Origin of the sequence: Rheinheimera sp. KL1 (assembly GCF_001275035.1) — a bacterium.
In the GTDB taxonomy this organism is placed as follows: domain Bacteria; phylum Pseudomonadota; class Gammaproteobacteria; order Enterobacterales; family Alteromonadaceae; genus Pararheinheimera; species Pararheinheimera tangshanensis.
Genome location: NZ_LAMX01000012.1, coordinates 173,015 through 265,609 on the forward strand (window position 1 = coordinate 173,015; position 92,595 = coordinate 265,609).

Genomic DNA, 92,595 nt, shown 5'->3' on the forward strand with positions numbered 1-92,595 from the left:
TTGGCTGCCGCTCAAACCGGCACAGGTAAAACTGCCAGCTTTGTATTACCTATACTACAAATTTTATCCGCTCAGCCTATTCAGAAACCTCGTCCGGTCAAGGCGCTGATTTTGACGCCGACCCGTGAGCTGGCAGCGCAAATTGAAGAGCAAATTCAAAAGTACGGTAAAGAGTTAAGTCCAAAACTTAAGCATCATGTGGTGTTTGGTGGTGTTAGCATTAATCCACAAATGATGGCTTTACGTGGTGGTGTGGATATTTTAACCGCTACCCCTGGCCGTTTACTGGACTTATTAAGCCAAAACGCCTTAAAGCTGGACCAGGTACAAATGTTGGTTCTGGACGAAGCCGACCGCATGTTGGATATGGGCTTTATCCGTGATTTGAAAAAAATTCTGGCACTCTTGCCTAAGGTTCGTCAGAACCTGCTGTTTTCCGCCACTTTCAGTGATGAAATTAAATCACTGACCAAAGGCCTGTTACAAAACCCGCTGATGATCCAGGTCACACCGGAAAATACCACGGTCGAGAAAATTGAACAGCAAGTCTACTTGCTGAACAAAGGTCAGAAAACGGCCGCTTTGTGTCAGCTGATCACTGAAAATAACTGGCAACAGGTGCTGGTATTTATGCCCACCAAACACGAAGCCAACCGCTTAAGTGAACAGCTGACCTATGCCGGTATTCCATCTGCTGCTTTGCATGGCAATAAAAGCCAAAATGCCCGCACTAAAGCTTTGGCCGACTTTAAAGCCAATGAATTACGAGTCTTAGTTGCAACAGATGTAGCCGCCCGTGGTATAGATATTTCTCAGCTGCCTTATGTGGTGAACTTTGCGCTGCCACGCTCACCTGCTGATTACGTGCACCGTATTGGCCGTACTGGCCGTGCTGGCAAATCGGGTTTGGCTGTATCTTTTGTTGCACCGGATGAAATTCCACAACTGAAACAAGTGGAACGTTTAATTGGTATTAAATTACCAAGCCAGAGCATGAATCCAAACCCATTGCCTGAAGCTATGGTCGCTATCGCTAAAGCTCCACGTCCTCCTCGTCCTGTGCGTAAGCCACAAGCTGAAAACACCAAAGCGAAACAGAGTGGCGCCAAGCCTGCAGCCCATGGCGGAGCAAAACCAGCTCAGGGTCAAAAGCCTGCACGTCGCTTTGAAGCGCCTAAAACGCCTGGTATTCAGACTCAGGCCGCAGGTCATATGGCTACACCAGCTGCAGAACACAACAACGGCAATGGTCAGCGTCGTCGCTTTAAACCTAAGCCTAAAACCACGGCTTAAGCTGTTACTCAGGTAGAAAAACGGATGAAAATTCGTTTAGCCAAATACCTGGCCGACCATGGCCTTTGCTCAAGACGTGCCGCTTCAAGGTTGATTGACGAAGGCCGGGTGTTGGTGAACCAGCGCCCAGCTAATCATATTGACCATGTTGATGAAGAAGATTCGATTCAGGTCGATGGTCAGCCTTTTCGGGCTGTGGCTGAAAAACATTATCTGCTCTATCACAAACCTGTCGGCATAGACTGCAACCTCAATCCTGAAAAAGCTGACAGCCTCTACCATCTGCTGCAGCAATTTCCAATGCGGCTATTCCCGGTTGGACGACTGGATAAAGACTCCTGTGGTTTAGTGCTGTTGACCAATGATGGCGAACTGACGCAACGTTTATTACACCCTGATTTTTATCATGAAAAGACCTATCAGGTAACGGTGGATATAGCTCTTACAACTCAGGCTTTAGCGCAATTGGCATCCGGCGTGAGTTGGACTGTTGGCCCTCATACCTATCAATCCCGTCCTTGTCAGGTCACGCAACTTAGCTCCAATCGGTTTGAAATTGTACTGACCCAGGGCTTAAACCGACAAATCCGCTATATGTGCCGTTCCGTCGGTTTGAAAGTAGTACAGCTCAAGCGTATTCAGCTTGCACAGTTTAGCCTCGCCGATTTAGCTGAAGGTTGTTTTCAAACCGTTAACCTCAGTGCAGGCTAAAGCGGTTATCAATTTCTATTTTGTATTGTAAAGTTAGTCATGACAAAACTACTGAAAAGAGCGCAAAATGAAGCACTTCACCTTTTGGGTTTTTGCTATGTTCTGCTTTGCAGCCGCTGCAGAGGCTACCCCACTGCAAGGCAGCTGGATGCTCAAATCTGCGGTTTACACCAAAGCCGATGGCACTGTGATCACTCTATCGGGGGACGAACTGAAATCGGTAAAAGTCTTATCAAAAAGCTATTTCAGCTTTGTCACAGTCAATAAAGACGGCAGCTTCAGTAGTGCCTTAACAGGCTCCTACCAGTTGAAAGGTAATGACTATAACGAAACTCCACGAACAGGTTCAGTCATCAACATGCTCAATAAAACGTATCAATTTAAAGCCAGAGTAGAGGGCGATCTCTGGCATCACAGTGGTATGGAAGATGGAATGAAAATTGAGGAAGTCTGGGTAAGACTGGATTAGCTTGGCAAAGGCAAGTTTAACCAAGATAAGACTGAATTAATCCAGTCTTATCAACGCAGAGAAATCAAGCTGCTGCCACTGTGCATCCTGATGAGTCACCAGTATAAAACCGGCTGGATATTTCCGTAAAAAGGCTTTGAGCATAGCGAGAGCCTGAAAATCCAGATGATTGTCCGGCTCATCCAACAGCAAAAAAGGCGCATAAGGCTGCAATGCCAAAATCAGTAACAGCAACTTCATCCGCTCTCCACCGCTGAGTTGCTGCGTTGGCACGTTCAGACGCAAAGCATCAAGGCCTATGCCAGACAAGGCAGTTCGGATCTGCGACTCCTGCGACATGGTGGTCAGCCCCCAGATCGCATCAACAGCCCCCGGAAAACCATCCAATAAAGATAAATACTGGTCCAAGTACCAGAGTTTCTGCTTTACCTGCACCAAGCCTTGTTCTGGCTGAATAAAACCCGCCAGTACTTGAAGTAAGGTCGATTTGCCACTGCCATTGCCTCCGCTGACAAGGCAACGTTGCTGCACATTAAGCTGAAAGGATAAAGGCGCACTATGACCATAAGGCAATACGACTGTGTCACAACAAATCACTGGTCCACTGCAAGGTTTCACCTCGCGGGGCTCTGGTAGTTTGGGCAATTCACGATAATCCAGTTGTCGCTGTATCTGCTGCCGCTTTGCACCAAGCTCTTGCTGCTGAGCTTGCACCTGCAGTTGCAAACGTCCCCGACTCTGCTCAGCCTGTTGTGCTTTTTTCCCAAGCAGTATCGGTGCCTGATTGCTGTGTATGCGGTTCCGTTTTGCCTGCTGATGTTTTTGCTGTTGCAGTTCCAGCAAACGCTGTTGCTGCTGTTGCTGAATGCTTTGTCGCTGCTTTAACTTGTCATTTTGTTGCTGTAACTGCTGCTGTTGCCTTTGACTCTGCTGTAAAAAGTCCTGGTAGTTGCCCTGATATTTCTCCAACCCTAAAGGCGATAATTGATAAATACAATCTACAGTCGACAATAACTCCACATCATGGCTCACCAGCAGATAACCAGCCTGATGTTGCTGCAGTTGTTGCTGAAGCCACAAACGAGCCTTTTTATCTAAATGGTTTGAAACTTCATCTAGTAGCAAAAACTGCTCTGTTGCAAAAGCTTTGGCAAGACGCAGTTTCATCAATTGCCCTCCGCTTAATGCACTTAGCGGCAAAGCAGGATCTGAGGGTAACTCTAATTGCTGTAGCCACTGCACTAACTCAACTTTGGCCAGCCAGCGATCGCCAATATGATCAAAATCGTTTTGCTCCAGACCGCCGACCTCGACTCGAGCTAAAGCTGCGAACAATGTATCCAGCCCCAGATAATGGCTGATACTTTGATTAAGATCAGGCTCCTGTTGTGACACGTAATAAAATGGCTGCTGCCAAAGCAGTTCACCACTGTGCACCAAGCCAGTTTCCTGCCGGGCTAAATAACGTAAAAATAAGGATTTACCACAGCCATTTAATCCAACCAAAGCCTGAGCTTTGTTCTGAAGTTGTAAATCGATAGCTGGGTGTAACCACTCAAGCCCTGGATGGAGCCATTGGAATTGGCGACATGATAAAACGTTGGATAATTCAGACATACAGACTCCTGAAATACAGGAATACTGTGTTCACAGACAAAAAGAAAAAAGCAATAAAGACCTGTTAAACAACAGCATTCCTGATGATTTGTACAATAACGGCTACAAATTTTCGGGAATTTAGTTGTTCATTTCAGCGATACTCGAAGTGAAAGTGGTTTTATGCTAACAAGCAACACAAAATGGACGCAAGTTGTTTTATTGCATTTTTGATGCACTGTGCTGTAGCCAAAAACTTAAAAATAGGGTCAGCATAAACATCAGCAAAGAACCTATGACCACGCCAGTCCAGCCCCAGTGTTGCCAGAAAGGTGATAAATACAAGCCACCAGAACTGGCGCCGAGATAATAAAACACCAGATACAAAGCGCTGGCACTGGCTTTAGCTTTTACCGCCTGCTGATTGACCCAACCGCTGGCGAGCGAATGGCAAAGGAAAAAACCAAAAGCGCTGATAAAAAAACCACTGACGATCAGAGGCAAAGCCGCAAATAAAGTCAGTACAGTGCCCAACATCATAATGCCTATGCCCAGCGCCATCCCCAAAGCCGGATGGATTTTTTGACCCACTTTGCCAGATAAAGCAGAACCAATAGTGCCGGTTAAATAGGTAATAAATAACAAGCCAATCCAGCCGCTAGATAGCAAATAAGGTGTTTCGGTGAGGCGAAACGCGACAAAAGTATACTGATTTAAAAAGATAAAAAAGTTAAGACCGCCAATCAGATAGGTCAGCAACAAAGTTTTTTGTCTTAAATGAAACCAGTTGTCCGACATGGCTTGTTTGAATTGAAATGGCTGCTTCTGAAAATAGCTGGATTCAGGCAGATAACGCCAGACCAGATAAGTACAAAGCACGCTACCCAGCCCCATAGGCCAGAATACCCATTGCCAGTGATTCAGTTCAGCAAACCAGCCAGATAACAAACGTCCGCTGATGCCTCCCAATGAATTGGCGCTGATGTAATAGCCACAGCCACCACCATGGCGGTTTTACTGAATTCTTCGCCCATATAAGCAATGGCAATAGCGGGTAAACCGCCCAGACAAAAGCCCTGCAAAGCACGCAGCACGAGCAGTGAGTGATAGGATTCAACCTGGGTCAGTGCCAATGTACTCAGCGCCATACCGCCCAAACTCCAAAGCAGCAAAGTACGCCGGCCATAAGCGTCCGATAAGGCTCCATACACCAGCAAAGACAACCCCAGCGCCAGCGTGCCTATGGCATAACTCCAGCTGGTTTGTAGTGGCGTTAGCTGAAACTCACGGCTTAACAGTGGCAATAAAGGTTGCAGCATATGCAGGTTGGCAAACACAAATACCGCGGCCAGACAAAGCGCAAAACTAGCGGCGTAAAAAGCGGGTGTTCTTTTTTCAATCATCGTATTCGTCAACAAGCTTGAGCCACAGAAACGACTCACCAAAGATGGCTAAGTATACCGCGAACAAGCCAATTTTTACTTTGTTTTACCGCAAATGCCTGTCGTACAGCTGAAATAACCTCAGGCAAAGCGTAAGATAAAGCCCACTTTACGCACTCAAACCAAAAGGAAAAACTATGCGTCTCTCTTTTCTCGCTCTGACCATCAGCAGCCTGCTAGTCGCAGGTTGTAACGATGCCCCCAAACAAGCAGAACCCGTGTCTCCCACTACAACTGCAGCCGCTGTTATTCCAAAAGCCCAATCTGCAGCTCAACTGTACCAGCAGGCTACCCAAATTCTGTTTCAGGCTCGCGCCTTAAATGCCTCAGCGTTAGGCTTATCCGAAGAGGTGGTAGGCAAAGCTTTTAACACAGAGCTGGAAAACTACAGCGCAGAAGCCGAAGCACAACTTCGGCAACAGCTGAACGCTGTGATTAGCCAACTTGCAGCTCTTCCTGTGCCAGCCGATGCTGTAGAGGGGGAAAACCAGGCTGTGATGCTAAATATTATGCAGTACTACGCCGGTAGCAACGAGTTACCTCGTGGCTATATCGACTCCTGGATGGGGCACTCTGCTTTTGTGGTCAATCAGATCAATGGCCCTACCATAGATATGGCCGGTGCTTTACAAAACTCTCATCCCGTAGCGAATGAACAGGACGCCAAAAACTACTTAAGCCGACTGGAGAAGTTTGGCACTGCGCTCAAAGCGGTTGAGCAAGGTTTTACCTCTGACGCTGAAGCGGGCTGGATAGCCCCTAAAATTTTGTTAGAAAAAGCTCTGGCCATACTTGATGGTTATGCTGGCGGTGAAGTCACAGAGCATGTGTTGTATAAGGATTTCGCGAAAAAGCTGGATACATTAAAAGACCTGTCAGCAGAAGCTAAGCAGCAGTATCTGACTTCAGCTGCTGTTTTAGTTGAGCAGCAAGTTCAAGCAGGTTATCAGCAACTCGCCGCTGCAGTGCGCGCGCAATTATCAAAAGCCAGAACTGAATCAGGTATTTGGGCTCAGCCCGGTGGAGATAAATTTTATGCCTATTCAGTGAAGCAGCTAGGCGACACTGATCTTACCCCGGAGCAAATTCACCAGATAGGTTTGGATGAAGTAGCCCGTATTAGCCAGGAAATGGATAGCATCTTACAAGCCCAAGGCTATAAAGAAGGTTCTGTTGGTGCACGCATGACAGCACTTAACAATGAAAAGCGTTTCTTGTACGAAGACTCAGACGCTGGTCGTCAGCAAGTGCTGGATGATTTGAACAAATACATAGCGGAAATTAATCTGCGCATGCCTGAACAATTTGCCACCAAGCCACCTTATCCGGTGGAAGTGCGCCGTATTCCGGTAGAAATTCAGGACAGTGCAGCAGGCGGACAATACAGCTCGCCCGCTATGGATGGCAGTAAACCAGGTATTTACTGGATCAATCTGCGCGATATTAAAGCCAACGCTAAATTTGATTTAAAAACGCTGACTTATCATGAAGCCAATCCAGGCCACCACTGGCAGGTGGCCTTGAATTTAGCTCAGGAACATTTGCCCTTATTACGTCGTGTTGCACCATACAACAGCTATGTTGAAGGCTGGGCTTTGTATTCGGAGCTGGTCGCGAAAGAAATGGGCATGTACAAAGACGATCCTTTTGGTGATTTAGGCCGTCTGAAAGCCGAGTTATTCCGCTCTGTGCGTTTAGTGGTCGACACCGGCCTGCATGCGAAAAAATGGACCAGGGAGCAAGCTATCAGCTACATGGCTGAAACGACTGGCACCACAGAGTCTGATGTAGTGTCAGAAATCGAACGTTATATGGCATGGCCTGGTCAGGCTTTAGGTTACAAGCTGGGCATGCTGAAGATTGTGGAACTACGCTCTTATGCCAAAGAGCAGTTAGGCGACAAATTTGACATCAAGGCCTTTCACGATTTAGTGCTGTTAGGGGGCGCAGTGCCTATGTCGGTGCTGGATAGCAAAGTGAAAAACTGGGTGGCGACTCAGAAGGTATAAAATAGTTGTGGGGCAGATGATAGAGTCTGCCCCCATCGGTTTGCTTTGTGAGGGGTTAACCCCCAGCCTGCTCGCCTTGCTCTGCGACTTTTACTTTGGTGACCAGCAACTGGTCAATTTTGTAGCTGTCGATGTCGACCACTTCAAACTTGTAGCCCTGATAGACGACAAAGTCGGTGCGCTTTGGAATTTTTCGCAGCATATACATCATAAAGCCGGCAATGGTTTCGTAGTTTTCATCATCAGGGAAACTGTCGATATCAAAGACCCGCATCACATCATCCAGTGGCGTTAACCCCTCTACCAGCCAAGACGCCTCATCGCGCTGCACTATTTGCTCCTCGTCTGAATTCACCAGCTCCCCCATCACTATGCTCATCACATCCTTCAGGGTGACCATACCGACCGTCAAGGCGTACTCATTGAGCACGACAGCAAAGTCGATACCACTGGATTTAAAATGCGCCAGCACTTCATACAGGGACAGAGAGTCAGGCACTATTAAAGGGGTGTGGATCATGCCTTCTTTCAGTAAATTAATAGGCTGCTGATGCAACACCTGCATCAGAATATCGCGACTGTCGACATAACCCACGACTTTATCCAGACTGTCATCACAGACAATAAATTTAGCATGGGGATGCTCAGCAATTTTGTTTTTAATACTGTCAGCCGATTCTTTTAAATTAAAGTAAATCAAGCTTTCGCGTGCTGTCATCGCAGAAGTCACAGTGCGGGAATCCATATCAAACACGTTCTCCAGCAGAGTACGTTCCTGCTGCTGCAAGACACCAGCCTGAGCGCCCTCGTCCATCATGGCCACTATGTCTTCTGGTGTAATTTGGTCGATCCGCTGAGTTGGTACGTTAAAGAGTTTAAACACCAGATTGGCCAAACTATTAAAAAACCAAACCAAAGGTTTAAAAATGACCAGCATTAATAAAATTAGGTTGACCACAGAAATAGCTACTTTTTCCGGCGCTAACATCGCCAGGCGCTTTGGCATTAAGTCAGCAAACAAAATAAACAAAGCTGTGACAAAAAATACTGATAAACCAAAAGCTATGCCTTCATTGGCCGGGCTTTCAAAAAATAAATTCAGCAGGTTCAAAATAGAAGGAGTAAAAGCTGCCTCACCCAAAATACCACCTAAAATAGCCACCGCATTTAAGCCAATTTGAGCTATGGTGAAAAAACTGCCAGGGTTGGATTGCAGTTGTAAGACTAAGGCCGCCCTGGCTCTCCATCAGACGCCAGTTGTTTTAAGCGGATTTTGCGTGAAGCAGCTAAAGCTATTTCAGACATAGAAAAGAAGGCGCTGGCACTGATCAGCAGTAACATAATCAGTAAATTTTCTAGCAGGGACATAAAATCACTCTTTTTAAATGGACTTTGGCATAGAAAAGCCATCAGGTTTTAATGAAAATCACTATACCGCTTATCAGTATACGACTTAAACTGTGTTTTCCCAGCATAAGCCTTTAAAAAATGTTTAAATTTGAACCAGTTACCCTATGGCAGATTTAGTACCCCGCATCCAACAAGCCTATTTTCGTAACGGCCCGGCACATCGATCCGGTGCCGATGTCAGCTTTTTGGATATAGTAAAAATTTTTGGTTTCCAAAGTATTAAAATTGGTCGATGGGTTACAGCTTCCGAGCAGCAACTGGCTGCGAATCTGTTTTTTGACGCTTTATCCGACCTGATGCTGCTGTTACAGGTGCCAGAACGAGTGATTTCACTGAATCAAAGCCTGAGCCTGCATTTTGGCATTGGTGGCCAACAAGGCAGCTGCGCTTTTTATCAGCCGCAGGGCCGTTTACTGGCGCTGGCGAAAAATGCGGGTGGAGGCAGCTTAGCGCACGAGTGGTTTCATGCTTTTGATCATTATATTTGCAGCAAATTATTCAGCGATGAGCTTCCAGCTTCTGCTTTTGCCAGTTCCAGCTGGCTAAATAATGCAAAAGTTTCCCCTCACCCACTCAATCAATATTTAGAGCAGAGTTTTGCTGCGTTGTTTTTAACAGCCAATGGCTCTGAACCCAATCACTATGTCAAAACCTCTGCCGCCTTTGATCAGCAACATGGTATTTATTATTACGCCAAACCAGAAGAGCTGGCCGCGCGGGCTTTCGAACATATGCTGCAACAGCAACAACTTAAAAACAGCTTTTTAGTCAGCGGCACTTTGAAAAGTAAAACCTCCAAAGCCGGCTTATACCCAGACTCTGCGTTATCTTCAGTGTTAGCACAGCACTGGCTTGGTTATTTTTCTTTACTCGGTCGTGCTTTGCGTTAACTTTTATTATTCGCAAAAGCCATGGCATAAAAATTGAACAACATCCTGTACTAAACAAATACTGACGGTATTTTGACCAGAGGATCTGAGTAATGAACACAACATGGCGCACAGAAGAACTACGTCGTTTAAATCAGACGATGAAAGCGATAGAGATATTGGCTGAACAACCTGATTTGGCGGTGCTCTATCAAGGTAAAGCCTGGCAATACTGCGACCTGCTGGAGCTTTCTGTCAGGATCTTTAGATTGGCTCAACAAGAAGGTTATGATGTTCAGGCCTTTGAGCTCTGGTTTGCTAAAGATGCAGAGCTCTTTGCTCATTATGGTCTTGAGTGGCGGGTGGGATGAAGCTGAAGCCTTAAAATTGCAGCAAGAGCATCATGGACTTGCTGCGGAATCGTCGCATCAAAGTATTTATTGATCGCTCTTCTCAGCTATTTTTTGCAGATTGGCATTGATCTTAAATAACACGATCAACAACTCGCACCAAATACGAGCCCCAATAGCGCCACCAATCAAAATACCTAATCCAACCAGAAAACCACCACCATAATCAGAAAACATGGCGCCTAAACCGCTGAACACTGAAGCAGCTAACAAGATCCAATACACTGCGGTGATAATTTTTGGCGTTAGCATAGAGTCAAAGAAAAATATACTTTTCATCGGGAAGTCCTTTTATACATTCCGTTAGTTCTGTCACCCTAATTCTGGTAGCGACCAAAACCGGGATTATTGATAGCCATAATTAATAATGGCTAGTTATAAGGTAATGAATTACCTGGGTTATTTCAACAGTTATACAAAAACCTACTTTTCGGCATCAACCAAAATAAGTAAAAGTCCCAAAGCTATGGACCAGTGAGGGTCAAGAGGCAAAATATTGTATGATCAAACTTTTGAAGCGCGATCTCACTTTGGAGGCAAGTTTTTGAATGTGGCTGAATGACCAGCAAATTATCCCTTCCGCTATCCGTAGGTATAGAAAAGCCCTGGCGGCTTCCACGCCCAGGCATATAGTGATCGATGGCCTGTTTGACCAGCAGAAGTTAGATAGCATCTATGCTGTGTTGCAGCAGGAACAATATTGGCAAAGCCAGAAACACAGCTACTCTGCCTTATACGTCGACGAAAGCCAATGGCATGCAACTCCTGACACAGAACGCTTTGTGCAGCGGGATCTGTGGCAAGGTTATATAGCAGGTGCAAATCATGCCCAATCAGCTATTGCGCTGGAGTTTTTGCAATTTCTGCGAGGCACAGAGTTTATGGCCCTGCTCTCGAAGATCTTTGATGTCCAAGTTACGGATATTCATGTTGCCAAGCCTGAAATTAATACCAATTTCTTCCGCTTAGGCGCCAGGGATTTTGTCAATCAACATGCAGATGATTCACCCGGCAGAGAAATCTGTTTGCTGCTGTATTTGAATAAAGACTGGAGCAATGAACAAGGCGGTGAACTGGTTTTTATGGGCAAAGATGATAATTCAGTCACTATCGCGCCTTTATACAACCGCTGTGTATTGTTTGATCCCTCCTCAGAGGGCTCTGAGCATTGGGTAAAAGCTGTAACTCATGGCGCCGCCGCTGCTTATCGCTACAACGTGACAAGTTGGTATTGGTCGGAGTGATGAGTTTGATTGAGCTGCGGGGGGCACTATCTGGCCGGAAGCAGGACACCGAGAGAGGGATTGCCAGCACCATCCATGGTGCTTGCCCTGCGGGCCGCGCTAAAGCGCGTCCAAATTCGCTCCCGGCGAATTTGTCGAACTAAGGGTTCGAACCAAGACCCCACCAAGATGTACTGCAAGTGATTGTTATGATTATAAATCCTATCAAATCAATGATATAATCAACTCCACAGCAGTCAAAGGTGGTACAAAGAGGTGGTACAAATGGGTATGTTAGCTCAACCTTGGAAGCATCCCAAAACAGGCGTTTATTACTGTCGAATCGTCGTCCCTAAAGACATCAGAGAAGCATACGGAAAGACAGAAATCAGAAAGTCTCTTGGCACTAAGTCAGCCGCTGAAGCAAGACGCTTGTTTCCTCATATCTCTGACGGTTATCGCTTTGAGTTTGAAGAACTACGAAGAAAGGCAGAGCTTGCTGACAATCTGAAGGTTCAGGCAGAGGTAAAGCCAGACGTTCTTAATAGGCGTGATGTCAGCATCCTAATATCGCGCTTCTATAACAATGAACTACTGAAAGTACAGCACAGCAAAGAGAACGCGCTTAGTCTTATCACTAAGTACGACCTTATCGCTGTGCGGCTTAGTCAGTGGAATGACAGCAAAGCAGAAGCTACAGATGAATCAGCAGCAGACGGCTTGCCATTGGATTATGAACAGGAATGCTTTGAGCTATTCGCTGATGATGCTGAAGACTTACTTACCAAAGCTGGTTATCTAATTCCAAGAAATCAGGCATCGTTTAAAGCTGTAGTTACAGGTATTGCTAGTGTTATCCCTAAGCTACGTGATGCTGTCACCAGCGCAGTGTTTTGGACAGGTACAGACCCACAGCCTGAACCAATGGCTAACGCTGAGACTTCCCCACCATTGCAGAGAGATAATCCAGAGCAGTCGAAGCCGCTACTTGAGAAGCTAAAAACTGAATCTATAACTGCTGTGTTTGAGCGATACAAAGAGACACAGCTAAGAGCAGCTATAGGCAACGAAAAGTCTGTAGAGCGCACCCTGAACGATTATTCCAGCGTTATTAAGCGCTTTGATGAATTCAGTAACGGTAAGCCTGTCAGCCAAATAACTAAGACTGATATAGGTCACTTTAGGGATTTACTTCTGCGCCTACCTTCAAGACCACGGCGAGAGATTACGTCTAAATCACTGGAAGACCAAATCAAGATAGCTGCATCAGAGAATCTACCACTGCTGTCACCAAACACAGCGAGAAAGCAGATGATGGCTTTAAGCTCAGTGCTTGAATACGCTGTCGAGGTAGGACTAAGTGATAGTAATCCAGCTAGGGGTGCGACAAGACGATTAACTCAGAGCATTGAGCGTGTATCAGGTGAATTTAAACAGTATTCACAGAGCGATCTGGTTAAGATTTTCAGCAGCCCTATATTCACACAGGGATTCAGGCCGTCGAATGGTGCTTATGGTGAAGCTGTCTACTGGTTGCCCTTACTCGCCTACTACACTGGCGCTAGGGTGGAAGAACTGGCACAGCTGTATGTCAGCGATGTAAAGCAAGAGAAAGGCATTCACTACTTACATATCACAGCAGACAAAGCTGACAAGAGCGTTAAGAATAAAGGCAGTGTTCGGAAAGTACCGCTGCATAAGCATTTAGTCGCGCTAGGGTTTATCGACTATGTAAGTCAACAACCTGCTGACGGTCGCGTATTTAGTAAATTAACAAAAGGCAGTGATGGGCGCTATGCCAATAAAATATCTACTTGGTTATCGTATCAGTGGAGAAATAAACTAGACATCAGGCAAGACATTAAACCAATGCACGGCTTTAGACACACATGGAAAACCTTAGCGCGTGATGTAGGCATTCCTAAAGAGGTCAGCGATGCAATCACAGGCCATAGCTCGGGTGATGTGTCAGATACTTATGGTCAGTATTCGCTTGAGTTGCTGAGTAGACAGATCGACTTGATACCTGAAGCGCCATTGATTATATCTATGAGCTAATAGGGCTTGTTTAACAAAGGGAGATTGTTATGGGTAAAGAGCTATACAGATTTAGGTCTATTAAGCGCCTTATTGATAATGGCGAGCTTGAGAAGCAGGTGATTTATTTCGCTTCCCCCGAGGCATTGAACGACCCGATGGAGGGATACCGAGATATTTATTGGTCAGGTGATGATGTTGTTTGGACTAGTTTGTTTCGACATTACTTGTTTTGTTTACATCACGCAACAATCGTTGCACCTCTTAAACCCAGTGAAGATTTGATGACCGACGGAGATATTCCTGTGTTCGGTTCCATTTGCGGGCTAGCTACAGAAGATTGGAAAAATCTTGCAAATAGAACATGCGATACGTTTCTTTCGAACTCAAAAATAAACTTGCTAGTAAGTAGGCTATCCTCGCGCAGCATTCCTGTGAAGCGTGATGAACTTGAAACTCTTTTTAGAACAATCCATTTTTTTGCTCTCAAGGTCGTTTTTGACGTCTTGATTGAAGAGGGCATTTTTGAAGAAAGTAAACGGATTCCATCTAGCGCTGAAAGCACTCTAGATATTATTTCTAACCATGACTTTATCTTTGGTGACCTGACTTTAGATAGCTCAAACGACGATATGAATGCGACATCGTTTTTCTCGTTTCTAAATCGAACTTCAAAAAAGTACCTTCCAGAGAGAGTGCCTAATGCTAACTTAAAAACAACGAACACCGCTCGGTTTCTGCTGCAAGACTTTCCAGCATCTTATACCCGAAGCGTTGAAAAGCTTTGCTTTCCCAAGTGGTATGCGGCGTGCTTTATAGATGACTATAGCAACTCATCTATATGGGCTCACTATGGTTCTGAGCACGCTGGTGTTTGCCTTATTTTTGATGTCAATGAAAGCGCAGACAAGCTGTCAATAAATCTAGAGGCAACAAGCAACTGGTCCAGCAAAGGAGGTTACACGAAAAGCTGGGATGCCTTTCCATTACACAGAGTGACCTATAAAAATACTACGTCTAGTGCAAACTTTTTCAGCTCCCTTGGCTTACTCAATATTCCAACATTAATGAGTATGTGGTACTCAGACAAAAACGGCATTATTAGCCCAAATCTTGACTTTGTAGCTTCAGAGAAAGAATGGCGAAATAAATACTGGGAAAAGTTTTATGAGGCAATAACATTAAAGGGCGAAGTATGGAAGCAAGAGCGGGAATATAGAGCTATTTACACCAGTTCAATTTTTGATTTGTCTGAGCATCAAAATAGATTCTTGAATTACAACTTCTCGACTCTGAGGGGGGTTATATTCGGAATGCGAATTGACCCAGAGAGTAAGATAAAAGTAATCAAAATCCTCAAAGAAAAGTGTAGAGCAAACAATCGTTCTGATTTTCAGTTTTACGATGCTTACTTCTGTTCCAAAGAGAATAAAATCAAAAGGCATTTAATTGACTGAGTCATAGGATTAGATAAGCCCTGACCAAACATAATATTAACTCAGGGCTTACCTCACTTAATCAAAGGCTACTACACAACCAAACCCATATCTATCCCTATAGCACTGGTCAATTATATCCATCAGCCTGAAACCATATCTGGTGATAGTGATATAGCTGTCGTGTATCGGTAAGATAGGGATAGATTCACGCATAGCAGTCAGTAAGATGCTCTCAGTTAAGCAGCTGTCCTCGTATTGGAGTAGCTTCCAACTGGAATGACAGAAGAATTCAGCGATAGGCTGATGAACCTCTTTAAGTATCTCTATGGCCGCTTTAGACTCAGTAACAGGTATCTCATGTTTGTCACGTAGCGCCAGCCATGTAGCTTTCTCACTGTCAGCGTTTAGCATTACCAGAATTACCTTTTTCACTATGTCTCTGGATAGGCCAGTAATAGCGTAGCAATCTGCTGGTGCTTCTAAGCCCTTGAGATTGTAAAGGATGCGTGGATGTAGGCTTTTAATGTCTATCTCTACTGTCGGTTGGTTATCTACCTGAATTGTCTGGCGTTCAACTTTAGTCAGTCTTTGAACATTCGCATAGAACCGCCCGCCAGCACTCATAGAGCCTTTGAATACTCGCTTACAAATCAAATCTCTTGGATTAATAGGCTGGTATTGCTCACTGAATACAATGCTCTCAGAGCCTAGCTGAGACTCTCTTAGGGTGGCTTTCATATCTACCGGAAGATAAGACCAGCACGAAGCTAAACGGATCTGGTTAGTGGTCTTGATGTTCTGGCGAATATCCAGCGTAACCTGATTATCCATGTAATCAATTAAGCATGAGCTATCGTCTTTCAGATAGATAAGTTCAATATCTTCAGTAAACCACACTAGCTTTAACTCAGTGGAATTAAGCCCACGTAAACGCTGCCTAAAGCCCTCTGTTGGATAGAATAACGTAGCTAAGCCTTTGTCATAGCCCTTAGATTTAAAGCCCTCTGCATAGCTGATATAGCCATGCTTCACTAAGTCTTTCAGCACTAAGGCCAGCTTAGGCAAAGCAAAGTCGTTCACTGCGTAGCGCTTTGGTGTCTTAAAGCTCTGGCTAGTGGTCTGACACAGAAAGCCTGTCATTTGTCCTGTGGCTCTGTTGCATTCATCAGCTAAGCACAAGTTAAGTAAAGCGCATTGCAGAGCTTGTCTGGTCGGTGTCTTGCTTCTGTTGTGTAACGCCGGATAAAGCTCACTAAGTAAGTTATCTACCCATTCACCAGCTAATCCTCTGTCCAGCGCTGGCTTAAAGGCTCTTACGCTTACTGGCTTACTCCAGCGCTTAGATAGCGCAGAACTCCACTGATTGTGTATCTCAGGTTGTTTAATAGAATTGAATAACATGAACCCTCCTATGAATTGTTGTAACTACTTTGAAGGGCTTGTATTTACTGGCTTAGTTCTAAATCATCACTATATGGCTATAGGTATATCTCTAAGATAGTAAAGTGATAGTCAGCTCCTTCTTACTCATAGGAACGTCACCTACTTAGGTTATTGAATTAACTAGGTAAATTATCTATTAAGTATATTCATTACAGATACGAGCTAGGGCAGAGTTAAAGGTAGGCTCAAGACAAGGTTATATAGGCTCAGGGGTTTACTTGAGGATGCTTTAAGCTGTCTCATTGCTGGTACTTAATTGATTGATACTAATGAATAAACTACTTAGATATGACAGGTAAAAACACAGGGTAAGGAATGCTGATGCTGACTTATGCTTCCCCTTAGGTACGCCACCTGTGGAGGCTAGGGTTAGCTAAGGGATGCCTTAAAGTTGTGACTTAGGGCCAGCTAAAGGTTGCCTCAAAGTGATGACTGATACTTAGCTAAGAGCCGCCTCAAAATGGTGACTTGGAGACTGATTTAAGGCGGCTGTTAGACTGGCTAAGGGCTACTACAGGACAAACTCAGAACGGTCACAGGCAAGCGTTACAACTTCCCTTAGGTCTACAAACAGATGCTTCAGGTCTGTCAATGCTGCCCTGTCATTCCTAAAAGCTTGTGCTAGTGCTGTGGTGTCATAATCGTACAGGTTAAACAGGTCGTCTATTGCGTTGTTCATTTGGTGTAAATGGTTAGATTGTTCCATCTTGAATGCTCCTTACTACTTGAGAACTGGCGCGCATTATCTACAAGACAGATCGAGTGTCAACTTATTTTATTATTTATTATCAATCACTTACGATAACTTATCACTGGTGAGTGATTGTTTAATGAGGAGTCTTTGACCAACCTGCACTTTTGCAGGATGGTGATTAGGTACAAGTTATAGCGTCGAGATTTGAAATCAGTCAGGCTCTACTTTTAGCGAGCGCAAATGTGCGCGCGGTATATTGCACAACCTTGACTAACTCTATATGCGACAAAAACGTACAGGCCAGAAACTAACAGAATCCTATTTCCTCGTTTGAATTTTCTAAACACCAAATTTGGTGGTTCGGGTATTAGATAGCACTTACTCCACAGACCGGAAAGATGCGGGCTGTAATTAACAGTACAAAGCAGCAGATAAGCTAGAAGTAACCGAAAATATGCGGTCACTTAAACTATTGATACAGGGTAAAACGAATTAGCTCTAACCAGAGAAAATCACTGGATTGCACAAATTTTGAGCGCACCGGAAATGTGCAGTGCGTTAAATGGGAACGCAGAGAACGTAAGCAATTAGAATCAACCGAAAATATTCGGGTAATCCGTGCTGGTAAAGGACAGCAAGGTTTCATGACCCTAGCGGCACAAAAGGCACTCTTTATGTGCGCCGCTTGGTGTGACTATGAGTTCCATGATGTCGTCTTTGAAACCTTCAATCTGGTTGTAGAGGGTAAGGCAGAAGAAGCTTTCGCTAAGGCCAGTACAGTAACCTTAAAGATTCGTAAGGGACTAGCTAAGCGTCACGCACCTGATATGGATGTTATACGCATTCAGCAACACGCTGGGACGCTATGTGAATCTTACTGATTACAGTCCAGTAGTTTTCTGTCATCATCCACAATCTAATTCCGAAGTTGATGGGTAATTATAGGCATGTCAGACACTAAAAATTTAACGGATTACGTTTTGAAATGCTCTGAATCTTTAGTGCTGTTGCACGCACATCAACAATATGAAGCTGCCATTTCTCTGTGGTATGTTTACGTAGAGCAGTTGTCTTGGTTATCAACAAGCAAAGATAACGTGCATCCAGAGGATTTTAAACACTGGATTAAAGATTATATATTGCCTGAGATTGACTCTGCGTGTTCGGCTGATGACTTTTGGGCGGCCCGTTGCGGTTTATTGCACATGGGAACTGCTCAGTCTTCACATGTTGTCAGGGGTGATGCTGCAAGCGTCTACTACTATTCGGGAAATGTGACTGCACAGGACTCGCAGAGATTGAATTATAAGTTTGTAAACGTGACACAGTTGCTAAGCTCCTACATTGCTGGTGCAGTACATTTTATTGATGATATTGAGCACCAACCTGAAAAGATTCAGAGAGCAAATGAAAAATTGTCAAACATGCTCTCATTCACTAAAACATCTTAGATTCGGCTTGAGTAACTTTCTTATGTGAATCACTATCGACCAGCGATATTACTAACCTAGCCACTACTAACAATCCCATGCACAGAGCCTTTGCTAATCCCTAACTCTTTGGCAATGGCTCCCATAGATAACCCTTGCTGGTGCAATGATAGTACCGCATCCCTGTCTATAGACTTCTTACGGCCAAACTGTACGCCTTTCTCTTTAGCTGTCGCTATACCATCCATTTGACGCTCATGGCGTAGCGACAACTCAAACTCAGCGACAGCAGCAATCATATTGAACATGAGCTTACCTACACTGGTAGTTGTGTCAATTTTCTGGTCAATGACTTCCAGACCTACGCCGCGACTCTCTAAGTCTTTCGCTATGTTGCTCAGATCGACCACAGAGCGCCCTAAGCGGTCTAGTTTGGTAATGACTACCACATCACCTTCTCGTACATAAGACAGCATCTTGTCTAGTTCTGGTCGCTTATGGCTGGTCGCTGATACCTTCTCTTGGAATATCTTGTCACAGCCTTTAAGAGCCTCTAGCTGAACATCAAGCTTCTGTCCTGTAGTAGATACCCGAGCATAACCAACACGCAAACCCATAACAAACTCCGTTCAATAATCTTTTAAATGATGATGAACATATATTAAATGAACTGAATTTGAACGGTCAATATCTGTATTCAATTTCTTTTAAATTAATGAACGATGTGGTCGCTTGTGCTTTAGCTCGTTGTGGTCAGCTGTGTGGGCTATTAGTTAGCAAAACACTTCCTTTCATTCTCGCTAAGTGCTACCCCCACAGGGGGGGAAGTCGGCTTTTAGTTTGTAGATATATGCGTTCAGATTTTTGCTGTAAAAATTTCCTGAGGCAATAGGTGTAACTCACAGGTCAATTTGAGACAAAAGGATTACAGCAAGGATTCACAGAGATACAAAGGGGTGGTACAATTCGAGCATAAACAGATTTAAATTAACTATTTACAATCAACAACTTAGACATTCAATTGTGGAACTAAGGGTTCGAACCAAGACCTGGCTCTGCGGATTAAATGAAAAAGGCCCACGCAAAAGCGTGGGCCTTTTTCATTTAAACTGGCGGAGAGAGAGGGATTCGAACCCTCGTTAGGGGTTAACCTAAACACACTTTCCAGGCGTGCGCCTTCAGCCACTCAGCCATCTCTCCGAGGCTTGCTACAGCAAGCGCGGCTATCCTATTGAAAATCACCGCGCCGTGCAACAGTTAAATACAAAGCTATGTTCTTTTGCTGGAATTTTCAGCAAAACTCACTAGTAACGCCTTAAGCGTTGCCTTTTACCGGCATTTGCGCTGATTTTGCGAAGTTCAGCATTCTGTCCAAGGGGATTAACGCCTGTTCACGTAAATCCGCATCAACAAATATCTCATGGCCTTCTGATTGCAGTAAAGCGTCCTCAATCGCCTTCAGACCGTTCATCGCCATCCACGGACAATGTGCGCAGCTACGGCAGGTTGCGCCGTTACCGCCTGTTGGAGCTTCGATAAAGGTCTTCTCTGGCATAGCCTGTTGCATCTTATAGAAGATGCCGCGGTCTGTTGCCACGATAAAAGTGTCATTTGGCATGGTCTGGCTGGCTTTGATCAGCTGACTGGTCGAACCTACCGCATCGGCTAAATCCACCACGTTGGCTGGGGATTCAGGGTGAACCAGCACAGCAGCGTTTGGATATTGCTTTTTCAGCTCCACCAGCGCTTTGGCTTTAAACTCGTCATGCACAATACAGGCGCCCTGCCATAACAGTATGTCGGCTCCGGTTTGTTTTTGCACATAAGCACCCAGGTGACGATCCGGGCCCCATAAAATCTTTTTGCCTTCACTGTCTAAGTGCTCCACCACATCCAAAGCGATAGAAGATGTTACCACCCAATCTGCGCGGGCTTTTACCGCAGCAGAGGTATTGGCGTACACCACCACGACACGGTCAGGGTGCTGGTCGCAAAAGGCGCTGAACGCATCTGCAGGACAGCCTAAGTCCAGTGAACAAGTGGCTTCAAGAGTCGGCATTAATACGGTTTTTTCCGGGTTCAGAATTTTGGCAGTTTCGCCCATAAACTTCACACCGGCCACTATTAAGGTTTTGGCTGAATGCTTATTGCCAAAACGTGCCATCTCCAGCGAGTCTGACACACAACCGCCCGTCTCCTCAGCCAATGCCTGAATTTCTGGGTCTGTGTAATAGTGCGCAACCAATACAGCATCACGCTGCTGTAATAAAAGCTTGATACGTTCTTTGTAGGCAGCTTTTTGATCCGCGTCTAACGGTAAAGGTTTTTTCGGGAATACAAAGTCAAGTTCGTTAAAATGCAGTGCTTGATCCATAACGGCCACCCGGTTTTAAAAAATGCGGCATTATACACAAAAAGCTTAGCTTAAAACACAAAGAAGGCGATGATTGCATGGTGGGTCATGATGGATTCGAACCATCGACCAACGGATTAAAAGTCCGCTGCTCTACCAGCTGAGCTAATGACCCCTGCCGCGGACGCATATCTTACTTATTTAAATTTCCAGTGCAACCAAAAATTATCAGAAAGGCCATTTTCTTTGTTCAACTGCTTAAAATGCCAGCATAAAAACGCAGACTCAGGCAAAACAGAAACTGATGGTATTATTTATGTACAGCAAAATGGTTACTACCGCTTGCAAGTTACAGCACTGATCACGGCTGCCATTGCATAACTTTTCTGCATGATTCTAAGAAAAATTTTGTCCGACCTGATTTAGAAATGATAGTTCAGGACGTCAACATATAAAAAACCCCGGCATTTGGCCAGGGCTTATATTCATCACAACAGCTTGATTACAGAGTCTCTAACTTCGCCTTCGCCGCTTTTGCAGGTTTAGACTGTGGGTACTTGCTAACTAAAAGTTGATAAAACTGCTTGGCTGCAGCTGTATCCCCCTCTCGTTCTGACAATTGGCCCAATTTAGACAAAGAATCCGCAGCTTTTGCTGACTGTGGATATTGAGCTACTACACGCTCAAACTGCGCTTTGGCTTTCAACAGTTCATTTTTAGTAAAAAACAACTGGCCTAACCAATAGTAGGAGTTTGGTGCATAGCTGGAATCCGGGTAAGTACGGACGAAATTTTCAAACGCAGGGATAGCTGCATCATAGGCGCGATCTTTTAGCACCAGATTCACCGCACTCTCATAAGCATCACTTTCCGAAGGGCTCGAAGAAGCTACTGTATCGTCTGCATCAGCGGTCGGTCCAGCAGTCTGAGACTCACCACCATTAACTACGGCGGCAGGATTGCCCACAGGCGCTTGTTCAGCTGGAGTTGCTGGTGTGCTTGGTTGTGTCGGAGTGGCGGAAGTTGAACCTGAAGCGGCACCAGTGCCCATTCTCCGATCAATTTCCTGATAAATATTGCGTTGTTGCTGCAATATTTCTTCTAATTTGTAGGAATGCATCTCAGTGATGCCACGCAATTCAGACACTTCGTCTAATAAAGCGGACACTTGCTGTTGCATAGCAACCTGAGCATTAGCTCTGGCCTCAACAATACGTTCCAATGCAGCTATACGGTCAGCCGTGGATGCGTATTTTGGAGTCTGGATAGCGCCACCGCCAGCGCGGGACAGATCGGCTACAGGAGCCGGATCTGCCCACGAGGCAATGCTGATAACAGAAAGCGCAGTAACTAAAGATTTTTTCACTGCTTTGCTTCGTATCAGTTATTAGTAAACTAAAACAGCGCGACGGTTCTTAGAGAAAGCGCTCTCGTCGTTACCTTCAACAGCTGGTTTCTCTTCGCCGTAGCTAACTACTGACATTTGGCCAGCAGCAACGCCCAGGTTTGCTAAGTATTGAGTCACAGCTTGACCGCGACGTTCGCCTAACGCGATGTTGTACTCTGGAGTACCACGAGCATCAGTGTGACCTTCAACAGTTACAGTGATGTTAGTGCGAGCGCGTAAGAAGGCAGCGTGAGCTTCCAGCACAGAAGCGAATTCTGAACGGATAGCTGACTGGTCGAAGTCGAAGTAAATAGTATTGTCTTGACGCAGAGCTTCTAATTGCTGACGCAGCAATTCTTCAGCTGACAGGCCTTGTTCAACTACTTGGTTAGTGTTTGCACCAGTGTTTGCATCAGTAGCAGCTACTTCATCAGTTGAGCTACAAGCAGCTAAAGTTAACACTGGCACTGCAACTAACAAGCCTTTTAAAACTTTGTTTAAGTTCATAATTGTTGTCCTTAGTAAATCAATTAACCAAATTTTCGTTTTTATTAAAATGGTGACCAAGCCGGAGATTTGACTCTGCCGTTTGCCGCCGGTAACCGTGCTTTAAAGCGCCCATCCATGGATACCAGTGCCAGTACTTGTGACGAACCGTACAAAGTACTATAAATTATCATTGAGCCATTCGGCGCAATGCTTGGTGACTCGTCCAGATAAGTGCGAGTCAACACCTGCATATAGCGACTCTCAACGTCCATGCGGGCGATATTATACTGGCCATTTGTTCTGTTGACCATAACAATACCACTTCCATCTGGTGTATAAGAGGCAGCTAGATTCATTTCACCCTCAAATGTTACCCTTTCAGTAACACCTGAAGCTATATTTACGCTATAAATTTGTGGATTACCACCACGTTCTGAACTAAAAATCAGCTTAGAACCATCCGGAGACCAGTTCGGTTCCGTATCAATACGTCTATGATTCGTCAGTTTTGTCAGTGCTTTAGTCGCAATGTCCATCACATAAACTTCAGCATTACCATCTTTTGATAACACCATAGCCATTTTACGACCATCAGGCGACCATTTCGGTGCACCATTAATTCCTTTGAAACTGGTCAATATACTGCGACGGCCAGTGTAAATATCTTGAATATAAATTTGTGACTGGCGTTTCTCGAAAGTCACATAAGCTAATTTAGTACCATCAGGTGACCAGGCTGGCGACATCAAAGGCTCTTTCGCTCTTAATAACACCTGCTCATTTTCACCGTCGTAATCAGCTACAACTAGTTGATATCTAAAGTCTGCTTTGTCGCGTACTAACACATAGGCTATTTTAGTTAAAAAAGCACCACGTTCACCAGTTAATTTTTCATACACTATATCACTAATGCGATGCGCATATTGTCTAAACTGATCACCGCTAATGGTTGTCTCGCGTGCATCAAGAATATGAGTCAGGCCTGTGGTCAGTTGACCACCGATAATTGCCGACGATGAACCACCGCCTGAAGCGCCTTTAAAGACGTCGACTAACTCGAAACGTACTGCATATCTGTTAACACCAACCTCACGGATAGTGCCTGTTACCACAGCTTCAACACCCTGTTTCATCCAGCGCTGGTAATCAATTTCTTTGCTGTTCGTAGGCTGCTGAGGCATCCGCGTAACAGCGATAGGATTGAATTTACCGCTGCGCATTAAATCTGCAGACACAATATCAGCAATACGTTGATTTGGAAGCGTATTTCCTTCAAATTTAAATGGTACTATGGCTACAGGACGCGCACTGTCTACGCCATCAGTGATGACAATTTCTAAACTGGCATACGATTTTGCACTTAGCACCAGGGCAAACGCCACCAGGCTTTTTCCTATCAACTTCAGCATATTGTTATCTCAGTTCCGGTCTCAAAATTGTTGTTAAATCCTTCAATGCATCATAAACATCAGGGTCTGGCGACATAGGGAAGTTCCCTGCCTTTTGTATTGCACGCATTGCCGATTCACAAAGCGCTCGGTCTCCGCCCAATATCGAACTGGAGGTGACAAAACCATTGCTGGCCAAACGAATATTCACCCGGCACTCTTTGCCACGCATTGTATCGTCTACAAACCAATTCTGTTGGATTTTTGCAATAATCATCGCCAGGTAGCGTTGTTTTTCGGTCAGGATCTGACCGGCTTTCGCTGCTCGGCGTGCTTCTGCTTCCTCTTCCAACTGCTCAGCTAACATTTCTTCTGCAGCTTCGCGTTCACGTTTCTCTTGTTCTGCTTTGGCTTTTTCTGCTTTTTCTTTAGCAGCTTTCTCTTTAGCGGCTTTTTTCTTTCGCTAGTTTTTTCTTTTTTCTTTTTCTCTATTTCTTGCTGCTTTTTCTTTTCATCTTCTTTCTTTTTCTTTTCGGCAGCCAGCTTTTGTTGTTTCTCTTTTTCTACAGCCTGTTTTTTCTTTTCTTCAGCCGCTTTCTTTTCAGCTATCTCGGCTTCTTTTTTCTCTTGTTCCTGCTTTTTCAAACGCTGCTCTTCGAGACGCTTTTCACGTTCTTGCTGCTGTTTCTTTTTCTCTAAATCTTTCTTACGTTTTTCTTCGTCTTTCTTTTTCTGCTGATTTTTCTCTTTCAGCTCATCAAATTGAGACTGATCGACTGTAGTGGCATTCAAGGGCGCACTTAAATCCCCCGGCATAGGCACTACTAAAATCTCTTCATTTTTGAAGAAATTAAAATTAACAAATAACAACACCGCTACAAGAAGGTGCAGAGCACCCGAGATGATCAGCGACTTCTTAAACGCTGGTTCCATCTCAGTTTTGCTCCACATCGTCAGTCATTAAGCCAACAGAAGGGGCTCCAGCATCTTTCAGCAGATTTAATAATTGGATAATAGCAGCGTAATTCACACGACCATCACCCTTGATAATAACTTGCGTGCCAGGTTCTAACTGCAGAGTACCAGCCACCTCCATCTGCATTTCCTGAGCATTAAAAGGGCCTTTATTAACGCCATCTTTCTCAAAATAATACAAACCGCCTTCGTCTACTGTCGCCACTAGCGGCGTTTTACCATCTTTCATCTGCTCTATAGGCTCAGCATCTGATTTGGGTAATTCGACTTTGACGCCTTGTGTGATGATCGGCGTGGTCACCATAAAGATAATCAACAATACCAGCATCACGTCGATATAAGGAACGACGTTGATCTCTGCCACCATACGGCGTTTTTTACGAACGTACATTAGTTGTTTTCTCCGCTCGCCATCGCCTGACGGTGCAGAATGTTGGCAAACTCTTCAACAAAGTTGGCATAGGCGCTTTCCAGCATCTCCACTTTATGAGAGAACTTGTTGTAAGCAATAACTGCCGGAATAGCTGCAAATAAACCTATAGCTGTCGCAATCAGCGCTTCAGCTATACCCGGAGCCACCATAGCTAAGGTTGCTTGTTGCACGGCCCCCAAAGCGATGAACGAATTCATAATACCCCAGACGGTGCCAAACAGACCTATATAAGGGCTGATAGAACCAACTGTCGCTAAAAAAGGCAGATGAGTTTCCAAACGCTCCACTTCTCGTGACAAACCTACTCGCATAGCTCGCTGAGTACCTTCCATCACAGCGCCAGCCTGACGACTGGTCTTGTGCAGACGGGCAAACTCTTTAAAACCCGCTTTAAACAGCGCCTCAACACCTGTTACCGTCACTTTGGCACTGACTTCGTTATAGAGCTTGGACAAGTCAATACCAGACCAGAACTTGTCTTCAAACTGTTTGGTCTCTTCCACGGCTGCACCGAGTGCTTTATTGCGTTGAATGATCATGGCCCACGACATCACAGACATGCTCAGTAACATCAGCATAACCAGCTGCACAACCACACTAGCGTGAAGAATTAAATCAAGAACTGATAGTCCGCCTGTCACCTGATAACACCCCTAAAACATCGCGAGGTATTGCACTCGCTTTCATTAATGATAGTTTTACGCAAGCAATACTAACCTGCGCTGAACAAAGCAATTCCGTATCTGCGTTGTAGATTTCTTGCCAAAAAACCAAGCTGGCCTTTTTTAGCTGCCTAATCTCGCTTTTCACCGACAAAAGTTGATTAAACCTTGCTGGCTTGTGGTTTTCCATCTGAACACTTTTCACCATAAAGCCAATATCCTGACTCAATAATAAATCCTGTTCTACACCTAACTTCGTAACCACTCTGTCCTGGCTCTTTCAAAGAATTTCAAATAGTTAGCATAATATACTACGCCACCGGCGTCGGTGTCTTCGTAATATATCCGGACTGGAAATTCAAAGCCTTGCAGCATCATACTCGTTTGTCATCCAAATTGGCCGCTATGATATTGGAGCCCACAGCCGAACTCAACAGGGCGAGCCTTGTGGACGTTAAAAATATTTTGATTTTATGACATTCTGACGACTATCTGGGGCTATGGGTCAAAAATTCCTGAAAAGTTTCCTCTTCACGACAAAAGGGGAAAAAATAGCGACTAATGACCATTTTTCTCAGTCACATTAAATTTGTTCAAAAAATAGTAATTTGTAATTAAAGCAGACGATGTTCAGCTTCCCTTAATTTTCAAGGCTTACCGCCAGACAAAAACCAAAACAAGATTAAAATTCGTACAAAACAGATATTTATTCAGATTAGAAAATGTAATGTGAAATCTCAATTTTTCTAGTTTGAAGTAATTGCACTAACTCCCTAAAATGCTCCCGTGTTCTGAGCTAGCGCAAAAGTAGTGTCCTAGTGGCCCAACTTTAGTGATGAATACTGGTGATGTGATTGTCTGATTGAAGATAATTATGTTGCTTCTCAACATGTTCCCTGGATTTTGAAGATTTACTTCAACTTGTTGCATTCGCCCGCTAATTTAGCGGGCTTTTTTTACATTTTGCTTTCCTGCAAAATGCCCGGTCGGGCCATCGTCGTTACACTCCGATGTTCAAAAAACAGCTGGATAGCTGTTTTTCACAGCTTAAGCTGCCGATGGCGAACATCATAGACGATGTGAGTGAAAATCACTTCCGGCGATTTTGTGTGTCTAATGAGAAGGAATACTTACTTAATTCGATTCTGGTAAATCAAAACCAAAGTGTTTGTAGGCGGCTGGAGAGACGATACGGCCTCGTGGTGTGCGCTGGATAAAACCTTGCTGAATTAAAAAAGGCTCGATCACATCTTCAATGGTTTCTTTTTCTTCGCCTATAGCAGCTGCTAGGTTATCCAAACCTACAGGGCCGCCACCAAACTTTTCGATAATGCTCAGCATTAGCTTGCGGTCCATATAGTCAAAACCACTGGCGTCGACATCCACCATATGCAAAGCAGCTGAGGCAATATCCACCGGCACCAGACCACTGGATTTGACCTGAGCATAATCCCTGACTCTTCGCAGCAGACGATTGGCAATACGAGGGGTGCCTCGGGAGCGACGGGCTATCTCTGTGGCTGCAGGTAACTCCAGTTCTAAATTCAGATAATGGGCTGAGCGTAAAATAATTTGCGCCAGCTCATCGACCTTATAAAACTCCAGCCGCTGCACTATGCCAAACCTGTCACGCAGAGGTGAGGTTAAAGCCCCAGCTCTGGTGGTGGCACCTATTAAGGTAAAAGGCGGTAATTCAAGTTTAATAGAACGGGCCGCAGGCCCCTCGCCTATCATAATATCCAGCTGATAGTCTTCCATCGCCGGATACAATATCTCTTCCACTACAGGGCTTAAGCGGTGAATTTCGTCGATAAAAAGCACATCGTTGGGTTCGAGGTTGGTTAGGAGCGCCGCTAAATCACCAGCTTTCTCCAGCACAGGGCCTGAGGTGTTTTTAATATTCACCCCCATTTCATTCGCCACCACCATAGCAAGGGTAGTTTTCCCCAAACCAGGAGGACCAAAAATCAATAAATGATCCAAAGGCTCGCCACGACCACGGGCTGCTTCGATAAAAATCGCCATTTGTTCTTTAACATGGGACTGCCCGGTATAATCGGCCAAGGATTTAGGCCGGATGGCGCGGTCAATCAGCTCGTCTTCGCGACTGGCTTTGGTATCGATCAGACGATCGGCTTCTATCATGACAATTCCTGCTTAAATCATACTACGCAGTGCGAGTTTAATCAGCTGCTCGCTGCTCATATCGGCCTGCTTAATTTTTTGTACCGCTTTGCTGGCTTGTAGTTGACTATAACCCAAAGCTACCAATGCGCTGATGGCATCCTGCTCAGCGCTTTCTACCAGCTCAAACGAATCGACTTCATCGCCGGCCAGCACTAAATGGTCGGTGACTGGAGTGCTGATATTCAGCCCCCAGTCTTTTAAGCGGTCACGCATTTCAATCAGTAAACGTTCGGCGGTTTTTTTGCCTACACCGGGCAATTTCACCAGGGTGCTGATATCGTCATGCTGCACACAGCGGACAAACTGCTGGGCTGAAAGGCCAGACAAGATAGTAAGAGCTAACTTAGGCCCTATACCATTGGCTTTGATCAGTTGACGAAAGAGCGCCCGCTCCGTGCTGGTATTAAAACCGTAGAGCAGTTGCGCATCTTCGCGCACCACAAAGTGGGTATATATGACGGCTTCTTTTCCCACTTCAGGCAGTTTGTAGAAACTGGTCAGTGGTAGCTGCACTTCGTAGCCCACACCTGCCACATCAATCAATAAATCCGGCGCCTGCTTTTCTAAAATAACACCACGTAATAATCCAATCACAGTTAAAAGCTCCGGTCTTCAATAAATTAGCGCAATCGACCACGTACTGTTTTGGTGGCCTGCCCCGCCATATGCAATAAACTTTGGTGAGTATGCCCGTGACACATAGCCACGGCAAGGGCGTCGGCAGCGTCCGCTTGCGGATTGCCTGGCAATTTTAATAAGGTACGGATCATATGCTGCACCTGAGCTTTATCCGCAGCTCCAGTGCCCACCACCGCTTGTTTCACCTGACGGGCTGAGTATTCAAACACCTCAAGGCCAGCATTTTTTGCTGCTACTATTGCTGCACCACGGGCTTGCCCCAGCTTTAATGCCGAATCCGGATTGCGAGCCATAAACACTTGCTCTATCGCAAAGACATCCGGCTGGGTTTGCTGAATGATTTCGCTGACGCCATCAAAAATTTGTTTTAACCGATCAGGTATATCATTGAGCGTCAATCGAATACAGCCACTGGCAATGTATTCGAATTTCTGTCCTGTTTGGCGCACCACCCCGTAACCTGTTAAACGGCTGCCGGGGTCAATACCAAGGATAATAGCCATTAAGGCACTAACGCCATTACGTCATCCGCAATGTCAGCATTGTGGTAGACGTTTTGCACATCGTCGAAGTCTTCCAGCATATCGATGAGTTTAAAAAACTTCACTACATGCTCTGCATCTACTTCAGCTTTCACCGAAGGCACCATAGTAATTTCAGCATCATCTGCCACCAACTTAGCAGTCTCTAAGGCTTCACGTACGTCATTGAAACTGTCCGGACTGGTAATGACTTCAAGACTGCCATCCTCATGACTGACCACATCTTCCGCACCAGCTTCTAAGGCTATGTCCAGCACCTGATCTTCTGATAAACCGGGCGCAAAGGAGATGATGCCTTTTTTACTGAATAGATAGCTGACCGAACCTGCAGTGCCCATATTGCCGTATTTGGTAAAAGCACTGCGTACATCAGCGACGGTCCGTTTATGGTTATCGGTCAGGGTTTCTACCACAATAGCGACACCACAAGGGCCGTATCCTTCATACACCAGCTCTTCATAATTGCTACCGTCCTGCTCACCAGCACCACGTTTAATTGCTCTGTCTATCGCATCGCGGGTCATGTTATTCAACAGCGCTTTGGCAACAGCAGTACGTAGACGTGGATTAGCATCGACGTCAGGACTGATGCGGGCTGACACAGTCAGCTCACGAATCAATTTAGTGAAAATTTTGACCCGCTTGGCATCCTGACGAGCTTTGCGGTGCTTCATGTTAGCCCATTTACTATGACCAGCCATCAGCATCAAACTCCATTGTAATTATAAAACTGAAGCGGCCTTAGCCGCTTCAACATAGGTCTTCAAAAGCGCGCAATAAAAAGTTGCGGCATTTTATCAGTTATTGTTTTTTTACCACTTGAATACCCAACTCGGCCAGTTGTGCCGGATTAGCTTCGCCTGGTGCGTCTGTCAGCGGACAAGCGGCAGTGGCAGTTTTTGGGAATGCCATCACGTCACGAATTGAGCTCGCACCTGTCATTAACATCACCAGACGGTCTAAACCAAAAGCTAAACCTGCGTGCGGAGCGCGCCATAACGCAAGGCTTCCAGTAAGAAACCAAATTTTTCAGCCGCTTCTTCATCACTGATACCCAGCAACTGGAATACTTTGGCTTGTACGTCTGGTGTGTGAATACGCACAGAACCACCACCTAGCTCGGTGCCGTTGAGTACCATATCGTAGGCATTAGACAGCAGCGCTCTGTGATCCAGCTTGTCCATTTCGGTCGCCAGGAATTCGGCTGTATCCAAAGGTGAAGTGAACGGATGGTGCACTGCAGAGAAACTGCCATCATCGTTTTCTTCAAACATCGGGAAATCGACAACCCATAATGGTTTCCAGCCCTGTACTGTTAAGCCCAAATCTTCGCCCAACTTCAGACGCAACGCGCCCATAGCTTCACAAACTACTTTGTAGCTGTCAGCGCCGAAGAAAATCAAGTCGCCTGTGGTTGCTTGAGTGCGGCTTAAAATTTCGCCGATAATTTCTGGCGTTAAAAACTTGGCAACAGGAGACTGAATACCCTCAGCGCCGGCATTGATATCATTGACTTTTAACCAGGCCAGACCTTTAGCGCCGTAAATGCCAACAAAAGCTGTGTAGTTATCAATGTCTTTACGCGACACTTTTTCTGCAGCACCCGGCACTTTTAATGCCACTACTCGGCCTTTCTTGTCATTGGCCGGACCTGAGAATACTTTAAATTCGACGTCTTTTAACAGATCGGCAACATCAACAAACTGCATAGGGTTACGCAGGTCTGGTTTGTCTGAACCGTATAAACGCATCGCCTCGTTATACCTCATGCGTGGCATTTTGCCTAAATCGACATTCAACAGCTCAAGGAACATCTGATGCACCATCTGCTCCGTCACTTCCATCACTTGCTCTGAGGTCATGAACGAGGTTTCGATATCAATCTGAGTAAATTCTGGCTGGCGATCGGCGCGTAAATCTTCGTCACGGAAACATTTAACGATTTGATAGTAACGATCTAAACCCGCCATCATCAGCAATTGTTTAAACAACTGAGGTGATTGTGGCAATGCGAAAAACTGACCTTTGTGCGTCCGGCTTGGCACCAAATAGTCGCGCGCGCCTTCGGGAGTTGCTTTGGTCAGAATAGGAGTTTCCACATCTAAAAACCCCTGACTATCCATAAAGTTACGGACAAAGCTGGTGACTTTAGCGCGAAATTTTAAGCGGTCGCTCATCAGAGGACGGCGTAAATCAATGTAACGGTATTTTAAGCGCTGCTCTTCGCTGTTGTTCTGGTTTGGATCCAGCGGGATAGGTGCTGATTTATTCAAAATGATCAGGCTGGAGGCATAAACTTCCACTTCACCTGTAGCCATTTCGCTATTGACCTGAGAGTCAGGACGAGCACGCACAGTGCCTGTCAGTTGTACACAGTATTCATTACGTAAATCAGCAGCCTGAGTGAATAAGTCGGTTAAATCCGGATCAAAAAACACCTGAACCAGGCCTTCGCGGTCGCGCAGGTCAATAAAAATCAAACCACCTAAGTCACGGCGACGGTTGACCCAACCACACAATGACACCTGTTGACCAATGTTTTCTGCCTTTAATGAACCGCAATAATGGCTACGCATTAACTTATCCTTTCAGTCGAACTTTAATCTGCCTGCGAAAATGAGCGCTAATTATATAGAAAAGACGATTAATGTCACTGCCCTTAAAGCCTGTTGATCATTGGATTTCAATTTTAAATGTTCCGAACACTGCCCAAGGGCTATCTGCTAAAGCGATATTGGCTTTTGCCTTGCTGCTTCACCTGATACATCAACTTGTCAGCGGATTTGAGCAAGCCAGTTGCATCTGTGCCATCATGCGGATAAATTGCAATCCCAATACTGGCACCTACACTCGCCTGACAAACAGATAAATTCAGCGGTTCCTGCAAGTAGAGTAAAATCTTTTCTGCCACAATAGCCGCATCGTCTTTGTCCACCAGCCCTGTTAACAGAATGACAAACTCATCCCCACCAAAACGGGCTACGGTATCTGTTTTTCGTACACAGTGGCTTAAAATAGCTGACAATTTCACCAGCATTTCGTCCCCCACATCGTGACCGTACTGATCATTGACCTGTTTAAAGCCATCTAAATCGATAAACATCAAGGCCAGCATTTCATTATGACGGGCATGCTGATGCAAGGCAGTTTGCAGGCGCTCAATCAACAGACTGCGGTTCGGTAGCTGAGTTAAATCATCGTGGCCCACCATAAAACGCATTTTTTCTTCAACCTTACGGCGTAAATTTACCTCGCGACGTAATGAAAAGTTCCAAATCAAAAAACCTGTAATAACGACCAATGATAAACCTGCAATCTGCAACACCAGAATAAAAACACGACTTTGATCAAGCCCTTGCTTGATCTCCAGATTTAACCACTTATCCAACAGGCTTTTTCGGTCAGCGTCATTGATGGTTTTAATACCTTTATTCAAAATCACCAATAGTTCAGGTAAGTCTTTGTGCACACCAAAATAAGAGGGGTAAACAGGTAAATCTGTTGGTACAAAAGCCCTTAAGTTGACATAACGAGGATCCCGCAGTGCAATGCCAGAAGACACGACAGTATCAAGTACAAAGTCAGCTTGCCCTGAGACGACCATGTCCAGCCCCTGATCTAAGTTGTCCACTTCAATGATCTTATGCTGTGGGAAATCTTGTTTGAGCTGTTTCACGAACTGATACTCGCGCATAATAGCAATGCGCTGCGCTTGCATTTGTGCGACCTTAGCATCAAATTGTGCATCATGTTTCCCCACCATAATCCATTGTAAAGTCCAATAGTCGGTGCTGAACGCGCTAAAGCTGCGTCGCTCAGGTACATCGGAAATATTTGCGACCATTTGCAATTTTCCAGCTTTAAAATCGTCCAGCAACAGCTCCCAATCACTGTAAGGTGTAGGAACAAACTGTGACTCCAGACGCTGATTTAGCAAATTCAGTACATCTGTCGTGATGCCCGCGGGTTCACCTTTCTCATTAACAAACTCTACAGGACGCCAGTTACTCATGACCCCAACCCGGATCTGTTGATGCTGATTAAGCCACTGCCGTTCGGCCTGAGTAAGTGGCACTTTGTCACGAAAAGTTTGAAAATATCCGCCCTCTTCCTTACCTAACCAACGTTTTTCAATCTCCACCATCTCATCCAGGCTAATTTGAGCAAATCCTCGCTGGATACTTTGATAAAGCGGTTGATCGTCAAGACGGATCAGAGAATACACAGCTGACTCATAACGAATGCCGGGAAGAAGCTTAAGACTCTGTAGGCTATTGTTTTGTGCAAGACGTCTTTTAACTATCACATCCGAAGCCACAAAGCCTGTTAGCTGTTTTTTTAATACGGCTTCAATCATTTGCTCTACCGTATCAAAAACCTGAAGCTGGACAGTAGGTAATTGCTGCTGCAACCGGGCACGGAAATTTGCTGTATGTAACAGCCCTATCGTCGCCTTGTTCAGTTGCTCTGGATCGGAAAGGTCAAACTGACTGTTATAAAATAAAGAGGAGTAAATATTATAAAGATGATAAGCAGGCTTTAAACCGGTGAATTTTTCTGCATTTTCTATCTGAGCCATTTGTACATCAATACGACCTTTACGCAAATAAGCCAGAGAATCTTCTGATTGGTTGGGCACAAAACTAATAGCAACACCAGTTTTTTCTGACCACAAGCGCCATAAATCAACAAAAATCCCCTGCACATCACCTATGCTGCTAACGTCCATATAAGGTTGATTACCTATGGAAACGCCGATTAATAATGTATCAGGATTTGTGTCCACACTAAGCCACTTACGCTCTAACTGGTCTCTGAAGCTCACAGCCATCTGATCTGCGGCCTGCATCAACGCCTGCAATAGCTGCGGATGCTCTCGTCTGACTGCGAAAGTCAGCTCTATTTTGCGTATGGGGACCTTTTTATAGACAGGATAAAACGACATTAGCTCAGGATAGTGGGCGTATCGGGGGGGTAAACGATCCAAACCGGTAAAAGCTTTGATCTCGCCTTTTAAAGCTGAATCGTACATTTGCGATACAGAAGCATATCGCTTAAGCACCAGATCAGATTGCCGCTCCTTCAGGCTGTCGATATGAGTGGAACTCTCAACGACCCCCACCAAATGAGGTTTTAAATCCGCTAAATTATATACCCCGGCTAAGTCCCGATGTACAAAAACATTACTAAAAATATCCAGATAATTCTGACCTAATAAATACCGCTCCTCCCGCTCAGTCGTTCGTCCCAAACCACCATGTAAGTCGATATGCCCTGCATCCAGCATAGTCAGAGTCTCGGCCCAGTCGGCGGCAATAAACTCCACCTCTATGTCATGTTGTCTGGCGATTTCTTGCCAATAATCCACCACCAGACCTGCGGCCTGGCCTTTTTCGTCAACAAACATATAAGGATACGTATCGTTGGAGATCCCTATTTTAATTGATGCAGGAAGCGGGCTGGGCACGCCGGAACTCTGAGCCTGGGCGATACAGCCTGTAACTAACATTAACAGCAGCAGAAACGTTTTAATCATGTTCAGGACAGAGATCTTTACCTTGGTTTAACAGCTTAAATGCAGCGATAATACGCCACTCATTTACAACGGAAATCATCGATGCTTTATCTTGGCTGCCCGGTCTGGGCTAACCCTCAGTGGAAAAACCTGATATTTAACAGCAAACTGGAACCGTCTGACTTTCTAGCTAACTATAGTAGGTATTTCAATTCTGTAGAGGGCAATACCAGCTTTTATGCCGATCCTTCTCCACAGACAGTGACACGCTGGGCGGAGCAAAGCAGCGAACATTTCCGTTTCACTTTAAAAGTACCTAAGCGTTTAAGCCACCAATTTCAGCAGTTTCAGGCTGAGGAGTTACAACACTGGCTGGATTTAATAGCACCTTTGGCCGATAAATTAGCCTTGGTTCATTTGCAACTGCCCGCTTTTTTTTCACCAGAGCATTTGAGCTGGTTAAAACAAATGCTGAACCAAATGTGTTCATCCTTTGCTGTCGCTGTTGAAGTACGTCATCCGGTATTTTTCGACAAAGCGGAACATGAAATCACACTCAACCGGCTGCTAAGGGATTTTGCTGCGGAGAGGGTTATTTTTGACAGCAGAGCCTTGTTTTCAGTGCCCGCGACAACAGCGGCATTAGTGGACGCACAACGCAAAAAACCTTATTTGCCTGTACATGCAGTGGCACTCACCAACAGCCCTCTGCTACGTTTTGTCGGAACTGATGATATGGCAGTGAATCAGCATTACTATCAGCCCTGGCTGGGTAAAGTGCGGCAGTGGCTGGATGAAGGTAAAACGCCTTTTTGTTTTTTCCATAGTCCGGATAATTTAACAGCTCCGGTATTAGCACGGCAGTTTGTGATGGATTTGGGTATTGATCACCCCATACTGGCTCCCTGGCCGCAGGATCAAACTCAACTCAGCTTGCTTTGATTTCGTCTTAAAGTCGAAATACGTTAAACTATCCGCCAATTACAGGTATGAAGTTGTTCCATTGATGCAAAAAGATCATATTTACGCTGACCCTCTGGGCCATATTCAGGATTTTTGTTTTGACTCCGCCGTGGTCGATGTCTTTCCGGACATGATCCAACGCTCTGTGCCTGGCTATCAAACGATCATTCAGACCATAGGTAAACTGACCAGCCGTTTTCAGCAAGCTGACAGCAATTATTACGATTTGGGCTGCTCTTTAGGCGCCGCCAGTTTAGCCATGCGCCGTCAAATTACAGAGCCAGGTTGCCAATTGATTGGTGTCGATAATAGTACCGCTATGGTCGAACGCTGCACCCGTCATTTACAGGCCTTTCGCTCTGATGTACCAGCTACCGTATTACTGGCAGACATCCGTGATATTCCTATGGAAAACGCTGCGATGGTGGTCAGTAATTTCACGTTGCAGTTTCTGGCTAAAGAAGACAGAGCCCGTCTGATTGAACGTATTTATAAAGCGCTTAAACCCGGTGGTATTTTTGTATTATCGGAGAAAATTATCGAACCCGATGCCACAACTCATGAATTGCTGATTGATTTACACCATGACTTCAAACGCGCCAATGGCTACAGCGAACTGGAAATTAGCCAAAAACGCACAGCCCTTGAAAATGTGATGCGTCCTGACAGTCTGGCCGAACACAAAGCCCGGCTGTCCGCCGCAGGTTTTGAACATATCAGCCTGTGGTTCCAGTGTTTTAACTTTTGCTCTATGGTGGCAATTAAAGCCGAGGCGCAGTTATGAGCCGTTTTCAGAGTTTTTATCAGCAAATAGCAGGCAATAAACTACTGCACTGGCTGGAGACCCTGCCCGCTCAATTAAAAAGCTGGGAGCAAGAGGCTTTGCATGGCGACTTTAAGCACTGGCAAAAAGTACTGGATCACTTGCCTGTTGCAGCCAAAAGCTGTGTCGAATTAAAAACTAAAGTCGAATTTGGTCTAGCCGAAGATTTAAGCGAAGGTCAAAGACAACGGCTTGAGGTGTTGTTACGCCAGTTGATGCCATGGCGCAAAGGCCCTTTTACCCTGCATGGGTTAACCATAGATACCGAATGGCGCTCCGACTGGAAATGGGACAGAGTGTTGCCTCATATCAGTCCGCTGCAACACAGAACAGTGCTGGATGTCGGCTGTGGCAGTGGCTATCACTTGTGGCGCATGAAAGGTGAAGGGGCCGAATTTGTCGTAGGCATAGACCCTTCGCAGCTGTTTTATTGCCAGTTTGAAGCTATTAAACATTTTAATCCTGATCCAACAGTGCATTTATTGCCGGTCGGTATAGATGATATGCCAGAGCTAAAAGCCTTTGATACGGTGTTTTCAATGGGCGTGTTGTATCACCGCCGCTCCCCAATCGACTTTTTAGCGCAGCTGAAGCAGCAGCTGCGTCCGGGTGGCGAACTTGTGCTGGAAACACTAGTCATTGAAGGCGACGAACAGGCCGTATTAGTGCCCACAGACCGCTACGCTAAAATGCGTAATGTCTGGTTTATCCCAAGCACAGCAGCTTTATTACTTTGGTTACAGCGGGTTGGCTTTAAAGATGCCAAAGTAGTGGACTTATCAGTCACCAGCCTGGATGAGCAACGTAAAACCGGCTGGATGGAAAATGAAAGTCTGATTGATTTTCTTGACCCAACTGATCATAGTAAAACCATTGAGGGTTATCCGGCACCGCTGCGCGCTGTGATAGTAGCTCAGGCCTGAACCTAAGGACTTTTGATGCCGTACCGCCCTAAATCGACCATGGAACAATGGCGCATACTGCAAGCTGTGGTAGATGCAGGAGGCTACGCGCAAGCGGCTGATCTACTTAATAAAAGTCAGTCATCACTCAATCACGCCGTGGCTAAATTGCAGTATCAGCTCGGTGTAGAGCTGCTGGAAGTCAAAGGCCGTAAAGCCTTTTTAACTCCGGCAGGCGAAGTGATGTTACGCCGTTCCCGCCTGCTCACTCAGCAGATTGAAGATTTGGAGCTCTTGGCCTCAAATATCAATGTGGGTTGGGAGCCGGAAATTCGCATTGCGGTTGAACTGGTGTATCCCAAACAAATCTTGTATCGCGCTTTAGCTAAATTTCATCCGATTTCCCGTGGTAGTCGCATTCAGATTATTGATACTGTAATCACAGGCTCCACTGAAATGATACTGGAGCATAAAGCGGACTTAGTTATTGCCGCTTCTCCCAGTGTACCTAAGGGCTATATTGGCGAACCTTTGACCGTGATTCAGATGGTTCCTGTGGTAGGCAAAGACCATCTGTTGGCTCAGCTGCCAGAACTCGATTTAAATGAACTCAGCCAGCATTTGCAAATCGTAATCCGTGATACAGCCAGCAAACCAAAAGACGTAGGCTGGTTGCGGGCAGAACAACGCTGGACAGTGAATAATTTTTTTGAAGCTGTCGATATTCTGAAAAACGGCATTGGTTTTTGCTGGTTGCCAGAGCATTTAATTGATGGCTTACTCAAGCAAGGTATTTTAGTCAGGCTTGCTATTACGCAAAGTTCAGCCCGCATCGTGCCTTTAGCCTTAGTGACACCTAAAGAAGAAACATTAGGACCCGGCAGCCGTCAATTACGTGAGCTGCTGTTAGCCGAACATAAAGTTTAATAGCTGGGGATATATATGAATAAGCAAGAGTTAACTGAATTAATGAAAGCCACAGCACAGGATGCCGTTGTTTATGCGGCAGAAGAGCATCAGGTACTGCTGGATTTTAGTCTTGACAGCTTAGTCAAAGTGGATGAAATACTGAGCGAGCTGTATTTACGTCAGCAAGAACAGCGTCATGCCGACGATTTGTTGTTTACCCTATCCAACGTATTTGGTGCCTATACAGGTGAAGTATTTATTCATCATGTCGGTGGTGAGTGGTATCACGATCAGTCAACACCAGATGCGCCTTATATTTGTGTGCACCATAACGGCAAAGAGTTCCCGTTTGCCTCTTTGGTTTATCATCAGATTGCCAAAACTCCAAATGCTAGTTTACGCAATTATGTGGCTCAAGCTATGAGCAATGCGATGCAATAAACTGCGAGGTTATAAGACACTAGCGAGCATTCGAAAATGCACAGCAGTTAATTCTTTTGTCTGACGGCGTTACAAGGTAAAATGCCGCCAATTTTTTTGGACCTTCACTTTTTAGCCATTTGGGGATTGCCGTGAGCGAGCAAAAAACGTCGTTAAGTTACAAAGACGCTGGTGTGGATATTGATGCCGGTGAGGCCTTGGTTGACCGTATTAAAGGTGCGGTAAAACGCACAACCCGTAAAGAAGTGATGGGCGGTTTAGGCGGCTTTGGTGCTTTGTGTCAAATCCCTGCTGGCTATAAAGAGCCGGTACTCGTATCAGGCACTGACGGTGTAGGTACTAAACTGCGTCTGGCGATGGATTTAAAACGCCATGACAGCGTAGGTATCGACTTAGTGGCCATGTGTGTGAACGATATAGTCGTTTCAGGTGCAGAGCCGTTATTTTTCCTCGACTACTACGCCACAGGCAAGCTGGATGTTAATACCGCAGCTACTGTAGTGGAAGGTATTGCCAAAGGCTGTGAGCTGGCAGGTTGTGCTCTAGTGGGCGGAGAAACCGCTGAAATGCCAGGTATGTACCATGGCGAAGACTACGATATCGCAGGTTTTAGCGTTGGTGTGGTTGAAAAGTCTGAAATTATTGATGGCAGCAAAGTAAAAGCTGGCGATCAGTTAATTGCGCTTGCCGCTTCAGGTCCTCACTCCAACGGCTTTTCGTTAATTCGTAAAGTACTGGAAGTCAGTGGTCAGGATCCTCAGACTCTGCTGGAAGGCAAAACTATTGCCGATCATCTGTTAGAGCCGACCCGCATTTATGTGAAAAACTTACTGGCGTTGATTAAATCTATGCCTGTGCATGCCTTGTGTCATATTACTGGTGGCGGTTTCTGGGAAAATATTCCACGTGTACTGCCAGAGAATACTCAGGCAAATATCAAGGAAAGCAGCTGGCAGTGGCCTGCTATTTTCAGCTGGTTACAACAGCAAGGTAATGTAGAACGTCACGAAATGTACCGCACTTTTAACTGTGGTGTAGGTATGATAGTCGTAGTCCCTGCCACTCATTTAGATGCAGCTTTAGCTCAATTAAAAGCTGCTGGTGAAAACGCCTGGCATTTAGGTGAAATCAATCAGGTAGCAGCCGATCAGCCTCAAGTTGTGATCCAGGGCTAAATCCAGCCATGAAATCTATTGTGGTATTGATTTCAGGTAGTGGCTCCAATCTGCAGGCTATTTTAGATGCCTGCAGTGCTGGTTTTATTGATGGCAAAGTCACTGCTGTCTTATCCAACAAAGCCAAAGCTTATGGTTTAGAGCGGGCTAAAAAAGCTGGCGCCAAAGCTATAGTGCTGGATCATAAAGCTTATGCCAACCGCGTAGCTTATGATCAGGAGTTGATCGCAACTATTGACCAGTATCAGCCTGATTTGGTGGTGCTGGCTGGTTTTATGCGTATTCTAACGCCTGAATTTGTCCAGCATTATCAGGGCCGTTTACTGAACATTCATCCTTCGTTATTACCTAAATATCAGGGGTTGAATACTCACCAGCGCGCTATTGATGCAGGGGATACTGAACACGGCTGTTCAGTGCATTTTGTCACGGCAGAATTGGACGGTGGGCCCGTAATTTTACAAGCCAAGGTGCCGATTTTTCCCGATGACGATGCAGAGGCCGTTGCACAACGTGTACATGAACAAGAACATCGGATTTATCCATTAGTTGTACGCTGGTTTTGCCAGAACCGTTTACAACAGCAGTCAGATAAGGCATTGTTAGACGGCCTTTTATTGTCTGACCATGGATATGCAAATGACCAGGATGATGAATAAATGGCGCCTTAGTGCGTCATTTTTTTTACTCTTTTCTACCTTGTTATCAGCTGAAGAACCTACAGCTGCCCCTTCAGCTCAATTCTCAACTTTCGAGGCCAGTTACAATGTGCTGCGCTCAGGCAAAAAACATGGTGAAGCCAAACGTTATCTGAAAACCACAGAACAAGGCTATGAACTGGGTTACAGCAGCGATATCAGTTGGCTGATTTTCGAAGATAAACGTTCAGAACAGTCCTTTTTTACCGTTAAAGAGGGCCGTATCCAGCCCAGCCGTTATGTGATGCAGCGAACAGGTTCAGGCCCTAACCGATATTACGAACTGAACCTTAATTGGGACAGCAGAGAGTTACGGGTTGAGAAATCGAAAAAGCTCAAAGCCATCCAATGGAATGAGCAATGGCTCGATCCGCTAAGCTACCACAGCCAGCTTGCTTTGGATTTAAAAGCTGGTAAAACTGAATTTGTGTATCAGGTGCTGAACCGTCATGGTGATGAGCGCAAATACAGTTACAAAGTGGCGGGCGAAGAATGGTTATCCCTGCCTTACGGCAAAGTAAAAACTATTCGGATTGAACGCACTGGCACTGGTGCAGATAAAGAAGTGTTGGCCTGGGTCGCACCAGAGTTGGATTATTTATTAGTGCGTTTGTGGCAAGCTGAAGATAAGGTCGAACAATTTGATATTCAACTGGCGACTTTCAAACCTTCCAATTAAAGCTTTAAAACATCCATGACAGAGCCGCTTATTGCGGCTCTCCTGCTTTAAACAGCTGAGCTTGCCCTGACGTCATCACCTGCCATTGTTCGTTACAGGTCAACGGTAAAGTGGCAATAATAGTCACCACATCCTTTTCTGTGGTTTCTTTTGAAAAATCTATATCCACATCCATATCTGACAACAACGCCACACCAAAAGGGGCCCTTCGGGTGATCCAATGTAATTTAGTGCTGCAATAGGCCAGCAGATAATCACCATCCGATAACAGCAAATTAAAAACCCCCAACTGCTGCAAAGCAGGACACAAAGTCGCCAGATAATCAAAAGCCTGCTTCATATCTGCAGGCGCAACAGGAAACCGCTGTTCAAGCCTATGCAGTAAATAACAAAACGCATGTTCACTGTCGGTTTGTCCTACCACATGATGCTGTCCAACCGGCAAGGTTTCGAAACCTTGTAATTGCCCATTATGCGCATAAGTCCAGTAGCGTCCCCATAAAGTGCGGGTAAAAGGATGAGTATTTTCAAGCCCTACTCCACCACTATTCGCCTGACGGATATGCGCCACCACAGCTGTACTTTTTATCGGATAGTCACTAATAAGCCTCGCTATTTCCGATTGATAGCTCGGGTCCGCGTCTTTAAAGGTACTGACGCCTTTGCCCTGATAAAAAGCCACACCCCAGCCATCTTTATGTGGACCAGTTTTACCACCCCGCTCTCTCAGACCTTTAAAACTAAAGCAGATATCGGTAGGCACATTGGCAGACATCCCTAATAACTCACACATAAATCAGATAGCTTCCTATACTTGATAACTCAACACTCGGAAGCTGCAACATAAGTTGACAGTCAACCAGTATGCAAAGTAAGGAATTACTTGCATCTTTGCAACAGGCGCACTACTCTAAGCCAACAGTGGTCTGACCTCTAGTTATCAGGAGTAATTTATGGATGTATTAATTTTTTGGGTAGCCTTGCTTGGCGCAGTTGCCGTGCTCGCCTACCACAGAGCAAGTTTAACTATGTTTACTGCGGTAATAGCCGCCTTATTAGCGGCTGCAACCTTTACTGATACAGTAGGTGCAGTCAGCTGGATCCTGTTCCTGGTTGTGGCTCTGCCACTAAATCTGGCTAGTATCCGTCAACAGTATTTAACTAAGCCTTTGTTAAAACTGTACCGCAAAATTATGCCGGAAATGTCGACTACAGAAAAAGAAGCCATTGATGCAGGTACTACCTGGTGGGAAGGCGATTTATTCCGTGGTACGCCGGATTGGCACAAGCTGCACAATTATCCTAAACCACGTTTAACTGCTGAAGAGCAGGCCTTTTTAGATGGTCCTTGCGAGGAATTGCTGGCTATAGTTGATGACTGGCACACCACACACGAACGTGCTGACTTATCTCCTGAAGTCTATCAGTACTTAAAAGACCATGGCTTCTTTGCGATGATCATCAAAAAGCAATATGGTGGTCTTGAGTTCTCTGCTTACGCCCAGTCTTGTGTGCTGCAAAAATTAACCAGCAAAAGCATGGTGTTATCCAGCGTTGTAGGTGTACCTAACTCATTAGGCCCGGGCGAGCTGTTACAACATTATGGCACTAAAGAGCAACAGGACCACTATCTGCCGCGCTTAGCCAAAGGTTTAGAAATTCCTTGTTTTGCCTTAACCAGCCCGGAAGCAGGTTCTGATGCCGGTGCTATCCCTGATCTGGGTATTGTCTGTAAAGGTGAATGGGAAGGTAAAGAAATTATTGGTATGCGCCTGACCTGGAATAAGCGCTATATCACACTGGCCCCTATCGCTACTGTGTTAGGTTTAGCCTTTAAAATGCAGGATCCGGACGGCTTATTAGGCGACAAAAAAGACTTAGGCATTACCTGTGCTTTAATTCCTGTCACAACGCCTGGTGTAAAAATTGGTCGTCGTCACTTCCCGCTGAACGTGCCATTCCAGAATGGTCCTACCCAAGGTGAAGATGTGTTTGTGCCGCTGGATTACATTATTGGTGGCCCGAAGATGGCTGGTCAAGGCTGGCGTATGCTGGTGGAATGTTTATCTGTAGGCCGTGCTATCACGCTGCCGTCCAACAGCACAGGTGGTATCAAAGCAGCAGCATTGCTGACAGGTGCTTATGCCCGTATTCGTCGTCAGTTCAAACTGCCAATAGGTAAAATGGAAGGTATTGAAGAAGCCTTAGCCCGTATTGGCGGTTACGCTTATATGGCAGAGGCCTCGACTACTATGTCGGTAGGTTCTATCGATTTAGGCGAGAAGCCCTCTGTTATTTCCGCTATTACCAAGTTTCATATGACAGAGCGTATGCGTCAGGCCATTATTGATGCGATGGATATTCATGGTGGTAAGGGTATTTGTATGGGCCCGAACAACTATTTAGCCCGTGGTTATCAGGGTGCTCCTGTTGCTATCACAGTAGAAGGTGCAAACATCCTGACTCGTAATATGATTATTTATGGTCAGGGCGCAATTCGCTGTCATCCATTTGTTTTGGCTGAATTACAAGCTGCAGGTTTAGAAGATGAACGTGCTGCTGTGACTGCCTTTGACCGTGCTTTGTTTGGCCATATTGGCTTTAGTATCAGCAACTTCTTCCGTGCTTTATGGTTAGGCTTAAGTAATTCAGCCTTCTCTGCCAGCCCGTATGCAGATGCAACAGCGAAGTACTACAAACAAATGAACAGATACAGCGCTGCGTTGGCACTGATGTCTGATGTCGCCATGGGTACCATGGGTGGTGACTTGAAACGCCGTGAACGTATCTCTGCCCGTTTAGGCGATATGTTATCCATGTTGTATCTGACCTCTGCTGTGCTGAAGCGTTTTAATGACGACGGTCGTCCGGCACAGGATTTACCTTTAGTGCAATGGGCTTGTGAAGACAATATGTACAAAGCTCAGGTGGCTTTGGATGAGATGCTGGATAACTTCCCGAACCGTATCGTAGGTTCAGTCTTAGGCAAGCTGTTATTCCCATGGGGCCGCACTTTACGTAAGGCTTCCGATCAGCTGGATCATCAGGTATCACGCATTATGCAAACCCCTTGTGAAGCACGCAGTCGCTTAGGTACTAATCTTTACCTGACGCTGGAGCCAAACAACCAGATCGGTTTAATTGAAAAAGCCCTGACGGATATTCTGGCCGCTGAGCCTATCTTCGACAAAGTAGTGCATGCAGCAAATAAACGCCTGCCATTCTTCCGCTTACACGAAGTGGCTGCGTTGGGCTTAGAGCTGGGTGTGATCACTGAAGCTGAAGCAGAGAAGCTACGAGTGGCTGAACAAGGCCGTCTGCATGCCATTAACGTGGATGATTTTGACCCACTGGATTTGGCTGCTGATAAGTCTTTGTTTGATAAAAAACCAAAACCTAAGTCAGTTGCCGCTTAAGCTGCAATAGCTCGCGAAAAAGCCTGCCCTGTGCAGGTTTTTTTTATGCCTGTGACAATGTTTGGTTCAGAGATTTAGAGAAGGAGATAAAGCACAGTTCGAAAGGATCATTAATCAGGAGGAAAAGAATCTGGAGGTTGTTTTTGGTAGAGATATTCAGGACGCCAGAAAGCAAAAAACAGCATTGCTGCTGTTATTGTTTTTAGAGAGAGAATGGTCGGTGATGCAAGATTCGAACTTGCGACCCCTTGGACCCAAACCAAGTGCGCTACCAAGCTGCGCTAATCACCGACTTCGCTACACTACTGCAACGGGGCGGAATATTACAGCCCAAGCCTTGGAGCGTCAAACCTTTTTTGCAGCTAAAAAACTGATTGCTTAATATTTGAACCCATTTGCTACAAAAGCGACCAATACGGTGAAAATATGCTGATTTTTTAACTTTTTACGCGACTTAAACTGATCTGCTTGGCCTCTTTGCCGTAGCTGTGCGAAAATACAAATCCTCAGATTTCAGGTCAACAGAGCAGTTTTATGGCAGCACAAATCATAGATGGCAAAGCGGTAGCACAATCTACCCGTCAACAGGTCGCATTAAGGGTTCAGCAACGCCTTGCAGCAGGAAAAAGAGCCCCAGGCCTTGCCGTGGTACTGGTAGGTATGGATGCAGCCTCTCAGGTCTATGTAGGCAGTAAACGTAAAGCCTGTGAAGAAGTAGGTTTTGTATCTTTCTCTTATGATTTGCCATCAAGCACCACTCAACAAGAGCTCTTTGATTTAATCGACAGCTTAAACGCAGATAACAAAGTAGACGGTATTCTGGTGCAATTGCCTCTGCCGGCAGGTTTAGACGCTTCGGCCATTCTGGAACGTATCAATCCACTGAAAGATGTCGATGGTTTCCACCCTTATAATATTGGTCGTTTAGCGCAGCGTATGCCTGCCCTGCGTCCTTGCACGCCTAAAGGCATCATTAAGCTGTTGCAAAGCACGGGGATTCAAATCCGTGGCATGGATGCAGTAGTTGTAGGTGCCTCTAATATCGTCGGTCGTCCTATGGCGCTGGAGCTATTATTAGCTGGTTGCACGACCACCGTCTGTCATAAGTTCACCAAGCAGCTTGAGCAGCATGTGCGCCGTGCTGATTTAGTGGTAGTAGCTGTGGGTAAACCTGAATTTATTCCGGGAGACTGGATTAAACCTGGTGCACTGGTGATTGATGTTGGTATTAACCGTTTGGAATCCGGCAAACTGGTGGGTGACGTTGAATTTGATAAAGCCAAAGAGCATGCGCGTTTCATTACGCCAGTGCCTGGTGGTGTAGGCCCTATGACAGTGGCCTGTCTGATTGAAAATACTTTGGAAGCTTGCGAGCAGTTCCACGATCAATAATCAGATGCTGCCATAAATAAAAAAGGGGCAGAGTTAAAACTCTGCCCCTTTTTTATTGGAGACTATTAACCCCGACGCCAGGTGGTCACACCAGCCTTATCTTCCAGAATAATACCCTTAGCCACTAAAGCATCGCGGGCAGCATCAGCTGCAGCCCAGTCTTTGTTTGCACGTGCAGTATTACGCTGTGCAATCAAGGCTTCAATTTCAGCCACGTCATCTGAATCTGTACCTGACTGTAGAAAGGTTTCTGCATCGCCCTGCAAAATCCCCATCACACCGCCAAGTTTAATAAGCAGGCCAGCGAGCTGTGAAGCTTTGGCTGAGTCTGTGGCTTTTTCTTTATTGATATCACGCGCCAGTTCAAATAACACAGGCAAAGCCAGAGCTGTATTGAAGTCATCATCCATAGCTGCACGGAAGGTGTTGACGTAATCGTTATTCATATCAACATCTGTCGCTGGTTTTACTCCACGCAATGCTGTGTACAAACGGCCTAACGCTGCATGTGCCTGCTGCAAGTTTTCCGCTGAGTAGTTCAACTGACTACGGTAATGGCTGGAGATCAGGAAATAACGCACGGCCTCCGCGTTGTAATCTGCCAGTACATCTTTGACAGTAAAGAAGTTGCCTAAAGATTTAGACATCTTTTCTTTATCCACCTGCACCATACCTGTATGGATCCAGGTATTGACGTATGGAGTGTCATGCGCACAGCAGGACTGGGCAATTTCGTTTTCATGGTGCGGGAACTGTAAATCTGAACCACCACCGTGAATATCAAAATGTTTACCTAAGTGCTTTGCACTCATAGCCGAGCATTCGATATGCCAGCCTGGACGGCCTTCACCCCAAGGTGATGACCAGCTTGGCTCATTGGGTTTAGCCATTTTCCACAATACAAAATCCAGCGGATCATCTTTGGCCTGATCAATTTCCACCCGGGCGCCAGATTGCAGCATGTCCAGGTTCTGCTGGCTGAGCTGGCCGTACGCTTCATATTTACTGACATCAAACAGTACGTCACCGTCAGAGGCCACATAGGCGTAACCTTTCGCCACTAAAGTTTCAATCAGCTCAATAATTTCAGCCATATGAGTGGTGACACGAGGTTCAATATCAGCAGGCATTAATCCCAGCGCATGAAAGTCATCATGCATAGCAACAGTATAACGGGCTGTTAAAGCGTCGCAGCTTTCACCGTTTTCATTGGCTCTTTTGATGATTTTGTCGTCTACATCTGTGATGTTACGCACATAAGTGACGTCATAACCGCAAAAACGTAAGTAACGGTTCATCACATCAAAAGCAACATAAGTACGGGCGTGGCCAACATGACAGAAATCATAAATAGTGATGCCGCAGACATACATAGAAACTTTGCCAGGCACTAAAGGCACAAAGGACTCTTTTTTACGGGTCAGGGTATTAAAAATCTGCAGCATGGGCTCCTCGGGAAATCATCAAATCATCGGTCACAAAGTGCAACAGTGTAACATTAGCAAATGCCTTGAGCTATCCTCGCTTTGTTGCTTTGTTATTTACTGAATGCATTCCCTGAAGTTACTTGGGTATAAGACGCAGCTGCGGTACACTATCGCCATTTTTGAGCTTGAGGATATCATCATGGTTAGCTTATATACCAATTTTGGCGTTATTAAACTGGCATTATTTGCCGACAAAGCCCCTGCAACAGTAGAAAACTTCCTGAATTACGTCAAAGAAGGTTTTTATGACAACACCATTTTTCATCGTGTAATCAATGGTTTTATGATCCAAGGCGGTGGTTTCACTCCTGATATGGAACAAAAAGAACCAGGTAAACCAATCAAAAACGAAGCCAATAACAAAGTAGCTAACAAAGCCGGCACTATTGCTATGGCCCGTACCAGCGATCCGCATTCGGCTACCTGCCAGTTTTTTATTAACGTTGCCAATAACGACTTTTTAGATTTCAGCTCAGAAACTTCACAAGGCTGGGGCTACTGCGTCTTTGGCGAAGTGGTCGAAGGTATGGACGTGGTGAACAAAATCAAAACTGTGTCGACAGGACGCAAGTTTGGTCATGCAGATGTACCCAATGATGCCGTGATCATCGAAAAAGCAGAAATCCATGGCTAAAGGCCACAGCCTTTTTATTGCTGATCTGCATTTAAGCGAACAACGCCCGGATATTACCGCGGCGTTTATGCTTTTTTTGCAGCAAAAAGTTATTGATGCGGATGCGCTCTATATTCTGGGTGATTTGTTTGAAGTCTGGATTGGCGATGATAACCCCTCGCCTTTACTGACTGAAGTTGCAACAGCGATCAAAGCTTTAACAGCTCAGGCTGTGCCGGTGTATTTTTGTCATGGCAACCGCGACTTTTTACTCGGAAAAAATTTTGCTAAGCGCTCAGGCATGCAATTGCTTGCGCCTCTGACTGTCGTCGATTTATACGGCACGCACACTTTACTGATGCACGGTGATTCACTGTGCACCCTGGATATTGGCTATCAGAAGTTTCGCGCCTGGTGGGACCAAAAATGGTGGCAAAAGCTCATATTGTCTTTACCGCTATGGTATCGACAACATCTGGCTCGCAAAGCCCGTCGTGTCAGCGCTATGGACAAAAAAGGCAAAACCTCTGACATTATGGATGTCACGCCAGATGAAGTGCCTAAAGTGATGGCTCAGTATCAGGTGCAACATTTAATTCATGGTCATACCCACAGGCCAATGGTGCATCAGTTAGAACTTGCCGATGGCAGTGCAGCAGAGCGTTATGTGTTAGGCGACTGGTACAGTCAGAGTTCTTATTTAGATGTGTCAGCGGACGGCTGGCAACTGCACTTCAACCCCTTGTCCCAGGTTTAATGCTGAGATCTTTATGAGTTTTACCGAATTACTTCAGCCCATTCATCAGTTTTTACAGTGTGAAACCCCGGATAGCTGGATAACCGAAGCGCAGAGACCTGAGCGGTTGGCGGTTTTATTACAAGACCACTTAATCTGCGAATTAAAAGCGGCGCAAACCGCTATGTATCTGCTGCGCCGTTATGCCTGCGACAAAGAAAGCTCTTTCACCCTACTGAATTGGCTGAAACCTTTTGAAGATTTCGCCTATCGTTTTGACGGTGATATTCAGGGATTAAAGCAGGCTGAAAAACTAAACAAAAGTATTATTGGTCGTTCTGATTTTGCGCACTCCGATCGTATTATCGACCGTATGGTGTTGTTAATTCGTGAAGAGCTGCACCACTTTTGTCAGGTGCTGGAAATAATGCAGGCACGCGGCATTCCTTATGAAAATATCAGCGCCAGCCGTTACGCCAGGACGCTTATCCAGAACTGCAAAACCCATGAGCCACAAATTCTGATCGATAAACTGATCTGTGGTGCTTATATCGAAGCCCGCTCCTGTGAGCGTTTCGCCAGGCTGGCGGAATGTGTTGATCCAGAGCTAGCCAGCTTTTATACCTCCTTATTACGCTCAGAAGCACGACATTTTGCTGACTATCTGGAACTGGCTCAGGTGATCTCTAAAACAGATATCACGCCACGGATAGATTTTTTTGGCAAACTTGAAGCAGAGCTGATTTCAACAACGGATCCGGATTTTAAATTCCATAGTGGCGCTCCAGTAACTCTGCCTTTCAGCCCTTTTCAGACGCATCAGCAAGCATAGCTGGTGCATGCGTCCTTGCTTCCTCAGAGATTTTCTCTTCTAAACTTGACGAACCCGCTTCTATTAGCCATAACAAAGGTAAGGGTTTGTTATGTGGCCCTGAAATGAACAACGTAGTAGCCAAGGATAACAACTATGATTTTAAATCACTTATGGGGGCTGTATGCCCATCCCAAAGAAGAATGGCATACGATAGACGCACGTCACGAAAGTTTCAGATACAGTTTAATTCACATCTTGCTAGTCGCCTTAATTCCCTCTATTTGCGCTTATTATTCAGCAGTACATATCGGCTGGAGTATTGGTGTAGGTGAGCCAATACGATTGACAGCAGACAGTGCCTTAATGCTCTCATCCGCTATGTATGTAGCTTTGATTGGTGGTGTTTTTGCGCTGGCTTATCTGGCCCATTGGATGGCTCATACTTTTGGTGCTGAACCTACCTACACCCAAACGTTGGAGCTCGCGTCCTACACCTCAACACCACTTTTTATGGTGGGCTTTGCCGCTTTGTTCCCTGAACTTTGGTTTGTGATGTTAGTTGGTTTAGCTGGCCTGACCTATTCAGTGTATTTGTTGTATGTGGGCGTGCCAATTTTGATGCATATTCCTGAAGAACGTGGCTTTATTTACGCCAGTTCAGTGGTCACCACAGGCTTGATACTGCTGGTTTGCGTGATGACAGCAACAGCAATTCTGTGGAGCTCTGGCTTTGGTCCAGCCTTTACACACTAATGGTTTGACGTACTTCTTTAACAACAAAAGGGCCGGTTAAAAACCGGCCCTTTTTAATTTCATCAGACTAAATCAAGTCTATTAATTACCTTCGTTATGTAATTCTAAACTTGCAGACAACTCAGCTTCTTTTTTACGTTTAGACGCTTCGTTACGTTGTGCATCCAAACGGTTTAAATAAGCCTGGTCAATGTCGTTGGTTACATAAACACCATCAAACACCGAGGTTTCAAAACGCTTCAGTTCCGGATTTTGTGAACGTACTGCATCCACTAAGTCTTCCAGCGACTGGAAAATCAACCCATCAGCACCAATAATTTTGCAGATGCTTTCGACATCATGACCATGAGCAATCAGCTCGTTGGCCGAAGGCATATCAATACCATAGACATTCGGGAAACGAATTTCCGGAGCAGCAGAGGCGAAATACACTTTTTTCGCACCTGCTTCGCGTGCCATATCAATGATTTGCTCTGAGGTGGTACCACGTACTATAGAGTCATCCACCAGCAAGACGTTTTTACCTTTGAATTCCTGCCAAATCGCATTTAGTTTACGTTTGACTGACTTTTTACGTTCGCCTTGACCCGGCATAATAAAAGTACGACCAATGTAACGGTTTTTCACATACCCCTGACGGTATGGCAAACCTAACTCATGCGCAATTTGTAAAGCAGCATCGTTACTGGTTTCAGGAATTGGAATGACCACATCAATATCTAAATGCGCCCATTCTTTTTTGATTTTCTCACCGAGCTTTTTACCCATAGCCACGCGGGATGCATACACAGATACATTGTCTATGGTGGAGTCCGGACGGGCAAAATATACATATTCAAAAATACATGGGGCATAACTTGGGTTTTCAGCACATTGCTGACTGAATAGCTCACCGTCTTCGGTGATATACACGGCTTCACCTGGCGCGATATCACGCAACACAGTAAAACCATCTGCATCCAAAGCCACACTTTCAGAAGCCACCATATACTCAGTGCCAAGCGCTGTCTCGCGTTTTCCCATGACTAAAGGACGGATACCGTTTGGATCACGAAAGGCCACTAAACCATGGCCAATGACGACCGCTACTACCGCATAACCACCGCGGATTTTACGGTGTAAATTGGCTACAGCACGGAAAATATGGTCAGGATTTACATGCATATCGGCATGAATATCCAGCTCATGGGCAAAAGCGTTTAACAGTGCTTCTGAGTCGGAGTTGGTATTGACATGACGACGGGCCGTTCGGAATAACTCGTCTTTTAATTCTTCAGAATTGGTCAGGTTGCCGTTATGTGCCAGGGCTATACCAAAAGGGCTATTGGTATAAAACGGCTGAGCTTCGGCCGTGCTGGCAGAACCCGCTGTTGGATAACGCACATGACCTATGCCCATATTGCCAGACAAACGCTGCATATGGCGGGCTTCAAATACGTCTTTCACTAAGCCATTGGCTTTGCGTAAGCGTAAGGTTTTGTTGTCTACTGTCACTATGCCGGCGGCATCCTGACCACGGTGCTGCAACACAGTTAAACCGTCGTACAACGCCTGATTGACCGGATACTTACCTACGATTCCAACAATACCACACATCGATTATTTCCTCGCCACGCTTAGGGTCGCTGCATAAAACTGGAATGGGCTTTGATGTACTCAAAAAACCATTCAATGATAAAACCAAATTCGGGTATTAGTTTGGACGCTTGCCACCATTCGCTTTGATCGGCGCTGGTAAACGCATCCAGGAAAAATAACAATGCACTGACCACCAGCACACCACGCAGGGCGCCAAAGATCAGGCCAAGTAATCGGTCTGTGCCGGATAAACCTGTAGATTCCACCAAGCGGCCAATCAGGTAATTAATTAAGGCACCAAGGATAAGAGTAGAGATAAACAGAACGGCAATAGAAACCGCATTTCGCACCAGTGCGTCTTGCAATTCAGTGAAATAGGTTGCCAGATAGGGGTAGTAATAACTAGCCACAAAAAAGGCCAGTATCCAGATAATCAGAGAAACCGCTTCTTTGGCAAATCCCCTGACCAGACTGATGACAGTCGACAGAGAGATAATTGCCAGAATGGCATAATCAATCCAAACCATTTGCTACCAAAGGATGCTTAAGGACGGCGCGCATTCTACCAAAACACGCGCCATAACACCTAATTATTTTCGATAGGCTTAAAAGTAGTCAACTTCAGACCCGCAGTCCCGGTCAGTTGCTGTAGTTGAGGTAATTTTTGCTCCAGACGCTCTTTTTTCAATTCAGGCCCCACCACGACACTGACCATAGACTGGCCCTGAGCGTTAGTGGTCGAGCGGGTAAAAGTGGTAAAACCCGCTTCTTTTAATTTTGCCACCAAAGCAGTCGCGTTATCTACTTTACTAAAACTCCCTACTCTGACTATCCAGGCCGTCTCGTTCAGCGCAGGATTGCCTTTAGGCTCCACCAGCTTTTCTACAGCAGGAGGTATTGCGGACTGAGCTACAGGATCAACAGCAGACTCCGGCGCTAGAGGATTTTCGGTAGGTACAGGTATTGGATCTGTATCTGCGCCTTGAGCAGCTTGTGCCACCATAGCTGCGCTGTCTGTCGCCGCTTCACTGCCCGGAGCACCGGCTGTTACTTGCGCAAAACTGTTATCCGGCAAACTTGCATCAACAGCAGGCTCATTAACGGGAGTAGCCAATAATTCCTGTTGTTTTTCTGCTAATTGCTGTTTAGTAAAGACTTGCTCCTGTTGTACTGTGGAAAATTCAGGACGCTGTGGAATAGCTTTAAACTCGTCTTTGACCACTTGTTTTTGCCCATCCAGCAAATCAGGTAAGAAAACGATGGCGGCGATTATTAAAATGCTGCTGCCAATTAAGCGATTTTTAAAGGCGCTGGTCATACATCGGTCTCCTTTTGCAGCGCTAGAACTGCTGACACTGTAACAAAAGAGCCAAAAATCACCAATAAATCATTAGCCTGCAGAGATAACAGCGCTTGTTGGTAACCGGACTCTAAGTTTGAATAACATGAATAGCTGCTGTGGGCTGGCAGATGCTTTGCTAATAAATCAGCCTGAGCACCACGAGCACCGGGTAGATCCACCAAATGCCAGTGAGCAGCCAAGGTATGAAAAGGTGCCAGACTTTGCTGAATGTCTTTGTCTTTAAGCATTCCCACCAACAGATGGACCCGAGCATAACCTGCTTTGATGAACTCAAGCTGAGCCGCCAGATAACCAGCCGACTGCGGGTTATGCGCCACATCCAATAAAATACCAGGAGTTTTACTCAGCCATTGCATACGTCCGGGCAGACTTAATTCAGCCAGCACCTTGTTGGCTTGTTGCTTCGAAGGTAATAAAGCCAAAGCTTCCAATGCAGTCAAAGCTGTAGCTATATTTTGCAGCGGTACAGCGGTCAAAGGTAAAGCATCCAGACGATTATGTACACCTTGCCAATGAAAACACGCCTCTGTGACAGAGTACTGGTAATCCGTATTGATGCAAAGCAGTTGGGCCTGAATATCCCGGCTGTACTTGAATACAGACTGCGGTATATCGGTTTCCCCTATCACAGCAGGTTTGCCTGCGCGAAACACCCCAGCTTTTTCGCGGCCAATGCTTTCTCTATCTGGTCCTAAATAATCCTGATGATCTAAATCGACAGTGGTCAGAATGCTTAAATCCGGCTCAATGATATTAGTGGCATCCAGTCGACCGCCCAAACCCACTTCAATCAGGCATAAGTCCGGTTGCATTTGTTTTAAAAGATAAAAAGACGCCAGCGTAGTGAACTCAAAGTAGGTCAGTTCGATGTCGCCGCGTAGTTGCTCGATAAAGGTAAAAGCTTCACACCAAAGTGCGTCGGCAACATCTTCACCATTGATACGTAAGCGCTCGTTAAAGTGCAGCAAGTGGGGAGAACTATAGACACCCACAGACAAGCCCTGCACAGCACAAAGCTGCTCAAGAGCGCAGGCAGTAGTGCCTTTGCCATTGGTGCCGGCGATCAGAATTTTTTTACCGGGCAGCAGATGCAAATCGGCTCGCTGTGCAATCTTCAGCACACGACCCAATCCGAGTTCAATCTGATGTTGCGGATGTTTTTGTTCTATATAACAAAGCCAATCCGTCAGGGTCTGACAGGATTGGCTTGCAGGCGATAAAAGATTGGTCATAACACCTTATTAGGCGACGCGGTGTTCCTTGGCAGGAGCTGGCCATCGCATGAATTTAGCCACAAGTCGGGCAATTGTATCGCGCATTTGGCGGCGGTCAACAATCATGTCGATAGCACCGTGCTCCAACAGGAATTCACTGCGCTGGAAACCTTCAGGTAATTTTTCACGTACTGTCTGTTCAATAACACGGGGACCGGCAAAACCTATCAGCGCCTTTGGCTCACCAATGTTTAAATCGCCAAGCATGGCCAGACTCGCAGACACACCACCCATAGTAGGGTCGGTCAACACAGAAATATAGGGCAAACCTGCTTCGCTCAATTTAGCTAAAGCCGCGCTGGTTTTGGCCATTTGCATTAAAGACAGTAAAGCTTCTTGCATACGGGCGCCACCACTGGCAGAGAAACAGATAAAAGGTACTTTGTGTTCTAACGCGTATTCCACACCTTTGACAAACTTAGCTCCTACAACAGACGCCATAGAGCCGCCCATAAAGGCAAATTCAAAGGAAGCGACAACAACAGGCATGCCCAATAAAGTACCGCGCATCACCACCATAGCGTCTTTTTCGTTGGTTTCTTTTTGTGCAGCCACAATACGGTCTTTGTATTTTTTGCTGTCTTTAAATTTCAACAGATCCTGAGGTTCCAGCTCTGCAGCCAGTTCAACCATACCAGCTGTATCGAGGAAATTGTTGATGCGGTCTCTGGCACTGATACGCATATGGTTGTCACATTTAGGACAAACACCTAAGTTGCGATCCAGTTCTGCTTTGTACAATACAGCGTCACAAGAGGTACATTTAGTCCAGACCCCTTCAGGAATATTGCGACGGGATGAAGACGAAGTTCTGGGCAGAATTTTTTCTAACCAACTCATAGTTGTTCCTTGGTAGCGCAGCAGGGCTTGAGCCCAAACTTAGTTTATTGTATGAAAAAGCGCCGATCATGCGGCAAACGGCGCTTATTAAAGCACAAAGCCAGGATAGAACCTATAGCTAACTGGTCGTAGTAGTTAGCAAAAACTATCAGGAAGGAACAGCGGTCCCAAAGGCATTTTCGGAATACCAAAGTGTTCAGGGTAGTCCACGTCCACCAGATACAAGCCTTCCGCTTTCGCCGTTGCTGCGGCTAAAGTTCGATCTTTTGCTGCCAACAACTCTGCAATCCATTCGGGTTCTTTGAGGCCCATGCCCACTTGTAACAAGCTGCCGGTGATATTACGCACCATATGATGCAAAAAAGCGTTCGCCTTAATATCCAGTACAATAAACTGCCCGACCCGGCTTAAATGCAGATGCATCAGATTGCGGAAGGGACTGTGCGATTGGCACTGGATCGCACGAAATGAGCTGAAATCATTTTCACCCAGCAAATGGACAGCGGCTTGCTGCATCAGTTCAATATTCAATTCCTGATGATAATGACTTAAACCAGCACCCAAAATAGCGGGTCTGAATTTATTGTTGTAAATGACATAACGATAACGACGGGCTGTGGCAGAAAAACGGGCGTGAAAATCGTCTGCTACTTGTTTGGCCCAGCGCACGGCTATACCATCTGGCAGATTGGAGTTGGCGCCCATAATCCAGGCACGCATATCGCGGGTAGCGTCAGTATCAAAATGCACCACCTGCCCTGTGGCATGCACGCCGGCATCAGTGCGGCCAGCACAGGATAATTCGATAGTCGTATTGGCAACCTTGGATAACGCAGCTTCCAAATGACCTTGTACACTTGGCACTTCACGTTGCCTTTGCCAGCCAAATAAACCGACACCGTTGTATTCAATACCTAACGCAATTCGCATTCTGACTCCCACCATTTAGGAGCAGAAGTATAACTCAGCCATAGAGGGAAACTCACGAATTTTAACGACAACAGCCTGCGCTCACAGCAAAAACAGAGGCATGATCTAGCTTTCGCGGATTAAGGCATAAACAGAACTAAGAAACGACTGACTCAGAGCCAAGGCTCTGAGTCAGTGATTTACAGCTGACTTTTTAAGCTCTGAGCTTCCTGTTTGATATGTTCTGGTGCTGCAGAATTTAACACTTTATCAATCAGGTGTTCCGCACCATCCTGCTCGCCAATTTCAATATAAGCGCGAATCAAATCCAGGTCGGCGGCGAAACCTTGTTCTGTTGGATCCAGTTCTGGTTCATGCTGTGCAGCGATAAAATCCTGATAATCCTCCAACCCAACATCTCTATTGCGCACAAGGTTTTGACTAAGCTGCGGCTCATCTTCTGAATCATCCAACAGCTTGTCCAGCGCCAGTAACGACAGCTCCAGCTCATCCGATTGAGCCAGCTTCGATGCTGACGGCTGTTCCTGCTCAGCAACTTCTGGTGCTGCATCGCTATCCGCTGTACCTTGTTCGCGCGTATTCTGTGGTATGGCACTTAAGTCAGGTGTAGTGGGCTCAAGCGAATTTAACTCAGCCAGTACTGCATCCGTTATCTGGTCATCTGCCAGCTTGGTTTGAGTGTCAACCTGAGCATAATCAGCCAGTAACGCATCAAAATCTGTACCTTCCAAAGCATCAAGCTCAGCAGAAATATCCTCATTTGCCTGTTGAGTTGCAGCGGTATCTGCCGCAGCGACCTCGGCAGCATGGATCTGGTCCTCATCCAATTCATCCTCCGCCTCATCAGCAGATATGGCATCATCAGAAAATTCCAGCTCCGGATATTCCTCCAGTACTTTACTGGGATTCTCCACAGATACGCTTGCTGCGGACACCCGGCTGACGCTCAAATCCTCCTGCAGCTCCAGCTCATCAGGCAACGACTCGATCAATTCAGCGTCCACGGCCTGTTCCGTTAGATCTTGCCATACATCTTTGGCTTCAGTTTCCGTCAGCTTTGCTGTTACCTCAGGCTCAACTTCGTCTGCCAATTCGGCTAACTCGGCGTGATCAGCATGAAAATGAGCAGGCATTTCTGCTCCATCGTGCTGTTTTGCTTCATCCGACAACAGTAACGCCACATCATCCGGGCTCAGCGGATAATCATCTTCGTCAAATTCCAGATGAGTATCGGTAGGTAGCGCCGTATCAAATTCAGACGTAAGTTCCTCAGGCAAACCAGACTCGTCGAGTTCAGGTTCATTGACTGTTACAGAGCTAGTAGCGTCAGGCCAGTTTGCAGAGCCGTCCAGCAATGCATCAATATCTATCTCGCCATCCTCCCCCATCTCTAAAAATGTAGGTGTTGATAGCTCCTCGTCAGCAAGTGATTCAGCAAATTCATCCAATTCTGAACTATCAAAATGCGATTGTTCAGGTTTTACATCGACTAAATCTTCTGCCGCAGTGTCGGCTTTAGTTTCAACGCCGTTATCGGCAATAACTTCAACTTCAGGCGCTTCTGAAGTCACCACTAACTCATCAAGCAGTGAGTCAAAGTCGACTTCTTCGACCTCTTCAATTTCGTCCAGACTGAACTCATCCCTGGCTTCAGTGGCAGCAATGGCGACCAGTTCATTGTCAGGTTCGTCGAGCTCAATTTCCTCAATCAGCTCATCTAGGTCGTCTGGTGTCTGCTCTGTTTGCTTTTGCTTTTGTTCTTCAGCTAATTGCTCTGCGACCGCCTGGGCAAATACATCTTCGGTATCATCCAGTTCAGGCTCTTCATCAAACAAGGCCGACAAATCAGCACCAGATAAAATATTATTTGGATCAAAATCTTTTTCGGCTTTGATAGGTTGATCCAGCAGGTCGTCCAACAACTGGTCATCCATTGAGCTGGCATCGAGTAAATCCTTACTGTCGAGCAAATCATCGTCGTTCATCAGAATGTCATCGAACTCGTCAGCATGAGTATCGAGTAACATATCGTCATGTAAATCTATGGGTTCATCATCCAAACGTATGCCTTTACTGCCCGTATCCAGCAAAGACTCATCCAGTGTCATCAGGCTACTTTCGTCAAAGTCCAGACTTTCATCCAAAGGAGGCAGCGGCGAGCGGTAACCCGATTCTTGCTGAGGCACAGCTGTGGCTGCTGTGACTATTTGTTCTGATTTTCTGGTACGGCGTTTAATCCAGCCTAATACCGCAAACAACACAAACAAAGTGGGTAAAGTCGCAAGGAGGACCCAGGTCAGGCTGCTGGAGGAAATATTTTGCCACAGCTCGGCAAAGTTTGTCCCTTGCTGCTCCCGCTCAATCTGCGCTCTTTGTTGCGCTAGCATTTCTGCTTGTTGTGCCACCAGTAATTGTAACTGCTGCTGTATTTCACTGTCTTTATCCACTTGGGATTTCATTAACAGCATTTGATCAGCCAGTTGATCCAGTTTGTCTTTCAAAGCGGTGTTATCTGCTAATACAGCTTCAACCGTTACTTTTGATTCATCCAGCTTTTTCTGTAGATCAAGCAGTTGTCCTTGTTGTTGTCCCTCAACACGGATCAACTCCCTTTTAATTTCTTGCTTGGCTTTGTCTACGTCTTTCTGTTGCGCTGTGTTGACACCCTGCTTAACTTTCGCTGCAGCAGCTGCGCGCACTCGGTCAGCCCAAATACGGTCATCTTCTTCTGATTTACGCTGTGCATCCACAGCATCCACCTGCAGTATTTCGTCTACATTAGGGATAGCTAAAAATGAACCGATATTCAGATGGTTAAAGTTATCATCAAGAAAAGATTGTGGATTTTTCAGGTAGATGGCGTACATCACCTGATAAATATTTAAACCTGGATGAGGCCGAACTTCTTCAGCAATACGCCATAAGGTATCGTTTGGGGTTAAAGGGCCGACCCTGCTGCGATCCGGATTTTCGGTGCTTTTAGGACCCTTGAGACGCACAGTGGTGTCCGCAGTAGCCTGAACGCTGCAAATCTGCAACACAATACTAAAAATAAGAAGCCCAACTAAACGCATCGATGATCCCTTAAGGCCGGAGATTATTTTTTCTGACACAAAAACACTGCAAACATCGTTCCATAACTGAATAGTAAACCAGAAGGATGTCACTGGCTACGCTTAAACAACATCTGCATATCTGAGTACATCGGCCGAAAAGTCCATTGCTTTAGAAACAACAAAGACTCCATCAGGAGCCTTTGTTTCGTTTGAGGTTATTTTCACAGATAATCACGAATTAGATGTTCTGCGATCTGAATACTGTTGGTCGCCGCACCTTTACGGATATTGTCCGCCACAAGCCATAAGTTGATACCGTTTTCATGAGTGAAATCCTGACGAATACGGCCAACAAACACATCATCCTGACCGGCGGCATTGCTACCTGAGTCGGGTAATCAGCATTCTCTTCCATCAGAGTCACACCTGGTGCATTGGCTAACAGAGCTTTGACCTGTTCCACACTGATTGGCATGCGGGTTTCCAGATGCACAGCTTCAGCATGACCATAAAACACAGGCACACGCACCGCAGTAGCATTGACGGAAATGCTGGCATCCCCCATAATTTTTTGGGTTTCCCAATGCATTTTCATTTCTTCTTTGGTGTAACCATTATCCAAAAACACGTCAATTTGTGGAATACAGTTGAACGCTATCTGACGGGCAAACTTCCCCCCTTCTTCTAAAGGACGCCCATTGAGTAACTGCGCTGTTTCTTTGGCTAAAGCTTCCACACCTTGTTGGCCTGCACCAGCAACCGATTGATAAGTAGCTACATTAATACGACTGATACCTACAGCATCATGAATAGGTTTTAACGCCACCAGCATTTGAATGGTGGAACAGTTCGGGTTGGCAATGATATTGCGGTTACGAAACTCAGCGATAGCATGCGCATTCACTTCCGGTACCACTAATGGAATATCGGCTTCGTAGCGGAAATGCGAGGTGTTGTCGATCACTACGCAACCTGCATCCGCAGCACGGGGGGCGTAAGTTGCAGACACACTGCCACCTGCAGAGAACAAGCCTATTTGCACCTTAGTCCAGTCAAAGGTCTCAGCATCCAGTACTTCGATTTGTTTACCCTTAAAGGTGACATGGCCACCAGCGGAGCGGCTGCTGGCTAAAGGATAAAGTTTATTGACTGGAAAATCGCGCTGTTCCAAAATTTCAATTAAATGCTGGCCTACTAAACCTGTAGCACCTAACACAGCGACGTCGTATTGCTGAGCCATGGTTATTCCCCTCTGATTACTGGCTGCTTTACCCTTCTTACTTCACGCTGCCGCATTGTTGACTGCGATCGAAGCACCAGTCACATAGGACTACTATGCTCCTGGGGTCTCGCTCGCTTGTCGCCGCGCTGCAACGTCAATTAATTTGGGTGTTAAAACCTAATGTTGTTAAAAACTCAGGCACCTCTTGTCCTGTCAGCCGCACCGAACTAAATTCACGCCGCGGTGGGTATGACTTTCTAAGCCAGTCAAAACCTTGTGTTTTATTGTCTTGCATCATATAGAAACGAAACAAAGCATCGTCCCGGCGTACATCATATAACAGCCGGGCCAAATTTTGGACATCTAAAAGTCTAAAATTTGAATTTATTTTCAGCTCTGAAATTTGAGGTTCTGGTAACACCTGCGACAGTGACTTGGTCGGACTGAGCTCCAACTGCTGGCAAAGTGCCTGATACAACATTTCAGTACCGCGGGCTTTGCCTTCAATGCTGTGGCCTGCAATATGCGCACTGGCTATATCTGTATAAGGAATTAACCTTAAATCAGGTTCCGGTTCATTGGCCCAGACATCCAGTACTAGTGGTCTATTGTGGCCTGATTGTGCTTCCTTCAATAAAGCCTCGTTACTGGTCACTTCGCCACGACAAGCATTAATCACAGCACAATCTGGCTTCAGTAACTTTATCGTCTGGCTATTGAGTAAATCTGCTGTGGGGTTGGGCCCGGTTTTGATTAATGGCACATGAAAGCTGACGATATCAAGCTGGGGTAATAATTCCTCAAACGGAATATGTAGGAAATCAGCTTCAGTGGCTGCACGCTCTGGATCACAGCATAAAACCCTGACAGACAATGCCTGTAACACTCGTACCAGCAACTTGCCTATATTTCCGACTCCAACCACGCCCACAGTCTTTTGCTGTAGATTCCATTGGTACTTTTCACAGAGTACGAAAATACTACTCAAGACATACTCAACCACAGACTGAGCATTGCAGCCAGGCGCACTGCTAAAACCAATACCCCGTTGTTGCAGATACGCCTGATCAATGTGATCGGTGCCAATGGTGGCAGTACCAACAAATTTCAGCTTTGAGCTTTTTGCTAACAACTGCTGATTGACTTTGGTGACAGAACGCACCAGCAGCACATCAGCATCACTCATCTGCTCTGAAGTCAAAGTACGGCCATTCACCAGCCTGACTTCGCCTAAATCAGCAAAGAAATCATTGACGTACGGCATATTTTCGTCGGCATATATTATCATCTGTATCAGTCCTGAACGGGAATAGCGACATTGTAACGACAGGGTTTGCATTGAGCTATCGGATTTCGGAACTTTTGATAAGCCAATAAAAAAGGCCAGGCTACAAGCCTGACCCTTCAAAGGATAATAGAGATTAGCCCTGGTATTTTTGCATCACTAAAGTGGCATTAGTACCGCCAAAACCAAAGCTATTGGACATCACAGTGGTTAATTTGGCTTCTGTCGCTTTAGTCACGATATTTAAACCTGCAGCTGCTTCATCTAGGTTGCTGATATTAATAGAAGGGGCAATAAAGTTATGCTCCATCATCAACAGCGAATAAATGGCTTCGTGCACACCAGCAGCCCCTAAAGCATGACCAGTCATAGCTTTAGTTGCACTAATGGCCGGCGATTTGCCGCCAAAGACTTGCTGGATAGCGCCTAACTCTTTCACATCACCGACCGGCGTGCTGGTACCGTGGGTATTCACATAGTCGATTGGGCCTTTGACGTCTTTCATCGCCATTTCCATACAACGTACTGCACCTTCACCACTTGGCGCGACCATGTCGTAGCCATCTGAAGTTGCGCCGTAACCGACGATTTCAGCATAAATTTTAGCGCCACGGGCTAATGCGTGTTCCAGCTCTTCCACTACTAAAATACCGCCACCGCCGCTGATGACAAAACCATCACGGTCAGCATCATAAGTACGGGAGGCCAGTTCAGGCGTTTCGTTGTATTTAGTCGATAAAGCACCCATGGCGTCGAACTCCATGGCTAAAGTCCAGTGTACTTCTTCTCCACCACCGGCAAAAATAATGTCCTGTTTGCCAAGCTGAATAAGTTCGACCGCATGACCGATACAGTGCGCACTGGTTGCACAGGCTGAGCTGATGGAGTAGTTCACGCCTTTGATTTCAAAAGGAGTAGCTAAACACGCTGAACAGGTACTCGACATGGTTTTTGGCACAGCATAAGGACCGACACGTTTCACGCCTTTTTCACGCAAAGTATCAGCCGCTTCAATCTGAGTTTTAGACGAAGCACCACCAGAGCCGACCACTAAGCCAGTGCGGAAATTTGATACTTGCTCCGGTGTTAAGCCAGCATCTTCAATAGCCTGTTGCATAGAGATGTAGGCATAAGCTGCTGCATCCCCCATAAAACGTAAAGCTTTACGGTCTATTAAAGCGGCAGTATCAATGTCAATCTGGCCCCAAACCTGTGATCTCAGCCCCATGTCGGCAAATTCCTGCGACGCTTTTATGCCTGAGCGTCCTGCCTTTAACGAGTCCAGCACCTGCTGTTTATCGTTACCAATGCTGGATACTATGCCTAACCCTGTGATCACTGCTCTTTTCATGCTTGCTCCAAACAAAAAATCGGATGTCTTTTAGTAATTGCGCCACATTGTACGGAGTTTCTTGTCGAAACTGGTCCGCTTTCAGCGTACAGCTGTACACTATTATCTATTTATATTGCGGCTAAGTTACAATACCTTATTCTTTTTCGATAGAGTTTGATTTCCTTGCAACAGGCTAAAGTTCACTACAACGATGCTGGCACACCGGTCTCGGAGCTGTTTGGCGATATTTATTTTTCTGACAATGGCGGTCTGGATGAAACCGATTATGTGTTTTTGCATAAAAATCAGCTACCTGAACGCTGGTCTACCCATCCACGCCCATTTTTTCATATCGCAGAAACAGGCTTTGGTACAGGTCTGAACTTTCTGCTGACCTGGCTGAGATTTCGGCAATACAAAGCCCAATCAACCACTTGTCAGCGGCTGTATTTCAGTAGTTTTGAAAAATTCCCCTTTAGCAAAACAGACTTAACCAAAGCCTTGGCGGCCTGGCCGCAACTGGCTGAACTTACCAACTTATTGATAGAAAGTTACCCTGTTGCTTTACCCGGCCCACATCGCATGATCTTTGATGATGGTTCAGTAATACTGGATTTATGGCTGGGTGATGTGAATGAATTACTGCCCCAAGTGCCGGCGCAAAACAAAGTAGATGCTTGGTTTTTAGATGGTTTTGCCCCCAGTAAAAACCCGGATATGTGGCAACAAAATTTATTTAATCAGATGTTCAGACTAAGCCATAGCACCACGACCGCTTCTACTTTTACCTGTGCAGGTTTTGTCCGCAGAGGTTTAAATGACGCAGGTTTTTCTGCCAGAAAAACCAAAGGCCATGGCCAAAAACGCGAAATGTTAATTGCAACTGCAGAGCAAGCGGACGAGTTTTGTTATGAGCTGCCAGGCCAAATCACGGTGATCGGTGCTGGAGTCGCTGGCATCAATGCGGCTTTTGCATTATGGCAAAAAGGATTAAAAGTCCAACTGCTCTGTGCGGATGCACAAGCTGGTATGGGCGCATCCCAAAACCGTCAGGGTGCGGTCTACCCTAACCTGCATGCGACTTACGATTTGATGTCGTCTTTAAGCTGTCAAAGTTTTTTATATGCCAGACAGTTTTATGCCAGTTGGCTGGAAAAATTAGCAGTGGCCGCTCAGTGGTGCGGTGTATTAACTTTGGCCTGTAACGATAATCTGGCTAAACGCCAACATAAAATCCTGCAGCAAGCTTTTGCTTCAAGCGGTTTATTCAGCAGTTTCACCAAAGAACAAGCTTCAGAAATAGCAGGTTTGACCTTACCTTATGATGGACTATTTTTCCCAACCGCAGGCTGGTTATGCCCTCAGGACTATTGCCAGCAGATGGCTAATTGGCTTAGCAGCCAAGGCGTAGAGATTATCTACAGGACCCAAGTACAACAAATCACAGAGCGCGAACACTATTGTGAGCTGGAAACATCTGCCGGAACTTTGCAAGCAACCACAGTGATACTAGCCACTGGCGCAGAATTAAATGCTCTGAACTATCAGGAATCTTTCCCGCTTCGAAAAATTCGCGGCCAGGTCAGTCATCTGCAAAGCCAAACGATGACGCCACTAAAAACCGTAGTTTGCCATCAGGGTTACATCACCCCAGCCCATCAGCAATTGCATTGCGTTGGAGCTACCTTTGATCGCAGCAGTGGACACAGCGAAGTGCTGGAAGCCGATAATCAACAAAATCTTGCTCTAGTTAATCAGACATTGGGGCAACCAGACTGGTTTGAGGATGTTGAAGTAATGTCTGCCAAAGCAGGTTTACGTGCCACTGTGCCAGATCATATGCCTGTACTTGGTCAGCAAAAACAACTCTGGCGTTTTGGCGCTTTAGGGGCGCGGGGCTTAACCTGGGCGCCTTTACTGGCCGAAGTTTTGGCTTGTGCCATTACGAAGGAGCCACTACCTTTAAAGGTACAACAGCTCGATAGCATTGATATACAACGTTATCTTACCCACAGCACAGCGGAATAACATAGTTGAACTTACTTTTTGCTGAAGACGATGAACTACTGGCCCAGCTGTTTCAGTTACAGGCTGAAATTCTGGGCTATCAGGTCCTGTGGGTAGCAAATGGTGATCTTGCAGTGCAGCAGGCTTTAAGTTACCAGTTTGATCTGCTCCTTATGGATATTCAGATGCCCGTCATGGATGGGATCAGTGCGATGCAGCTATTGCGTCAGCTGGGCTATGACAGACCTATTATCGCCATGTCAGCCGAAGAAGTGCCAGCCACAGGCTTTGATCTGGTGCTGAAAAAACCACTGCAATGGCCAGAGGTACAGCAGCAACTGGCAAAGTTTAAGGCTATTCCTTCAATAGAATTAGAACTGCCAACAGAGCTGAAAGAGGCTTATCTGGCGCATGCAAAACAGTTAGTACAGCAACTGACTACACTCGCAGAACAACAAAATTGGATTGATTTTATGGCTATAGTGCATCAACTTAAAGGCAGTGCTACCAGCTTTGATTTAGCACCTTTGGGTCGACTGGCCGATCAATTGCAAAAAGAATGGAAAACAATCCCGGCAGAACAAAGAACAGAGCGCGCCACCTATTTTCTGGAGCAGTGCAAGGCATGCAAACTAAAGTAAAAGTACGGGAACAAAAAATATTGTTAGTGGATGACCTGGAATACAACAGGCAATTACTGCGTAACAATCTTACCGCTTTGTTTTCAAAAGAAAAACTGAGATACAAAGCCTTCAGTTATTTTCAGGCACACAATGCGTCCACGGCGTTACTCACCTTTAGCCAGCAACTACCTGAGCTGGTATTTTTGGATATTGAGCTGCCTGATGGTTCAGGTCTTGAGCTACTAAAACGTTTTAAAGAACTAAAACCTGACTGCTTTGTCGTAATGGTCAGCGGAGTCAGCACACTGGAAAACGTCAAAACCAGCATAGCGTCGGGTGCAGCGTCTTTTATTGTCAAACCTTTTACAGGTGATAAAATTCTTGCGGTATTAAAACAATTTGACCGTTACTACAACAAGCTTCCTAAAGTAATCGAAGAACCACTGATCCAAAAGCCCTAGATCAGGGCTTTTCCATTTGAATGACAACGCGGCGGTTTTTGGCTCGGCCCAAAGAGCTTTCATTCGAAGCCACGTGACGCTTTTCTCCCAAACCTTCAGTGCGTATTCTATTTTCTTCCAGACCAAAACTGACCAGTTTGGTTTTAATGGCTTCAGCGCGTTTTATCGACAACTGCTCGTTCATCCAACGACCACCAAAGGAATCACTGTAGGCCTGAATATCAATACTCTCGATACTTTGATCATGTTTTAAATAGTCAGCAATTTGCTGCAAACGCTTCTTCGAGGCTTTGGTCAGTTCATCGCCGCCTGATTCGTAGGTCAATACAGTAAAAGCGATATCATCAAAGGTGTAAGGCAATAAAGAACTCACACACTGAGTAAACTGGTCCATGGCTTCAATAAAATGTACAGGATTTAAAGACACGCTCACCTTGTCATAAGGACTATACCAGTCTGAGAAGTAGAAGGTTGGGCTATAACCTTGCTCCAGCTCAGTCAGCATGATCCAGCTCTCGGCTTTACCTAAATCACCGTCAAACTGTTTCAACATTTTCATGCTACTTATAGCTTTAGCCTGCTCACCCGGACGCCAGACCGGCGGAACTGACAGCACTTCTGCCAAGGCATAATGATCAGGCAAACGTAGCATGTTCAATTCAAACTGCATGTTCAGCTCTTTTCCGGCTGTGCTTCGGAAAAACGCTTCACCAAAACGCGGCACTGGATGACTGAGTTCACACACCAAAGGCGAGTTTTGCTTCAAAGACCAGGTAGATTGGTCGACTGTAGCTGAATACTGACGCAACCCGGCCTGCGCCTGAGCAGCCGCCAGGAGAATTGGTACCAGCCAAAGCTTATATCGCATAGGTTTCCCTTTTTTCATCTCAACACCTGTTGTTTTTCAACTTCCACCAGGACAAACAAGGTACTCAAACAAGACGCTTTGCAAATTATTTGGCATAATGCCTGCCTATCTTATCAGGACACAGGTCTTATGACTCAAGCTTTACATCCGTTAGCACAACGTTTTCGTGGCTACTTCCCTGTTGTTATCGACGTCGAAACCGCAGGCTTTAATGCAAAAACAGATGCATTGTTAGAAATCGCTGCAACTTTGTTGACTATAGACGAAAAAGGCATGCTTGTTCCAAGCCAGACCTTGCATTTTCATATTGAACCTTTTGAGGGGGCAAATATGGAAGCCAGCTCCTTAGCTTTTAATGGCATAGACCCCTACAACCCGCTTCGTGGCGCAGTTTCAGAGCGGGAAGCTCTGACCGAAATTTGCCGGGCTGTACGTAAAGCGCAAAAAGATGCCGACTGTCAACGAGCTGTAGTGGTGGCTCATAACGCAGCTTTTGATCAAAGTTTTTTAAATGCAGCCATTGATCGAATTAAATTAAAACGCTCGCCTTTTCACGCTTTTGTATCCTTTGATACCACGACTTTATCTGCGCTGGCTTTAGGTCAGACCGTTCTGGCAAAAGCTTGTAAACAAGCAGGTATTGATTTTGACAACAAAGAAGCACACAGCGCTTTGTATGACACAGAACGTACCGCTGAATTATTCTGCTACATAGTCAATCGTTGGCATCAACTTGGCGGCTGGCCCCCACCTATGCTAATGGATGACTGTGAACAGGAAGAGAGCACGGAATCCGACCCGGCTTAATTCACTCTCTTCTTTAGAAACACAAAAGGCAGCTTGCGCTGCCTTTTTGCTTCAAACACTACATTATTCTGCGCTTTCGCTGTTGTACTTAGCAGCCGTTTCATTAATCAGCGGCTGCAACTCACCACGCTGGAACATTTCCAGAATAATGTCACAACCTCCAATCAGTTCTCCTTCAACCCATAGCTGCGGGAAGGTTGGCCAGTTGGCATATTTTGGTAATTCAGCACGGATATCCGGGTTTTGCAGAATGTCGACAAATGCAAAAGGTTGACCACATGCAATCAGGGCTTGAGACGCCTGAGCTGAAAAACCGCAACTCGGTAATTTTGGCGAACCTTTCATATAAATGATAATTGGATTATCAGCCAACTGTTGTTTAATTTTCTCAATGGTTTCCATCTTCAGCCTCTGGCACTACTGGGTTTAAAAATTTGTCTCATTTTACGCTGTGTTTACTCATTTCGCACTTGAGATTTTGCAATACGCCCCAAGAATATGGGAAGCAGACTACTGCATTGCAATAAACTCTGATTGTGAAATTTACGACTAAAACTTGAGTAATTTAGTCGGGTTTTGTAGTCTACGCGATGCAGACCCCATAAACAACGCCTACGGAGAACGACAATGGCTTTCGAATTACCAGCATTACCTTTCGCAAAAGACGCATTATTACCTCACATCTCTCCTGAAACTCTGGATTATCACCATGGCAAACACCATAATGCCTATGTGGTGAAATTAAATTCACTGGTTGAAGGTACTGAATTTGCTGGTAAGTCTCTAGAAGACATCATCCGCACTTCTCAAGGTCCTGTATTTAACAATGCAGCTCAGATTTGGAACCACACTTTTTACTGGAACTGCTTATCACCAAATGGCGGCGGTGAACCAACTGGTGCTTTAGCTGCTGCTATCACGGCACAATGGGGCTCTTTCGCTGCATTCCAAACTGCTTTCAACGACAAAGCAGTCAATAACTTTGGTTCAAGCTGGACCTGGTTAGTGAAAAAAGCAGACGGTTCTTTAGATATCGTCAATACCAGCAACGCTGGCACGCCACTGACTGATAGCTCAGTAACACCTCTGATGACGGTGGATTTGTGGGAACATGCGTACTACATCGATTTCCGTAATGCACGTCCAACCTACCTGAATGCATTCTGGGCATTAATCAACTGGGAATTTGCTGCGAAAAACTTCGCAGCTTAATATTCAGTTGTTGTAGATCCTCAAGCCCGGCTCGCCGGGCTTTCTTTTTTGTTCCGAATTAAAAACCAGAGGCTCTACGCTGGGCTCCCACCTGTTCTGTGCACGCATCGCTACAAAAAAAATTCATATTTTTCTGTGAATTAGTTGAGCGAAGCGCTTTTTTACTGTCTAACCTTACATCAGTGGCTTTATTTGTATTCAGTTCCCACAGACCAGTTTCGGAGGTGCACTATGGGCATTTTTGAGCACTACAAATCCAGATATGAAGCAGCTAAAGAAGAGGAATACAGCATCCAGGAGTATCTGGAGCTGTGTAAAAAAGATAAAAGTTGCTATGCCAGCGCAGCCGAGCGCTTGTTAATGGCCATAGGTCAGCCTGAGCTGATTGATACAGCCCAAGATCCCAAACTAAGCCGATTATTTTCCAACAGAGTGATAGCTCGTTATCCGGCTTTTGCCGAGTTTTATGGCATGGAAGATGCGATAGAACAAATAGTCTCCTACCTGAAGCACTCAGCTCAGGGCTTGGAAGAGCGCAAACAAATTTTGTATCTGCTAGGCCCTGTAGGTGGTGGTAAATCATCTTTGGCCGAAAAGTTAAAATCGCTGATGCAGCAGGTTCCTGTCTTTTACATCAAAGGCTCACCGGTGTACGACAGCCCTTTGTGTCTGTTTGACGTCAATGAAGATGGCACTATTCTGGAGCAGGAATACGGCATTCCCAAACGTTACTTGAAAACCATTATGTCGCCATGGGCCAGTAAACGCCTGCATGAATTCAACGGCGATATCAGCCAGTTTAAAGTGGTAAAAAAATACCCTTCGATTCTGGATCAGATCTGTATTGCTAAAACTGAGCCTGGTGATGAAAACAATCAGGACATCGCGTCCTTGGTAGGTAAAGTCGATATCCGTCAGTTGGAGCACTTTGCCCAAAACGATCCGGACGCCTACAGCTATTCAGGCGCTTTATGCCGTGCCAATCAGGGCCTGATGGAGTTTGTTGAGATGTTTAAAGCACCAATTAAAGTGCTGCATCCTCTGTTAACTGCAACCCAGGAAGGCAATTACAACGGTACTGAAGGCCTTGCCGCCCTGCCCTTTGAAGGCATTATTCTGGCACACAGCAACGAGTCGGAATGGCAAACCTTTCGCAACAACAAAAACAACGAGGCCTTTTTAGACAGGGTGTATATTGTCAAAGTGCCTTATTGCCTGCGGGTGTCTGAAGAAGTCAAAATTTACGAAAAACTGCTGGAACACAGTGAGTTAAAAGTCGCACCTTGCTCTCCTGCGACTTTAACCTCGCTGGCGCAATTTGCGGTGTTATCACGGTTAAAAGCGCCGGAAAATTCCAGCCTGTATTCTAAAATGCGGGTCTATGATGGCGAAAGCTTAAAAGACACAGACCCCAAAGCGAAGTCTTATCAGGAGTACCGCGATTACGCTGGTGTGGACGAAGGCATGTCGGGTTTATCCACCCGTTTTGCCTTTAAAATTCTATCCCGGGTCTTTAACTTTGACTCGACCGAAGTGGCCGCTAACCCTGTGCATTTGTTTTATGTGCTGGAGCAGCAAATAGAGCGGGAGCAATTCCCGTCCGATGTGGCTGAGCGTTATCTGGAGTATTTAAAAGGCTATTTAATTCCCAAATACATCGAGTTTATCGGCAAAGAGATTCAAACCGCTTATTTAGAGTCTTACTCTGAATATGGCCAGAATATTTTTGACCGTTATGTCATTTATGCCGACTTCTGGATCCAGGATCAGGAATACCGTGATCCGGAAACCGGTCAGCTGTTTGACAGAGCGGCGCTGAATGCTGAACTGGAGAAAATTGAAAAGCCTGCGGGCATCAGCAATCCCAAAGATTTCCGCAATGAAATCGTCAATTTTGTTTTGCGGGCTAAAGCCAAAAATAATGGCAAAAATCCTACCTGGACCAGCTATGAAAAACTTCGCACTGTGATAGAGAAAAAGATGTTCTCCAGCACAGAAGAGCTGTTGCCTGTGATTTCGTTTAATGCCAAAACCTCCACCGACGATCAGAAAAAACATGATGATTTTGTCGACCGGATGATGGAGAAAGGCTACACCCGTAAACAAGTGCGCTTACTAAGCGAGTGGTATTTACGGGTTCGCAAATCACAGTAAGGTCAAAGCCCCGGAGGTTGTATGGCGCATTTTATTGACCGACGCTTAAATGGCAAAAACAAAAGTGCTGTCAACCGACAGCGCTTTATTCGCCGCTACAAGCAGCAAATTAAACAAGCTGTGTCCGATGCCATCAGCAAACGCAGTGTCACTGATATCAACAACGGTGAAAAAGTCTCTATTCCCGGCAAAGACATTACCGAACCTTTTTTCCATCAAGGCCAGGGCGGCCACAGAGAGCGGGTGCATCCTGGTAATGACCAATTCAGCCCTGGCGATAAAATCAAACGGCCTCAAAGCGGACAAGGGGCTGGTTCAGGCCAGGGCGATGCCAGCACAGATGGCGAAGGCGAAGACGAATTTGTGTTCTCAATCTCCAAAGATGAATATCTGGATTTGTTATTTGAAGATTTAGAACTGCCCAATCTGAAAAAAAATCAGCTGGATAAGCTGGTGCAATACAAAAATGTGCGGGCTGGTTTTCGCTCTGAAGGCGTACCTACCAATATTGATATAGTGCGGTCCTTACAAGGCTCACTCGCGCGCCGCGTGGCTATGACTGCTGGTAAAAAACGTGAACTGCATGAACTGGAGGCCAAATTAGCCTTAGTCGAAGCAGAGCCTGTGCCTGACCAGCATCAGTTGATGGCACTACGCGAACAGATAGCGCTGCTTGAAAAACGAATAGATGCAGTGCCTTTTATCGACAGCTTTGATTTACGCTTTCGTAATTTCCAGAAACGGCCTGAACCTACCAGTAAGGCGGTGATGTTTTGCCTGATGGATGTATCCGGCTCTATGGATCAGGCGACCAAGGACATGGCCAAACGTTTTTATATCCTACTTTATATGTTTTTAAGCCGCAGCTATAAAAATGTCGAAGTGGTGTATATCCGCCACCATACCCAGGCCAAAGAAGTCGACGAGCAAGAGTTTTTTTACTCACAAGAAACAGGCGGCACTATAGTCTCCAGTGCGCTAAAGATGATGGAAGATATAGTCAAAGACAGATATGACCCGGCCGAATGGAATATCTACGCTGCTCAGGCCTCAGACGGCGATAACTGGGCAGATGACAGCCCGCAATGTGCCGATTTATTAGCGCAGCAAATATTGCCTTTTGTGCGCTATTACGCCTATATCGAAATTACCCCACGGCCGCATCAGAGCTTGTGGCTTGAGTATGAAAAATTGCAGCAGAGTTTTGATAACTTTGCCATTCAGCCGATACGGCAAGTCGCAGACATTTATCCTGTATTTCGCGAACTTTTCAAAAAACAGGCCGCTTAGCTACTGACTTCAGGGAGTTGCTTATGTCTTCTGCCACACAAAAACAACCTTTATCCGACGGCCCGGACTGGAGCTTTGAATTATTAGGCCAGTATCAGGCAGAAATTGAACGGGTCGCCAAACTATACAAACTGGACACCTACCCCAACCAGATTGAAGTCATTACAGCCGAACAAATGATGGATGCCTATTCCAGTGTTGGCATGCCCATTGGTTATAACCATTGGTCGTACGGCAAAAAATTTATTCAAACCGAACAAAACTACAAACGTGGCTTTATGGGGCTTGCGTATGAGATTGTGATTAACTCCAATCCTTGTATTGCCTATCTGATGGAAGAAAACACCATGACGATGCAGGCGCTGGTGATGGCGCATGCCTGTTACGGTCACAACTCTTTTTTTAAAAACAACTACTTATTTCGTACCTGGACGGATGCGTCATCCATTATCGATTACCTGGTGTTCGCCAAGCAGTACTTAAGTCACTGTGAAGAGAAATACGGTATCAGTGAAGTGGAAGATATGCTGGATTCTTGTCATGCGCTGATGAATTACGGCGTAGACAGATACAAAAGACCACAAAAAATTTCGATGGATGAAGAGCAAAAACGTCAGAAAGACCGTGAAGCTTATCTGCAATCTCAGGTGAATCAGCTGTGGAAAACTATCCCGAACAAAGACGATTTATCGGCAGAGCATGAGTACCGTTTTCCATCTGAACCTCAGGAAAACATTTTGTATTTTATTGAAAAAAATGCGCCGCTGCTCAAACCCTGGCAACGTGAAATAGTGCGTATAGTACGCAAAATTTCGCAGTATTTTTACCCACAAAAACAAACCCAAGTGATGAATGAAGGCTGGGCTACCTTCTGGCATTACACCATATTGCAGCATCTGTATCAGGAGAACTTAGTTACAGACAAGTTTATTCTGGAAGTGCTGCATAACCACACCAATGTGGTATTTCAGCCTGAATACCACAGTAAATATTACTCAGGCATTAATCCTTACGCTCTGGGCTTTGCCATGTTTACCGACTTGCGCCGCATTTGCGAACACCCAACCGCAGAAGACAAAGAATGGTTTCCGGATATCGCAGGCTCGGACTGGCTGGAGACGTTGCATTTTGCGATGCAAAACTTTAAAGATGAGAGTTTTATCAGTCAGTACTTATCACCCAAAGTGATCCGTGATTTCCACTTATTTGCCATCACAGACGATGATCGAGAGAGTACTTTGGAGGTCTCTGCTATTCACAATGCAGAAGGCTATCAACAGATCCGTCAAACCTTATCCGCACAATACAACCTAAGTACTATTGAACCCAATATCCAGGTGTACAGCGCCGATATTACCGGCGATCGCAGTTTAACCTTGAGATTTGTTCCGAATCAGCGGATCCCGCTGGCTGATAATTTCCAGCAGGTACTAAAGCATGTGCACCGGTTATGGGGCTTTAATGTGCAACTGGAGCAACTCAACGAGGATGGTAGCGTAAAACTTTTAGGCAGTTGTCCGCTGTAATACGGGATCAGAGCCTTGGCTCTGCTCCTCATATCAAGATGCCAGTGAAACTCCCGATCCAGCTTAAACTACAAAAAGCAGCTCCAAGGGCCAGAAAACACGCGAAGCCATGTGGTGTTAGATCAGAGTGGCTCTGATCCGCTGGCTTTCGTAATGCGATTACGCCCAGCGGCTTTCGATTGATACAAAGCCTTATCCGCTGCTTCCAGCCAGTCACGATATTCACCCATATCTTCATGGTATTCAGCGACACCAATACTAACGGTGACCCGCAGCACTTGCTGATTGTATTCGACCGCCATAGCTTCTACATTTTTGCGTAAACGCTCAGCAAAAAACATCGCTTGGTCGACTGTAGTATCCAGCAGTAAGACAGCAAATTCTTCTCCGCCATAACGGCCAGCCACATCGGTACTGCGCAGATTTTTTTTCACAGCAGCAGCAACCTGTTGGATCACCGCATCACCAGCGGAATGACCATAGGTATCGTTCACCCGCTTAAAATGGTCGATGTCGCACATCAACAAGGTACTGTGATGACCACTACGCTGAATACGCTTGTACTCTTTTATCAGTGCCTCTTCCCAGAAACCTCTGTTATTTAAACTGGTCAGAAAGTCGGTTTTGGACAAAGTACGTAACTGCCCGTTCATCGACTCGAGCTCTATACGACTCACCGCCACATCAGTGACATCATAAATAATCAGACAAAGATGGGTGACTTTCCCCATAGTATCGGTCAGCGGGAATATGGTGCTATTTTGATACATATATTCCGCTGAGCCTGTAATGGGCCGATAGTTACGGAATTTGAAAATATAAGGCCGCTGTTCCCAGATGGTGAAGGCACGGTTCTTCAATAAAATCACTGGATCGCATTTGCGTCTGAGCCAGTCTTCATCAATTTCGGAGAATAAATCAAACAGGTATCTGTCGCGAACCTGACGAGGCGTCAGACCGCTGTGGTTCTCCATAAAACCGTTCCACACCTGAATGCGGTAATCAGCGGACAACACCACCAGACCGACGTCAACCGTCTGGAACATGTCCATCAACCAGTGAATTTCGGATACTTCTACGTTGCTTTGTGACATTTAATCTTCCAGCAGGAATTCGACTTTATAATTCAGCGTTTTAATACTATCTTCGGTAAACAACAGTAATAAATCGCAGCTGATATTATAGTTTTCAATACCGTAGCTGATTTCTATCGCTAAAGTACGGCGCCAACGTCTGGCATTGGCTTTAATCAGTTCACTGACAGGCGCATGCTGCCCTAATACCACAGGATGGCCCTGACTAAAGGTCATATCAATTTGTTCGGCCAGTCCTTTTAATACAGCGCCAATCAGAATATTGGCGATGTCCATTAATAGCTCCAGCTCCACTTTAGTAGTCAGCTCACCGTCGTATTGCATCAGCCGGGCTATATCAACAAAACTAGAGTCATTGAGTATCAAAAGTGCCTCACCAGCGACACCACCGCCAATAAAGCCCTGGCAGACTGCTGAGGTGTTTTCTTTTTGCTCTACAGAAGCAATGGCCATATGCAGTTCACTGACTTCAATGACGTTTACATTTGGAATAGGTAGTTTGACAAACACCTTCAGCAGACGCGCCAGCAGATCACCGGCCTGGCCCATGGCCACATTACTCAACTCCTGAAATACATCACGTAAATCGTTAGAAAGTACAAAAGATCCGGTATTTTTTACTGCTGCGACCTTGGGTTCAGTTTTGGCTTGCTCTTGCTGCTGAATAGTTTTTTGTTCAACCAAACCCAACACATGATTTAGCTTATTTTGGTCGACGGGTTTTTTTATAAAGTCTAAAGCGCCGTAAGATAAAACCCGCTCACGGGCTTCAGGCTGAATATCACCGGACACCACTATAGTTTTGACGGACAGCTGTTGTTGCTGAATAGCAGCAAGTACCTGATATCCATCCAATATAGGCATATTTAAATCGAGGAAAAGTAAGTCTATCGACTGGCGCTGCAAAATATCCAACGCTTCCCCACCATGACCAGCAAATTGGATATTTTGCTGCCACTCTGCAGGTAAAGCCCGCGCCATTTGCTTGCGGGCAAGGTTGGAATCGTCACATATCAAAACTGCTGCTACCATTTACGGCTCACTTCACGTATTGTTATTTTCCAGTGTAGTCAGAAAGATGGCTCTGCGCTAACCCTGTGTAGTATCTGACAAAAAATAAACAACACCTACTGTTTTTTTCACTTTCAACCGTATTAACAATCTGGGAGACATGTGAATGTCGTCAAATCTGATAAAAACCATCGTTTTTAGTTTAATCCTAAGCCCTGCTACCTGGGCCGTCGATTTAAATGCACAGTTGCCAAGCCGTTTATCTGAAGTAAAAGCCGGTAACAAGGCTGTGGAATTGCAAGGTCATCAGGTGCAGTTACAACAACAGGCGCCAGATTTTCAGGTGGTAGACGAGAAATTTAAAACCATCAGATTAAGTGACTTTAAAGGCAAAACTATATTGATCAGTGTAGTACCCAGCGTCGACACTGGCATTTGCTCGCTACAAACCAAAAGATTTAATCAGGAAGTCAGTAAAGTGTCGGACGATGTGGTGATGATGACCATCTCTACCGATTTGCCATTTGCGCAAAAACGCTACTGTGCTCAGGAAAAAGTTGATCAGTTACTGGTGTTATCCGACGCTGTCTGGCGCGATTTTGGCAGTAATTACGGCTTACTAATTAAAGATATGGGCATTCTGGCTCGCGCCGTATTAATTATTGATGCTAAAGGGAATTTAGCCTATCAGCAGTTGGTTCCAGCTCTGGCGCAAGAACCTGATTACGCACACAGCATGGCTGCTCTTGCGCAAATAACTGGCAAAAAATCTTAAAGCCCAGTATTGAAAACTCTCTAAGTGCACATATTGAGTAAGCAGGTGCCATCCGGCACCTGCTTACATTGCTCGTTCAATTGAAGAGCAGAACAGATTATTTGCCTTAGAGGATTTGATTATGAACACTTTAGACTTTACCCCATTTTATCGCTCATTTATTGGTTTTGATCATTTAGCCAACCTGATGGATGCCGCTGCCCGCAATGAAAAACAGCCGGCTTATCCGCCATACAACATAGAGGTGACAGGTGAGGATCAGTACCGCATTACTATGGCTATAGCTGGCTTTGATGAAGCAGAGTTATCTATTGAAACCGAACATAATAACTTAGTGGTGCGTGGTCAGAAAGCTGATAAAACCGAAGGTCGCCGCTTCCTGCATCAAGGCATTGCGGAACGTAACTTTGAGCGTAAGTTCCAGTTGTCAGATTACATCAAAGTGACTGGCGCTCAGATGAGCCATGGCCTGCTGCATATTGAATTGATACGTGAAGTACCTGAAGCGTTAAAACCACGCAAAATAAGCATTAATCAACAGTCAACAGCCAAAGCTGTGCCTCAGCTGCTGGAAGAAAACTCTAACCTGGCCCAGGTGAGTAATGCTTAAACCTGAAGGCACTGAATAAACTCAAGCAGAAGAGCATTGACTAATGCCGCATCTGTAACGGGCCCCATGTGGCCCGTTTTTACGGTTTGAAACTCAACGCAAGGTAAAGCACCAGCCAGCATGACTGCCAAACGTTGCGCTGATAACTGGCTTTGCTCGCCACTTAACAGCAACACAGGACAGTGAATAGCAGTGGCGTAGTCGATAAGCGTTGCAGGCTCGCCACTTAACGCTTCAAAATCAGCAGCCACTTTCCCCACTTGCGCTGTGAGTTTTTGCTGCATAACATCCGGCAAATGCCTGAAGCACACATCACCTTGCCAGTAATCGATAAAAAGCTCTGCTGCGTCTTTTGGACTTACATTCAGCATATGCTGGCTTAACTGCTGAACCTGCTGATACAAAGCGGGATCTGTGGATTTAAACAAATGAAAAGCCACAGGTTCAAACACTAACACTGCTTTGAAAAGTTCAGGACGAGTGCGCGCCATATGCAAAGCCAATGCACCACCGAAGGAGTGTCCGACCAAAATCACTGAACCTGCCGCTTTTCCGTCCAGCAAAGGCCATAGCTTTTTGGCTTCATCCGCCAGTTGCATAGGCCTTGGGTACTTCTCAGTGTTGCTGCCATACCCAAGCAGATCAGGATTTAATACCTGATACTGCGCTTTTAAGGCTAGCTTCAAACTCTGCCATTGGCGTCCGCTTGACAACGAACTATGTAGCATCAGTACCGTCTGTTGCATCAGTTACTTCATTAATAAAAACACAGCTGCGACAATAAGAGCTGCGAAAGTTGTAATCATTCCGAAGAAACGAGGTGCTGAAGTTCCACTGCTGCGCCACAAGCCTATCGCATGTAACACGCGGCCAGTCAAAGTAAGACCCGCAACCAGATGCACTTGCCAGACGGGGCTCTGCTGCAGTTCGAGCAAGGCAACTAAAATAAGTAAAAACGGCACGTATTCGGCAAAGTTACCATGCATACGTACCGTTTGTAACAACCGGGGTTCTTTGCCAGTTCCCAGGCCAATTCGGTGTTTGAAGCGCTGACGGATCACTAAACCTGCCAATCCCACATACAACAACGCCAGAATGGCGGCATACAAAGATGTAATAGCTAAACTCATACTCACCAACCTTGGGGTTTCTAAAAACTGACCAGTCCACACTCTCTGCAGACAAAACCTAAATTTATGAACTCGCGTGCTTTTAAAAAAATCAAAAAAGTTAGCCATTAAAAAGCCCACTCAAGGTGGCTTCGCCGCAACAACTAATACTTAACCTAACAAGGCTTCAAGTTGTGCACTGACTTGCTCAACAGGCAAGGTACCCATCATATGGTGATATTGGGTGCGACCTTGTTCTGCTTCTTGACGGTAATAACCAACCAGCAGTTCAGTTTGCTCATGGTAAATACCTAAACGTTTGCGTACAGTTTCTTCTTTATCATCTTCACGGATCACTAAATCTTCGCCGGTCAGATCGTCTTTTCCTTCCACTTTAGGCGGATTGTAACTGACATGGTAGACACGACCTGAAGCAGGGTGAACACGACGGCCGCTCATACGCTCAACAATCACATCATCCGGCACGTCAAACTCAATCACGTGATCAACCACTACACCGTTGGCTTTCATCGCATCGGCCTGCGGAATAGTCCGAGGGAAACCATCTAACAAGAAACCTTTAGCACAATCTTCTTTGCTAATACGCTCTTTGACTAAACCAATAATTAAATCATCAGACACCAGTTGGCCTGCATCCATCACTTGCTTTGCAGCCAACCCCAGAGCACTGCCCTCTTTAATCGCAGCACGCAGCATGTCACCAGTCGAAATTTGTGGGATCCCATACTTGTTCATCAGAAACTGCGCCTGAGTTCCTTTACCAGCACCCGGGGCACCCAACAAAATAATACGCATACAAAGATCCTCAATTAACCTGGGATTGATCCATTTGTTATAGGGGATGAATCTTTACATAATGTGCTTCATCAGACAAGGAATTTGTCTGCTTGTCTTACCTGATAAGCCTGAGTCAAGCCTACTTTGGTAGGATAACTTACTACAACAGCCAATTGGGCCAATTAGCAGATGGAAATACAGCTAAAAGATAAAAAAGTTGAATAAACACAGCCAGCTATTCGACTAAGGTCGTGCATATTTACTGCCTCTCAGAGCAACAGCTGCAACCAGAGGTTTGAAGTTAAATTGTAGAACTGCTGAAATAACAACCAGAAAAAATCAAACCTAACCTATTGATAATAAATGAATAAAATTTAAACACTCTAACACTGACAACTAAAAATTGATGGAGATCAATAAAACAAAGAATTTTATAAAGGAAAGCTTCGGAAGCACATAAAGCTCTTCCAAAGCTTTTTACGTTCAGGCTTTAAACTGGAGGTTTTTCAGTAACTGTTGCTCGCCCTGTTGCAGGGTTTCAGCTTTGTCACTGACCATCACCAGAATAGCTTTATGAGTTGCAATGCTGCGCCCCTGATATTTTTCATCATGAAATTGTTCTTCAAAATTCAAAGAGTTTTCTTTAGGAACAACAAAGACCGTCATCAAGCCCTGTTCTGTTTCGACCACCAAATGCAAAGAGCGGGTGCCACGGAAGTTACAATAGTTTGCAAATACCACTGTATAGTCTGAAGAACTAAGCTCTGCATCAAAATCGGCCAGCTTACTATTCACTTCAGACAAAGATAGAGCGGCCATCCTGTGATGCATATAAGGCTCTTCGTGATACACATGAGCCAAAGAATTCTCCCCCAGACTTTGTGAGCCATACAGGAAAAACGACCAGTTCAGCGCAAAGCCCGCTAAAAATGCCACAGAAGCCGCCAACGCAATCAGATTCTGGTAAAAGCGTTTCTGCTGTTGCTGCTTGTGTTTGTGCTGCAGCAACAACAAGGTATTTTCCAGCGTCTTGGGTACAGGAGGGCTTAACACTTGTTTAATATGCTGATCCAGGTCCAACACATCCTGATGAAATTGCTGACTATCCGGATCCTGCTGCAACTGCTGTAGTTGTTCAGGCGTCAAATGATAGGGATCAGTCAGCAAACGACGACGAACTTCTAACTCATCCATTTTTTTGCTCCCTGACACTGTCGTGGCTTAACAAATCCCGTAACTGTTTACGGGCGCGAAATAAACGGGTATTGACTGTATTGAGGTTCAGAGACAGCAATTGCGCTATTTCGTCACCACTAAAACCACCGATAATTTGCAGGATCAGAGGCTCACTATATTCAGGTTCGAGACTCTCAATTTGCTTTAGTAACTGCTGCTGTGAATACAATTGCTCTGGAGTCACCTGGTGCTCATCCAGCAATAAATCCTGCTCTACCTCCTGATACTGAAACTGTTTACGTTCAAAACGTCGGGCGTTTTCATTGCGTAAAATAGTAAACAACCAGGCTTTGGCAGAGGCTTCATTTTGCAGTAAATCAATACTTTTCCAGGCTCGCAAATAGGTATCCTGAACCAGATCCTCGGCAATATCAGCACTACGGCAGAGCCAGCAACTATAACGATATAAATCCGCATGATATAAACGCACCAATTGCATGTAACTGTGCTGACGCTGCTCTTTTTCTGGCGTCTGTTTTTTTACAGTCGCTTTGTCCGTTAACCACCACTTCACATTCGTTGTCCTTGTAGGCAAGACTGCCGTATCCGGTTTGGTCTCCGGTTGTGGCCGCTCACTATAGGACATAGACTGAAGAAAACTCAAGCTGCAGCCTCCTGTGTTGTTGCCACTCCAACGACTTTGCGGCTTAACCAATAATCCAGACTCAGCCAACGCCCTGCCCCGCAGACAACCAATACCAGTAACATAACCAAGTAAGTAGCAGCAAACTCAATGCCGTTGTTAAGCACTACGAATTTGCCACTGGAAACCAGCCAATCATAGTCAGGCTGCTGCTGCAAAATATCATTGACCCTCGTCAATTTATCCGGTGCCGCCATCACAGCTTCGTTATAAAGAACTGTGCCGTCTGCCAGCCAACTGGACGCATCTGCTATCGCCAGCCAGCCGTTTTTAGCGTGCACAGCTCCCATAGCCACCAGCATAGTGATACTTAATCCTAAAGCGGTCATCCGGGTGAATAAACCCAATAGCAGCGCTAACCCACCACCAAGCTCGAACAGAATCACCAGAGATAACATCAGAGCAGGAGCAGGCAACCCTAAACCCCAGTCCGGGTCAGCGAACCAATTTAAGGTACTGTCAAAGTTACGTAATTTAGTCCAGCCCGCCTGCATCATTACCGGGGTCAGGTATAACCTCAGCAACAACAAAGGAATAAAATCCAGTCGCTGCAGCTTCGTCACTAATTTTTGATAAAACAGGATACTTTGGTGTATCACAATCAGGCTCCGCATCATGCTATTGTGATAAGAGACAGGGGGATAGTGGGAAATCTTTCCTCTGACGAAGAAAAAATTACCCGGATCAATTTTTAACAATGCAAAGCATTGGCCCAAAGGGTGAGCGCCATGGATGGCTGCGAATAAAAATTGTCAGGAGACAATTTTTAACAACGCGAAGCGTTGGCCCGCAGGGTGAGCGCCATGGATGGCTGCGAATAAAAAAGCCCCCGCATAGGCAGAGGCTTCTGATGCCTGGGAATGTAGCTTAGGCTTTTTTCGATAAATCCAGCAGCAGCGCGTTTAAGCGGCTGACAAAAGTTGCAGGATTTTTCAGGCTGCCACGCTCAGCTAATAACGCCTGATCCAACAAGACTTCAGCCCACTGTTTAAACTGCTTTTCGTCCTGCACATCGGCAATATGTTTGACCAGTGCATGGTCCGGGTTCAGTTCAAAAATAGGTTTCACGTCCGGCACTTTCTGACCCACAGACTCCATCAGCTTGATCATTTGCGTGCTCATATCGAACTCATCAGTGACAATACAAGCTGGGCTGTCGGTTAAACGATGACTGGTTTTCACGGCTTTAACCTCGTCACCTAAAGCTGCTTTAAAACGTTCAGTCACAGCAGCAAATTGCTTTTCTGTTTCTTCCTGAGCCTTTTTGGTCTCTTCGTCATCCAGCTTGCTGATGTCCAGATTACCTTTGGCAATAGAACGCAGCTTTTTGCCTTCAAAGTCAGTCAGGTGCTGCATTAACCACTCATCAACACGGTCGGACAACAGCAGCACTTCAATGCCTTTTTTACGCAGTACTTCTAAATGTGGACTGTGTTTGGCCGCCTCGTAGCTATCAGCAACGATAAAATAAATCTCGTCCTGACCTTCTTTCATCCGGCTGACATAAGCATCTAAACTGACATTCTGATCGGCTGTCTCGTTATGAGTCGAGGCAAAACGCAGTAGCTTGGCGATAGTTTCTTTATTGGCGAAATCTTCCGCCGGGCCTTCTTTCATCACCTGACCAAACTCAGTCCAGAACGTCTGGTATTCGGTTTGGTCTTCAGCTTTGGCCATTTTCTCCAGCATCTTTAACACGCGTGAGGTACAGCCTTTACGCAGGCTTTGTGTCACTTTGGTGTCCTGCAGAATTTCACGCGATACGTTCAGTGGTAAATCGCTGGAGTCCAGCACGCCTTTGATAAAACGCAGGTAACTTGGCATAAACTGTTCAGCGTCATCCATAATAAAGACGCGTTGTACATAGAGTTTTAAGCCATGACGGGCTTCGCGGTTCCATAAATCAAAAGGTGCTTTTTTCGGAACGTAAAGCAGGCTGGTATAGTTGGTGTTGCCTTCTACTTTGTTGTGACTCCAGCTCAGTGGCTCTGTCCAATCATGTGAAATATGCTTGTAGAATTCCTGGTACTCCGTATCAGAGACCTCAGACTTATCGCGCATCCACAGTGCAGTGGCTTTGTTTACCGCTTTCCAGTAGCCTTCGGTTGCAGGAATTTTTTCACCCTCTTCACCATCGCGCTCTGGAGTCCCTTCTTGATACATCTCTACCGGAATACTGATATGGTCAGAGTATTTAGTGACAATAGACTCAACCTTCCACTGACTTAAAAACTCAGTTTCTTCGTCACGTAAATGCAGAATAATGTCAGTACCACGGCTTGCTTTGACGATAGGAGTAATAGTGTAGTCACCTTCACCTGTAGATTCCCACTCCACCGCTGAATCAGCTGGCGCACCGGCTTTACGGGTTTTGACTGTGACTTTGTCGGCGACGATAAAAGCAGAGTAGAAACCTACACCAAACTGACCAATCAGTTGAGAGTCTTTGCTTTGGTCGCCTGACAGCTGACCAAAAAATTCTTTAGTGCCTGATTTCGCGATAGTGCCCAAATGGCTAATCACTTCATCCTGAGTCATACCAATACCGTTGTCGCTGATGGTAATGGTTTTAGCGGCTTCATCCAGACTGATACGGACTTTCAGCTCGCCGTCATTGTCATACAGGCTGCTGTCTGACAAAGCTAAAAAGCGCAGTTTATCCGCCGCATCTGAGGCGTTGGAGACCAGCTCACGCAGGAAAATTTCTTTATTGGAATACAGCGAATGGATCATCAGCTGCAGAAGTTGTTTGACCTCGGCCTGAAAGCCGTGCTTTTGTTTTTGTACTGTTTCAGTCATATACAGCTCCTTATCTTTCGTGGAATGACTTTCAATTGTGCTGGCAAGGATATGGGTTTAATACCCGCAAATATCAAGGGGGCAATAGCGGCAAAACAAAGAACAAAATGGAGGAGCAGGCAAGTGGAGAAAGAATAAACAAAGCAACGCTGCAAGGACAAAGGTCCTAAGCAAAGGCATTGGAGCTAGAGCGCGGCGGCGAGCAAACGAGTCCCCATGAGCATAGCCGACTATGCGATTGGGGCGAGAGGCGCAGCCAACAAAGCTATAGCTTCAAGGACGAAGCTCAGATGGGTTTGCGGCCACTAAAGGCGTGCGACAGGGTAGTCCCGTCCACATACTCTAAATCCCCGCCCACAGGCACACCATGAGCGATACGGGATACATTAACCTGATATTTTTTACATTGCTCGGCAATGTAATAGGCTGTGGCATCGCCTTCCACTGTCGGATTGGTTGCCAATATCACTTCCTGCACCGAACCAGTACCCAGCTGCTTTTGTAATAAATCCAGACCTAATTCGGAAGGACCTATGCCATCAAGCGGCGATAACTGGCCCTGCAAGACAAAATAACGGCCTTTAAACTGGCCTGTTTGTTCTATGGCAAACTGATCAGAGGACGATGCGACAATACAAAGGCTTTGACTGTCGCTACGCCTCGGGTCTGAGCAAATAGCACATAACTCTGTTTCACAAAAAGTACGGCACTGCTGGCAATGCCCTACTTTCTCCATCGCTACCGCCAAAGCTTTAGACAACTGCATGGCCCCAGCCCTGTTGCGTTCCAGCAACTGCAGAGCAATACGTTGAGCAGACTTTGGACCTACACCCGGCAATATGCGCAAGGCATCGATCAACTGCTGCAGCAAAGGGCTGAATTTATTCATGCGTTTTCAGGCGACCTGTTAAAACGGCATCTTAAAACCAGGAGGTAATTGCATACTGCCGGTTACAGCAGCCATTTTGGCTTTATTGGCTTCCTCTACACGGCGTACCGCGTCGTTAATAGCAGCTGCTACTAAATCTTCAACCATTTCTTTGTCATCCTGCATCAGACTGTCGTCGATGCTGACACGGCGAACATTGTGGTTGCCTGTCATGGTGACTTTCACCAAACCCGCACCCGACTCGCCCGTAACTTCCAGATTAGCCAATTCCTGCTGGGCCTTTTGCATTTTATCCTGCATGGCTTGCGCCTGCTTCATGATATTGCCTAAACCGCCACCACCACCTTTGAACATAACTGTACTCTCTTTAAAAATGACTCTGTTAAACTGGCGACAAGATAATGACTTGAGCCGCAAAATACAAGACGAATTAGTTGACGATAATACTGTCCGGAACTATTTCCGCACCAAAGTCTTTTTGCAGCTGCACCACCCAGGGGTCTTGCTGCAACAACTGCTCAACATAAACAAAACGTTCCCGCTCGATACGCTGCTGAATCGCTACAGGGCATGTATCTACCCAAGGTTGATACTGAATATCCAGCTGAACCGTTTTATGAAAGGCCAAATTCAGCTCTTTAATAATTTCAGTACGCAGCTTTTCTTTGTCCAGATGCTGCTGGCTTTGACAGACCAGCAATTGCACTGTATCTCCTGTCCAGCTAATGGCACTGTGCAACAGATATAAGCGCAATAAACCGCCTAAGTTCAGGCTATCGACTAAAGCAGCCCATTCATCGACCTGAGCGGCAAGACGCACTGAAAAGTTTTCTGCTGTGATCACGCCATCAAAACGGTACTGAGCTTTAGATTCTGGTGCTGCTGTAACTGACTGTTGTTCTGGCACGGGCTCGGGCTGATGTTGCTGCTGAAATTCCTGCCAGGCCCAGTCGGCTGCAAAATCGGCATCCTCTATTGAGGTATCTGACGTATCAGGTTCATCCAGATAAGCGGACATTACCGGTTCTGGCTGTTCAGACACCACAGCAGCCATAACCGGACTATGCTGAATACCAGCTGTCGCTGTCTGAGACGGCTGATTCACCGGGGCTTGCTGCTGTAATACAGGCTGCTGTTGTAGCAAGGGCTGATGAACTGCAGCAGGAGCAGCTTGTGTTCTTTGTATAGCAGCAGGCTCTGCAGCCTTAGCTACAGCGGCAACTGGTTCAGACTTTTTTTCGGTCTGATTCTCCACCGCCCTATCGGCGCTCACAGCATCAACTTTAATGCCACGGCGCGCCAGAATAGAGGCGGCTATACCAGCGGGAGCCGATGGTTGTGTAACTGCAACTTCTGCAGGAACGTGCTGTTCTGGGAGTGTTTCGACTACAACTTCAGGCTCTGATGGCAATGATGCTGCCATATGCAGCTCAGGTTCTGGCTCTTTAGCTGCAGTTTCGGGTAAATTAAACTTAGCTTTGAGTTCAGCCGCATGCGACACAGGAACAGAAGCGCGCATGGCTGGTGTTGTATCAGCAGCTCCTGGCACAAAAGCCACAGCTCGTAATAACGCCATTTCCAGGCCTATACGTGGCTCAGGTGCAAAGGCCAATTCTTTTTTGCCTGAAATCAGTAACTGATAAAATAGCTGCAATTGCTCAGGGCTTTGCTGCTCTGCTAATTGCTGCACAAAAGCACTGTGTTCTGTCACCAAATCAGCGGCCTGCCAGTTAAACTGACTTAAGGCCGCTAAATGCAATAAGGCCAACATATCATCCAGCACATGAGCAAAATGACTGTGCTGCTGCACTAATTGGTCAAGATGCTGTTTCAGCGCAGCTAGATCCCGGTTAATCACCGCAGCTAACAGAAGCTCTGCCCACTGCTGCTCCAGATACCCCAACATATCGCGCACCAGCGGCACTGTGATATTGGCATTACTCTGGGCTATGGCTTGGTCAGTCAGGCTTAACGAATCGCGTAAACTGCCTTTGGCAGCACGAGCTAACAACGCAAGCGCATCTTCCGCTGCCGGAATACCTTCCTGCGCCAATACATAAGATAAGTGCTGTTTAATCTGCTCCGGGCTCAAGGCCTTTAAGCTAAATTGCAAACAACGGGACAATACGGTGACAGGCAGTTTTTGTGGATCAGTCGTCGCCAGCAGAAACTTCACATGTGGCGGTGGCTCTTCCAGCGTTTTCAACAGTGCATTAAAGCTGTGACGCGAAAGCATATGCACTTCGTCGATTAAATAGACTTTATAACGGCCGCGGCTTGGCGCGTACTGCACGTTATCCAGTAAATCCCGGGTGTCTTCTACTTTAGTGCGGGACGCAGCGTCAATTTCCAACAGATCAACAAAAAAGCCCTGATCAATTTCAACGCAGGCGCTGCAGACGCCACAAGGCGTGGAAGTAACACCTGTTTCGCAGTTTAAACTTTTGGCAAAAATACGGGCTATGGTGGTTTTACCGACACCACGAGTACCAGTAAACAAATAGGCATGGTGCAATCTGTTGTGATTGAGCGCATTGGTCAACGCCGTTTTCACATGATCCTGGCCGACCAATTGACCAAAATGTTGCGGTCGCCATTTTCTTGCCAGTACCTGATAACTCATGTCACTTGTGCCTATTTGTTTTAGCTTTTGTACCAGAAGCGACAGCCTTGTTGGCTGCGCGCTGTCACTGCAACGCTGGCTAGGTAGGAACTAATCGCCTGCAAACTCAACCAGACTGTAAAGGTTCAACCCAAGCTTTTCTAAACGAGCTTGTCCGCCTAAGTCCGGCAGATTCACCACAAAAGCAGCGTCTGTCGCTTTGCCGCCTAAACGCTCGACCAAACTGGTTGTTGCAGCAATAGTACCACCTGTAGCCAATAAGTCATCCACTAACAGCACCTTATCACCTGAGACTATCGCGTCTTTGTGAATTTCCAGTGTGTCTTCGCCGTATTCCAGCTGATAGGACTGCGCAATACGTTCACGCGGTAACTTGCCCGGTTTACGAACTGGTACAAAAGGTAAACCCATGGCATAAGCCAAAGGTGCACCAAAAATGAAGCCGCGGGATTCTGTGCCGACAATTTTAGTGAAGCCCTTGTCCTGATATTGTGCTTTAAAGGCGTCTATCACTTTGGCAAAAGCCTCAGCATCCAGCATCAGACTGGTCACATCGCGAAATAAAATTCCTGGTTTCGGGTAATCAGGCACCGCCTTGATCACCTGGCTTAATAAAGCAGAAAGAGATTCTGTCGTCATTCTCAGTTTCCTGATTTGAATTAATAAAAAGGGACAAGCCCTTTGCTTTCCATTGAAAATAGATAAAAAAACCGCCACAAGGCGGTTTTTTTGTCACTCGCGACACTTTAGCTGAAAAAGCGAACCCAGCTGATGATCGGTGGTAAACATAAACAAACCACAAATGCGACTATCAGTAACACTAATTGGCCAATACCAAAAGACTCTTTAAAATTTTCGTCTGCCATAATCTGAGCTCACTCGCTAAAAAGGTGAAACATGGTAATGAATTTTACCGCGCTTGAAAAGCATGCACTATGCCTTTTGCTGCAAAATCAGCCAGCATTTGCTCTGCACCACTAAATAGTTGGTCAGCAGTGAGCTGAGGTACATAAGGCTGCATCTGTGCCACCAGCTCAGCCAAAGTCATACCAGGTTGTTGGCCAAGCAACTGCAGTAACAAGGTCGTCAGTTGATTCAACGCAACAAAGGTAATTTCGTCTTCCTGATTACGATAAATCAGTAAAAAACTTACTTCAGGCTCTGTTGGTTGAAACTCAGCACAAATTTTATGCACCGGGTACTGATAAGCTTGCACCGATACCAGTCCAGACAACTGCAGAGCCTGACGTTTTACATCTGTCAGCCCAGGCCCACCTTGTGCTTTGCATGTTGCTAACTCAAGCTCAAGCCATTCGTAATGAGCCAACTCCAGCATAAATACAGGGTCATGGTTTTGAAGCTGGTACTGCTTTTGTAAAAAATCTAAAAAACTTTGGGCAATGGATAAAAAGAATGGATTCTCGCAGCGATAAAGCGAAAAAAATAACTTTAACTTCTGCTGCCAGGCCTGCTCCGTATATAAAGACTTCAATACAGGAAAAGCACTACTGACAAAACCGGACACATTGTTAAATAATAACTCCCGGTAGACATCCAGCCTTTCCTGCGTTACGTCGGCTGGCTTTTCATTCTGCTCTGGTGAGCACAGATAGGCGACAAACTGCTGTTGAACCTGCTGAAATTTCATATCAGGCCCTGCGTTTTATGGCTGAACCAGAGTGCAGAGAACGGATATGCTCAAGCTCCGCCTGTAACTGCTGCAAATCTGGGATATTAAAATCCCGCTCCAACAAAGTCGGAAATAGCCCATGATGCCGATAAGCTTCAGCTAACAAAGCCCAGACCGGGTCGGCGACATCAGCACCATGCGTATCAATCAGCAACTGATCGTGTTCACGGTAGTGCCCGGCAACATGACCATAAGCAATACGTTGAGTGGGTAAACCTTTTAAAAAGGCTAACGCATCGTAACCGTGATTGACAGAATTGACGTAAATATTATTTACATCCAAAAGCAGTTTGCAGTCGGCCAACTCTAGCACTGCATTGGTGAATTCAAGCTCAGTCAGCTCCTGACCGGGTGCTGCATAATAAGAGACGTTTTCAATCACTAAAGGTTGTTCAAGAATATCCTGCACTATGCGAATACGATCAGCCACATAAATAGCAGCGTCTTCAGTAAAAGGGATTGGCAATAAATCATATAGATGACCGCCGGCAGAACAATAACTTAAATGTTCACTGTAGAGCTTGATTTGATGTTCTTTTAAAAACGCTTTGATTTGACGAATAAAACCGAGATCCAGTGGATCGGGACTTCCCAGAGACAACGACAAGCCATGACAAATAAAAGGATAACGCTCAGTCAGCTGCCGGAATTTTTTTTGATAACTGCCACCATAAGGCAACCAGTTTTCTGGCGCGACTTCAAAAAAATCTATATCCGTGTTTTGCTGCTCCAGCACAGAGCTCAACATTTCACGGCGTAGACCTAAGCCACTTCAGATGGGACCAGACCAAAAAAAGGCATATCAGACATAAGTACTCCTGAAAAGCAGTCAGCCTGAGGATGCAGGCTGACTCATCAGCAGATTAGGCCATGCCTCCGCACTTGCCTTCACCACATTTAGCTTCTTTAGTTTTTTCTTTGTCTTTGGCGTCTTTTTTATCGCCGCCACATTTGCCTTCACCGCATTTGGCTTCTTTGTCTTTAGCTTTGTCCTCACCGCATTTGGCTTCTTTGGCTTTATCAGCACCACAAGAAGCTTCAGCGGAAGCTAATTGGTAACCCGCGTTTAACTGCTCAGCAGAAAACGGATTGGCATTTGCGCTTAAGCTCAGCGTAGATAAAGACCCCAACACTAAAGCACTGACAGCAACAGCAGTAGTTTTATTTGATTTCATAACGATGTTCCTTGTGGGTTGCATTAAGTTGCAAAGAATAGACCCGAATAGTAGTGAAAAAATTTCCTCCCTTTACCTTTTATTGATTTGCATCAGAGCAAGCTTTTCATTTAGGGACCACACTAGCTAAAAATAGCGGAGTTACTTACGATGAGCATAACACCACAAATAGTAGCGAAACAACGATTGGTGGCTGAGTTGTCAGAGCTAGAGCAACAGATCAAAGCAGAGTTACGTTCAGAACAACACCAACTTGGAACGGAACTTTTAATGGTTCTGGAGCAGCACTTGGTTTCATTTTGGCCTGATCTTACTAAAGGCCGTTTGTACTGGCCCTTACAAAAATCGATGTCCAGGTTAGAAGCTGTATTGGCCGCGTTAAGCCAGTTAGAACTCAATATGTATGGAGTTTGTGCCGATTGTGAAAAAAATATAGAACCCGAACGATTACTTCACGACCCTGCAACACAAAGATGCAGCAGATGTCAGTCCTTGTTTAAATAATAAATTACATTTTTTTACATAATAAACATTCTTCATCTGCTGACTTTTATTGTATTACATGTTCTGTAGCGCGCTACGCACTTCCTTTGAGCGGTTGATCTATCCGTTGACTTGTGTCAAAAATCATATCATTCTAGGAAACGTTCTAATAACACTAATTTTATATATTCTACTTTGTATACTAAAGGAGCCAGTATGTTACTAATGAAAACATCCATTGTGTTTGTTTTTTCTACACTTTTGTTAGCAGGATGCCAAACAACGCCGTCAACAAAAACTGCAACGGCAGTGAAAGAAGTAAAGCAAAGTGAGCAAGTCGCTGAAAGCAAAAAAGGCGAATACAGATGCAAAACTGAAACGACAGTAGGTACACGTTTCGGTAAAAAAACCTGCAGAAGTACAGCACAAATTAAACATGACAGCGAAAAAGCAAAAGAAGGTCTGAATCAAGTCAGAAATTGTGCTTATGGCGGTTCATGCTAAGAATGCAGTGTTGACTTTAAAACTGGCAATTTATCAGGCAGTTTGAGTGTAATTAGCTCAGACTTGCTCTGTTAGTTGTCAGCTTTATGTTGTTTGTTTCGTTCAAGTGAAATCTGCTCAACCCCTCCCTATTTTTTCCTTTAATGATCGTGTAACTAGCCCTTCATAGTAATCGATCTGCTTCATGCCGCTATAGAGCGATCGCTTTTTAACTTTCTCCATACCTAGGACTGACAGGTTTTATTCCTTTTATAAAAGCCCTTACCTGGCCATTTGCACGAAAGCTAGGACAACAAACCTCAATGCAGTTATTTGAGCATTCATGCCAGGTATTTATCATTATTGAGTAACGAAGCGTTGTAATTCTGTCTAGATCTCACCCAAACTGATTATCGCGATCTTCAGAGGAAATATCTTAACGTTGATAGTAAAAATCCACCTCCATAGGAGGTGGCTTTGCTTTAGGCCCCCTAGAAGGGGG

Annotated in this window: 82 protein-coding genes, 3 tRNA genes and 6 pseudogenes (1 of these 91 running past the window's edge); 36 read left to right on the top strand and 55 right to left on the bottom strand. The window is 45.6% G+C overall.

The genetic code is table 11. The annotated features are described in order from the left end of the window. The 3 genes from WH43_RS05840 to WH43_RS05850 form a co-directional block, all read left to right on the top strand. A protein-coding gene (locus WH43_RS05840) for a DEAD/DEAH box helicase (protein ID WP_053423704.1) crosses the window boundary here: on the top strand, nucleotides 1-1,293 show its 3' portion. Its footprint begins 123 nt before the window's first position; 1,293 of the gene's 1,416 nt are visible here — the last part of the coding sequence; its start codon lies off the left edge, out of view; its stop codon occupies nucleotides 1,291-1,293. 24 nt (nucleotides 1,294-1,317) lie between these two features. Beyond that, on the top strand, nucleotides 1,318-2,004 hold the full coding sequence (locus WH43_RS05845) for a pseudouridine synthase (RefSeq protein ID WP_053423705.1): 687 nt from the start codon (nucleotides 1,318-1,320) through the stop codon (nucleotides 2,002-2,004). 67 nt (nucleotides 2,005-2,071) lie between these two features. Next, nucleotides 2,072-2,473, top strand: coding sequence for a hypothetical protein (locus tag WH43_RS05850; protein ID WP_053423706.1), 402 nt, complete (start codon nucleotides 2,072-2,074; stop codon nucleotides 2,471-2,473). Between the two features lie 36 nt (nucleotides 2,474-2,509). On the opposite strand, the gene WH43_RS05855 is transcribed toward WH43_RS05850, so the two are convergent. Further along, nucleotides 2,510-4,090 (bottom strand): ATP-binding cassette domain-containing protein, encoded by a 1,581-nt coding sequence (locus WH43_RS05855; RefSeq protein ID WP_053423707.1) that lies wholly within the window; start codon nucleotides 4,088-4,090, stop codon nucleotides 2,510-2,512. Nucleotides 4,091-4,288: 198 nt separating this feature from the next. Continuing rightward, nucleotides 4,289-5,472, bottom strand: a pseudogene (locus WH43_RS21050) (MFS transporter). 176 nt (nucleotides 5,473-5,648) lie between these two features. On the opposite strand from WH43_RS21050, the gene WH43_RS05865 reads away from it, so the two are divergent. Next, a complete protein-coding gene (locus WH43_RS05865) occupies nucleotides 5,649-7,520 on the top strand; it encodes a DUF885 domain-containing protein (protein WP_053423708.1) in 1,872 nt (623 codons plus the stop codon). Nucleotides 7,521-7,575: 55 nt separating this feature from the next. Here WH43_RS05865 and paeA read toward each other — a convergent pair. Then, a pseudogene (gene paeA, locus WH43_RS21190) lies at nucleotides 7,576-8,930 on the bottom strand (polyamine export protein PaeA). 104 nt (nucleotides 8,931-9,034) lie between these two features. Between paeA and WH43_RS05875 the strand changes: the two are divergent. Together WH43_RS05875 and WH43_RS05880 are read left to right on the top strand one after the other, a co-directional pair. After that, a complete protein-coding gene (locus WH43_RS05875) occupies nucleotides 9,035-9,820 on the top strand; it encodes a CLCA_X family protein (RefSeq protein ID WP_053423709.1) in 786 nt (261 codons plus the stop codon). A gap of 92 nt (nucleotides 9,821-9,912) precedes the next feature. Next, nucleotides 9,913-10,170 carry a hypothetical protein gene (locus tag WH43_RS05880; RefSeq protein WP_053423710.1) on the top strand — a complete coding sequence of 86 codons (258 nt, stop codon included), beginning with the start codon at nucleotides 9,913-9,915 and terminating at the stop codon, nucleotides 10,168-10,170. A 66-nt stretch (nucleotides 10,171-10,236) separates the two neighbouring features. Here the strand turns inward: WH43_RS05880 and WH43_RS05885 are convergent, their stop codons facing one another. After that, on the bottom strand, nucleotides 10,237-10,488 hold the full coding sequence (locus WH43_RS05885) for a DUF4282 domain-containing protein (RefSeq protein ID WP_053423711.1): 252 nt from the start codon (nucleotides 10,486-10,488) through the stop codon (nucleotides 10,237-10,239). 269 nt (nucleotides 10,489-10,757) lie between these two features. Here WH43_RS05885 and WH43_RS05890 point away from each other — a divergent pair, with 269 nt between their 5' ends. The 3 genes from WH43_RS05890 (at nucleotide 10,758) to WH43_RS05900 (ending at nucleotide 14,926) form a co-directional block, all read left to right on the top strand. Continuing rightward, nucleotides 10,758-11,453 carry a 2OG-Fe(II) oxygenase gene (locus tag WH43_RS05890; RefSeq protein WP_053423712.1) on the top strand — a complete coding sequence of 232 codons (696 nt, stop codon included), beginning with the start codon at nucleotides 10,758-10,760 and terminating at the stop codon, nucleotides 11,451-11,453. 264 nt (nucleotides 11,454-11,717) lie between these two features. Further along, the gene (locus WH43_RS05895; protein ID WP_053423713.1) at nucleotides 11,718-13,490 is read left to right on the top strand and encodes a site-specific integrase; all 1,773 of its coding nucleotides are present in this window, start codon (nucleotides 11,718-11,720) and stop codon (nucleotides 13,488-13,490) included. Nucleotides 13,491-13,519: 29 nt separating this feature from the next. Further along, on the top strand, nucleotides 13,520-14,926 hold the full coding sequence (locus WH43_RS05900) for a DUF2971 domain-containing protein (protein ID WP_053423714.1): 1,407 nt from the start codon (nucleotides 13,520-13,522) through the stop codon (nucleotides 14,924-14,926). Between the two features lie 57 nt (nucleotides 14,927-14,983). Here WH43_RS05900 and WH43_RS05905 read toward each other — a convergent pair whose 3' ends face one another. Both WH43_RS05905 and WH43_RS05910 read right to left on the bottom strand, forming a co-directional pair. Further along, entirely contained in the window at nucleotides 14,984-16,309 is a 1,326-nt protein-coding gene (locus tag WH43_RS05905) for a hypothetical protein (RefSeq protein WP_053423715.1), read from the bottom strand. 553 nt (nucleotides 16,310-16,862) lie between these two features. Continuing rightward, the gene (locus WH43_RS05910; RefSeq protein WP_053423716.1) at nucleotides 16,863-17,057 is read right to left on the bottom strand and encodes a hypothetical protein; all 195 of its coding nucleotides are present in this window, start codon (nucleotides 17,055-17,057) and stop codon (nucleotides 16,863-16,865) included. A 935-nt stretch (nucleotides 17,058-17,992) separates the two neighbouring features. On the opposite strand from WH43_RS05910, the gene WH43_RS05920 reads away from it, so the two are divergent. Continuing rightward, a complete protein-coding gene (locus WH43_RS05920) occupies nucleotides 17,993-18,496 on the top strand; it encodes a hypothetical protein (RefSeq protein WP_053423718.1) in 504 nt (167 codons plus the stop codon). 56 nt (nucleotides 18,497-18,552) lie between these two features. On the opposite strand, the gene WH43_RS05925 is transcribed toward WH43_RS05920, so the two are convergent. From WH43_RS05925 to WH43_RS06010, 18 genes and pseudogenes are all read right to left on the bottom strand, one after another. After that, a complete protein-coding gene (locus WH43_RS05925) occupies nucleotides 18,553-19,092 on the bottom strand; it encodes a recombinase family protein (RefSeq protein WP_053423719.1) in 540 nt (179 codons plus the stop codon). Nucleotides 19,093-19,585: 493 nt separating this feature from the next. After that, a tRNA-Ser gene (locus tag WH43_RS05930) sits at nucleotides 19,586-19,675 on the bottom strand. Between the two features lie 115 nt (nucleotides 19,676-19,790). After that, nucleotides 19,791-20,849, bottom strand: coding sequence for a quinolinate synthase NadA (nadA, locus tag WH43_RS05935; RefSeq protein ID WP_053423720.1), 1,059 nt, complete (start codon nucleotides 20,847-20,849; stop codon nucleotides 19,791-19,793). Between the two features lie 78 nt (nucleotides 20,850-20,927). Next, nucleotides 20,928-21,003, bottom strand: a tRNA-Lys gene (locus WH43_RS05940). Nucleotides 21,004-21,330: 327 nt separating this feature from the next. Then, nucleotides 21,331-22,194, bottom strand: coding sequence for a tol-pal system protein YbgF (gene ybgF / locus WH43_RS05945; RefSeq protein WP_053423721.1), 864 nt, complete (start codon nucleotides 22,192-22,194; stop codon nucleotides 21,331-21,333). Between the two features lie 21 nt (nucleotides 22,195-22,215). Further along, entirely contained in the window at nucleotides 22,216-22,722 is a 507-nt protein-coding gene (gene pal, locus WH43_RS05950) for a peptidoglycan-associated lipoprotein Pal (protein WP_046520642.1), read from the bottom strand. A 44-nt stretch (nucleotides 22,723-22,766) separates the two neighbouring features. Further along, on the bottom strand, nucleotides 22,767-24,113 hold the full coding sequence (tolB, locus tag WH43_RS05955; protein ID WP_053423722.1) for a Tol-Pal system beta propeller repeat protein TolB: 1,347 nt from the start codon (nucleotides 24,111-24,113) through the stop codon (nucleotides 22,767-22,769). A 4-nt stretch (nucleotides 24,114-24,117) separates the two neighbouring features. After that, nucleotides 24,118-24,489 (bottom strand): annotated as a pseudogene (gene tolA, locus WH43_RS05960) (cell envelope integrity protein TolA); the annotation flags it as partial. After that, nucleotides 24,453-25,025 carry a hypothetical protein gene (locus tag WH43_RS20400; protein ID WP_286049512.1) on the bottom strand — a complete coding sequence of 191 codons (573 nt, stop codon included), beginning with the start codon at nucleotides 25,023-25,025 and terminating at the stop codon, nucleotides 24,453-24,455. The pseudogene tolA and the gene WH43_RS20400, both read right to left, overlap by 37 nt. A 1-nt stretch (nucleotide 25,026) precedes the next feature. Beyond that, nucleotides 25,027-25,458 carry a protein TolR gene (gene tolR / locus WH43_RS05970; RefSeq protein WP_046520639.1) on the bottom strand — a complete coding sequence of 144 codons (432 nt, stop codon included), beginning with the start codon at nucleotides 25,456-25,458 and terminating at the stop codon, nucleotides 25,027-25,029. Continuing rightward, nucleotides 25,458-26,141 (bottom strand): protein TolQ, encoded by a 684-nt coding sequence (gene tolQ, locus WH43_RS05975; RefSeq protein ID WP_053423725.1) that lies wholly within the window; start codon nucleotides 26,139-26,141, stop codon nucleotides 25,458-25,460. Before tolQ ends, tolR begins: the two co-directional genes overlap by 1 nt. Continuing rightward, nucleotides 26,116-26,537, bottom strand: a pseudogene (gene ybgC / locus WH43_RS05980) (tol-pal system-associated acyl-CoA thioesterase). Before ybgC ends, tolQ begins: the two are co-directional and overlap by 26 nt. Nucleotides 26,538-27,296: 759 nt before the next feature. Next, nucleotides 27,297-28,307, bottom strand: a complete 1,011-nt coding sequence (gene ruvB, locus WH43_RS05985) for a Holliday junction branch migration DNA helicase RuvB (RefSeq protein ID WP_053423726.1) — start codon at nucleotides 28,305-28,307, stop codon at nucleotides 27,297-27,299. Between the two features lie 12 nt (nucleotides 28,308-28,319). Beyond that, nucleotides 28,320-28,943, bottom strand: coding sequence for a Holliday junction branch migration protein RuvA (gene ruvA, locus WH43_RS05990; RefSeq protein ID WP_053423727.1), 624 nt, complete (start codon nucleotides 28,941-28,943; stop codon nucleotides 28,320-28,322). Nucleotides 28,944-28,969: 26 nt separating this feature from the next. Beyond that, complete coding sequence (ruvC, locus tag WH43_RS05995; RefSeq protein ID WP_053423728.1) at nucleotides 28,970-29,491, bottom strand: crossover junction endodeoxyribonuclease RuvC; 522 nt, start codon at nucleotides 29,489-29,491, stop codon at nucleotides 28,970-28,972. Next, nucleotides 29,491-30,231 carry a YebC/PmpR family DNA-binding transcriptional regulator gene (locus tag WH43_RS06000; RefSeq protein WP_053423788.1) on the bottom strand — a complete coding sequence of 247 codons (741 nt, stop codon included), beginning with the start codon at nucleotides 30,229-30,231 and terminating at the stop codon, nucleotides 29,491-29,493. The genes ruvC and WH43_RS06000 overlap by 1 nt, the downstream gene beginning before the upstream one ends. A gap of 100 nt (nucleotides 30,232-30,331) precedes the next feature. Then, nucleotides 30,332-32,106: pseudogene (gene aspS / locus WH43_RS06005) on the bottom strand (aspartate--tRNA ligase). Between the two features lie 140 nt (nucleotides 32,107-32,246). After that, nucleotides 32,247-35,039: a transporter substrate-binding domain-containing protein gene (locus WH43_RS06010; RefSeq protein ID WP_286049514.1), complete on the bottom strand. Its 2,793-nt coding sequence runs from the start codon at nucleotides 35,037-35,039 to the stop codon at nucleotides 32,247-32,249. A gap of 108 nt (nucleotides 35,040-35,147) precedes the next feature. On the opposite strand from WH43_RS06010, the gene WH43_RS06015 reads away from it, so the two are divergent. The 8 genes from WH43_RS06015 to WH43_RS06050 all read left to right on the top strand — a co-directional run bounded on the left by WH43_RS06015 (nucleotide 35,148) and on the right by WH43_RS06050 (nucleotide 41,635). Beyond that, entirely contained in the window at nucleotides 35,148-35,987 is an 840-nt protein-coding gene (locus WH43_RS06015; protein WP_053423730.1) for a DUF72 domain-containing protein, read from the top strand. Between the two features lie 64 nt (nucleotides 35,988-36,051). After that, on the top strand, nucleotides 36,052-36,792 hold the full coding sequence (cmoA, locus tag WH43_RS06020) for a carboxy-S-adenosyl-L-methionine synthase CmoA (protein ID WP_053423731.1): 741 nt from the start codon (nucleotides 36,052-36,054) through the stop codon (nucleotides 36,790-36,792). Beyond that, complete coding sequence (gene cmoB / locus WH43_RS06025) at nucleotides 36,789-37,754, top strand: tRNA 5-methoxyuridine(34)/uridine 5-oxyacetic acid(34) synthase CmoB (protein ID WP_053423732.1); 966 nt, start codon at nucleotides 36,789-36,791, stop codon at nucleotides 37,752-37,754. The genes cmoA and cmoB overlap by 4 nt, the downstream gene beginning before the upstream one ends. 15 nt (nucleotides 37,755-37,769) lie before the next feature. Further along, on the top strand, nucleotides 37,770-38,660 hold the full coding sequence (locus tag WH43_RS06030) for a LysR family transcriptional regulator (RefSeq protein ID WP_053423733.1): 891 nt from the start codon (nucleotides 37,770-37,772) through the stop codon (nucleotides 38,658-38,660). A 15-nt stretch (nucleotides 38,661-38,675) separates the two neighbouring features. Continuing rightward, nucleotides 38,676-39,083, top strand: coding sequence for a hypothetical protein (locus WH43_RS06035; protein WP_053423734.1), 408 nt, complete (start codon nucleotides 38,676-38,678; stop codon nucleotides 39,081-39,083). 131 nt (nucleotides 39,084-39,214) lie between these two features. Then, a complete protein-coding gene (purM, locus tag WH43_RS06040) occupies nucleotides 39,215-40,258 on the top strand; it encodes a phosphoribosylformylglycinamidine cyclo-ligase (RefSeq protein WP_053423735.1) in 1,044 nt (347 codons plus the stop codon). An 8-nt stretch (nucleotides 40,259-40,266) separates the two neighbouring features. Further along, complete coding sequence (gene purN, locus WH43_RS06045) at nucleotides 40,267-40,917, top strand: phosphoribosylglycinamide formyltransferase (protein ID WP_053423736.1); 651 nt, start codon at nucleotides 40,267-40,269, stop codon at nucleotides 40,915-40,917. Continuing rightward, nucleotides 40,898-41,635 (top strand): DUF3108 domain-containing protein, encoded by a 738-nt coding sequence (locus tag WH43_RS06050; RefSeq protein ID WP_286049516.1) that lies wholly within the window; start codon nucleotides 40,898-40,900, stop codon nucleotides 41,633-41,635. The genes purN and WH43_RS06050 overlap by 20 nt, the downstream gene beginning before the upstream one ends. Nucleotides 41,636-41,663: 28 nt before the next feature. Here WH43_RS06050 and WH43_RS06055 read toward each other — a convergent pair whose 3' ends face one another. Continuing rightward, nucleotides 41,664-42,428 carry a class II glutamine amidotransferase gene (locus WH43_RS06055; protein ID WP_053423738.1) on the bottom strand — a complete coding sequence of 255 codons (765 nt, stop codon included), beginning with the start codon at nucleotides 42,426-42,428 and terminating at the stop codon, nucleotides 41,664-41,666. A gap of 160 nt (nucleotides 42,429-42,588) precedes the next feature. Here WH43_RS06055 and fadE point away from each other — a divergent pair, with 160 nt between their 5' ends. After that, on the top strand, nucleotides 42,589-45,051 hold the full coding sequence (gene fadE / locus WH43_RS06060) for an acyl-CoA dehydrogenase FadE (protein WP_053423739.1): 2,463 nt from the start codon (nucleotides 42,589-42,591) through the stop codon (nucleotides 45,049-45,051). Between the two features lie 214 nt (nucleotides 45,052-45,265). Here the strand turns inward: fadE and WH43_RS06065 are convergent. Further along, nucleotides 45,266-45,342, bottom strand: a tRNA-Pro gene (locus WH43_RS06065). A 243-nt stretch (nucleotides 45,343-45,585) separates the two neighbouring features. On the opposite strand from WH43_RS06065, the gene folD reads away from it, so the two are divergent. After that, nucleotides 45,586-46,443, top strand: coding sequence for a bifunctional methylenetetrahydrofolate dehydrogenase/methenyltetrahydrofolate cyclohydrolase FolD (gene folD, locus WH43_RS06070; RefSeq protein ID WP_053423740.1), 858 nt, complete (start codon nucleotides 45,586-45,588; stop codon nucleotides 46,441-46,443). A 65-nt stretch (nucleotides 46,444-46,508) separates the two neighbouring features. Here the strand turns inward: folD and cysS are convergent, their stop codons facing one another. Beyond that, nucleotides 46,509-47,888 (bottom strand): cysteine--tRNA ligase, encoded by a 1,380-nt coding sequence (cysS, locus tag WH43_RS06075; protein WP_053423741.1) that lies wholly within the window; start codon nucleotides 47,886-47,888, stop codon nucleotides 46,509-46,511. A gap of 181 nt (nucleotides 47,889-48,069) precedes the next feature. Between cysS and WH43_RS06080 the strand changes: the two genes are divergently transcribed. The 4 genes from WH43_RS06080 to WH43_RS06095 all read left to right on the top strand — a co-directional run bounded on the left by WH43_RS06080 (nucleotide 48,070) and on the right by WH43_RS06095 (nucleotide 50,846). Next, entirely contained in the window at nucleotides 48,070-48,564 is a 495-nt protein-coding gene (locus WH43_RS06080) for a peptidylprolyl isomerase (RefSeq protein WP_053423742.1), read from the top strand. Continuing rightward, on the top strand, nucleotides 48,557-49,300 hold the full coding sequence (gene lpxH / locus WH43_RS06085; RefSeq protein ID WP_053423743.1) for a UDP-2,3-diacylglucosamine diphosphatase: 744 nt from the start codon (nucleotides 48,557-48,559) through the stop codon (nucleotides 49,298-49,300). The genes WH43_RS06080 and lpxH overlap by 8 nt, the downstream gene beginning before the upstream one ends. Before the next feature lie 13 nt (nucleotides 49,301-49,313). Continuing rightward, entirely contained in the window at nucleotides 49,314-50,111 is a 798-nt protein-coding gene (gene miaE, locus WH43_RS06090) for a tRNA isopentenyl-2-thiomethyl-A-37 hydroxylase MiaE (RefSeq protein ID WP_053423744.1), read from the top strand. A gap of 135 nt (nucleotides 50,112-50,246) precedes the next feature. Next, nucleotides 50,247-50,846 (top strand): Yip1 family protein, encoded by a 600-nt coding sequence (locus WH43_RS06095; protein WP_053423745.1) that lies wholly within the window; start codon nucleotides 50,247-50,249, stop codon nucleotides 50,844-50,846. Nucleotides 50,847-50,927: 81 nt separating this feature from the next. On the opposite strand, the gene purF is transcribed toward WH43_RS06095, so the two are convergent. The 10 genes and pseudogenes from purF to fabB all read right to left on the bottom strand — a co-directional run bounded on the left by purF (nucleotide 50,928) and on the right by fabB (nucleotide 63,745). Further along, nucleotides 50,928-52,442 (bottom strand): amidophosphoribosyltransferase, encoded by a 1,515-nt coding sequence (gene purF, locus WH43_RS06100; RefSeq protein WP_053423746.1) that lies wholly within the window; start codon nucleotides 52,440-52,442, stop codon nucleotides 50,928-50,930. Nucleotides 52,443-52,462: 20 nt separating this feature from the next. Next, nucleotides 52,463-52,951: a CvpA family protein gene (locus tag WH43_RS06105; protein WP_053423747.1), complete on the bottom strand. Its 489-nt coding sequence runs from the start codon at nucleotides 52,949-52,951 to the stop codon at nucleotides 52,463-52,465. A 59-nt stretch (nucleotides 52,952-53,010) separates the two neighbouring features. After that, nucleotides 53,011-53,742 (bottom strand): SPOR domain-containing protein, encoded by a 732-nt coding sequence (locus WH43_RS06110; RefSeq protein ID WP_053423748.1) that lies wholly within the window; start codon nucleotides 53,740-53,742, stop codon nucleotides 53,011-53,013. After that, nucleotides 53,739-55,019, bottom strand: a complete 1,281-nt coding sequence (folC, locus tag WH43_RS06115) for a bifunctional tetrahydrofolate synthase/dihydrofolate synthase (protein WP_053423749.1) — start codon at nucleotides 55,017-55,019, stop codon at nucleotides 53,739-53,741. Before folC ends, WH43_RS06110 begins: the two co-directional genes overlap by 4 nt. 9 nt (nucleotides 55,020-55,028) lie before the next feature. Then, a complete protein-coding gene (accD, locus tag WH43_RS06120) occupies nucleotides 55,029-55,901 on the bottom strand; it encodes an acetyl-CoA carboxylase, carboxyltransferase subunit beta (RefSeq protein WP_053423750.1) in 873 nt (290 codons plus the stop codon). Between the two features lie 135 nt (nucleotides 55,902-56,036). Next, nucleotides 56,037-56,831, bottom strand: a complete 795-nt coding sequence (truA, locus tag WH43_RS06125) for a tRNA pseudouridine(38-40) synthase TruA (RefSeq protein WP_053423751.1) — start codon at nucleotides 56,829-56,831, stop codon at nucleotides 56,037-56,039. A 179-nt stretch (nucleotides 56,832-57,010) separates the two neighbouring features. Further along, a complete protein-coding gene (locus WH43_RS06130; protein ID WP_053423752.1) occupies nucleotides 57,011-59,905 on the bottom strand; it encodes a FimV/HubP family polar landmark protein in 2,895 nt (964 codons plus the stop codon). A 203-nt stretch (nucleotides 59,906-60,108) separates the two neighbouring features. Continuing rightward, nucleotides 60,109-61,127, bottom strand: a pseudogene (locus tag WH43_RS06135) (aspartate-semialdehyde dehydrogenase). Between the two features lie 136 nt (nucleotides 61,128-61,263). Further along, complete coding sequence (locus WH43_RS06140) at nucleotides 61,264-62,397, bottom strand: 4-phosphoerythronate dehydrogenase (RefSeq protein ID WP_053423753.1); 1,134 nt, start codon at nucleotides 62,395-62,397, stop codon at nucleotides 61,264-61,266. A gap of 133 nt (nucleotides 62,398-62,530) precedes the next feature. Continuing rightward, complete coding sequence (gene fabB, locus WH43_RS06145; RefSeq protein WP_053423754.1) at nucleotides 62,531-63,745, bottom strand: beta-ketoacyl-ACP synthase I; 1,215 nt, start codon at nucleotides 63,743-63,745, stop codon at nucleotides 62,531-62,533. A 165-nt stretch (nucleotides 63,746-63,910) separates the two neighbouring features. Between fabB and mnmC the strand changes: the two genes are divergently transcribed. From mnmC to WH43_RS06160, 3 genes are read left to right on the top strand one after another with little or no spacing between them, the layout of a single operon-like run. Then, entirely contained in the window at nucleotides 63,911-65,755 is a 1,845-nt protein-coding gene (gene mnmC / locus WH43_RS06150; protein WP_286049518.1) for a bifunctional tRNA (5-methylaminomethyl-2-thiouridine)(34)-methyltransferase MnmC2/FAD-dependent 5-carboxymethylaminomethyl-2-thiouridine(34) oxidoreductase MnmC1, read from the top strand. A 5-nt stretch (nucleotides 65,756-65,760) separates the two neighbouring features. Continuing rightward, nucleotides 65,761-66,375 (top strand): Hpt domain-containing response regulator, encoded by a 615-nt coding sequence (locus WH43_RS06155; RefSeq protein WP_053423756.1) that lies wholly within the window; start codon nucleotides 65,761-65,763, stop codon nucleotides 66,373-66,375. Next, entirely contained in the window at nucleotides 66,360-66,818 is a 459-nt protein-coding gene (locus WH43_RS06160; protein ID WP_053423757.1) for a response regulator, read from the top strand. Before WH43_RS06155 ends, WH43_RS06160 begins: the two co-directional genes overlap by 16 nt. A 1-nt stretch (nucleotide 66,819) precedes the next feature. On the opposite strand, the gene WH43_RS06165 is transcribed toward WH43_RS06160, so the two are convergent. After that, on the bottom strand, nucleotides 66,820-67,704 hold the full coding sequence (locus WH43_RS06165; RefSeq protein ID WP_286049520.1) for a flagellar protein MotY: 885 nt from the start codon (nucleotides 67,702-67,704) through the stop codon (nucleotides 66,820-66,822). A gap of 111 nt (nucleotides 67,705-67,815) precedes the next feature. On the opposite strand from WH43_RS06165, the gene rnt reads away from it, so the two are divergent. Further along, the gene (gene rnt / locus WH43_RS06170; protein ID WP_053423758.1) at nucleotides 67,816-68,493 is read left to right on the top strand and encodes a ribonuclease T; all 678 of its coding nucleotides are present in this window, start codon (nucleotides 67,816-67,818) and stop codon (nucleotides 68,491-68,493) included. A gap of 63 nt (nucleotides 68,494-68,556) precedes the next feature. Here rnt and WH43_RS06175 read toward each other — a convergent pair whose 3' ends face one another. Continuing rightward, on the bottom strand, nucleotides 68,557-68,895 hold the full coding sequence (locus tag WH43_RS06175) for a Grx4 family monothiol glutaredoxin (RefSeq protein WP_053423759.1): 339 nt from the start codon (nucleotides 68,893-68,895) through the stop codon (nucleotides 68,557-68,559). A 225-nt stretch (nucleotides 68,896-69,120) separates the two neighbouring features. Here WH43_RS06175 and WH43_RS06180 point away from each other — a divergent pair, with 225 nt between their 5' ends. From WH43_RS06180 to WH43_RS06195, 4 genes are all read left to right on the top strand, one after another. Next, complete coding sequence (locus WH43_RS06180) at nucleotides 69,121-69,705, top strand: Fe-Mn family superoxide dismutase (protein WP_053423760.1); 585 nt, start codon at nucleotides 69,121-69,123, stop codon at nucleotides 69,703-69,705. A gap of 231 nt (nucleotides 69,706-69,936) precedes the next feature. Further along, the gene (locus WH43_RS06185) at nucleotides 69,937-71,859 is read left to right on the top strand and encodes a PrkA family serine protein kinase (RefSeq protein ID WP_053423761.1); all 1,923 of its coding nucleotides are present in this window, start codon (nucleotides 69,937-69,939) and stop codon (nucleotides 71,857-71,859) included. Nucleotides 71,860-71,880: 21 nt separating this feature from the next. Further along, the gene (locus WH43_RS06190; protein ID WP_053423762.1) at nucleotides 71,881-73,149 is read left to right on the top strand and encodes a YeaH/YhbH family protein; all 1,269 of its coding nucleotides are present in this window, start codon (nucleotides 71,881-71,883) and stop codon (nucleotides 73,147-73,149) included. Nucleotides 73,150-73,172: 23 nt separating this feature from the next. Further along, the gene (locus WH43_RS06195; protein ID WP_286049521.1) at nucleotides 73,173-74,675 is read left to right on the top strand and encodes a SpoVR family protein; all 1,503 of its coding nucleotides are present in this window, start codon (nucleotides 73,173-73,175) and stop codon (nucleotides 74,673-74,675) included. Nucleotides 74,676-74,797: 122 nt separating this feature from the next. On the opposite strand, the gene WH43_RS06200 is transcribed toward WH43_RS06195, so the two are convergent. Together WH43_RS06200 and WH43_RS06205 are read right to left on the bottom strand one after the other, a co-directional pair. Further along, nucleotides 74,798-75,769 carry a sensor domain-containing diguanylate cyclase gene (locus WH43_RS06200; RefSeq protein ID WP_053423764.1) on the bottom strand — a complete coding sequence of 324 codons (972 nt, stop codon included), beginning with the start codon at nucleotides 75,767-75,769 and terminating at the stop codon, nucleotides 74,798-74,800. Continuing rightward, on the bottom strand, nucleotides 75,770-76,801 hold the full coding sequence (locus WH43_RS06205; RefSeq protein ID WP_053423765.1) for a response regulator: 1,032 nt from the start codon (nucleotides 76,799-76,801) through the stop codon (nucleotides 75,770-75,772). A 145-nt stretch (nucleotides 76,802-76,946) separates the two neighbouring features. Here WH43_RS06205 and tpx point away from each other — a divergent pair, with 145 nt between their 5' ends. Together tpx and WH43_RS06215 are read left to right on the top strand one after the other, a co-directional pair. Next, nucleotides 76,947-77,555 carry a thiol peroxidase gene (gene tpx, locus WH43_RS06210; protein ID WP_053423766.1) on the top strand — a complete coding sequence of 203 codons (609 nt, stop codon included), beginning with the start codon at nucleotides 76,947-76,949 and terminating at the stop codon, nucleotides 77,553-77,555. 121 nt (nucleotides 77,556-77,676) lie between these two features. Further along, nucleotides 77,677-78,165 (top strand): Hsp20 family protein, encoded by a 489-nt coding sequence (locus WH43_RS06215; RefSeq protein ID WP_053423767.1) that lies wholly within the window; start codon nucleotides 77,677-77,679, stop codon nucleotides 78,163-78,165. On the opposite strand, the gene WH43_RS06220 is transcribed toward WH43_RS06215, so the two are convergent. From WH43_RS06220 to WH43_RS06285, 14 genes are all read right to left on the bottom strand, one after another. Continuing rightward, nucleotides 78,162-78,911: an alpha/beta fold hydrolase gene (locus WH43_RS06220; RefSeq protein WP_053423768.1), complete on the bottom strand. Its 750-nt coding sequence runs from the start codon at nucleotides 78,909-78,911 to the stop codon at nucleotides 78,162-78,164. The two genes, WH43_RS06215 and WH43_RS06220, sit on opposite strands and share 4 nt — an antisense overlap. Before the next feature lie 3 nt (nucleotides 78,912-78,914). Then, nucleotides 78,915-79,295: an MAPEG family protein gene (locus tag WH43_RS06225; RefSeq protein WP_082335698.1), complete on the bottom strand. Its 381-nt coding sequence runs from the start codon at nucleotides 79,293-79,295 to the stop codon at nucleotides 78,915-78,917. Between the two features lie 150 nt (nucleotides 79,296-79,445). Beyond that, on the bottom strand, nucleotides 79,446-80,090 hold the full coding sequence (gene adk / locus WH43_RS06230) for an adenylate kinase (RefSeq protein ID WP_053423769.1): 645 nt from the start codon (nucleotides 80,088-80,090) through the stop codon (nucleotides 79,446-79,448). 465 nt (nucleotides 80,091-80,555) lie between these two features. Next, nucleotides 80,556-81,266: a DUF3379 family protein gene (locus WH43_RS06235; RefSeq protein WP_053423770.1), complete on the bottom strand. Its 711-nt coding sequence runs from the start codon at nucleotides 81,264-81,266 to the stop codon at nucleotides 80,556-80,558. Then, on the bottom strand, nucleotides 81,259-81,822 hold the full coding sequence (locus tag WH43_RS06240; RefSeq protein ID WP_053423771.1) for a sigma-70 family RNA polymerase sigma factor: 564 nt from the start codon (nucleotides 81,820-81,822) through the stop codon (nucleotides 81,259-81,261). Before WH43_RS06240 ends, WH43_RS06235 begins: the two co-directional genes overlap by 8 nt. Nucleotides 81,823-81,908: 86 nt before the next feature. After that, complete coding sequence (locus tag WH43_RS06245) at nucleotides 81,909-82,550, bottom strand: HvfX family Cu-binding RiPP maturation protein (protein WP_286049525.1); 642 nt, start codon at nucleotides 82,548-82,550, stop codon at nucleotides 81,909-81,911. A gap of 268 nt (nucleotides 82,551-82,818) precedes the next feature. Beyond that, complete coding sequence (htpG, locus tag WH43_RS06250) at nucleotides 82,819-84,750, bottom strand: molecular chaperone HtpG (protein ID WP_053423772.1); 1,932 nt, start codon at nucleotides 84,748-84,750, stop codon at nucleotides 82,819-82,821. A 286-nt stretch (nucleotides 84,751-85,036) separates the two neighbouring features. Then, nucleotides 85,037-85,639 carry a recombination mediator RecR gene (gene recR / locus WH43_RS06255; protein WP_053423773.1) on the bottom strand — a complete coding sequence of 201 codons (603 nt, stop codon included), beginning with the start codon at nucleotides 85,637-85,639 and terminating at the stop codon, nucleotides 85,037-85,039. Between the two features lie 18 nt (nucleotides 85,640-85,657). Then, complete coding sequence (locus WH43_RS06260; RefSeq protein WP_053423774.1) at nucleotides 85,658-85,993, bottom strand: YbaB/EbfC family nucleoid-associated protein; 336 nt, start codon at nucleotides 85,991-85,993, stop codon at nucleotides 85,658-85,660. A gap of 76 nt (nucleotides 85,994-86,069) precedes the next feature. Continuing rightward, nucleotides 86,070-88,262 (bottom strand): DNA polymerase III subunit gamma/tau, encoded by a 2,193-nt coding sequence (dnaX, locus tag WH43_RS06265; RefSeq protein WP_053423775.1) that lies wholly within the window; start codon nucleotides 88,260-88,262, stop codon nucleotides 86,070-86,072. 90 nt (nucleotides 88,263-88,352) lie between these two features. Further along, a complete protein-coding gene (apt, locus tag WH43_RS06270) occupies nucleotides 88,353-88,901 on the bottom strand; it encodes an adenine phosphoribosyltransferase (protein WP_053423776.1) in 549 nt (182 codons plus the stop codon). A 271-nt stretch (nucleotides 88,902-89,172) separates the two neighbouring features. Continuing rightward, a complete protein-coding gene (locus WH43_RS06275) occupies nucleotides 89,173-89,910 on the bottom strand; it encodes an HvfC family RiPP maturation protein (protein WP_053423777.1) in 738 nt (245 codons plus the stop codon). A gap of 1 nt (nucleotide 89,911) precedes the next feature. After that, entirely contained in the window at nucleotides 89,912-90,700 is a 789-nt protein-coding gene (locus WH43_RS06280; protein ID WP_053423778.1) for an HvfB family MNIO-type RiPP peptide maturase, read from the bottom strand. A 115-nt stretch (nucleotides 90,701-90,815) separates the two neighbouring features. Continuing rightward, on the bottom strand, nucleotides 90,816-91,127 hold the full coding sequence (locus tag WH43_RS06285; protein WP_046520580.1) for an HvfA family oxazolone/thioamide-modified RiPP metallophore: 312 nt from the start codon (nucleotides 91,125-91,127) through the stop codon (nucleotides 90,816-90,818). Nucleotides 91,128-91,277: 150 nt separating this feature from the next. Between WH43_RS06285 and WH43_RS06290 the strand changes: the two genes are divergently transcribed. Further along, nucleotides 91,278-91,631 (top strand): TraR/DksA C4-type zinc finger protein, encoded by a 354-nt coding sequence (locus tag WH43_RS06290; RefSeq protein WP_053423779.1) that lies wholly within the window; start codon nucleotides 91,278-91,280, stop codon nucleotides 91,629-91,631. A 195-nt stretch (nucleotides 91,632-91,826) separates the two neighbouring features. After that, a complete protein-coding gene (locus WH43_RS06295; protein WP_053423780.1) occupies nucleotides 91,827-92,114 on the top strand; it encodes a hypothetical protein in 288 nt (95 codons plus the stop codon). Nucleotides 92,115-92,595: the final 481 nt, after the last annotated feature.

Coding starts and splice junctions, on each gene's coding strand:
- WH43_RS05845 (WP_053423705.1), top strand. CDS start 1,318: ATGAAAATTCGTTTAGCCAAATACCTGGCCGACCATGGCCTTTGCTCA.
- WH43_RS05850 (WP_053423706.1), top strand. CDS start 2,072: ATGAAGCACTTCACCTTTTGGGTTTTTGCTATGTTCTGCTTTGCAGCC.
- WH43_RS05855 (WP_053423707.1), bottom strand. CDS start 4,090: ATGTCTGAATTATCCAACGTTTTATCATGTCGCCAATTCCAATGGCTC.
- WH43_RS05865 (WP_053423708.1), top strand. CDS start 5,649: ATGCGTCTCTCTTTTCTCGCTCTGACCATCAGCAGCCTGCTAGTCGCA.
- WH43_RS05875 (WP_053423709.1), top strand. CDS start 9,035: ATGGCAGATTTAGTACCCCGCATCCAACAAGCCTATTTTCGTAACGGC.
- WH43_RS05880 (WP_053423710.1), top strand. CDS start 9,913: ATGAACACAACATGGCGCACAGAAGAACTACGTCGTTTAAATCAGACG.
- WH43_RS05885 (WP_053423711.1), bottom strand. CDS start 10,488: ATGAAAAGTATATTTTTCTTTGACTCTATGCTAACGCCAAAAATTATC.
- WH43_RS05890 (WP_053423712.1), top strand. CDS start 10,758: ATGTGGCTGAATGACCAGCAAATTATCCCTTCCGCTATCCGTAGGTAT.
- WH43_RS05895 (WP_053423713.1), top strand. CDS start 11,718: ATGGGTATGTTAGCTCAACCTTGGAAGCATCCCAAAACAGGCGTTTAT.
- WH43_RS05900 (WP_053423714.1), top strand. CDS start 13,520: ATGGGTAAAGAGCTATACAGATTTAGGTCTATTAAGCGCCTTATTGAT.
- WH43_RS05905 (WP_053423715.1), bottom strand. CDS start 16,309: ATGTTATTCAATTCTATTAAACAACCTGAGATACACAATCAGTGGAGT.
- WH43_RS05910 (WP_053423716.1), bottom strand. CDS start 17,057: ATGGAACAATCTAACCATTTACACCAAATGAACAACGCAATAGACGAC.
- WH43_RS05920 (WP_053423718.1), top strand. CDS start 17,993: ATGTCAGACACTAAAAATTTAACGGATTACGTTTTGAAATGCTCTGAA.
- WH43_RS05925 (WP_053423719.1), bottom strand. CDS start 19,092: ATGGGTTTGCGTGTTGGTTATGCTCGGGTATCTACTACAGGACAGAAG.
- nadA (WP_053423720.1), bottom strand. CDS start 20,849: ATGGATCAAGCACTGCATTTTAACGAACTTGACTTTGTATTCCCGAAA.
- pal (WP_046520642.1), bottom strand. CDS start 22,722: ATGAACTTAAACAAAGTTTTAAAAGGCTTGTTAGTTGCAGTGCCAGTG.
- tolB (WP_053423722.1), bottom strand. CDS start 24,113: ATGCTGAAGTTGATAGGAAAAAGCCTGGTGGCGTTTGCCCTGGTGCTA.
- WH43_RS20400 (WP_286049512.1), bottom strand. CDS start 25,025: ATGGAACCAGCGTTTAAGAAGTCGCTGATCATCTCGGGTGCTCTGCAC.
- tolR (WP_046520639.1), bottom strand. CDS start 25,458: ATGTACGTTCGTAAAAAACGCCGTATGGTGGCAGAGATCAACGTCGTT.
- ruvB (WP_053423726.1), bottom strand. CDS start 28,307: ATGATAGAAGCCGATCGTCTGATCGATACCAAAGCCAGTCGCGAAGAC.
- ruvC (WP_053423728.1), bottom strand. CDS start 29,491: ATGGCTATTATCCTTGGTATTGACCCCGGCAGCCGTTTAACAGGTTAC.
- WH43_RS06000 (WP_053423788.1), bottom strand. CDS start 30,231: ATGGCTGGTCATAGTAAATGGGCTAACATGAAGCACCGCAAAGCTCGT.
- WH43_RS06010 (WP_286049514.1), bottom strand. CDS start 35,039: ATGTTAGTTACAGGCTGTATCGCCCAGGCTCAGAGTTCCGGCGTGCCC.
- WH43_RS06015 (WP_053423730.1), top strand. CDS start 35,148: ATGCTTTATCTTGGCTGCCCGGTCTGGGCTAACCCTCAGTGGAAAAAC.
- cmoA (WP_053423731.1), top strand. CDS start 36,052: ATGCAAAAAGATCATATTTACGCTGACCCTCTGGGCCATATTCAGGAT.
- cmoB (WP_053423732.1), top strand. CDS start 36,789: ATGAGCCGTTTTCAGAGTTTTTATCAGCAAATAGCAGGCAATAAACTA.
- WH43_RS06030 (WP_053423733.1), top strand. CDS start 37,770: ATGCCGTACCGCCCTAAATCGACCATGGAACAATGGCGCATACTGCAA.
- WH43_RS06035 (WP_053423734.1), top strand. CDS start 38,676: ATGAATAAGCAAGAGTTAACTGAATTAATGAAAGCCACAGCACAGGAT.
- purN (WP_053423736.1), top strand. CDS start 40,267: ATGAAATCTATTGTGGTATTGATTTCAGGTAGTGGCTCCAATCTGCAG.
- WH43_RS06050 (WP_286049516.1), top strand. CDS start 40,898: ATGACCAGGATGATGAATAAATGGCGCCTTAGTGCGTCATTTTTTTTA.
- WH43_RS06055 (WP_053423738.1), bottom strand. CDS start 42,428: ATGTGTGAGTTATTAGGGATGTCTGCCAATGTGCCTACCGATATCTGC.
- fadE (WP_053423739.1), top strand. CDS start 42,589: ATGGATGTATTAATTTTTTGGGTAGCCTTGCTTGGCGCAGTTGCCGTG.
- folD (WP_053423740.1), top strand. CDS start 45,586: ATGGCAGCACAAATCATAGATGGCAAAGCGGTAGCACAATCTACCCGT.
- cysS (WP_053423741.1), bottom strand. CDS start 47,888: ATGCTGCAGATTTTTAATACCCTGACCCGTAAAAAAGAGTCCTTTGTG.
- WH43_RS06080 (WP_053423742.1), top strand. CDS start 48,070: ATGGTTAGCTTATATACCAATTTTGGCGTTATTAAACTGGCATTATTT.
- lpxH (WP_053423743.1), top strand. CDS start 48,557: ATGGCTAAAGGCCACAGCCTTTTTATTGCTGATCTGCATTTAAGCGAA.
- miaE (WP_053423744.1), top strand. CDS start 49,314: ATGAGTTTTACCGAATTACTTCAGCCCATTCATCAGTTTTTACAGTGT.
- WH43_RS06095 (WP_053423745.1), top strand. CDS start 50,247: ATGATTTTAAATCACTTATGGGGGCTGTATGCCCATCCCAAAGAAGAA.
- purF (WP_053423746.1), bottom strand. CDS start 52,442: ATGTGTGGTATTGTTGGAATCGTAGGTAAGTATCCGGTCAATCAGGCG.
- WH43_RS06105 (WP_053423747.1), bottom strand. CDS start 52,951: ATGGTTTGGATTGATTATGCCATTCTGGCAATTATCTCTCTGTCGACT.
- WH43_RS06110 (WP_053423748.1), bottom strand. CDS start 53,742: ATGACCAGCGCCTTTAAAAATCGCTTAATTGGCAGCAGCATTTTAATA.
- folC (WP_053423749.1), bottom strand. CDS start 55,019: ATGACCAATCTTTTATCGCCTGCAAGCCAATCCTGTCAGACCCTGACG.
- accD (WP_053423750.1), bottom strand. CDS start 55,901: ATGAGTTGGTTAGAAAAAATTCTGCCCAGAACTTCGTCTTCATCCCGT.
- truA (WP_053423751.1), bottom strand. CDS start 56,831: ATGCGAATTGCGTTAGGTATTGAATACAACGGTGTCGGTTTATTTGGC.
- WH43_RS06130 (WP_053423752.1), bottom strand. CDS start 59,905: ATGCGTTTAGTTGGGCTTCTTATTTTTAGTATTGTGTTGCAGATTTGC.
- WH43_RS06140 (WP_053423753.1), bottom strand. CDS start 62,397: ATGATAATATATGCCGACGAAAATATGCCGTACGTCAATGATTTCTTT.
- fabB (WP_053423754.1), bottom strand. CDS start 63,745: ATGAAAAGAGCAGTGATCACAGGGTTAGGCATAGTATCCAGCATTGGT.
- WH43_RS06160 (WP_053423757.1), top strand. CDS start 66,360: ATGCAAACTAAAGTAAAAGTACGGGAACAAAAAATATTGTTAGTGGAT.
- WH43_RS06165 (WP_286049520.1), bottom strand. CDS start 67,704: ATGAAAAAAGGGAAACCTATGCGATATAAGCTTTGGCTGGTACCAATT.
- rnt (WP_053423758.1), top strand. CDS start 67,816: ATGACTCAAGCTTTACATCCGTTAGCACAACGTTTTCGTGGCTACTTC.
- WH43_RS06175 (WP_053423759.1), bottom strand. CDS start 68,895: ATGGAAACCATTGAGAAAATTAAACAACAGTTGGCTGATAATCCAATT.
- WH43_RS06180 (WP_053423760.1), top strand. CDS start 69,121: ATGGCTTTCGAATTACCAGCATTACCTTTCGCAAAAGACGCATTATTA.
- WH43_RS06185 (WP_053423761.1), top strand. CDS start 69,937: ATGGGCATTTTTGAGCACTACAAATCCAGATATGAAGCAGCTAAAGAA.
- WH43_RS06190 (WP_053423762.1), top strand. CDS start 71,881: ATGGCGCATTTTATTGACCGACGCTTAAATGGCAAAAACAAAAGTGCT.
- WH43_RS06195 (WP_286049521.1), top strand. CDS start 73,173: ATGTCTTCTGCCACACAAAAACAACCTTTATCCGACGGCCCGGACTGG.
- WH43_RS06200 (WP_053423764.1), bottom strand. CDS start 75,769: ATGTCACAAAGCAACGTAGAAGTATCCGAAATTCACTGGTTGATGGAC.
- WH43_RS06205 (WP_053423765.1), bottom strand. CDS start 76,801: ATGGTAGCAGCAGTTTTGATATGTGACGATTCCAACCTTGCCCGCAAG.
- tpx (WP_053423766.1), top strand. CDS start 76,947: ATGTCGTCAAATCTGATAAAAACCATCGTTTTTAGTTTAATCCTAAGC.
- WH43_RS06215 (WP_053423767.1), top strand. CDS start 77,677: ATGAACACTTTAGACTTTACCCCATTTTATCGCTCATTTATTGGTTTT.
- WH43_RS06220 (WP_053423768.1), bottom strand. CDS start 78,911: ATGCAACAGACGGTACTGATGCTACATAGTTCGTTGTCAAGCGGACGC.
- WH43_RS06225 (WP_082335698.1), bottom strand. CDS start 79,295: ATGAGTTTAGCTATTACATCTTTGTATGCCGCCATTCTGGCGTTGTTG.
- adk (WP_053423769.1), bottom strand. CDS start 80,090: ATGCGTATTATTTTGTTGGGTGCCCCGGGTGCTGGTAAAGGAACTCAG.
- WH43_RS06235 (WP_053423770.1), bottom strand. CDS start 81,266: ATGGATGAGTTAGAAGTTCGTCGTCGTTTGCTGACTGATCCCTATCAT.
- htpG (WP_053423772.1), bottom strand. CDS start 84,750: ATGACTGAAACAGTACAAAAACAAAAGCACGGCTTTCAGGCCGAGGTC.
- recR (WP_053423773.1), bottom strand. CDS start 85,639: ATGAATAAATTCAGCCCTTTGCTGCAGCAGTTGATCGATGCCTTGCGC.
- WH43_RS06260 (WP_053423774.1), bottom strand. CDS start 85,993: ATGTTCAAAGGTGGTGGTGGCGGTTTAGGCAATATCATGAAGCAGGCG.
- dnaX (WP_053423775.1), bottom strand. CDS start 88,262: ATGAGTTATCAGGTACTGGCAAGAAAATGGCGACCGCAACATTTTGGT.
- apt (WP_053423776.1), bottom strand. CDS start 88,901: ATGACGACAGAATCTCTTTCTGCTTTATTAAGCCAGGTGATCAAGGCG.
- WH43_RS06275 (WP_053423777.1), bottom strand. CDS start 89,910: ATGAAATTTCAGCAGGTTCAACAGCAGTTTGTCGCCTATCTGTGCTCA.
- WH43_RS06280 (WP_053423778.1), bottom strand. CDS start 90,700: ATGTTGAGCTCTGTGCTGGAGCAGCAAAACACGGATATAGATTTTTTT.
- WH43_RS06285 (WP_046520580.1), bottom strand. CDS start 91,127: ATGAAATCAAATAAAACTACTGCTGTTGCTGTCAGTGCTTTAGTGTTG.
- WH43_RS06290 (WP_053423779.1), top strand. CDS start 91,278: ATGAGCATAACACCACAAATAGTAGCGAAACAACGATTGGTGGCTGAG.
- WH43_RS06295 (WP_053423780.1), top strand. CDS start 91,827: ATGTTACTAATGAAAACATCCATTGTGTTTGTTTTTTCTACACTTTTG.